Source organism: Sphingobium sp. LMC3-1-1.1, from assembly GCF_040676285.1.
Taxonomy (GTDB): Bacteria; Pseudomonadota; Alphaproteobacteria; order Sphingomonadales; family Sphingomonadaceae; genus Sphingobium.
The window spans coordinates 1-113,545 of the sequence record NZ_JBEGHQ010000003.1 but is presented as its reverse complement, the minus strand read 5'-3'; the positions used below and the strand labels follow the sequence as shown (position 1 = coordinate 113,545).

At 63.1% G+C, this 113,545-nt stretch carries 103 protein-coding genes, 1 tRNA gene and 2 pseudogenes (1 of these 106 cut by a window edge); 63 read left to right on the top strand and 43 right to left on the bottom strand.

Annotated elements, in window-relative coordinates; translation table 11 throughout:
• Positions 1-216, top strand: partial view of a rhodanese-related sulfurtransferase gene (locus MRBLMC3_RS07395; protein ID WP_363827212.1) — the 3' portion only. Its footprint begins 633 nt before the window's first position; 216 of the gene's 849 nt are visible here — the last part of the coding sequence; the start codon falls outside the window, past its left edge; it ends in the stop codon at positions 214-216.
• 77 nt (positions 217-293) lie between these two features.
• Here MRBLMC3_RS07395 and MRBLMC3_RS07390 read toward each other — a convergent pair whose 3' ends face one another.
• The 3 genes from MRBLMC3_RS07390 to MRBLMC3_RS07380 are packed head-to-tail and all read right to left on the bottom strand — an operon-like array spanning position 294 to position 2,070.
• On the bottom strand, positions 294-1,004 hold the full coding sequence (locus tag MRBLMC3_RS07390; RefSeq protein ID WP_363827209.1) for a M48 family metallopeptidase: 711 nt from the start codon (positions 1,002-1,004) through the stop codon (positions 294-296).
• Positions 985-1,410 carry a YcgN family cysteine cluster protein gene (locus tag MRBLMC3_RS07385; protein WP_133654478.1) on the bottom strand — a complete coding sequence of 142 codons (426 nt, stop codon included), beginning with the start codon at positions 1,408-1,410 and terminating at the stop codon, positions 985-987. Before MRBLMC3_RS07385 ends, MRBLMC3_RS07390 begins: the two co-directional genes overlap by 20 nt.
• A gap of 3 nt (positions 1,411-1,413) precedes the next feature.
• A complete protein-coding gene (locus MRBLMC3_RS07380) occupies positions 1,414-2,070 on the bottom strand; it encodes an SCO family protein (RefSeq protein ID WP_363739719.1) in 657 nt (218 codons plus the stop codon).
• Positions 2,071-2,117: 47 nt separating this feature from the next.
• Between MRBLMC3_RS07380 and MRBLMC3_RS07375 the strand changes: the two genes are divergently transcribed.
• A complete protein-coding gene (locus MRBLMC3_RS07375) occupies positions 2,118-2,741 on the top strand; it encodes an ankyrin repeat domain-containing protein (RefSeq protein ID WP_363827206.1) in 624 nt (207 codons plus the stop codon).
• A gap of 76 nt (positions 2,742-2,817) precedes the next feature.
• On the opposite strand, the gene MRBLMC3_RS07370 is transcribed toward MRBLMC3_RS07375, so the two are convergent.
• The 11 genes from MRBLMC3_RS07370 to MRBLMC3_RS07320 all read right to left on the bottom strand — a co-directional run bounded on the left by MRBLMC3_RS07370 (position 2,818) and on the right by MRBLMC3_RS07320 (position 9,896).
• Positions 2,818-3,312 (bottom strand): MmcB family DNA repair protein, encoded by a 495-nt coding sequence (locus tag MRBLMC3_RS07370; protein ID WP_363827203.1) that lies wholly within the window; start codon positions 3,310-3,312, stop codon positions 2,818-2,820.
• A gap of 99 nt (positions 3,313-3,411) precedes the next feature.
• Positions 3,412-4,059 carry a cell wall hydrolase gene (locus tag MRBLMC3_RS07365; RefSeq protein ID WP_363739715.1) on the bottom strand — a complete coding sequence of 216 codons (648 nt, stop codon included), beginning with the start codon at positions 4,057-4,059 and terminating at the stop codon, positions 3,412-3,414.
• A 177-nt stretch (positions 4,060-4,236) separates the two neighbouring features.
• The gene (locus MRBLMC3_RS07360; protein WP_363739713.1) at positions 4,237-4,587 is read right to left on the bottom strand and encodes a DUF1491 family protein; all 351 of its coding nucleotides are present in this window, start codon (positions 4,585-4,587) and stop codon (positions 4,237-4,239) included.
• Positions 4,577-5,086 carry a PaaI family thioesterase gene (locus MRBLMC3_RS07355; protein WP_363739711.1) on the bottom strand — a complete coding sequence of 170 codons (510 nt, stop codon included), beginning with the start codon at positions 5,084-5,086 and terminating at the stop codon, positions 4,577-4,579. The genes MRBLMC3_RS07360 and MRBLMC3_RS07355 overlap by 11 nt, the downstream gene beginning before the upstream one ends.
• Complete coding sequence (locus MRBLMC3_RS07350; protein WP_133654473.1) at positions 5,046-5,513, bottom strand: PTS sugar transporter subunit IIA; 468 nt, start codon at positions 5,511-5,513, stop codon at positions 5,046-5,048. The genes MRBLMC3_RS07355 and MRBLMC3_RS07350 overlap by 41 nt, the downstream gene beginning before the upstream one ends.
• A gap of 117 nt (positions 5,514-5,630) precedes the next feature.
• Positions 5,631-6,227, bottom strand: coding sequence for a ribosome hibernation-promoting factor, HPF/YfiA family (gene hpf, locus MRBLMC3_RS07345; RefSeq protein WP_363739709.1), 597 nt, complete (start codon positions 6,225-6,227; stop codon positions 5,631-5,633).
• A gap of 94 nt (positions 6,228-6,321) precedes the next feature.
• Positions 6,322-7,014: a DNA polymerase III subunit epsilon gene (gene dnaQ / locus MRBLMC3_RS07340; protein WP_363739707.1), complete on the bottom strand. Its 693-nt coding sequence runs from the start codon at positions 7,012-7,014 to the stop codon at positions 6,322-6,324.
• 32 nt (positions 7,015-7,046) lie between these two features.
• Positions 7,047-7,640 carry a dephospho-CoA kinase gene (gene coaE / locus MRBLMC3_RS07335; RefSeq protein WP_363827200.1) on the bottom strand — a complete coding sequence of 198 codons (594 nt, stop codon included), beginning with the start codon at positions 7,638-7,640 and terminating at the stop codon, positions 7,047-7,049.
• Positions 7,641-7,659: 19 nt separating this feature from the next.
• A complete protein-coding gene (aroE, locus tag MRBLMC3_RS07330; RefSeq protein ID WP_363827198.1) occupies positions 7,660-8,481 on the bottom strand; it encodes a shikimate dehydrogenase in 822 nt (273 codons plus the stop codon).
• Entirely contained in the window at positions 8,478-9,071 is a 594-nt protein-coding gene (locus MRBLMC3_RS07325; protein ID WP_363739701.1) for a Maf family protein, read from the bottom strand. Before MRBLMC3_RS07325 ends, aroE begins: the two co-directional genes overlap by 4 nt.
• Positions 9,072-9,074: 3 nt before the next feature.
• A complete protein-coding gene (locus MRBLMC3_RS07320; protein WP_133654467.1) occupies positions 9,075-9,896 on the bottom strand; it encodes a pyruvate, water dikinase regulatory protein in 822 nt (273 codons plus the stop codon).
• A 289-nt stretch (positions 9,897-10,185) separates the two neighbouring features.
• On the opposite strand from MRBLMC3_RS07320, the gene hemE reads away from it, so the two are divergent.
• The gene (gene hemE / locus MRBLMC3_RS07315) at positions 10,186-11,247 is read left to right on the top strand and encodes a uroporphyrinogen decarboxylase (protein ID WP_363827196.1); all 1,062 of its coding nucleotides are present in this window, start codon (positions 10,186-10,188) and stop codon (positions 11,245-11,247) included.
• A 14-nt stretch (positions 11,248-11,261) separates the two neighbouring features.
• Positions 11,262-11,702, top strand: a complete 441-nt coding sequence (locus tag MRBLMC3_RS07310; RefSeq protein ID WP_133654465.1) for a CopD family protein — start codon at positions 11,262-11,264, stop codon at positions 11,700-11,702.
• A 25-nt stretch (positions 11,703-11,727) separates the two neighbouring features.
• On the opposite strand, the gene panC is transcribed toward MRBLMC3_RS07310, so the two are convergent.
• A complete protein-coding gene (gene panC, locus MRBLMC3_RS07305; protein WP_363827193.1) occupies positions 11,728-12,573 on the bottom strand; it encodes a pantoate--beta-alanine ligase in 846 nt (281 codons plus the stop codon).
• A 110-nt stretch (positions 12,574-12,683) separates the two neighbouring features.
• On the opposite strand from panC, the gene MRBLMC3_RS07300 reads away from it, so the two are divergent.
• From MRBLMC3_RS07300 to MRBLMC3_RS07240, 13 genes are all read left to right on the top strand, one after another.
• Positions 12,684-13,490, top strand: coding sequence for a division plane positioning ATPase MipZ (locus MRBLMC3_RS07300; RefSeq protein WP_363739694.1), 807 nt, complete (start codon positions 12,684-12,686; stop codon positions 13,488-13,490).
• The gene (locus tag MRBLMC3_RS07295) at positions 13,490-13,936 is read left to right on the top strand and encodes a DnaJ domain-containing protein (RefSeq protein WP_363827191.1); all 447 of its coding nucleotides are present in this window, start codon (positions 13,490-13,492) and stop codon (positions 13,934-13,936) included. Before MRBLMC3_RS07300 ends, MRBLMC3_RS07295 begins: the two co-directional genes overlap by 1 nt.
• Positions 13,937-13,955: 19 nt before the next feature.
• The gene (gene pgmG, locus MRBLMC3_RS07290) at positions 13,956-15,350 is read left to right on the top strand and encodes a phosphoglucomutase/phosphomannomutase PgmG (protein WP_363827189.1); all 1,395 of its coding nucleotides are present in this window, start codon (positions 13,956-13,958) and stop codon (positions 15,348-15,350) included.
• 396 nt (positions 15,351-15,746) lie between these two features.
• Complete coding sequence (locus tag MRBLMC3_RS07285; protein ID WP_363827188.1) at positions 15,747-17,051, top strand: OmpP1/FadL family transporter; 1,305 nt, start codon at positions 15,747-15,749, stop codon at positions 17,049-17,051.
• 51 nt (positions 17,052-17,102) lie between these two features.
• Positions 17,103-18,263: a flavodoxin-dependent (E)-4-hydroxy-3-methylbut-2-enyl-diphosphate synthase gene (gene ispG, locus MRBLMC3_RS07280; RefSeq protein ID WP_363827186.1), complete on the top strand. Its 1,161-nt coding sequence runs from the start codon at positions 17,103-17,105 to the stop codon at positions 18,261-18,263.
• Entirely contained in the window at positions 18,260-18,553 is a 294-nt protein-coding gene (locus tag MRBLMC3_RS07275) for a hypothetical protein (RefSeq protein ID WP_363827184.1), read from the top strand. The genes ispG and MRBLMC3_RS07275 overlap by 4 nt, the downstream gene beginning before the upstream one ends.
• A 40-nt stretch (positions 18,554-18,593) precedes the next feature.
• Entirely contained in the window at positions 18,594-19,523 is a 930-nt protein-coding gene (locus MRBLMC3_RS07270; RefSeq protein WP_363739683.1) for a DMT family transporter, read from the top strand.
• A 10-nt stretch (positions 19,524-19,533) separates the two neighbouring features.
• Positions 19,534-20,025, top strand: coding sequence for a GNAT family N-acetyltransferase (locus tag MRBLMC3_RS07265; protein WP_363827182.1), 492 nt, complete (start codon positions 19,534-19,536; stop codon positions 20,023-20,025).
• Between the two features lie 178 nt (positions 20,026-20,203).
• Positions 20,204-22,525, top strand: coding sequence for an FtsK/SpoIIIE family DNA translocase (locus MRBLMC3_RS07260; RefSeq protein WP_363827178.1), 2,322 nt, complete (start codon positions 20,204-20,206; stop codon positions 22,523-22,525).
• A 589-nt stretch (positions 22,526-23,114) separates the two neighbouring features.
• A complete protein-coding gene (locus MRBLMC3_RS07255) occupies positions 23,115-23,768 on the top strand; it encodes a LolA family protein (RefSeq protein ID WP_133654455.1) in 654 nt (217 codons plus the stop codon).
• A 284-nt stretch (positions 23,769-24,052) separates the two neighbouring features.
• Positions 24,053-24,850: an exodeoxyribonuclease III gene (gene xth / locus MRBLMC3_RS07250; protein ID WP_363756499.1), complete on the top strand. Its 798-nt coding sequence runs from the start codon at positions 24,053-24,055 to the stop codon at positions 24,848-24,850.
• Complete coding sequence (ribA, locus tag MRBLMC3_RS07245; RefSeq protein ID WP_363739676.1) at positions 24,850-25,908, top strand: GTP cyclohydrolase II; 1,059 nt, start codon at positions 24,850-24,852, stop codon at positions 25,906-25,908. The genes xth and ribA overlap by 1 nt, the downstream gene beginning before the upstream one ends.
• Entirely contained in the window at positions 25,905-26,405 is a 501-nt protein-coding gene (locus MRBLMC3_RS07240; protein WP_363827175.1) for a L,D-transpeptidase family protein, read from the top strand. Before ribA ends, MRBLMC3_RS07240 begins: the two co-directional genes overlap by 4 nt.
• Positions 26,406-26,427: 22 nt before the next feature.
• On the opposite strand, the gene MRBLMC3_RS07235 is transcribed toward MRBLMC3_RS07240, so the two are convergent.
• Entirely contained in the window at positions 26,428-29,187 is a 2,760-nt protein-coding gene (locus MRBLMC3_RS07235; RefSeq protein ID WP_363827172.1) for a [protein-PII] uridylyltransferase, read from the bottom strand.
• A 9-nt stretch (positions 29,188-29,196) separates the two neighbouring features.
• On the bottom strand, positions 29,197-31,848 hold the full coding sequence (gene mutS / locus MRBLMC3_RS07230) for a DNA mismatch repair protein MutS (protein WP_363827169.1): 2,652 nt from the start codon (positions 31,846-31,848) through the stop codon (positions 29,197-29,199).
• A gap of 140 nt (positions 31,849-31,988) precedes the next feature.
• Here mutS and MRBLMC3_RS07225 point away from each other — a divergent pair, with 140 nt between their 5' ends.
• Together MRBLMC3_RS07225 and MRBLMC3_RS07220 are read left to right on the top strand one after the other, a co-directional pair.
• Positions 31,989-34,250 (top strand): NADP-dependent malic enzyme, encoded by a 2,262-nt coding sequence (locus MRBLMC3_RS07225; protein WP_363739668.1) that lies wholly within the window; start codon positions 31,989-31,991, stop codon positions 34,248-34,250.
• 475 nt (positions 34,251-34,725) lie between these two features.
• Positions 34,726-35,226, top strand: coding sequence for a flavin reductase family protein (locus tag MRBLMC3_RS07220; protein ID WP_363739666.1), 501 nt, complete (start codon positions 34,726-34,728; stop codon positions 35,224-35,226).
• A gap of 16 nt (positions 35,227-35,242) precedes the next feature.
• On the opposite strand, the gene MRBLMC3_RS07215 is transcribed toward MRBLMC3_RS07220, so the two are convergent.
• Entirely contained in the window at positions 35,243-35,917 is a 675-nt protein-coding gene (locus tag MRBLMC3_RS07215; protein WP_363739665.1) for a response regulator transcription factor, read from the bottom strand.
• Between the two features lie 56 nt (positions 35,918-35,973).
• Complete coding sequence (locus tag MRBLMC3_RS07210; RefSeq protein ID WP_363739663.1) at positions 35,974-38,247, bottom strand: GumC family protein; 2,274 nt, start codon at positions 38,245-38,247, stop codon at positions 35,974-35,976.
• A gap of 270 nt (positions 38,248-38,517) precedes the next feature.
• Here MRBLMC3_RS07210 and MRBLMC3_RS07205 point away from each other — a divergent pair, with 270 nt between their 5' ends.
• On the top strand, positions 38,518-39,498 hold the full coding sequence (locus tag MRBLMC3_RS07205) for a 2OG-Fe(II) oxygenase family protein (RefSeq protein WP_363739662.1): 981 nt from the start codon (positions 38,518-38,520) through the stop codon (positions 39,496-39,498).
• A gap of 37 nt (positions 39,499-39,535) precedes the next feature.
• Here MRBLMC3_RS07205 and MRBLMC3_RS07200 read toward each other — a convergent pair whose 3' ends face one another.
• The gene (locus MRBLMC3_RS07200) at positions 39,536-40,861 is read right to left on the bottom strand and encodes an O-antigen ligase family protein (RefSeq protein ID WP_363827167.1); all 1,326 of its coding nucleotides are present in this window, start codon (positions 40,859-40,861) and stop codon (positions 39,536-39,538) included.
• Positions 40,862-41,062: 201 nt separating this feature from the next.
• Here MRBLMC3_RS07200 and MRBLMC3_RS07195 point away from each other — a divergent pair, with 201 nt between their 5' ends.
• The 6 genes from MRBLMC3_RS07195 (at position 41,063) to MRBLMC3_RS07170 (ending at position 51,473) form a co-directional block, all read left to right on the top strand.
• Entirely contained in the window at positions 41,063-42,067 is a 1,005-nt protein-coding gene (locus tag MRBLMC3_RS07195; protein WP_363827164.1) for a sulfotransferase family protein, read from the top strand.
• Entirely contained in the window at positions 42,064-43,398 is a 1,335-nt protein-coding gene (locus MRBLMC3_RS07190) for a pectate lyase family protein (protein WP_363827161.1), read from the top strand. The genes MRBLMC3_RS07195 and MRBLMC3_RS07190 overlap by 4 nt, the downstream gene beginning before the upstream one ends.
• Entirely contained in the window at positions 43,395-44,561 is a 1,167-nt protein-coding gene (locus MRBLMC3_RS07185; RefSeq protein ID WP_363827159.1) for a glycosyltransferase family 4 protein, read from the top strand. The genes MRBLMC3_RS07190 and MRBLMC3_RS07185 overlap by 4 nt, the downstream gene beginning before the upstream one ends.
• Positions 44,558-46,246 carry a type I secretion system permease/ATPase gene (locus tag MRBLMC3_RS07180; RefSeq protein WP_363827156.1) on the top strand — a complete coding sequence of 563 codons (1,689 nt, stop codon included), beginning with the start codon at positions 44,558-44,560 and terminating at the stop codon, positions 46,244-46,246. The genes MRBLMC3_RS07185 and MRBLMC3_RS07180 overlap by 4 nt, the downstream gene beginning before the upstream one ends.
• Positions 46,246-47,607 (top strand): HlyD family type I secretion periplasmic adaptor subunit, encoded by a 1,362-nt coding sequence (locus MRBLMC3_RS07175; RefSeq protein WP_363827154.1) that lies wholly within the window; start codon positions 46,246-46,248, stop codon positions 47,605-47,607. The genes MRBLMC3_RS07180 and MRBLMC3_RS07175 overlap by 1 nt, the downstream gene beginning before the upstream one ends.
• Positions 47,608-47,735: 128 nt before the next feature.
• Positions 47,736-51,473 (top strand): beta strand repeat-containing protein, encoded by a 3,738-nt coding sequence (locus MRBLMC3_RS07170; RefSeq protein WP_363827151.1) that lies wholly within the window; start codon positions 47,736-47,738, stop codon positions 51,471-51,473.
• A gap of 223 nt (positions 51,474-51,696) precedes the next feature.
• Here MRBLMC3_RS07170 and MRBLMC3_RS07165 read toward each other — a convergent pair whose 3' ends face one another.
• The 6 genes from MRBLMC3_RS07165 to MRBLMC3_RS07140 form a co-directional block, all read right to left on the bottom strand.
• Positions 51,697-53,079 (bottom strand): lipopolysaccharide biosynthesis protein, encoded by a 1,383-nt coding sequence (locus MRBLMC3_RS07165; protein WP_363827149.1) that lies wholly within the window; start codon positions 53,077-53,079, stop codon positions 51,697-51,699.
• A gap of 29 nt (positions 53,080-53,108) precedes the next feature.
• The gene (locus MRBLMC3_RS07160) at positions 53,109-53,699 is read right to left on the bottom strand and encodes a response regulator transcription factor (RefSeq protein ID WP_363739644.1); all 591 of its coding nucleotides are present in this window, start codon (positions 53,697-53,699) and stop codon (positions 53,109-53,111) included.
• A 504-nt stretch (positions 53,700-54,203) separates the two neighbouring features.
• Positions 54,204-54,887: a PIG-L deacetylase family protein gene (locus tag MRBLMC3_RS07155; RefSeq protein WP_363739642.1), complete on the bottom strand. Its 684-nt coding sequence runs from the start codon at positions 54,885-54,887 to the stop codon at positions 54,204-54,206.
• 3 nt (positions 54,888-54,890) lie between these two features.
• The gene (locus MRBLMC3_RS07150; protein ID WP_363827146.1) at positions 54,891-55,805 is read right to left on the bottom strand and encodes a formyltransferase family protein; all 915 of its coding nucleotides are present in this window, start codon (positions 55,803-55,805) and stop codon (positions 54,891-54,893) included.
• Positions 55,768-56,364, bottom strand: coding sequence for a sugar transferase (locus MRBLMC3_RS07145; protein ID WP_363756521.1), 597 nt, complete (start codon positions 56,362-56,364; stop codon positions 55,768-55,770). Before MRBLMC3_RS07145 ends, MRBLMC3_RS07150 begins: the two co-directional genes overlap by 38 nt.
• Positions 56,361-57,545, bottom strand: coding sequence for a glycosyltransferase family 4 protein (locus MRBLMC3_RS07140; RefSeq protein WP_363756523.1), 1,185 nt, complete (start codon positions 57,543-57,545; stop codon positions 56,361-56,363). Before MRBLMC3_RS07140 ends, MRBLMC3_RS07145 begins: the two co-directional genes overlap by 4 nt.
• A gap of 365 nt (positions 57,546-57,910) precedes the next feature.
• On the opposite strand from MRBLMC3_RS07140, the gene MRBLMC3_RS07135 reads away from it, so the two are divergent.
• The 11 genes from MRBLMC3_RS07135 (at position 57,911) to MRBLMC3_RS07085 (ending at position 69,988) form a co-directional block, all read left to right on the top strand.
• Complete coding sequence (locus tag MRBLMC3_RS07135) at positions 57,911-60,049, top strand: polysaccharide biosynthesis protein (protein WP_363739634.1); 2,139 nt, start codon at positions 57,911-57,913, stop codon at positions 60,047-60,049.
• A 20-nt stretch (positions 60,050-60,069) separates the two neighbouring features.
• Positions 60,070-61,302, top strand: a complete 1,233-nt coding sequence (locus tag MRBLMC3_RS07130) for a DegT/DnrJ/EryC1/StrS family aminotransferase (RefSeq protein WP_363827143.1) — start codon at positions 60,070-60,072, stop codon at positions 61,300-61,302.
• 17 nt (positions 61,303-61,319) lie between these two features.
• Positions 61,320-62,162, top strand: a complete 843-nt coding sequence (locus tag MRBLMC3_RS07125) for a sulfotransferase family protein (protein WP_363756527.1) — start codon at positions 61,320-61,322, stop codon at positions 62,160-62,162.
• A 175-nt stretch (positions 62,163-62,337) separates the two neighbouring features.
• Positions 62,338-62,913, top strand: a complete 576-nt coding sequence (locus tag MRBLMC3_RS07120) for a polysaccharide biosynthesis/export family protein (protein ID WP_133654428.1) — start codon at positions 62,338-62,340, stop codon at positions 62,911-62,913.
• Positions 62,913-64,151, top strand: a complete 1,239-nt coding sequence (locus MRBLMC3_RS07115; RefSeq protein ID WP_363827138.1) for an outer membrane beta-barrel protein — start codon at positions 62,913-62,915, stop codon at positions 64,149-64,151. Before MRBLMC3_RS07120 ends, MRBLMC3_RS07115 begins: the two co-directional genes overlap by 1 nt.
• A gap of 161 nt (positions 64,152-64,312) precedes the next feature.
• A complete protein-coding gene (locus MRBLMC3_RS07110) occupies positions 64,313-65,422 on the top strand; it encodes a glycosyltransferase family 4 protein (protein ID WP_363827135.1) in 1,110 nt (369 codons plus the stop codon).
• Positions 65,419-66,282, top strand: coding sequence for a sulfotransferase domain-containing protein (locus MRBLMC3_RS07105; protein WP_363739624.1), 864 nt, complete (start codon positions 65,419-65,421; stop codon positions 66,280-66,282). The genes MRBLMC3_RS07110 and MRBLMC3_RS07105 overlap by 4 nt, the downstream gene beginning before the upstream one ends.
• Positions 66,218-67,420 (top strand): glycosyltransferase family 4 protein, encoded by a 1,203-nt coding sequence (locus MRBLMC3_RS07100; protein WP_363827132.1) that lies wholly within the window; start codon positions 66,218-66,220, stop codon positions 67,418-67,420. Before MRBLMC3_RS07105 ends, MRBLMC3_RS07100 begins: the two co-directional genes overlap by 65 nt.
• A 2-nt stretch (positions 67,421-67,422) precedes the next feature.
• A complete protein-coding gene (locus tag MRBLMC3_RS07095) occupies positions 67,423-68,127 on the top strand; it encodes a metallophosphoesterase family protein (RefSeq protein WP_363827129.1) in 705 nt (234 codons plus the stop codon).
• An 8-nt stretch (positions 68,128-68,135) separates the two neighbouring features.
• A complete protein-coding gene (locus tag MRBLMC3_RS07090) occupies positions 68,136-69,107 on the top strand; it encodes an ATP-grasp domain-containing protein (RefSeq protein ID WP_363827126.1) in 972 nt (323 codons plus the stop codon).
• Positions 69,104-69,988: an NAD-dependent epimerase/dehydratase family protein gene (locus tag MRBLMC3_RS07085; RefSeq protein WP_363827123.1), complete on the top strand. Its 885-nt coding sequence runs from the start codon at positions 69,104-69,106 to the stop codon at positions 69,986-69,988. Before MRBLMC3_RS07090 ends, MRBLMC3_RS07085 begins: the two co-directional genes overlap by 4 nt.
• A 54-nt stretch (positions 69,989-70,042) precedes the next feature.
• Here MRBLMC3_RS07085 and MRBLMC3_RS07080 read toward each other — a convergent pair whose 3' ends face one another.
• A complete protein-coding gene (locus MRBLMC3_RS07080) occupies positions 70,043-70,564 on the bottom strand; it encodes an outer membrane protein assembly factor BamE (protein ID WP_363739614.1) in 522 nt (173 codons plus the stop codon).
• Positions 70,565-70,705: 141 nt separating this feature from the next.
• On the opposite strand from MRBLMC3_RS07080, the gene MRBLMC3_RS07075 reads away from it, so the two are divergent.
• From MRBLMC3_RS07075 to dinB, 4 genes are read left to right on the top strand one after another with little or no spacing between them, the layout of a single operon-like run.
• Complete coding sequence (locus tag MRBLMC3_RS07075) at positions 70,706-71,221, top strand: ubiquinol-cytochrome C chaperone family protein (RefSeq protein WP_363827119.1); 516 nt, start codon at positions 70,706-70,708, stop codon at positions 71,219-71,221.
• The gene (locus MRBLMC3_RS07070; protein ID WP_363827116.1) at positions 71,218-71,742 is read left to right on the top strand and encodes a YceD family protein; all 525 of its coding nucleotides are present in this window, start codon (positions 71,218-71,220) and stop codon (positions 71,740-71,742) included. Before MRBLMC3_RS07075 ends, MRBLMC3_RS07070 begins: the two co-directional genes overlap by 4 nt.
• Positions 71,739-72,278: a hypothetical protein gene (locus MRBLMC3_RS07065; protein ID WP_363739608.1), complete on the top strand. Its 540-nt coding sequence runs from the start codon at positions 71,739-71,741 to the stop codon at positions 72,276-72,278. Before MRBLMC3_RS07070 ends, MRBLMC3_RS07065 begins: the two co-directional genes overlap by 4 nt.
• Positions 72,279-72,329: 51 nt before the next feature.
• Complete coding sequence (gene dinB / locus MRBLMC3_RS07060) at positions 72,330-73,409, top strand: DNA polymerase IV (RefSeq protein WP_363827113.1); 1,080 nt, start codon at positions 72,330-72,332, stop codon at positions 73,407-73,409.
• 114 nt (positions 73,410-73,523) lie between these two features.
• On the opposite strand, the gene MRBLMC3_RS07055 is transcribed toward dinB, so the two are convergent.
• A complete protein-coding gene (locus tag MRBLMC3_RS07055; protein ID WP_133654415.1) occupies positions 73,524-74,333 on the bottom strand; it encodes a DUF1134 domain-containing protein in 810 nt (269 codons plus the stop codon).
• A 230-nt stretch (positions 74,334-74,563) separates the two neighbouring features.
• On the opposite strand from MRBLMC3_RS07055, the gene MRBLMC3_RS07050 reads away from it, so the two are divergent.
• Both MRBLMC3_RS07050 and MRBLMC3_RS07045 read left to right on the top strand, forming a co-directional pair.
• Positions 74,564-74,655: transfer RNA gene (locus MRBLMC3_RS07050), tRNA-Ser, on the top strand.
• Between the two features lie 62 nt (positions 74,656-74,717).
• On the top strand, positions 74,718-75,110 hold the full coding sequence (locus MRBLMC3_RS07045; protein ID WP_363827111.1) for a hypothetical protein: 393 nt from the start codon (positions 74,718-74,720) through the stop codon (positions 75,108-75,110).
• 63 nt (positions 75,111-75,173) lie between these two features.
• On the opposite strand, the gene MRBLMC3_RS07040 is transcribed toward MRBLMC3_RS07045, so the two are convergent.
• Together MRBLMC3_RS07040 and MRBLMC3_RS07035 are read right to left on the bottom strand one after the other, a co-directional pair.
• Positions 75,174-75,398: a CDGSH iron-sulfur domain-containing protein gene (locus MRBLMC3_RS07040; RefSeq protein WP_363827108.1), complete on the bottom strand. Its 225-nt coding sequence runs from the start codon at positions 75,396-75,398 to the stop codon at positions 75,174-75,176.
• A 337-nt stretch (positions 75,399-75,735) separates the two neighbouring features.
• Positions 75,736-77,646, bottom strand: coding sequence for an acyltransferase family protein (locus MRBLMC3_RS07035; RefSeq protein ID WP_363827105.1), 1,911 nt, complete (start codon positions 77,644-77,646; stop codon positions 75,736-75,738).
• A 98-nt stretch (positions 77,647-77,744) separates the two neighbouring features.
• On the opposite strand from MRBLMC3_RS07035, the gene MRBLMC3_RS07030 reads away from it, so the two are divergent.
• The 3 genes from MRBLMC3_RS07030 to MRBLMC3_RS07020 all read left to right on the top strand — a co-directional run bounded on the left by MRBLMC3_RS07030 (position 77,745) and on the right by MRBLMC3_RS07020 (position 81,122).
• Positions 77,745-79,001: a polysaccharide deacetylase family protein gene (locus MRBLMC3_RS07030; protein WP_363827102.1), complete on the top strand. Its 1,257-nt coding sequence runs from the start codon at positions 77,745-77,747 to the stop codon at positions 78,999-79,001.
• 306 nt (positions 79,002-79,307) lie between these two features.
• Positions 79,308-80,123: a radical SAM protein gene (locus MRBLMC3_RS07025; protein WP_363827280.1), complete on the top strand. Its 816-nt coding sequence runs from the start codon at positions 79,308-79,310 to the stop codon at positions 80,121-80,123.
• A 684-nt stretch (positions 80,124-80,807) separates the two neighbouring features.
• Entirely contained in the window at positions 80,808-81,122 is a 315-nt protein-coding gene (locus tag MRBLMC3_RS07020; RefSeq protein WP_363827100.1) for a DUF6968 family protein, read from the top strand.
• A 97-nt stretch (positions 81,123-81,219) separates the two neighbouring features.
• Here the strand turns inward: MRBLMC3_RS07020 and MRBLMC3_RS07015 are convergent, their stop codons facing one another.
• From MRBLMC3_RS07015 to MRBLMC3_RS06990, 6 genes are all read right to left on the bottom strand, one after another.
• Positions 81,220-81,639, bottom strand: coding sequence for a type II toxin-antitoxin system VapC family toxin (locus MRBLMC3_RS07015; RefSeq protein ID WP_363827097.1), 420 nt, complete (start codon positions 81,637-81,639; stop codon positions 81,220-81,222).
• Positions 81,639-81,890, bottom strand: a complete 252-nt coding sequence (locus MRBLMC3_RS07010) for a type II toxin-antitoxin system prevent-host-death family antitoxin (protein ID WP_363827095.1) — start codon at positions 81,888-81,890, stop codon at positions 81,639-81,641. The genes MRBLMC3_RS07015 and MRBLMC3_RS07010 overlap by 1 nt, the downstream gene beginning before the upstream one ends.
• Before the next feature lie 301 nt (positions 81,891-82,191).
• Positions 82,192-83,961 (bottom strand): DUF1963 domain-containing protein, encoded by a 1,770-nt coding sequence (locus MRBLMC3_RS07005; RefSeq protein WP_363827092.1) that lies wholly within the window; start codon positions 83,959-83,961, stop codon positions 82,192-82,194.
• A 291-nt stretch (positions 83,962-84,252) separates the two neighbouring features.
• Entirely contained in the window at positions 84,253-84,855 is a 603-nt protein-coding gene (locus tag MRBLMC3_RS07000) for a hypothetical protein (RefSeq protein WP_363827090.1), read from the bottom strand.
• Between the two features lie 78 nt (positions 84,856-84,933).
• Entirely contained in the window at positions 84,934-85,665 is a 732-nt protein-coding gene (locus MRBLMC3_RS06995; protein ID WP_363827087.1) for a hypothetical protein, read from the bottom strand.
• 114 nt (positions 85,666-85,779) lie between these two features.
• Positions 85,780-86,076, bottom strand: coding sequence for a metal-sensitive transcriptional regulator (locus MRBLMC3_RS06990; RefSeq protein WP_363827085.1), 297 nt, complete (start codon positions 86,074-86,076; stop codon positions 85,780-85,782).
• Between the two features lie 50 nt (positions 86,077-86,126).
• On the opposite strand from MRBLMC3_RS06990, the gene MRBLMC3_RS06985 reads away from it, so the two are divergent.
• From MRBLMC3_RS06985 to MRBLMC3_RS06970, 4 genes are all read left to right on the top strand, one after another.
• Positions 86,127-88,352, top strand: coding sequence for a copper-transporting P-type ATPase (locus tag MRBLMC3_RS06985; RefSeq protein WP_363827084.1), 2,226 nt, complete (start codon positions 86,127-86,129; stop codon positions 88,350-88,352).
• A gap of 334 nt (positions 88,353-88,686) precedes the next feature.
• Positions 88,687-89,070, top strand: a complete 384-nt coding sequence (locus MRBLMC3_RS06980; protein ID WP_363827081.1) for a TPM domain-containing protein — start codon at positions 88,687-88,689, stop codon at positions 89,068-89,070.
• 289 nt (positions 89,071-89,359) lie between these two features.
• On the top strand, positions 89,360-89,542 hold the full coding sequence (locus tag MRBLMC3_RS06975; RefSeq protein WP_363827078.1) for a hypothetical protein: 183 nt from the start codon (positions 89,360-89,362) through the stop codon (positions 89,540-89,542).
• A gap of 266 nt (positions 89,543-89,808) precedes the next feature.
• Positions 89,809-89,997 carry a helix-turn-helix transcriptional regulator gene (locus tag MRBLMC3_RS06970; RefSeq protein ID WP_363827075.1) on the top strand — a complete coding sequence of 63 codons (189 nt, stop codon included), beginning with the start codon at positions 89,809-89,811 and terminating at the stop codon, positions 89,995-89,997.
• A gap of 352 nt (positions 89,998-90,349) precedes the next feature.
• Here MRBLMC3_RS06970 and MRBLMC3_RS06965 read toward each other — a convergent pair whose 3' ends face one another.
• Entirely contained in the window at positions 90,350-91,237 is an 888-nt protein-coding gene (locus MRBLMC3_RS06965; protein WP_363827072.1) for a LysR family transcriptional regulator, read from the bottom strand.
• A gap of 387 nt (positions 91,238-91,624) precedes the next feature.
• Between MRBLMC3_RS06965 and MRBLMC3_RS06960 the strand changes: the two genes are divergently transcribed.
• The 3 genes from MRBLMC3_RS06960 to MRBLMC3_RS06950 all read left to right on the top strand — a co-directional run bounded on the left by MRBLMC3_RS06960 (position 91,625) and on the right by MRBLMC3_RS06950 (position 95,165).
• Entirely contained in the window at positions 91,625-92,902 is a 1,278-nt protein-coding gene (locus MRBLMC3_RS06960; protein WP_363827070.1) for an aminotransferase class III-fold pyridoxal phosphate-dependent enzyme, read from the top strand.
• Positions 92,899-94,293: an amino acid permease gene (locus tag MRBLMC3_RS06955; RefSeq protein WP_363827067.1), complete on the top strand. Its 1,395-nt coding sequence runs from the start codon at positions 92,899-92,901 to the stop codon at positions 94,291-94,293. The genes MRBLMC3_RS06960 and MRBLMC3_RS06955 overlap by 4 nt, the downstream gene beginning before the upstream one ends.
• A gap of 314 nt (positions 94,294-94,607) precedes the next feature.
• Positions 94,608-95,165, top strand: coding sequence for a MarR family winged helix-turn-helix transcriptional regulator (locus MRBLMC3_RS06950; protein ID WP_363756551.1), 558 nt, complete (start codon positions 94,608-94,610; stop codon positions 95,163-95,165).
• Positions 95,166-95,318: 153 nt separating this feature from the next.
• On the opposite strand, the gene MRBLMC3_RS06945 is transcribed toward MRBLMC3_RS06950, so the two are convergent.
• The 3 genes from MRBLMC3_RS06945 to MRBLMC3_RS06935 all read right to left on the bottom strand — a co-directional run bounded on the left by MRBLMC3_RS06945 (position 95,319) and on the right by MRBLMC3_RS06935 (position 98,798).
• The gene (locus tag MRBLMC3_RS06945) at positions 95,319-96,743 is read right to left on the bottom strand and encodes an aldehyde dehydrogenase (RefSeq protein ID WP_363827065.1); all 1,425 of its coding nucleotides are present in this window, start codon (positions 96,741-96,743) and stop codon (positions 95,319-95,321) included.
• A 197-nt stretch (positions 96,744-96,940) separates the two neighbouring features.
• Positions 96,941-97,834, bottom strand: a complete 894-nt coding sequence (locus MRBLMC3_RS06940; RefSeq protein ID WP_363827062.1) for a 3-keto-5-aminohexanoate cleavage protein — start codon at positions 97,832-97,834, stop codon at positions 96,941-96,943.
• Positions 97,835-98,333: 499 nt separating this feature from the next.
• Positions 98,334-98,798 carry a c-type cytochrome gene (locus tag MRBLMC3_RS06935; protein WP_363827060.1) on the bottom strand — a complete coding sequence of 155 codons (465 nt, stop codon included), beginning with the start codon at positions 98,796-98,798 and terminating at the stop codon, positions 98,334-98,336.
• Between the two features lie 460 nt (positions 98,799-99,258).
• Here MRBLMC3_RS06935 and MRBLMC3_RS06930 point away from each other — a divergent pair, with 460 nt between their 5' ends.
• The 6 genes from MRBLMC3_RS06930 (at position 99,259) to MRBLMC3_RS06905 (ending at position 107,212) form a co-directional block, all read left to right on the top strand.
• Complete coding sequence (locus tag MRBLMC3_RS06930; protein ID WP_363827057.1) at positions 99,259-100,620, top strand: MFS transporter; 1,362 nt, start codon at positions 99,259-99,261, stop codon at positions 100,618-100,620.
• 43 nt (positions 100,621-100,663) lie between these two features.
• Positions 100,664-102,091, top strand: coding sequence for an NAD-dependent succinate-semialdehyde dehydrogenase (locus tag MRBLMC3_RS06925; protein ID WP_363827054.1), 1,428 nt, complete (start codon positions 100,664-100,666; stop codon positions 102,089-102,091).
• Between the two features lie 221 nt (positions 102,092-102,312).
• Positions 102,313-103,518, top strand: coding sequence for a 4-aminobutyrate--2-oxoglutarate transaminase (gene gabT, locus MRBLMC3_RS06920; protein WP_363827277.1), 1,206 nt, complete (start codon positions 102,313-102,315; stop codon positions 103,516-103,518).
• A gap of 170 nt (positions 103,519-103,688) precedes the next feature.
• Positions 103,689-105,152 carry a carotenoid oxygenase family protein gene (locus MRBLMC3_RS06915; RefSeq protein ID WP_363827051.1) on the top strand — a complete coding sequence of 488 codons (1,464 nt, stop codon included), beginning with the start codon at positions 103,689-103,691 and terminating at the stop codon, positions 105,150-105,152.
• Positions 105,153-105,184: 32 nt separating this feature from the next.
• Positions 105,185-106,636: an NAD-dependent succinate-semialdehyde dehydrogenase gene (locus MRBLMC3_RS06910; RefSeq protein ID WP_363827048.1), complete on the top strand. Its 1,452-nt coding sequence runs from the start codon at positions 105,185-105,187 to the stop codon at positions 106,634-106,636.
• A gap of 87 nt (positions 106,637-106,723) precedes the next feature.
• Positions 106,724-107,212, top strand: coding sequence for a DUF3237 domain-containing protein (locus tag MRBLMC3_RS06905; RefSeq protein ID WP_363739576.1), 489 nt, complete (start codon positions 106,724-106,726; stop codon positions 107,210-107,212).
• 173 nt (positions 107,213-107,385) lie between these two features.
• On the opposite strand, the gene MRBLMC3_RS06900 is transcribed toward MRBLMC3_RS06905, so the two are convergent.
• From MRBLMC3_RS06900 to MRBLMC3_RS06890, 3 genes and pseudogenes are all read right to left on the bottom strand, one after another.
• Entirely contained in the window at positions 107,386-108,963 is a 1,578-nt protein-coding gene (locus MRBLMC3_RS06900) for a penicillin acylase family protein (RefSeq protein ID WP_363827045.1), read from the bottom strand.
• A 40-nt stretch (positions 108,964-109,003) separates the two neighbouring features.
• Positions 109,004-109,180 (bottom strand): annotated as a pseudogene (locus MRBLMC3_RS06895) (hypothetical protein); the annotation flags it as partial.
• Positions 109,177-109,545 (bottom strand): cupin domain-containing protein, encoded by a 369-nt coding sequence (locus MRBLMC3_RS06890; protein WP_363827042.1) that lies wholly within the window; start codon positions 109,543-109,545, stop codon positions 109,177-109,179. The gene MRBLMC3_RS06890 and the pseudogene MRBLMC3_RS06895, both read right to left, overlap by 4 nt.
• A 423-nt stretch (positions 109,546-109,968) precedes the next feature.
• Between MRBLMC3_RS06890 and MRBLMC3_RS06885 the strand changes: the two genes are divergently transcribed.
• The 4 genes and pseudogenes from MRBLMC3_RS06885 to MRBLMC3_RS06870 form a co-directional block, all read left to right on the top strand.
• Positions 109,969-110,430, top strand: coding sequence for an acyl-CoA thioesterase (locus MRBLMC3_RS06885; RefSeq protein WP_363827039.1), 462 nt, complete (start codon positions 109,969-109,971; stop codon positions 110,428-110,430).
• Between the two features lie 370 nt (positions 110,431-110,800).
• Complete coding sequence (locus MRBLMC3_RS06880; RefSeq protein WP_363827036.1) at positions 110,801-111,766, top strand: amidohydrolase family protein; 966 nt, start codon at positions 110,801-110,803, stop codon at positions 111,764-111,766.
• 203 nt (positions 111,767-111,969) lie between these two features.
• A complete protein-coding gene (locus tag MRBLMC3_RS06875) occupies positions 111,970-112,908 on the top strand; it encodes a LysR substrate-binding domain-containing protein (protein ID WP_363827033.1) in 939 nt (312 codons plus the stop codon).
• 372 nt (positions 112,909-113,280) lie between these two features.
• Positions 113,281-113,545 (top strand): annotated as a pseudogene (locus MRBLMC3_RS06870) (TonB-dependent receptor); the annotation flags it as partial.

Genomic DNA, 113,545 nt, shown 5'->3' with positions numbered 1-113,545 from the left:
GGCGGCATATTGCGCTATCTGGAGGAAATGCCGGAAGAGGAAAGCCTGTGGCGCGGCGACTGCTATGTCTTCGATGAGCGGGTGGCGGTGGGCCATGGGCTGAAGGCAGGGGATTATGTCACCTGCCGCGCCTGCGGGCTGCCTCATGGTCGCGAGACTGCACATGATTGCCCGGCGGATGGGTCCGGGGTCTGGCCGCACCGGAACCAAGTGTAGAGGATCGGCCCGATGGTATTTCCATGGCCCTCGGCCAAGGTGGCGGTGAGATAGCGCTACTTCCTTCCCAGCGACTGTCACACGACGAAACGATGCAGCGCCGATCCATGGGTCCGCAGCCAGTTACGTGCCGGTCGGGGGTCTTCCCCCAGGATCCGCTGGTGCGCCGCGTGGAAGGCGGGGCTGTGGTCCATATGCAGCAGATGGGCCAGTTCATGCGCGACGGTGGCCCGCCGCACTCCCGGCGGACAAAGGATCAGCCGCCAGCTATAGCGGATCATTCCGCTGGAGGCACAGCTCGCCCAGCGGCTGCGCGGATCGCCAATGCCGACCGACGCCACGATCAGCCCATGGTCCCGCGCCATTTCATGGCTCTCGGTCTCCAGCACAGCCTTCGCCCGCATCTTCAGCCAGCGCAGGACACGCGGGCCCACCGATTCGGTCGCGCCACCAAGGAGCAGTCGATCCTCTTCCAGCCGGATCACGCGCGAGGCGCCCTCGACCCAGCAAATGCGCACCTCCCGCCCCTCCAGAGGAAAGGCGGCGCCGTCGCGGAGCATCACTTGCGCGGGTCTTCGCGCCATTTGCGAACGGACCCAGCCTTCATGTTCCTGCGCCCAGCCGAGAGCGCGCTTCAGATTGGCCCGGCTGGGCAGTGACAGCCTGAGTTCACCGCGCGCATGATCCAGCGACAATCGATAGGCCTTTGCCCGCGCCGAGCGGTGCACCCGCACGGGAACGGCCACGCCATCGACGATCAGGACCGCGTCAGAGCTCTCTGTCGACAAGATGATTTTCCCAATCGCCGACATCCGCTTCGGCGATCGTCCAGCCGCGCACGGATTCCCGCGCATGGTGCACCGCTTCCCGATCGCCGCAGATCAGATAATGCCATTGCGGCAGCGGCTTTCCCTCTCCACGCAGCCGATAGGCGCAGGTGCGGGGCAGCCAGCTTATCGTCTTCACCTTCGCCGGGGTCAATCGCACGCAATCGGGCACGAATTGGCGGCGGTCCTTATAGTTGGAGCATTGCCCGCTGTGCCGGTCCAGCAGGCGGCAAGCGACATTGGTGGGGTAGATATGGCCGCTATCCTCGTCCTCGACCTTGTGCAGGCAGCATTTGCCGCAACCATCGCACAGCGCTTCCCACTCGCCGCGATCCAGTTTGTCGAGGGGCTTTTCCCAGAAGTCCAACCGTCACTTCACCCATTTTTCAAGGAAAGCCGTCACCTTTGCCGGCTCCCCCTCATCCACGTCCGGCGTTCCCGGATCGTCCACCGGAACCAGCGCGACCGGCGCGCCATCACCATCGAAAAGATAGGGCGTCCGGCTGTGGCTGACCAGATAGCCGCTGGCGCCCTTGGCCTCTTCCTTATTGTACAGGACCACGAAGTCCTTCGCCACCCTGGCAATTTCGTCAGGCGTACCGGTCAGGCCGATCAGGCGGGGATGGAAGGCAGCGACATAGGTTTTGAGGACGGCAGGCGTGTCCCGATCCGGATCGACGCTGATGAAGATCGGCTGGACCTTGGCCGCCAGGGCGGGCCGTTCCTTCTCGAACCGGGTGAAACCCTGCATGATCCGCTGCAGGTCAACGGGGCAGACATCTGGGCAATAGGTGTAGCCGAAATAGACCAGGCGGTATTTGCCCTTGAAATCGTCCCAGCGGACCTTCCCGCCATCCTGATCGGTCAGGGTGAAGGGCGCGCCGATGCGCGCGCCATGCAGATCGCCCTGGACGCTTTCGTCAGCGCTTGATGCATTGCCTCCGGCCCCCATATTGCAGGCTGCCAGCAGGACGGTCAGCGGCAGGGCGAGCGAAATCAGCGCTTTGTTCATGGCGCCGCCAGCCATGCCCTGCTATGGCCCGATTTGCAAATCCCAACGGGGCTATGGATAGAATGACAGGACGTTTTCCGGCTTGGATGGGGGTTGGCCGTGCCGCCGCCCTGACTCTGGCGCTGCTGTCGCCGGTTGCGGCGCAGGCGCAGTTTTCCGACAATTACAATTTTCTCAAGGCGGTCAAGGATGCCGACGGGCAGAAGGTGACCGACCTGATCCAGAAGCCGGGATCGACCGTCATCAACAGCCGCGACGTCACGTCAGGCGATACCGCACTGCACCTGGTCGTCGCACGGCGGGACAATACATGGCTGACCTTCCTGCTGGCCAAGGGGGCCAACCCGAACCTCACCGACAATAATGGCAACACGCCGCTGATGGACGCGGTGCAGGCCCGTTTCGAGGAAGGCGTGCGCAGCCTGCTCAGCTTCAACGCGCAGGTCGACAAGGCCAATGGAAGTGGCGAAACCCCCCTGATCCGCGCCGTGCAACTGCGCGACGTCGAACTGGTCCGGCTGCTGGTGGCGCAAGGCGCCAATCCGGACAAGCGCGACACGATCGCCGGCATGTCGGCGCGGGATTATGCCGCGCGGGATTCGCGGACGCCGGGCCTGACGGAGGCCCTGAGCGCTGCCAAGACGACGGCCGCGCCCAAGGGACCGGTGCAGGGGCCGGTGTTCTGATATCCAGGCAAAACTGGTTATTTCCCCGCGCGCCGACGGGAATGGCTTCGAACCCCCCGGTTGCGTCCAGAACAGACTACCATCCCGTTTCAGCCGTATGATCCGGATCGGCCAGCGCCGTCAGGCGCCGTGCTGCCCTTCTGGCGAAGCGCAGCGTTTCCGCCTTCCGTCGCGCCGCCGCCAGCGGTTCCATCGGGGCCGGTCGCACCAGTTCGGCATCATATTGGTCCGCGACGATCAGTCCCGTTCGCCCCGGCCATAGCGCCTCGCTATCAAAGAGCGACAGGTCGAAGCCGGAAGGCACCGCCCAGAAATAACGGTCGCAATAGTCGAAATAATCAGGCCATTTCATATCACCCAACAGGTCGGCGCGGCTGCACTTGATCTCCACAATGGTGATTCTGCCCGCCCCGTCCAGCGCCATGATGTCGGCGCGGCGGCCATTGGGCAGCGGCACTTCCAATATCCCGCTCATATCATGCCGGAAGAACAGGCGCAGCGTTCCCCGCGCCACGGCCAATGCCGTGCCATCTGCAAGGGGCGAACAACTGTCGGAAAGATCGGACTCCATGTCGGGTTCTTAGAACAGGAAGGGAACAAAAGGAAAGAGCCGATTCAGGATCACCCGAACCGGCCCTTCATCACCCCCTGCGCGCTCAGCGCGAAACAGTCAGCGATAGAAGATATGATTGTCGATCGCGGCGAGCTGATGCTTGCCCCAGCCCGGCGAAACGCGGCGGGCATGGAAGAAGAGAGCACCCTCAGCCTTGCTGTTCCATCCATCTTCCATCGCGATCTGGGCGATGGCGACGGCCTCACGCCAGCTTTCGCTGCCCAGGCGGATGGGCGGCATGCCATTGCCGCGCACGAAGCTGAACTGGCCCCGCTGATAGACGACACCGCACAGGCTGTCGGCAAAGCGGCCGGACTTGGCGCGGTTGATGATGACGCGGGCAACGGCCAACTGGCCTTCCAGGCTCTCACCCTTGGATTCGAAATAGACGGCGCCGGCCAGGCATTTCATGTCGCCGGAAACATCCTCGGGCGCGCCTTGGGCATTTACCAGCGCGGCGAGATCATCGGCCTTTACATCGGCGCTGTCGGAAAGGGGGGCCAGCGGCTGCACGACTTCGTGCGGCGCGGCGAAAGTGACGGCGGGCTTTGCACCGGCCGGAGCTGGATTCAGCTCATTGGTTCCCGGAAGGGAGACGGTCGATGGAGCAGCTTCGGAAGCGCTCGACATGTCGGCCGCGGTCACCGCCGCTGTGGCGGAAAGGGTAAATGCCGCGACGATCGCAGCCTTCAGACGAAAACTCATTACAACTCAAAATCGTGCGGTTCTTGGCCGGGAACGTCAAAAAAACCCCTGAAACACCGACGTTCGGCCGCCCCCCGTCTGCGTGTTTACCGCATCCGCCCCCCATGGACGAAGCCGGCAACCTGCGCGTTGAAAGCGTCGGAGGCCTCTGCCCGCGCGCGGAAAGGGAGTCAACGATTAACAGATCGTTTCAGCGGCGAACCGTTCCGCATCCACGATATCAAGCTCTATTATCCACAGGTCGGGGTCCGAACCGCGGCGGCGCGCAATATATTGAGCCATGGCCTCTGACCCTTTTTCCGGGTCCGGACCGCAGCGGACCAGCCGGTAGCCGCCCGCATAATCAGGAACGCGCTCGAACAGGCCCTGTTCCCGGCTCTTTTCAAGCAGCTGGAGCAGAATCACGCCGCTGATCGCATCGCCCTTCACCAACACCGTGGCAAAACCGCCCTCCGCCGCGCAGCGCCGCATCAGGACACCGACCAGCATCACGCTGGTCAGTCGCGCCTCGGGTGGATCAGCCGGCATAACCCGGCAGGGACGAGAGGGAAAATTGCGACCGCATGAAGGTGCCCGTACCGCGCCCAACCTCTTCGCCGTCCGCATCGATCAGGCTGGCTTCCGCCACATAGACGCGCCGCCGGCCGCTGATCCAGCGCCCCTCAGCCCGGATCCGGCCAGGTCCGATCGGGCGGGTGAACAACAGGTTGAAGCTCGTAGTCAGCAGGAAACGGTCGCTCACCAGGCTGTTGGCCGCGTAGAAGGCCGCATCGTCCAGCATCTTGAAATAGACCGTGCCGTGCACCGCGCCGGCGGCGTGGAACTGCGTCTCGTCCACGTCGAAATGAATGATCGAGCGGCCCTCTTCGGGAATCGTCAATTCGGACCGGAACAGCCGGTTGATCGGTGCGGAACGGTAGAGACTCTCAAGCGCCCGGAAATGCGCGGCCTCGCCACTGGGCGAGGTGCTGGCCGGCGATACCGGGTCAGGCCGCGTCACGCGCCTCGCCACCAGCCAGCAGGGCATGAAGGGCCGCCGTCGACTTGGCGCCGCGCAACCGGGCAACCTGCCCCTCGTCACGCAGGTAGCGGGAAACGCGGGCCAGCGTCTTCAGATGCTCCGCTCCCGAATCGACGGGAGAGAGCAGCGCGAAGACGATGTCCACCGGCGCCTCGTCCACCGCGTCGAAGGGAACCGGCGGGTCGAGCAGAACGACCACGCCGCTCATTTTCTGGAGGCCGGGAATCTTGGCATGGGGAATCGCCACTCCACCGCCGAAACCCGTCGAACCGAGCTTCTCACGCTCCAGCAGAGCTTCCGCCACCAGGTCGGCTGCCAGTCCGTAGGCCTGCGCGGCAAGCGCCGCAACTTTTTGGAACAACTGCTTCTTGCCGTTCACCGAAAGGGCGGTGCCCAATGCATCCGGTGCGACGATATCATTGAAATGAACCATGCCGAATCCCAGCCGAGCCGCGCCCAGCTTCGGAAAAATGGCGCAACGCCCGGATCTTTAAAGTCCGGCCCCATAGGCCGCCAGCAGAGCCAGGTCAACCGGCGGCCAGGGAGGCGTTCAGCTCAGCCGCGGTTCCACCCAGCCAATGGTACCGTCGTGCCGGCGATAAACCATGTTGTATGCCGCCGTCCCCGCATTGAGGAACAACAGCGCGTTGGTGTTGCGCAGGTCGAGCATCATCACTGCGTCGGACACGCTGGCTTCGGGAATGTCGACCCGGGTTTCCGCAACGATCAGTGGTGCTTCTGCCGGTTCCTCCTCATCGGCCGGGGAAGCGAATATCGTGTAGCCGGCGCCATCCAGCTCCTCAACGCCATATCCATTGGTCCGGCTTGCCTCGGCCGCGGCCGCCTGTGCGCTGCGGTCCTTCAGGCGACGCAGATAGCGGCGCAATTGCTTCTCGATCCGTTCGGCCGCCTGATCGAAGGCCGGATGCGCCTCCTGCGCCTCTCCCGCGCCCTTCAGGATCAGGCCGGTCATCACATGGCAGACGATGTCGCAATGGAAGGCGCCGTGCGGAGCTGGTCGAAAGGTGACCTGAGCGGAAAGCGCGCGGGAAAAATATTTCTCGGCCATGGCCTCCAGACGGGACCAGACATGCTCCTTGAGCGCGTCGCCCGTATCGACCTGATGTCCGGAAACACGAATATCCATATGCCTTCTCCTTATTCTTGCCGGACCGCCCGGGATGACGGCCCGGTTGGCGTGGAGGCCTGAAGGCTGTGCATCCCGGACGGGGATGCCCGATTCAGGCCTCCTCAAGCCAGAGCGGCTTTTCCAGCGTTGCGACGAACGCTGCATGCCGCTCCAGCTCCTCCGCGCTTGCTGAAAAAATGCGCGCGGGACGAACAGGGCGAACCGCGACTTCCGTCGCAAGTTCCACATTTATAACGAGTTTCTCTTCCTCCTGTGCAAGACCAAGGCCGATCTGACGGCCGCCGGTCAATTCGATATAAAGCTGGGCCAGCAATTCGGCGTCGAGCAGGGCGCCATGCTTGATGCGATGGCTGCGGTCTATGCCGTAGCGGGTGCAGAGCGCGTCAAGGCTGTGCTTCGCGCCAGGGTGGAGCTGCCGCGCTATGGCGACGGTGTCGATCATCCGATCCATCGACACTTCGGGCAACCCACACAATTTCAGTTCATGGTTGAGGAAACCGAAATCAAAACGCGCATTATGCGCGACCAGATGGCTGTCCTCCAGAAAGGCGAGCAGTTCCTCCGCGCCGTGTATGAAAAGCGGCTTGTCCTTGAGGAATATGTCCGAAAGGCCATGAACGGCCTCCGCTGCTGCGGGCATGGACCGTTGCGGATTGTAATAAGCGTGGAAGGTGCGCCCCGTGGGCACCCGGTTCAGGAGCTCAATACATCCGATCTCGACCAGACGATCGCCGGAGGCCGGATCGAATCCCGTCGTTTCGGTGTCGAAAATAATCTCGCGCATCGCCCTCTACAACGACTCTTGCCGGATCCCTCTTATCGGCCTGTCTTCGCACCAAGGCAAGCGACCAAGCGGCGCACCTGGAAGCGTGTTTCGGCGAAGGTCGTGCCGGTATGAATGATATAATCGGCCCGCCGCCGCTTTTCAGCATCGGGTATTTGCAGATGGACAATCCGGCGAAACTTCGCAGCGGTCATGCCGGGCCGTCCCAGGACTCGCTTGCGCTGCTTCCAGGCCGGGGCCGTGACCACGATGACGCCTGCCAGCTTGCGATAGCCATGAGTCTCGAACAGCAGCGGAATGTCCAGCACGACGAACTTGCGCGATCGGTTTCGTTGCAGGAACGCCTTGCGGCCCTGCTGCACGGCGGGATGGACAATGGCTTCCAGCGCCTTCAATTCCTGCGGATGACCGAAGACCGCGGCGCCCAGTTTCGCCCGGTCGACACCTTTGACACCCGTCGTGCCGGGAAAGCGCGCCTCTATCGCCGGCAGCAGCGCACCGCCTGGACCCTGCAGCCGATGCACCTCCGCATCGGCATCGAAAAGCGGAACCCCTTCCCGCCGCAGCATGGCCGCGACGGCGGATTTGCCCATGCCGATGGAACCGGTGAGGCCATAGATCTTCATCCCATCATCTTCATCGACATCAGGCGGCGAGCAACAGGGCGCGCAATTCCTCATCCCGATCGCGGGGCGCCTCTGCATCAAAGAAGATGTCGAAGGCCAGGGCCGCCTGCCCGATCAGCATCTCCAACCCGTCGAGGGTCTTCAATTCCCTCCTTCGCGCCGCGTTGAGCAGCTCCGTCTCCAGCGGCGCATAGACGATGTCATAGACCGTCGCTTCGGCACCCAGGGGCGCCAGATCCAGATCCAGCACTGGCTGGCCGATCATGCCGAGCGAGCTGGTGTTGACGAGCAGGTCGGCCTGGGGCAGCGGATCGGTCATGCCGATCACGCGGCCGTTGAATCCTGCCCGGTCCAGCAATGCCTGCCCCTTTGCCGGATCACGCGCCATGACGGTGACGTCCGGCACCCCAAGGCTCATCAACGCGAACAGGATCGCCCGCGCAGCGCCGCCAGCGCCGACCAGAACGGCGCTCTGCCCCTTCCATTTATCACGCAATAAAGGCTGCAGGAACCCGCCAGCATCAGTATTGGTGCCGATCAACGGCCCGCCCGTTTCGCTGGCGATGGTGTTCATGGCACCGATCCGGTCACGCACCCCACCCGGATCGTCGGTATAGTCCATCACCGCGATCTTGTGCGGGATCGTGACGTTGCAGCCAAGCCAGTCCGGATCGGCCCGCCGCGCCAGGAAATAGGCGGCCAGACCCTCGCTGGTGACGTGGGTCTTCCTGTATTCCGCCTCTATTCCCAGCACATCCAGCCAGAAATTATGGATCAGCGGCGATTTGCTGTGCGCGATCGGATCACCGATCACTTCGGCATAGGGGAGCGTATCGGTCATGCCGCCAGAACGCCCCGGATGCGCAGAAAGTCAAGCAAAGGCAGCAGCGGCAGGCCCTGAATCGCAAATTGGCTGCCTTCGACCCGGCTGAAAAGCTGCGCGCCCGGCCCTTCGATCCGGTAGCAGCCGACGCACCAGCGGCATTGCTCCCAATCCCCATCGAGATAGGACGCGATGAACGCGTCCGACAAGGGTCGCACCGTCATCCGCACCCGTTCGACATGGCGCCAGATCGGTTCGCCGTTCAGGGCGATCACCGCCGCGCTGTGGAGATGATGCACGCGGCCGGAAAGCAGCTTCAATATGCGCTCCGCATCGGCACGGTCGACCGCCTTGTCGATCATCGTGCCGTCGTCGAGGCTGAGGGTCTGGTCACAGCCCAACACCAGTCCGCCCGGCACCCGGCGCGACACGCGCAACGCCTTCAGTTCGGCCAGGGCATCGGCCAGTTTCCGCGCATCCAGCCCGTCAGCGCGCAGTGCATCCCTGGCGGCCTCCTCATCGACACCGGGAGACAAGGCCTCGAACGGAACCTGCGCCGCTTCCAGCAGCGCGCGGCGGCTCGCGCTTTGCGATGCCAGCACGATCATGACTTAACTCCCTTCCGCCAGAACGCGGTCGTTGAACAGGTTGATGATGGCGGCGGCTGCTTCCTCGATGGAACGGCGAGTCATGTCGATCACCGGCCAGCCATTGTCCGCAAACATGCGCCGGGCAAAGGCCAGCTCCTCCTGCACCCTGTCGATGTGGACATAGCTCGTCTCTGGTGCCTGGTTCAGCGAGAGCAGGCGATTGCGGCGAATCTGCACCAGCCGTTCCGGACTGACGGTCAGCCCGACTACCATCGGATGCTTGAGCGTATAGAGGCTGCGCGGCGGTGGCGACTGGATCACCAACGGAATATTTGCGGTCTTGTATCCGCGATTGGCAAGATAGATGGAGGTGGGTGTCTTGGACGCGCGCGACACCCCCGCCAGCACGATGTCCGCCTCTTCCCAATTTTCATGACCCACGCCGTCATCATGGGCTATGGTGAACTGGATTGCCTCGATCCGGGCGAAATAAGCCTCGTCCAATATATGCTTGCGCCCCGGCCGGTTGCGCGTTTCCTGACCCAATATGTTGGAGAGTGCGTCAGTCACGCTGTCCAGCGCGGCGACATGCGGCAGGCCGAGCGCCCGGCAGCGCGTCTCCAGGCGTCGGCGAAGCTGGTGATTGGACAGGGTGAACAGAACCAGGCCCGGATTGGCGGCGATCTCCTCCATGATGCGGTCGAGATGGACATCAGAGCGTACCATCGGCCAGAAATGGCGTACGGCTTCGACATTCTCGAAAGCGCCGATCGCAGCCTTGGCAATGTTTTCCAGCGTTTCGCCGGTAGAGTCCGAAAGCAGGTGGAGATGGATGCGCGACATGAAGCATATCTCTGTGGGGAGGCTGTGGATAAAGCAAGGGATAGGTTGCGGGGAAAATCAGCGCCTTATCGCCCTCCTCGATTCCGGTAATCTTGTCCACAGGCCGCAAACAGGCGGTGATTTTGATCCACAGGCTGTGGATAATGGGAATAAACGGACTGACTCGGACGGGAATCAGCCGCCTCAAGGAGTCAAGTTGTTGGCAAATCGGGGCACAGCGCATAAACCCCGCTGCCAACCGCTCTACTATCTCCATCATCCTTTTTTGAATCTAAATATAAGAGAGTCTATGACGGGACCTGATGCCGGCCGTTCGAACGGGCCATCCGCCAAGCCGTTGCTTTCAGTCCTGAAAGGCGAGCGCCCCGATGTGCCGCCCATTTGGCTGATGCGGCAGGCGGGCCGCTATCTGCCGGAATATCGGGCCTTGCGAGCCGAAAAAGGCGGATTCCTGGAACTCGTTTATGACAGCGCGGCGGCGGCGGAGGTGACTCTCCAGCCCCTGCGGCGATTTGGTTTCGATGGCGCGATCCTGTTTTCCGATATTCTGATCGTGCCCTATGCCATGGGACAGGATCTCTGGTTCGAAGCCGGGGAAGGCCCGCGGCTGGCCCCAGTCCTGGCGGAAACGGAACTGTCGGCCCTCAAACCCGACTTCAGCCGCTACGAGGCGGTCTATGAGACGGTGCGACGGGTCAGGGCGGCGCTGGACCCCCAGGTGACCTTTCTCGGCTTTGCAGGCAGCCCCTGGACCATCGCGACCTATATGGTTGCCGGGCAGGGCAGCAAGGACCAGGGTGCAGCCCGCCGTCTCGCCTATCAGCAACCACAGAAATTCGGCGCGATCATCGATGCGATCATCGACGCTACGGTCGTCTATCTTTCCGGCCAGATCGACGCGGGGGTAGAGGCCGTGCAGCTCTTCGACAGCTGGGCAGGCAGCCTTGCCCCGCTGGAGTTCGAACGCTGGGTGATCCAGCCCAACAGGCGGATCGTGGAGAAGCTGAAGGCGATCCACCCCACCATTCCCGTGATCGGCTTTCCCAAGGGCGCCGGCGCCAAGTTGGCGGATTACGCTGTGGGGACAGGTATCGATGCCGTCGGCGTCGATGAAACCGTCGATCCGCATTGGGCGAACCGCACGCTGCCGCAGGGATTGCCGGTGCAGGGAAATCTCGATCCCTTGGCACTGATCGCCGGCGGCAAGGCAGTGGAAGAAGCCGTCGACAACATCCGTGCCGCCTTTGCCGGGCGACCGCACATTTTCAACCTGGGCCACGGGATTCTCCCCGACACCCCCATTGATCATGTCGAAGCGCTGCTTAGCTATGTGCGCCGGACGCGGTCATAGCGGGAGATTGGACCATGCCTTATCTGGGAGCAGCCTATTTGTGGGTCAAAGCCGCGCATGTCATCTTCGTCATCTTCCTGATGGCGGGCCTGTTCATGATGCCGCGCTTCTTCGTCTATCACCAGCAATGTCCGGTGGGGTCCGACGAGGATAGAAAATGGATCGACCGTGAACGGCGGCTGCTCAGGATCATCCTCAACCCGTCCATCATCCTGGTCTGGATCTTCGGCCTGATGCTGATGGTGGAGATCGGCGCCTGGCACTTCGGCTGGTTCCATCTGAAGCTGCTCTTCGTGCTGGGCCTGTCGGCCTATCATGGCTGGATCGCAGGCTATGTCAAAAAGCTGGCCAAAGGGGAGCGTCCGCTCAGCGAGAAGCAGTTGCGGTTGCTGAATGAAGTTCCGGGAATTGCCGCCGCCGTGATCGTTATCGCGGTGATCGTGAAGCCGTTCTGATGTCGATCAGATCTGGCGTGCCTGGTCACGCCGGATCGACCGGAATATTGTCGATCAGCCGCGTCTTGCCGATCTTCGCAGCGCCCAGCAGCCTTGCCGGACGGTCCAGCACCGACATCGGTTCCAGAGTCACCGCGTCGCACAGCGTCACATAATCGATCGGGTCGAATCCATGGGCCGCCAGCAAGGTGATCGCCTTGGCGAGGGCAGCCTCGACGGTCGCGCCATTTTTCATCTGCCGGGCCGCTTCGCCCAGGGCGCGGGGCAGAGCCAGCGCCTCCTTCCGTTCTTCTTCCGTCAGATAGGCGTTGCGCGACGACAGCGCCAATCCATCCTCCGCTCGCTGGGTCGACACCCCGACGATCTCGATGGGCACGTCCAGGTCGCGCACCATCTGCCGGATCACGGCGAGTTGCTGATAGTCCTTTTCCCCAAACAGCGCGACATCGGGACGGACCTGGTTGAACAGCTTCGTCACCACCGTGGCCACGCCGTCGAAATGGCCCGGTCGCGCCGCGCCGTCCAGCCCTTCGGTGAGGCCGGAGACGGAGATGTTGGTGGCATAGCCGGCCGGGTACATGACCTCGACGCTCGGCGCCCAGAGGATGTCCACTCCGGCCGCCTGCAACATCTGCGCGTCCTTGGACTCGCGCCGGGGATAGGCGTCCAGATCCTCGTTCACGCCAAACTGGCGCGGATTGACGAAGATCGACACGGCGACATGCCCGGCATGGCGGCGCGCTTCCTCGACCAGCGCCATATGCCCGTCATGCAAAGCGCCCATGGTGGGCACCAGCGCCAGCGGTTTTCCGTCGCTTTTCAGCGTATCGACAGCAGTGCGCAGCGAAGGCAGGTCACGGAGGGTTTGCACGACAGGAACGGCTCCGATAAGGGCATTATCAGGGGTACATCCTGCTAAAGGCACGACCGGCTGAAACGGTCAAGAATCATTGCGACAATCAACGGGGTTACAAAGGTCCGATGGCGAACGCCCAAACGCACCATATCGTCTTCGCCAATGAGAAAGGCGGAACCGGCAAGTCCACCACGGCCGTGCATACGGCCATCGCGTTGACGGTATTGGGTCATCGCGTCGGCATGATCGACCTCGACCCGCGCCAGCGCACCATCACCCGTTATATGGAAAACCGCGCCGACACCGCGCGCCGCCGTGCCATCGACCTGCCTACCCCCGATTTCGCGGTGTTCACGGGCGACAGTGTCGAAGCGCTGAACGAACAGGCCGCTGCGATGGCGCAGGACAAGGATTTCCTGGTCATCGACACGCCCGGCCGCGACGATGACTATGCCCGTCACATGGCTGCCCGCGCCCATACGCTGGTGACGCCGATGAACGACAGCTTCGTCGATTTCGACCTGATCGGGCAGGTCGACGCCGAAACCTTCAAGGTGAAGCGGCTCTCCTTCTATTCCGAGCTGATCTTCGAGGCGCGCAAGACCCGCGCCAAGGCCGACGGCGTCACCATCGACTGGGTGGTGCTGCGCAATCGTGTCCAGCATCATGATGCGCGCAACAAGAAGCGGGTGGGCGACGCGCTGATGGAATTGTCGCGCCGGGTCGGTTTCCGCGTGATTCCAGGCTTGTCGGAGCGCGTGATCTTCCGCGAACTCTTCCCGTCGGGCTTGACGCTGCTGGACAAGGGGCATCTGGGTGAACTGGGCGTCAGCCATATCGCCGCACGGCAGGAACTGCGCGAGATGGTGTCGGGCCTTGCCCTTCCCTCGCGTGACGAGGTCGCGCCGATGGATCTCCTCGGCGCGGCCTGATGGGTCTGCTTGCCCTGGCTTTGATCGGGCTTGCCGCCTGGCTTGTCTGGACGGGACGATTGCAACGCATGACCGCAAAGGATGGGATGGCGCTGGGTGCCGCTCTGGTCGGCGCGGTCATGGCGGCCAAGGGCAAGCCGCTGGTCGGTGCACCGCTGCTGATTGGTGCCGCGCTGTTCTTTTCCGCCAGGAGCCGGCCGGGCAGGGCAAAGGCTCGATCGAGCGGTCCCGCCACGCAAACCATTGCTCCGCAGGCGATCGTCGAGGCCCGCAAACTGCTGGGCGTGGGGCCGGATGCCGATGCCCGCGCCATCCGCGCCGCGCATCGCCGGCTTATCGCCTCGGTCCATCCGGACAAGGGTGGCACCGAAGCGCTGGCCGCCCAGATCAATGCGGCGCGTGACCTGTTGATCCAGGAAGTAGCGCAGCGTCACAAAACCTTCTGAAACCAAGGGAGAGGATGTCATGGCCCATCGCTTTCATCCCACGCTCCTGCGCGAATATGACATTCGGGGCGTCATGGGCCGGACGCTGAGCGAGGCTGATGCCTATGCCATCGGCCGCAGTTTCGGGACGATCGTCATGCGGGCTGGCGGATCAAGGGTCGCGGTGGGCTATGATGGACGGTTGAGTTCCCCGGCGCTCGAACAGGCGGTCGTCCAGGGCCTTCAGGACGCCAGCACCGATGTGCTGCGCATAGGACTGGGCCCGACGCCCATGCTCTATTATGCCGAAGCGGTCCTGGATGTAGATGGCGGCATTCAGGTAACCGGCAGCCACAATCCCCCCGATCATAATGGCTTCAAGCTGGTGCTTCAGCATGATGCCTTTTTTGGCGAGGCCATTGCCGATCTGGGCGCCATGGCTGCGGCGGGGGACTGGAGCGAGACGGGGAGCGGACGTGGCGGCCGGGTTGAGACGGTCGATATCATGGACCGATACGCCGCGCGGCTGGTGGAGCGGTTCGACGGCGCTGCCTGGCGTATTGGCTGGGACGCCGGCAATGGCGCGGCCGGGCCGGTGGTGGACAAGCTCGTCAAGCTCCTGCCAGGTGAGCATCATGTGCTTTTCACCCAGATAGACGGACATTTTCCCCATCATCACCCCGATCCCACTGTCGAGGCCAATCTGGCCGAGCTGAAGGCCCTTGTCCGTTCGAAGAAACTCGATTTCGGAGTGGCTTTCGACGGTGATGGCGACCGGATCGGCGTGATCGACGGCAAGGGTCGGACGATCTGGGGCGACCAGTTGCTCGGAATCTTCGCCGAACTGGTGCTGAAGGATCACCCCGATGGCGTGATTGTCGCGGATGTGAAGGCCAGCCAGGCCCTGTTCGACCGGGTCTCTGCGTTGGGCGGGCGACCGCTGATGTGGAAGACCGGGCACAGCCTCATCAAGTCCAAAATGAAGGAGATTGCTGCTCCCCTGGGTGGGGAGATGACCGGTCACATCTTCTTCGCGGACGATTATTATGGTTTTGACGACGGCCTTTATGCCGCGGTCCGGCTTATTCGGGGGCTGACCCGGCTGGGCCGCAGCGTATCGGACCTGCATGACGAAATGCCCGTCATGGTCAACACTCCCGAAATCCGCTTTCCCGTGGAGGAGAGCCGCAAATTCGCGGTGGTGGAGGAAGTACGGGCGCGATTGCGAACCCTGGGCGCCAGCATGGATGAAACCGATGGCCTGCGGGTCAGCACGGCTGATGGCTGGTGGCTGTTGCGGGCGTCCAACACGCAGGATGCGCTTGTGGCGCGTGCCGAGGCGCAGGACGAGGAAGGTCTGGGTCGCCTGGTTGCGGAAATCGATGCGCAACTGGCCGATTCGGGCGTGAGTCGGATTTCCGAAGCCGATCACTGATGGATGAATGGAAAAAATGGCGCGGTTTGTCAGCCAGATTTACGTTACGGAATTCATGCAGACCAGTGACGATTGCATGAAACGCAACCAAGCATCAGCTTTTCGCATTTGCGAAATAAAGCGCTGCACCGCAAAAGGAAAAGGCCTTTCAGGCATCCTCTCCTAAAACTTTCAAGCCGTCCTTCGGGGCGGCTTTTTTTTGCCTGCAGAGGGTCCGCTTTTTCGCTCCCTGCCGTAGCGTCGCTTCGCATTTTGACCGCCGGACGCCGAGAAACGGCGCAAATTAGGGCTTTTCGAACGAAAATTTAACCATATTGCTAATAGGGCGAGGCTTTGAGCGGATCACTTTGCCGCGAACGCCATTTGCCAGTGACGAGTTTGAAGAGAGGATTCACCATGCCCTTCCGCCGCCCCATCCTTGCGAGCCTCCTGTTGTCGGGCATATGCGCGGCACCTGTTCCGGCTCTGGCAGGTGGTTTCTACCTTCAGGAGCAGGCGCCCAAGGAAACCGGGCGTGCCTTGGCAGGCGCGGGCGCGGTGGCGGACGATCCGTCGACCATCTACTTCAATCCTGCGGCCATGACGGAATTGTCGGGCGTCCAGACCTCTATCGGCGGCATCGCGCTGATGGCGTCCGCGCATCAGGCCAATCGCGGCACCTATCGCACCGTTCCCACCCTGCCTGGCGCACGGGTGCCGGTAAGCGGCAATGACGGCGGGCAGCCGTTCGAAAAGGTCATTCCCATTCCCAGCTTCTATATTACGGCGCAGGCGACCGACCGGCTGTGGCTGGGCCTTGGCGTCAATGCCCCGTTCGGGCTGAAGCTCGATTATGACGACGGGTTTTTCGGGCGCTATGACTCGCTCTACACCAACCTCAAGACCTATAATATCCAGCCCAGCGCGGCTTATAAGCTCAACGACAATTTCTCGATCGGCGGCGGCGTCGATGTACAATATGTGAAGGCGACGCTGACCAACGCCCTGCCGCAGCTTTCTCCCCTGGCGCCCGCCGACGGCTTCGCGCGACTGAAGGGTGATGATTGGAGCGTCGGCTGGAATGCGGGCCTGTTCTACACCAATGGCGACACCAATATCGGCATTTCCTACCGTTCCGCGATCAAGCACAAGCTGACCGGCACGCAAACCATTTCGGGCCTGCTTGGACCGATCGCTGCGGCCAATGGCGAGTTGGACGCGTCCGCGCCGCTCAACCTGCCCGACATCGTCACCGTCGGTTTCATGCATCGCCTGACGCCCCGGTTGCGGGCGATGATCAGCGCCCGCTGGTACAATTGGTCGACGTTCAAGGGCATCGCCATCACGACCGCCACCGGTACCAGCAACAAGGAACTGGACTACCGGGACAGCTACAGCGTCAGCCTGGGTGGGGAATATGACGTCAGCCCGGCTCTGACGCTGCGCGCGGGCACGATGTTCGACCGCACGCCGACCAATTCCCAGCATCTGACGACGCGCGTGCCCGATGGCGACCGTGCATGGCTGACGGCTGGCGCCACCTTCAACCTGTCGCCGGCCTTTGCGCTGAACCTCAGCTATGCCCATACATTTGTGGAAAAGGCCAACATCATCCGTCCCGACAGCTATTATCCCGCGCCAGCGACGGTGACGGCGACCACCCTGTCTCAGACCAGCGGCAATGCGGACCAGATCGGCGCATCGCTCACCGCACGCTTCTAACTTGATCCAATAATCCCTATAGGGGCTCCATCAGAACGGAGCCCCTTTTTCATGTCCGACCATAATCCCGGCCTGCGTCCCTGGCGCGATATTGCTCGTCGAGAGTGTCGCCAGATCATGGTCGGCAATGTTCCGGTGGGCGGCGGTGCTCCGGTCACGGTGCAGACCATGACCAACACGCCGACCCATGACGTCAGGGCGACGATCGACCAGATCCGCCGCTGCGAGCAAGTGGGCGTGGACATCATCCGCGTCTCCTGCCCCGACGAGGCGTCCACTGCTGCCCTGAAGCAGATCGTCCGCGCTGCCCGCGTGCCGATCGTCGCCGACATTCACTTCCACTATAAGCGCGCCTTGGAAGCCGCCGATGCGGGCGCGGCCTGCCTGCGCATCAATCCCGGCAATATCGGCAGCGAGGCGCGGGTCAAGGAGGTGGTCGACGCGGCCAAGGCCAATGGTTGTTCGATCCGCATCGGGGTGAACGCAGGCTCCCTCGAAAAAGACCTGCTCGAAAAATATGGTGAGCCTTGTCCGGAGGCGCTGGTCGAAAGTGCGCTCGACCATATCAAGCTGCTGCAGGATCAGGATTTCCACGAATATAAGGTGGCGGTGAAGGCCAGCGACGTCTTCCTGGCGGTCGCCGCCTATATGCAACTGGCCGAAGCGGTGGACTGCCCGCTGCACCTGGGCATCACCGAGGCGGGCGGGTTGATCGGCGGCACGGTGAAGAGCGCCATCGGCATCGGCAATCTGCTCTGGGCCGGGATCGGCGACACGATCCGCGTTTCCCTTTCCGCGGAGCCGGAAGAGGAAGTCCGCGTCGGCTATGAGATATTGAAGTCGCTCGGCATCCGCACACGGGGGGTCAAGGTCATCTCCTGCCCCAGTTGTGCGCGGCAGGGTTTCGATGTGATCCGCACGGTCCAGGCTCTGGAGGAACGGCTTCAGCATATCCATACGCCGCTTTCGCTGTCGGTCCTGGGCTGCGTGGTGAACGGTCCCGGCGAAGCGCGGGAAACCGACATCGGCCTGACTGGCGGCGGGGCGGGCAAGCATATGGTCTATCTGTCCGGCCTCACCGATCATACGATCCAGGACGAAGGCATGATCGACCATATCGTCAACCTTGTCGAAGCCAAGGCGGCGGAGATCGAAGCGGCGAAGCTGGAAGCCGAAACGACCGATGCAGGCAAGGCGGAAGCGGCGGAATGACGGACCGCTTGCCTGATGCTGACGAAGAGGCGGTGGAACGGGGCAAGGTCATGCCGGCTGGCCGTGTCGTGGAGAAGAGAGGCGCATCAGCGGTCGGCGCGACCGCTCTGGGCACCGGAGCAATCGGCAGCCTGGCGATTGGAGCGCTGGCATTGGGTGCAATGGCTCTGGGCGCTCTGGCCATCGGCGCAGTCGCCGTCGGCCGCATGCGCATCGGCCGGGCGCGCATTGCCCGTCTCCAGATCGACGAACTGACTGTCGGGCGCCTGATCTGGAAGAACCGCGACTGACGGAGCCGGCTCACCGCGCTCTGCATCCATTAGGCATATCATGGGCAGCGATACTCACCGCGCCGCATCGGCGACTGCATTTCCCCTCGCATTCGCGGTCTGTTGCGTCGGAGTAGCGCTGTTTTCGGTGATGGATGCGGCCATGAAGGGATTGAGCCTTTCCATCGGCCTGTTCAATGCGCTGTTCTGGCGCGCCATGGCGGGGAGCCTGCTGGGACTGGCGCTGATGCTGCTGACGCGGCAACGTTGGCCCCATCTGACCGTGCTGCGACTTCATATGCTGCGCGGGACGGTGGTGGCGGTCATGGCCAGCCTGTTCTTCTGGGCGATCATGCGGATGCCCCTGGCCGAGGCCATCGCGCTTTCCTTCATCGCGCCGCTGATCGCCCTGTATCTCGCCGCCCTGTTGCTCAAGGAACGGATCGGGCGACGAGCCATTGGCGCGTCTCTGCTGGGACTGATCGGCGTTGCCGTCATCCTGTCGGGGCGAATGCGGGGCAGCTATGATGCAAATGCACTTCTGGGCGCGGGCGCGGTGCTGCTGTCGGCGGTGCTATTCGCCTGGAACCTGATCCTTCAGCGCCAGCAGGCGCAGCTTGCGTCCCCGATCGAGGTGGCCTTCTTCCAGCATGTGGTGATGCTGGCGGTATTCTCCCTTTTCGCCGTTCTTGCCCAGGAAATGCCGATTGTGCCGGCCGCGCCGTCATGGGCGCTGGTGCTGCTGTCCGCGACGCTGGCCTTCACCTCGCTCACCGCGCTGGCCTGGGCCTATGCACGGGCGGAGGCGCAGCGATTGATCCCGGTGGAATATACGGCTTTCCTCTGGGCGGCGGTCATTGGCTGGCTTGCCTTTGGCGAACGGCTCACCCTGACTACCCTTGCTGGCGCGCTGCTGATCGTGGTGGGGTGCCTCATCGCATCCCGTGCAGGACCGACCGAACCGCCCCATGTCGAACCGTCCGTTGCCTGAAAGGAAGAGCATGTCCGTCACCATTCGCGAGGCTGTTTCCTCCGACATTGCTACGATTCACGCCTTCATTCTCGCCCTGGCGGACTATGAGAAATTGTCCCATGAGGTGAAGGCCGACCGCGCCTCCCTCGATAAATATCTGTTCGGCCCGCGTCCCATGGCCGAGGTGCTGATCGCGGAAAATGAAGGGCGCGCGATCGGCTTTGCCCTCTTCTTCCACAATTTCTCGACTTTCGAGGGGCGACCCGGCCTCTATCTGGAGGATCTGTTCGTGATCCCGGAGGCGCGGGGGCTGGGCGCAGGCAAGGCGCTGCTCTCGCGCCTCGCGCAACTGGCGCTGGAGCGGGATTGCGCGCGGCTGGAATGGTGGGTGCTGGACTGGAACGAACCGTCCATCGCCTTTTACCGCTCGCTGGGCGCGCGGTCCATGGACGAGTGGACGGTGCAGCGCGTCGATGGCGCAGCGCTCGCCGCCCTCGCATCAGCGCATCCTGCACGCTGATGTCCGGCAATGTGGCAATCATGGTAACGCCTCCTTTCGCCAGGCTTTTTTGTCGTTCTGATCCGTGCCCGAGGATTCTTACGGAGTCCGCAAGACGAGCCGAGGGCCGGACTCTTGACGGAGACTCCCTCCCCGGCGCATTGTGCCGAAACGGAACATTTGGGGGACAAGGACTGCCATGGCTGTCAGCCGCGGAGCCAAACGCACGCCGGAATGGCGTGAAATGCTGAAACGCAGCCTGATCCGCAGCGGCGCGCTGATCGGTGCGATTGCGCTGTTGCTGGCGACCCTGTTCCTGGCGCTGGCGCTGCTCAGCTATCAGCCGAGCGACCCGTCAATGAACACGGTGGCGGGCGATCATGTGCAGAATATCATGCAGGCGCCGGGTGCCTGGGTCGCGGATTTCCTGCTCTGGCTGCTGGGCGTGCCAGTGGCGCTGGTGCTGCCGCTGATGGCGATTACGGCACGACGGCTGTGGGGTGATCAGGACATGAGCGGGTGGAAGGCGCAGTTCGGCAAATGTTTTGCCGGCATCGTGCTGCTCGGTATCGCGCTGGCGCTGTTCCAGACCAATCCACTGGTCGGCCTGCCGTCGGGCTGGGGCGGCATCATCGCGCTGGTCACGGCACGCGGCGTCGCCAGCCTGACCGCGCAGGCTCCAGCCGCGCAGGGCTGGATCACCGGCATCCTGATCGTCCTGACGCTGATCGCGGGTCTTGTCCTCTGGTATCGCAGCCTCGCTCTTGAAAAGCCGATCATCGCGCTGCGCCGACCGTCGCTGCCACGCCTGGCGCTGCCACGGCCTGCTTTCGCTCTTCCTGCTCCTGTGCTGGTAGCCGATGCGGATGAAGATGACGAGCTGTTCGAGCGCGTCGCGACGCCGCGCCGGACCGTGACCAACGAACCCAAGCCGCCGATCAATATCCAGACGCCCAAACCCGCGCCCGTGCAACGCTCAATGGCGCCGGTCAGCCAGGACGACCTGTTCGGAAACAGCTCCCTGCCGTCACCGGACCTGCTTAATCCGACCCCCGCCAGCCAGGGGCAGAAGATCGACAAGGCTGCGCTGGAGCGCAATGCCCGTCTGCTCGAATCCGTGCTGGACGATTTTCATGTGAAGGGAAATATCGTCGAGGTTCGTCCCGGCCCGGTCGTCACCATGTACGAACTGGAACCGGCGCCGGGCATCAAGGCGAGCCGCGTAATCGCGCTGGCCGACGACATCGCGCGCAACATGTCCGCGCTTTCGGCGCGCGTCGCGACGATTCCCGGACGTACCGTGATTGGCATTGAGCTGCCCAATGCGAACCGGGAGGGCGTGTCCTTCCGCGAACTCATCACCAGCGAGCAGTTCGGACAGGAAGCGACCCTGCCGATCATCCTGGGCAAGAATATTTCGGGGGAGCCGATCATCGCGGATCTGGCGCCGATGCCGCATCTGCTGATCGCCGGTACGACGGGTTCGGGCAAGTCCGTGGGTCTGAACGCGATGATCCTGTCGCTGCTCTACCGCATGACGCCCGATCAGTTGCGGCTCATCATGATCGATCCCAAGATGCTGGAACTGTCGACCTATGACGACATTCCGCATCTGCTCTCCCCCGTGGTGACGGAGCCGGCCAAGGCGATCCGGGCGCTCAAATGGGCGGTGGAGCAGATGGAGGACCGCTATCGCATGATGGCGTCGATTTCCGTCCGCAACCTTGCCAACTATAATGAAAAGGTCCGCGCGGCCAAGGCGAAGGGCAAGCCGCTCGGCCGCAGGGTGCAGACCGGCTACGACCCCGAAACCGGCAAGCCCATTTACGAGGAGGAACAGCTCGATTTCCAGCCTCTGCCGCAGATCGTGGTCGTGGTGGACGAGCTTGCCGACCTGATGATGACGGCGGGCAAGGAAGTGGAATTCCTGATCCAGCGGCTCGCGCAGAAGGCGCGCGCGGCGGGCATCCACCTCATCCTCGCAACGCAGCGTCCGTCGGTCGACGTCATCACCGGCGTCATCAAGGCCAACCTGCCGACCCGCATCAGCTTCTTCGTCACGTCGAAGATCGACAGCCGAACCATATTGGGCGAACAGGGCGCCGAGCAGCTGTTGGGCAAGGGCGACATGCTCTACATGCATGGTGGCAAGGGGCTGATGCGCGTGCACGGTCCCTTCGTGTCGGACGATGAAGTGCGCGTGGTGGCCGATCACTGGCGCGCCCAGGGCCAGCCCGACTATATCGCCGCCGTCACCGAGGAGCCGGAGGAAGGCAGTTTTGCGCTGGATGGCGTGGATCTGGGCGACGACAGCCCGGATGCGCAGCTTTTCCGCAAGGCATGCCAGCTCGTCTTCGAAAATCAGAAGGCGTCGACAAGCTGGCTCCAGCGGCAATTGCGCATCGGTTATAATAGTGCCGCGCGCCTGATCGAGCAGATGGAGGAGCAGGGGCTGGTGGGCCCCCCCAACCATGTCGGCCGCCGCGAAGTGCTGCGTGACGAGAATGGCAATCCGCTCTGACGCCGTGAGTGCAGAAAAATTTCATTTGGCCTGATGCCAAAAAACCACTGCCCATTTCGCTCTGAAACCGATTTTTGCGTGTGATTCCGCGAAATGGCCTCGCGCCAAAAGCCGGCAGTGCCGAGAAAAATCGCGATTTTCCAAGGATGATTGCGTTTCATGCAATCGTCCCTCGGTTCTTCGCATTTGCGAAGGAACGGGATTTGGATGAAAAAAGACCCTGCCTTTCAGGCATCCTCTCCTAAAAACTTTCGGGCTGGTCTTCGGATCGGCCTTTTTTTTGTCGTCGCATCGGACTAAGCAGGGGTCGCTCACCGCAGCGCCTAAAAAAATAAATTGGGAGAGGGGCCGCCGGAAAGACCGGCAATGGCGAAGCGGGAGCAGAGGGGGATTGAGCGACCATGTCGCTCTCCCCCTTCCCGTTTTTCTCTGGCTGTGATGCGGACTGGGCTGTTCTGGACCAGCCAGACCGTCCGGCTGCTTCCGACCCTTATCGTTCTGTTCGTTGCACGACAGGAACGAAGGGGTTCACAGCGGGTTCAAGCCCTGCCACCTAGAATCCTCATCCTGAACAACCGGAGACGATTGCATGAAGCGCATGTCTGCGCCCCGCACCCTGACGCTGGCCGCCCTGACCTTGACCGTCGCGTCATTTGCGGCGCCCCTGATCCCGGCACTCGCGCAGGCGGACCAGTCCGACCTGTCGAAGGTCAACGCCTATATCCGCGCCGTCACCACCATGACCGCCGATTTCGCCCAGACCGACCGCAACGGCCAGACGCTGACGGGCCAGCTTACCCTCAAGCAGCCGGGCAAGATCCGTTTTCAATATCAGAAGGGCGTGCCCTTGTTGATCGTCGGAGATGGCAAGGCGCTGACGATGATCGATTATGAAGTGCGTCAGGTGCAACGCTGGCCGATCGGCAATTCGCCTCTGGGCGCGCTGATCGATCCGTCCAAGGACCTGTCCAAATTCGGCAAGGTGATCCAGACCGGCGACCCGACGATATTGTCCGTCCAGGCCCGGGATCCCAAGCGGCCGGAATATGGCACCATCACCATGATCTTCAAACGCGATGCCGCCAGTCCGGCGGGTCTGCAGCTCTATGGCTGGGTGGCGCTGGATTCGCAGAACAACCGAACGGCGGTGAAGCTCAGCAACCAGCGTTACGGGGTGCCGGTGGCCGATTCCGCTTTCCGCTGGATCGATCCGCGGCCCAAGGGTCGCGCCGCTGGCGGTTAAACGGGGCACAGGCGCGACGGGCCGAAAACTTTTCAAAATCGTTCATCTGAGGCTCATATCCGGAACCCTAGAAGGAACTCCACGGCGCGAGACGAAACCGGGATTTCCCCCCTGTTACCCGGAACCCCGCTCCCGCCGCAAAGCGCTTCAAGGGCGCGATCGAGGCCCCCGTTCCATGCCCCCGGAGCGGGGGCCTTTTCGTTCCGTCCCGGGCCATATCCCAACCGGTCATCAGCGATCCGCCACTCTTGCGCGGGGCGGCGGAGGGTCCTAGTGGATCAGCCATGCCTCAGACACTCAGCATCGCTTCCTGGAATATCAACAGCGTTCGTGCCCGGCTCGAAATTGTCGAGCGCTTTCTGACCGAGGAATCGCCTGACGTCCTGTGTCTGCAGGAAACGAAGGTGGTGAACGACACCTTCCCGGCGGGCCTGTTTCGGCAGCATGGCTATAATCATCAGGTGCTGAACGGCCAGCCGATGCATCATGGCGTGGCGATCCTGTCGAAGGTCCCGATCCGGGAAGATGATCGCCTGGACTGGCAGGCCAATGGAGAGGCGCGCCACGTCGGCGTTCGGCTGGACAATGGCGTCAGGATCGAGAATGTCTATGTGCCCGCCGGCGGGGATGTGCCGGATCGGGAGGTCAATCCGAAATTCGGGCAGAAGCTCGATTTCCTGGAGCGCATGATCCAATGGTCCTCTACGCTGGAGGACAAGCCGACCATCCTGACGGGCGATTTCAACATCGCACCGATGGAATGCGACGTGTGGAGCCACAAGCAGCTCCTCAACGTCGTCAGCCACACGCCCATCGAATGCGAGATCCTGGCGCGCTTGCAGGAATCGAACAACTGGGTTGATATCGGCCGCAAATTCCACCCCGCGCCGCAGCGGCTCTACACCTGGTGGAGCTATCGCGCCCGCGACTGGGCGGAATCGGATCGCGGACGACGGCTCGATCATATGTGGATGACGCAGGACGTCGCGGAAAAGGCCGTCGGCCACCGCGTGGTCGAACCCATCCGCGGCTGGACGCGGCCGTCCGACCATGTGCCGATCATCACGGAATTTGCATTCTGATGAGCGCCCGCACCGCCGCCCGCGCCATTGACGCGCTGCGCCGGGGCTGGCCGGTACGGGTGCAGGCCGCCGATGGGGTCTTGCGCCTCATGGCGGTGGAGGGGGCCGATGCGGTGACGCTTGCCGGCTTCGATCCGGGCGCTGAAGCCGATATATTGATCTCGGCCGCGCGGGCGCAGACGCTGAAGCTCGCCAACCAATTGGCGGCGGCCGATCCCGACATGCCGGTGCTGGTGGCGCGCGCGCCCTGGATCGATGTCGACGTGGCGACGGCGATCTCCGATCCGGTTCTGGACCTCGGTTCGCCGCTCAAGGGGCCGTTCATGGCAAAGCCGCTGGCGGCGCCGTCTGCGGCCAAGGCGGCGCTGCGGCTGGCGCGGCTGGCGGGCATTTTGCCGGCCTATTTCGTGACGTCCGACGGTGACGTCGAGGCAGAGGTGAGCGCTGCGGACATCGACGCCTATGACGATGCCGTGCATCTGGCCATCGCCACGCGCGCGCGCCTGCCCGTGTCGGCCAGCGAAATGGCGGAGATCATCGCCTTTCGCAGCCCCGATGAACCGCGCGAACATGTTGCGCTGGTCATTGGCCGGCGCGATTCCTCGCCGCCTGTCGTCCGGCTGCACAGCGAATGCCTGACGGGAGATGTGCTGGGATCGCTGAAATGCGACTGCGGGCCGCAATTGCACCAGGCATTGCACCAGATTGCGGATTCAAACTGGGGCATATTGCTCTATCTGCGGCAGGAGGGCCGGGGCATCGGCCTCGTCAACAAGCTGCGCGCATATGCCCTGCAGGATCAGGGCTTCGACACGGTAGACGCCAATGTGCGGTTGGGTTTCGCGATTGATGCACGCGATTTTTCAGTGGCGGCACGCATGCTCGACCTGCTGGGCGTGCGGGAGGTGCGATTGCTCACCAACAATCCCAACAAGGTGACCGGATTGGAGACCGCCGGGATCAAGGTGGCGGAGCGGCTGCCCATCATCCTGCCGTCCAACCCCCATAATGAACGCTATCTCGCCACCAAGCGGGACCGGACCGGCCATCAGCTATGAATGTCATCCGCGTCGACACGGGTGCGGGGCGTCTTTCCTTCGGTGACATGGAGATGTCCTGCACGATCGGGCGCGGCGGCGCTTGTGCGGCCGCCGACAAACGGGAAGGGGATGGCTGCACGCCGCTGGGGCGCTGGCCGATCCGGGGCGTGTTGCTGCGGCGGGGCAAGGTGGCGGCGGCGGATATCCGCCTGCCCTGGCGTTGGGTGCGGGAGGGTGATGGCTGGTCCGATGACGTAGCTGATCCGGCCTATAACCGGCCCGTCCATCTGCCGCGGGACTTTTCGGCGGAAAATCTGCTGCGGAACGATGAAGCCTATGACGTGATCATAGTGCTGGGGCATAATGACGCGCCCCCGGTGCCGGGGCGGGGGAGCGCGATCTTCTTCCACCTGTCCGAAGGAAGGCCCACCGCCGGATGCGTGGCGGTGGAGCGGGATGATATGCTCCGTCTGTTGCCTTTGCTCGTGCCGGGTGACCTGATGGAAATCCATTAGAGTTTTGCGCAGGAATCGAGCGTCAAGCCTGCTCCAGTTCCGCTACCTCGCCGCCGGCCGCTTCCAGCAACCGCCGCTCCAGCGTTTGCAGCCGTGCCTTGCTCTCGATCTTCCCGGCCAGAAGGTCGGTCACATAGAAAGTATCCACGGCGCGCTCGCCATAGGTGGCGACATGCGCGCTGTGCACCGTCACCTTCGACTGGAACAGTGCATTGGCCAGGCTGAACAGCAGCGCCGGTCGATCCCGCGCATTGACCTCTATCACGGTGAAGCGGTTCGATGCCTTGTTGTCGATCAGCACATTGGGTTCGATGCGGAAGGCTTCCGCGCGCGTGCGGGGCAGCGGGCGCGCCTCCAGCTTGGTGATCATGCGGTGCCGATTGGCCAGCGAATCTTCGATCGCCTTGCGGATGCGCGTCAATTGATCGGGGCTGTGGAAGGCACCGCCCAGCGGGTCCTGCACCAGGAAATTGTCGATGGCCACGCCGTCCCGGGTCGTGTGGATGCGCGCGTCGATGATGTTTCCGCCCGCCAGATGGATGGCGCCAGCAATCCTATAGAACAGGCCCGGATGGTCGGCGGCATAGACCGTCACCAGCGTCGCGCCGCGCTGCGGATAATATTGCGCGGCGATGGATAGCGGGGAATCCCCCGCTTCCAGTATATGCTGCGCATTGTGGATGAGGATGTCCTCCGGCTCCGCGATCCAGTAGCTTTCCGGCAGGCGCTTGCGCAGCTTCTCGAAATCGGTTTCGGACAGGCCCAGTGCCTCGCGCAACGCCCGCTGCTTGGCGGTGACGCGCTCGCTGCGGCCCTTCTGCTTGTGGCCAAGGCGCAGCACTTCTTCGGCGGCCTCATAGAGGTCGCCCAGCAATTGCCGTTTCCAGCTGTTCCAGACACCAGGTCCGACGGCGCGGATATCGACCACCGTCAGGCACAGGAGCAGACGAAGCCGCTCCGGGCTTTGCACCACCTCGACAAAATCGAGGATGGTCTTGTAATCGGCCAGGTCGCGCTTGAAGGCGGTGGCCGACATCAGCAGATGGTGCAGCACCAGCCAGGATACGGTCTCAGTCTCTGCCGGAGTTAGCCCCAGGCGTGGGCAGAGATTCTCCGCCACCTGCGCACCCAATATGCTGTGGTCGCCGCCGCGCCCCTTGGCGATGTCGTGCAGCAGCACCGCAACATAGAGCACCCGGCGCGACACCAGCTTGCCCATCAGGTCCGCCGCCAGCGGATGATCCTGGTTCAGTTCGCCCTTTTCGATCCGCGCCAGCAGGCCGACGGCGCGGATCGTGTGTTCGTCCACCGTATAATGGTGGTACATGTCGAACTGCATCTGCGCCACGACGCGGCGGAAATCGGGGATGAAGCGACCGAAGACGGTCGACTCGTTCATCCAGCGCAGCACCGTTTCCGGATCACGGGGGGAGGTCAGCACCTCCATGAATGCGGCGTTGGCGCGGGGATCGCGGCGCACCTTGGCGGTGATCAGGCTGGCGTCGCGGCTGGCCGCGCGCATGGCGCTGGGATGGATGGCCAGGCCATGCTTGTCGGCCAGCGCGAAGATTTCCAGCAGCCGCACCGGATCGTCCTGAAAGAACTGGTCGTTGGGCAGCGCGAGCCGTCCGCGATCCAGAACGAAGCCGTCCAGCTTCTTCGGGCGGCGGAAGAAGCTGGGGATGTAGCGGCGGCCGCGCTCCGCCATCTGGTCGTCCAGATGGGCGAGGAATACGGCGGTCAAATCACCCACCGTCTTCGCGTTCAGGAAATAATAGCGCATGAATCGCTCGACGCCCGAACGCCCGGCGCGTCCCGTGAAATGCATGCGGGTCGCGGTCTCGAGTTGCAGGTCGAAGGTCAGCCGGTCCTCCGCCCGTCCCGTGATCATGTGCAAATGGCAGCGCACCGCCCAGAGGAAGTCCTCCGCCTTCTGGAACTGGCGCAGTTCGGCTTCGGTGAGCAGGCCGACATCGACCAGTTCCGCGACCGACTTCACCCGGTTTACATATTTGCCGATCCAGAACAGCGTGTGCAGATCGCGCAGCCCGCCCTTGCCTTCCTTCACATTGGGTTCGACCACATAGCGGCTGTCGCCCATGCGCTTGTGCCGCTCATCCCGCTCCTCCAGCTTTTCGGTGACGAAGGCGCGGGCGGTGCCCTGCATGATTTCGGTATCGAAGCGCTTGGCGGTTTCCTCGTACAGCAGGCGATCGCCCCAGATGTAGCGTGCCTCCAACAGGGCCGTGCGGACGGTCAGGTCCGCCTTCGCCATGCGCATGGTTTCGTCGATGGAGCGGCTGGAATGGCCGACCTTCAGCCCCAGGTCCCACAGCGAGTAGAGCATGGATTCGATGACCTGTTCGGTCCATCCGGTGGGCTTCCACGGGGTGATGAAGCCGATGTCAACATCGCTGTGCGGTGCCATCTCGCCCCGGCCGTAGCCGCCGACTGCGATCAGCACGATCCGCTCGCCGGTGCTGCGATTGCCGGCCGGGTAGAGATGATGGGTCGTCGCGTCGTAGAGCAGGCGCAGGATCTGATCGATCAGGAAGGCGAAAGCGGTTACCACCTCGCGCCCGCGAGTCGGCTTGTGTTCGAGGCGGCGGGCGACATCTTCGCGCCCGGCGTCCAGCGCCTCCCTCAACTCTTTCACGATCAGGCCGCGCAGCTTGATCTGGTCGCCCCGATGCTCCTGCGCCAGGGCGTTGATGCGATCGGAAATGGAGCGCCGGTCGATGATCGCGCGCCTCGAACCCAATTTTGGAAACTGCATGACCATAAGGCTTATCTAGTCTTCCTGCCCGGCCGCCGCCAGTTGCTTGAGCCGATAGAGATGATCGAGCGCCTCGCGGGGGGAGAGCGCATCGGCATCGATCGCGTCCAGTGCGGCGCGCAGCGCGTCGACCTTCTCCTCCGGCTGCGCCGTGGCGGCAGCGAAGAGGGGCAGGTCGTCCAGCCCCGCCGCAATGCCGCCGGTCCTGGCCTTGCCCGCTTCGAGGCGGGAGAGAACATCCTTGGCCCGCTTGAGAACCGCGGGAGGCAATCCGGCGAGCCGCGCCACCGCCAGGCCGTAGCTGCGATCCGCCGGTCCTGCCGCGACCTCATGCAGTAGCACCAGATCGCCCTTCCATTCCCGCGCCCGGACATGGTGCAGCGACAGCGAGGACAGCGTCTCGGCCAACCGGGTCAGTTCATGATAATGCGTCGCGAACAGGCAGCGGCAGCGATTGACCTCATGCACCGCCTCGACAACCGCCCAGGCCAATGCCAGCCCGTCATAGGTCGACGTGCCGCGCCCGACTTCATCCAGGATGACGAAGCTGTGTTCGGTCGCCTGCGCCAGGATGGCGGCGGTTTCGACCATCTCGACCATGAAGGTGGAGCGTCCCTTCGCCAGATTGTCCGACGCGCCGACGCGGCTGAAGAGGCGATCGACCAGCGTCATGGTCGCGGATGCGGCGGGGACATAGGCGCCCGCCTGCGCCAGGATGACGATGATCGCATTCTGCCGCAGGAAGGTCGACTTGCCGCCCATATTGGGACCAGTGACCAGCCAGAGCCGATCGCCTGACGACAGCCGGCAATCATTGGCGACGAAGGGCTGGCCCTCGCGGCGCAGTGCATCCTCGACCACGGGATGACGGCCGCCGACGATTTCCAGGCAGGGGCCTTCGCCATCCTGGGCGACGAAATGGGGCCGCTGCCAGCCGCCCTCCGCCGCGCGTTCGGCCAGCGCCGCAGCCACATCAAGCCGGGCAAGGACATCGGCCGCCCGCGCGATATCCGCCTTGCGGGCAAGGGTTGTTTCGATCAGTTCTTCCAGATGCGCGGCTTCGGCCACCAGGGCGTGAGCGCCGGCCTGCGCCACCCGGCTCGCCTGTTCGTGCAGGTCGACCGAATTGAAGCGCACCACGCCGGCAAGCGTCTGGCGATGGGTAAAGCCGCTGTCGGGCTGCATCAACTGATCCGCGGCGCGGGCGGGCACCTCGACATGATAGCCGAGCACGCCATTATGCCGGATCTTGAGCGAGGCGATGCCGGTCTGCTCGCGATATCGGGCCTCCAGCGCGGCGATGGCGCGGCGACCATCACCGGCAAGCCGGCGCAGCTCGTCCAGCGCCGGGTCATAGCCGTCCGCGATATAGCCGCCATTGGCGGTCTCGGTCGGCGGGCTGGGGACCAGCGCGCGGGACAGGCTGTCGACCAATGCGCCGTGCCCGTCCAGCGCGGGCAGCAATTGGGTCAGCAGCAGCGGTTGGTCGGGCAGGCGTCCCAAGCGCTCGCGCAACAGCCGCGCTTCGCCCAGCCCGTCGCGCAACTGGCCAAGATCGCGGGGACTGCCCCGGCCCATGGCGAGCCGGCCGAGCGCGCGCCCGATGTCCGGCAATGCGCGCAGGGCAACGCGCAACTGATCGCGCAACATGCTGTCGTCATGGAACAGTTGCACCAGGCCCAGCCGCGCCTCGATGGCGGCCTGATCCATCAGCGGCGCGGAAAGATTCTGCGCCAGCAACCGCGCGCCGGCGCCCGTGACCGTCCGGTCCACAGCGGCCAGCAGGCTGCCTGCCCGCGTGCCGCTCATGGTGGCGATGATCTCCAGGCTCTCGCGGGTCGCCGCATCGATGGCGACGTGGGCGCCGCTGGTCTTGCGCATGGGCGGCGCCAGGAAGGGAAGGGTGCCCTTGCCTGCATGATCCAGATAACCGAGCAGCCCGCCCATCGCCGCCAGTTCAGCGCGGCCGAACTGGCCGAAGCCATCCAGCGTGACAACGCCGAACAGGCGCTTCAGCGCCGCTTCGGCCCGGCTGCTGGAAAAGGCAGCCCGGTCGAACGGGTGGGAATCGGGCAGTTCCAGCCCCAGCCCATCCGGCAACACGATCTCGCTCGGCCGCAGCCGCGCCAGTTCGGCGGCCAGATCGGCCGCCCGCAAGGTCAGCGTCTCGAACCGTCCGGTCGAAATATCGGCGGCGGCCAGCCCATATTCCCCCGCCTCCTCGCCGCCGACCTGCGCCAGCGCGACCAGCATATTGTCCCGACGGCTGTCGAGCAGCGTCTCCTCCGTCAGGGTTCCGGCGGTCACATAACGGACGATGGCGCGCGCGACGAGGGACTTGGACCCCCGCGCCTTGGCCTCGGCAGGGGTTTCCGTCTGCTCCGCAATGGCGACGCGGTGGCCCGCCTTGATCAGCCGCGCGAGATAGGATTCCGCGCTGTGCACCGGCACGCCGCACATCGGGATCGGCGCGCCGCCATGCTCGCCACGGCTGGTCAGCGCGATGTCCAGCGTTGCCGCCGCCGCCTTCGCATCCTCGAAGAACAGTTCGAAAAAGTCACCCATGCGGTAGAAGAGCAGGCAATCCTGCGCTTCCGCCTTCAGCGCCAGATATTGCGCCATCATGGGCGTCGCTTGTTGCGTGGATGTGTCGATCGTTCGCGCCATGGCAATGCGGATAGCCGGAACGACAGGTTCAGGCCAGAGTTTCGGGAAACGGCAGGAAAATTGCGCTTCTCGCACTTGCCCACAAGATATTCTTGCCGCTAGGGCCTCCTCATTGTTGCATAGATAGGGGGCGCGCCGCCATGACCGAGAAGTCGAACGTCGAATTTTCAGAGCGGGAGGCGCTGTTCTTCCACTCGACGGGACGCCCCGGCAAGATCGAGATCATCGCGTCGAAACCGATGGCGACCCAGCGCGACCTGTCGCTCGCCTATTCGCCCGGCGTCGCCGTGCCGGTGCGCGCCATCGCGCAGGACCCGGCGACGGCCTATGACTATACCGCCAAGGGCAATCTGGTCGCGGTCATCTCCAACGGCACGGCGATCCTGGGCCTCGGCAATCTGGGCGCGCTGGCGTCCAAGCCGGTGATGGAGGGCAAGTCCGTCCTCTTCAAGCGCTTTGCCGACGTCGATTCCATCGACATCGAGCTCAAGACGGAGGATGTCGACAGGTTCATCGATGCGGTCGAACTGATGGAGCCGACCTTTGGCGGCATCAACCTGGAGGACATCAAGGCGCCGGAATGCTTCATCATCGAACAAACGCTCAAGGAGCGGATGAACATTCCGGTCTTCCATGACGACCAGCACGGCACGGCGATCATCGCGGCGGCGGGCGTCATCAACGCGGCGATGCTGACCGGGCGCGAGATGAAGGACATGAAGGTGGTGGTGAACGGCGCGGGCGCCGCGTCCATCTCCTGCACCGAACTGATCAAGGCGCTGGGCGTCCAGCATGACAATGTGATCATGTGCGACAGCAAGGGCGTGATCTATCAAGGCCGCACCGAGGGCATGAACCAGTGGAAGTCGGCCCATGCGGTGAAGACCGACGCCCGCACTTTGGCCGAAGCGGTGAAGGGTGCGGACGTGTTCCTGGGGCTCTCGGTCGCCGGGGCCGTGACGCAGGATATGGTGAAGTCCATGGCGGACAAGCCTATCATCTTCGCCATGGCCAATCCCGATCCGGAAATCCTGCCGCCGGACGCCAAGGCCGTGCGACCCGACGCCATTGTCGCCACCGGACGATCGGACTATCCGAACCAGGTCAACAATGTGCTGGGCTTCCCCTTCATCTTCCGGGGCGCGCTGGACGTGCGGGCAACCGGCATCAACGAGGCGATGAAGCTGGCCGCTGCCAAGGCGATCGCCGAACTGGCGCGCGAGCAGGTGCCGGAGGAAGTTGCCAAGGCCTATGGCCGTTCGCACAGCTTCGGACCGGATTACATCATTCCCGCACCCTTCGACCCCCGCCTGATGGAACTGGTGCCGGCCGCGGTCGCCCAGGCGGCGATGGAAACCGGCGTGGCGCAGCGTCCGATCGCGGACATGGCCGCCTATCGCCAGTCGCTCAAGGGACGGCTCAACCCGACGACCTCGGTGCTCACCACCGCTTATGAAGTTGCGAAGGCCAATCCCAAACGCGTCGTCTTTGCCGAGGCGGAAGAGGAAGTGGTGCTGCGCGCCGCGATCCAGTTCCGCGAACTGGGCTATGGCATTCCCGTGCTGGTCGGCCGCGCCAATGTCCATGACAAGCTCAGGGAACTGGGCGTGCAGGATCCGGAGAGCTTCGAACTGCACAACAGCGTCAATTCGCCGCTGGTGCCGGAAATGGTCGACACGCTCTACAAGCGGTTGCAGCGCCGCGGCTATCTGCGCCGCGATTGCGAGCGAATGGTGAACCGGGACCGCAACATCTTCGGATCGCTGCTGGTGAAGATGGGCCATGCCGACGCGATGATCACCGGCATGACCCGGCCCTTTGCCCAGACATTGCGCGAGGTGAAACGTGTGATGGATCCGGCGGCGGGCCGTACCCCCTTCGGCATCCATGTGCTGGTGACGAAGGACAAGACGGTGTTCCTGGCCGACACCACGGTCAATGAGCGTCCCTCGGCGCAGGAACTGGCCGATATTGCGGAGGGTACGGTCGCCGTCGCCCGCCGCATGGGCCATGATCCGCGTGTCGCCTTCCTGTCCTATTCCAACTTCGGCAACCCGCCGGGCAGTTTCCTCGACAATGTCCGGGACGCGATCAAGGCGCTGGAAGAGCGGAACGTCGACTTCGAATTCGAAGGTGAAATGACGGTCGACGCGGCGCTCAACCCGACGGTGATGAAGAACTATCCCTTCAGCCGCCTGTCGAGCCCGGCCAATATCCTGGTCATGCCGGGTCTTCAGTCCGCCAATATCTCTGCCAAGCTGTTGCGCGAACTGGGCGGCGCGACGATGATCGGGCCGATGCTGGTCGGCATGGACAAGTCGGTGCAGATCGCAACCATGGCGTCCAACGCCTCGGAATTGCTGACGCTGGCGGTGCTGGCTTCCGCCGGTGTGGCGGTCTGAGCCCCTTGCGGAACGGAATGGCGGGTAAAAAGGGAATAGGGGCCTGGTCCCTTTGAGGAAAAGGACAGGCGGCCTTGCCAGATGCGGCGAGGCTGCCTCCTTGCAGCCAGGGGAATGCAACCCGTTGCCTGCAGCCGCCGCATTGAATGGGCCAATGCCTCGATCAGGAAGATCTGGCGGTTGCAATCTCATTATGGGCCTGCAGATCGATCAAAGTTCTGCCCTTCGTCATAGTTTCATGCCGCGACGGCGCCAGACGAGCGTCGATGGATTGCAGCAATATCGCATAGCGGATGAATCAGGATCGCGCCGTGCTGATGCGCGCCATGGCGGCTTAAGATGGCGCTTCGAGGTTCCGGAAAAGGAAAACTCGTGAGCGTATCAGCGGGATTTGCTTGTCATGCCCCGCCAGGTTTAGAAGAGATGCGATGATGAAGATCAGTGTCGATATTTTCCTCCTCTGGGGTCAGTGCGGATGAGTGAAGCCATAGCGTTCGATAGTGGCACGTTCCGGCGCGTGCTGGGCCATTATCCGACCGGAGTCTGCGTTGTGACTGCGGTGTCAGGTGATGATGCGCCCACCGGCATGGTCGTCGGCTCCTTCACCTCCGTTTCGCTCGATCCCCCGCTGGTCGCCTTTTTCCCGGCCAAGAATTCGCAAAGTTGGCCCCGGATCGAAAAGGCGGGGAAATTCTGCGTCAATATCCTTGCCAGCGACCAGAAGCCGCTCTGCCAGCAATTCTCGGCCAAGGGCGCGAACGACAAGTTCGCTGGCGTGACGCATCGCGTTTCGGCCAATGGTTCGCCGATACTGGACGGGGTGGTGGCGTGGATCGATTGCGGGCTGGAAGCCGTGCATGAGGCCGGCGACCATTATATCGTGCTGGGCCGGGTCATTGCGCTGGAGGTGGAAACGCCCGGCAAGCCGCTGCTTTTCTTCCAGGGCGGCTATGGGGAATTCGCCCATCTGAGCTGATGGGCTGCTTGCTCTGTTACTCTTGGTCGTCGCCCTTTAGAAGATGGGCGACGATCTGCGTGCGGTTGGACGCGCCGTTCGCCGTCATGATGGCCCGTACATGCACTTTCACCGTGCTTTCGCTGATGTTCAACCGGTGGGCGATATCCTTGTTGGAGGCGCCTTGCGCCAGCAGGCGCAGCACGTCGCGTTGCCTTTTGGTCAGCAGTTTGAACCTGTCGACTGCCAGCGCAATCCGCTCGGTCAGACCGTCGGTCTTGTCTGGCGGGCGCAGGTGCAAGGCGGCGGCGATCGCGGCCGGATAGACGGAAAGCCCCTCCTTCAACAGGGAAAGCACCCGGTGCATGGTGACGATGCCGGTGCTGGATCGCAACAGCGCCTGCGCCCCGGCCGCAATCGCCGTCTGCATCAATGCTTCATTGCCATGGTCCGCGATGACCAGGATCGCGGCTGTCGGCCATAGCTGCCTCGCCTGCGCGATCTGCAGCGGCAGGGCCGCATTTTCCAGTTCGGATTCGCCGGTCTGGAGCAGGACGATGTCGGGTGGATCGTGGGTTTCCCAATCATCCAGGCTGGATTGCTGCAATATCCGGACGCCTGCCGCCTCCAGCGCGACGGCCATGCACGCGCGACGCAGCGGGCTCCCGTCCAGGATCAGCAAGGTGAGACGGGGCGGATCCTCTTTGATCATAACGCTTTCGAAACCAAAAGGAGACGATGGCGCCTCCTCCAGGGGCGGCAGGCGACTCATGCAGCCTTGCGGGTGAAGAGGTTACGGACGCGCTCTGCCAGGCTGGGCCGAATGGGGAAGCTGTCGGAATAATAAGCGGCAGATCCCATGTAGAACTGGACCGCGTCGCCATAACCGCGGCGGGCATGTTCCTCATAATCGACCTGGTTGAACACGGCGCCGACCACCTGATTGTTCACCATCTGGAGCGAGGCGCGCAACTGTTCGACCGTCGTATGTCCCCAGCGCACGACCATCAGCGTCGAATCCGCAAGGGAAGAGAGGGTGCGCGCGTCGCGTACGGCCAGGATGGCCGGCGCGTTGATGACGACCAGGTCGAAGCGTTCGCGCAGATCGTCCAGCAGTTGGCCGATCTGCCAGCCCTGAACGACGGCGGCCGGATTGCGGATCTGTTCCCGGGTGCTGAGAACGACGGGCATCAGCGCGACCGGCGCTGCACCCTTGGCCGCATCATGGTCGACATGGGGTTCGGCCTGGGGAATCAGGCGGCGGCTTTCACCGCTATGGGTCAGCACCTCGATCAGGTCGGGCGTGTCGGAACTGTCCTGGATCGAACGCAGGATGCTGGGTCCGGGGCGGCGCAGGTCGAGATCGACAACGATGGCGCGGCGCCCCATGGATGCGGCGGCTGCCGCCAGCGTCAGCGCGACGCTCGACTTGCCGTCGCCGGGCAGCGGCGATGTCACCAGCACCCGCTGGCTCGTCCCCTGATGCGGCAACTCCTCGATCTCGCTGGCAAGGTTGCGGGCGACTTCGGTGAACAGCGATTGCGGTTGCGTGATCACCGGATTGTCCTCGATCGTCGTGCCGATCGAATCCTCCAGCTTCGGCAGCATCGCCAGCGTCCGCAGAGCGAAGAGGCGGCGGAGTTGTTCGCCGCTGCGCAGCCGGTTGTCGAACATCTCGATCCCCAGCACGATCAGGAAAGCCAGGACGGAGGAGCCGACAAACGCAGCCAAGGCCATCTTCTTGGGTGCGGGCGCGACTGGCTGGAGCGGCACGGCGGCTGCAGAAACCATGGTGGAGTTGACGCCGGTGGTTTGCAATTCCGACTGCACCGTCTGGGCGCGCTGGGCCGTGGTCAGATAAGCCTGGCGCGCTACCTCAGCCCGACGGTCGAGGATGGAAAGGTCCACCAGATTGGCATTGTTGCGGAAAGCTGCGCCGGTCATGGCGTTGAGCTTCGCCTGCAACTGGCCTGCCCGGGCGGAGGCGGCACTTGCCTCCGCCAGCGCCATGGCCCGCTCGCGCCCGGCATCGGTGTCGTTTTTCGTCTGCTGGGTTGCGACGACGGCGCCGCGCTCCTGGATGAGAGCCCTTCCCACCTGGGCGATCTGCGCGGAGAGCGCCTGCATCTGCGGATGGTTTGCGCCCATCTGGACCGACATTTCGGAGCGTTGACGGATAAGGTCGTCATATTGCTTCGCCAGATTGTCGAGCGCAGGCGAGCTCGCGCCGGCCACCGTCCGCATGCTCGCGGCCCGGCTGACGCCGGCTGCCTGCGCCTGCATGGCGCTGCTCATCGCGGCGGTGGATGCTGCCTCCACGGCGATCCGGTTCATCTGCTGATAATCCTCCGCGCTCCCCGCGCCCATCGGCATCAGATGCTGCCGGCGGAAATCAGCGACGGCGCGTTCCGCCAGCTCAACCTCATGGGCGAGGCGCTTGGTCTCCTTGTCGAGCGCGGTGCTGAGGCCATCGCGCCATGTCTGGCGGCGTTGCGAGCGCATCTTCTGCAGGCTGTCGATGAAGCGATTGGCGATGCGCGCCGCCAGTTCGGCTTTTCGCGACTGAACGATGATGTCGATGAAGTCGGAATCGGTGGAGCTGACCACACGAGTGTTCTTCGTCAGCTGCACGGCGGCCTGCTGCACCGTCATCTGCACGCCATGGGTAAAGGCCGGGTTGCGGTTCAGGTTGAGGTCGCGCACCACTTGTTCCGCCAGCGCCTGCGATCGATACATGCGCGCCTCATTGGCGACGCGCTGCTGGTTGCGGGTGGCATCGGCCTGGTTGGAGCCGGTGGAATCGTTCAGCTCGACCTGCACGGTCGCCGTCGCCTCATAACGATTGGGCAGTTGCAACTGCACGATCAGCACGACCACGACGCACGCGCTGACGATGCTGGCCACCAGCTTCATATGGCGGCGGAGAAGAAACCAGATCTGGCGCGCCGACATCTGCTGCAACTCGAACGACAGGTCGCGCGGCTTTTCCGCTCCGCCGCCTGATGCGACGCCATCGACCAGAGTGAGCTGTGCAGACGCCATGATAGTCTCCCAATCGCATCGGGCGCGCAGACGCGCCCCGTCGTCAGGGCTGTCCCCAATGGAATCGATAGTGCGGGTTGCTGCGCAAGAGAGCAAAAGCGCATCGGGGACCGATGATGCGCATAGGTGCTAACCCTTCGGAACAGGATAGGGCCTCATGCTCCGGCTAGACATTTCTGATGTATGTCTGGCTATTCCGGATCGTCGATTTCGCGTCCTTGAACGAAAGTTGATCAAGGATAAGAACGCTCCGCACGAGGGGACCGGGACATGATTGCGGAGCATGCATATCAGGAACTGGAACCGGGCTCATTGGCCCGGCTGTTCAGTGCGGGCCATGTTGCGGTGCTTGTGCGCTGTCCCGACGTCCTCGCCGAATTGTGGCAGGGACTGCTGGAAAATCCGGATGAGCAGATGCCCTGGGAAGCGCCGCTGGTCGACATCGCCCGCAATTATCACGGCAGCGGCGACATCACGGCCAGCCTCGGCGATCTCTTCTATTTCCAGCCTGGGCATCACGGCTATATCGCTCGGAAAATGGCGTTATCGCGCGGGCAGGAAGAGGATCCTGTCACCATGCATCCCCCATCCTTCGTGCAGGGCAGGCGCCATTATGCGCCCGGTCCCGCGCTTCTGGACCAATGCTGGTCGATCGGCCGGCGGCTGATGATGGCGCTCGCGCCGGATGGCATGCCGCCCAGCGATATGCAGATCGTGGTACAGAGGCTGAAATATCAGGAAAGTGCAGGCGATTTCGACCGTCTGGGCGCGCTCGCCCGCAATTCGCTGGGGCGGTGGGGCCGGGCGGGCTGTGGCCTGGACGAAAGACGGTGGCAGGCGGCGGGCGTGCTCAGTCTGCGCGGGCTGTCTGACCTCTACGGGATGCTGGCCGATGCGCCGGGCGTGGGGCGGCTGCTCCGGCGGTTGAACCGGCTTTTTCTGCATGGCGACCGCCGCCGGGATATCGCGCCGGATCAAACGCTGATCGAGGGTGCGCATTTCGACCACCGCTATTTTTCGGCGCTTTGCGGCGAACGGTCGCAGATGCTGACACAGGTCTTTGCTGATGGACGATGGATCGATCTGCCGATCGACCGGGCGACGCTGGCGGTCTTTCCCGGCAGCATGGCTACGCAGGCCTATGGCGTGCGGCATGTGCTGCATCGCGTGCTGCATGTGGAGAAGCCGGGACAGGTCGGCGGCCGCAATCCTCGGACCGACAATGTGACGTTGCTGATCGGGGCAGCCTGATGGAGCACGGCCCGCTTAATGGCAGCAACTTGCCGGCCTATAGCTCCGGCAGGGGCTGAGGGCCCACCGGCCGCGCATAAATCAACGCCGCTGAGTCCGGCGCGGTCCTGCGGGGTACGTAGATGGTCGCCAGCGCGACCATCACCGGCATGATCCACATGCGCGAATACATATGTGGGTAGGACAGGGTGTAGATCAGGAACACCAGCACCACCGCCACCGCCATGGCGCCCTTGTCGCGGTTGACGCGCAGCCCGTTCACCGCCAGCAACCCGATCAGCCCCAGCAGCATGATCAGCCCGCAAAAGGCGATCGCTCCGCCCTCGTTCCAGATCAGCAGGAACAGGTTGTGCACCGGATTGTCATAGGCGCTGAGTTCGCGATAGCGGTCCACGCCCATGCCGATGACGGTATAGTCTTCGGCGAATCCCCAGGCTTCTTCCATGAGCTGCGAGCGGTTGAGGAATGTCCCCGCCTGATTGATGTCGCCGCTCTCCACCGCATTGCCGACGCGTTCCTGAAATGCCTTGGGCAACGGGGCGCCGCTGGCGAAGAAGAGCGCGGCGGCGACCCCGGCGGTCAGCCCCAGCCGGAAGATGTAGCGCACGCCCATCAGCAGCAATGTGGTGAAGATCGCCAGCAGCGAGGCCGAAAATCCGGTGAAGGACGCGCTCAGCATCAGGCCCCATAGCAGCAGGATCAGGCAGGCGACCCCGCCAAGGCCCCCGATCAGCCGGAAGCGCATCGAATAGAGCAGCATCGGGAGGGAGAAGGCGACGACCGCGCCATTGGGATTGGGCTGGCCCGCCATGGAACCCAGCCGCCCGTTGCCGGTGATGAAGCCGTCGCCGAGCCAGTGCAGGGTCTCGTGGAAGGTGAAAAAGAAGCTGGCCGTGATGCCCACCATTTCGGAACAGGTGATGCCCAGCATGAAGATCAGCGGCGCCTTGCGGATGGTGCCTTCCTCCTGCTGCATCAGCAGGATCGGAATGCACAGGAAGGCGACGGTATATTGCAGGGCGATGTTCACCCAACGCAGCGGATCGCCGTTGATGATGGACCCGATGAACAATCCGCCCAGCATCATCACCAGCCCAGCCAGCCAGAAGGGGGTGAGCGAGCGGAAAGGCGTGACGCTCAGCCGGCCGCGCAGGGCGGAAATGATGAAGCTGAGGAGGAAGAAGATATCGGAAAAGGTGAGGTTGATCTGGCCGACCCGCAACAGGCCCCAGCCGCTCAGGAAGATCGCGATCAGCAGGGAGGAACGCGCGATCCTGTCCCATGTCTGCTCATGCGCGGCCAGGATATTCGGCCTGGCGATCGCGGCGGACGCAGAAGGGGAAGGGCTGGCGAGAGTCGTCACGGTCCCGGAAGCTGCGCCTCGCGCCGCCGCCGCGCAAACGCCCTTCGGGGCAGGATGCAGGGCGATTCCAGCCAGCTCGCCTATCCGAATTTGCCGGAGGATCAGCCTTGTGATCCGTTGAAATGACCTCGCGACTGACGGGATAACGGCACCGAGCGCCGCCGGATCGGCAGGGCGTCTCGCGCGACAAGGATGACCTTGGTGACCGATGCGACACTGCCCCTGCGCAACAGCGAACCGCCCCCAAAGGCCGGGCAAGCCGCGATGTCCGCGTCGCCCGCTGCGCAGCAATCCGCCATCAAGCTGATCTATGTGGCCGGCTATGGACGCAGCGGGACGACCCTTCTGGACATCGCGCTGGGCGAGCATCCCATGATCATGGGCGCGGGCGAGGTGACCACACTGGCGCGGCATGTCTGGGAAAAGGGCGAATATTGCGCCTGCGGTGCGCAGGTGCGGGAATGCCCGCAATGGCAGGCGATCGTCGCGCGATGGACCCAGGGCGAACCCCAGGGCTTCCTGGACCGTTACCGTCGCGCGCAGGAACGGACGGAGACCCTGCTGGCGCCAGCGCGGCTGCTGCGGCTGCCGGGGTGGCGGGACCATGGGCGCCAGACGGTGAAATTGCTGCGCGGCATGGCATTGGCTTCGGGGCGGGCCGTGCTGGTCGATTCGTCCAAATTGCCGGGACGGGCCTTCGCGCTGGCGGCGATGCCTGGCATCGACCTGCACGTCGTGCATGTGGTGCGTGACGGGCGTGGCGTGGCCTGGTCGCTGATGAAAGGACACAGACGCAGCGTCGAGAAGGGGGTGCAACGCGACTTGCGGCCAAAACCCCTGCTCTACACCGCTCTGCGCTGGGCAATGGTGAACATCGCGGCCGAACTTCTCTGTCGCCGGGTCGGGGCGGAGCGCAGCATCCGCGTGCGTTACGAGGATTTTGTCGATGACCCGCGCCGCACGATCGGGCGGATCGTCGCGCTGGTGGGCGAAGCGCCGCATCTACCGGCAACCGATCTTGCCCCCTTCACGCCGCAGCATCAGGTCGCGGGTAGCCGCCATCGCATGCAGAAGGCACTCACGATCAGGGGCGACGACAAGTGGAAGAGGGAGATGCCGGGCTGGAAGCAGCGGCTGTTCACCCTGTTCTGTGCGCCCTTGCTGCGGCGCTATGGCTACGCCTTGCGCAGTGGGGATGTCTTATGAGGCGGCGACTGACCGGGATGCTGCTGACCATCCTGATTGCGGGCTGTTCGGGTGCGGGCAGCGAGTCGCAGGCGCAGCCGGTAAAGGGCGAGCCGGCTTTTCCGGGCGCGGTGGGCTATGGCGCTGCGGCCAAAGGAGGGCGCGGCGGGCGGATCATCGCCGTCGACACCCTGGCCGACAGCGGGCCAGGCTCCCTGCGCGCCTGCATCGATGCCACCGGACCCCGCGTCTGCATATTCCGGGTAAGCGGAACCATCCGCTTCACCAGCCGGCCGCCGGTCATCGCCAACCCCTATCTCACCATAGCCGGCCAGACCGCCTCGGGCGGGGGTATCGTCATTGCACATGCTGGCGGCGAGGAAGGCCGCACCCCGATCCTCATCAAGAACACGCACGACATCGTCATCCGTCATGTCCGCGTGCGCAACGACCGCACCGGCACCCACCGCGGGTCGGAAGACAGTTTCACCATCGAAAACAGCCGTCAGGTCATCGTCGATCATGTGAGCGCAAGCTGGGCACGAGACGAACTGATCAACGGCTATGGCGACAATGACTGGATCACCATCAGCCATTCGATCTTTGCCGAGGGCATTCCGCGACACGACAAATGCGCCCTGCTGGCGAGCGATCCCAAGGGGCCGCAGCATCTGAGCTTCATTGGCAATATCTGCGCCCATAATGGCGACCGCAATCCCGACCTCAACTTTCCGCCAGGTTCCTGCGCGGAGGTGATCAACAATATCCTTTATAACGGCCAGTCGGAATTTGCCGAAATCTGGGAAAGTTTCGGCGGCGTGCCCGTCTCCCTGATCGGCAACAATTTCATTGCGGGGAAGAACACCCGGCCGGACACCGTCGGCGTTGCGCGCAATCTCATGGGGTCGAAGGGAAGGGCGAGGGTCTATCTGGCCGACAATCGCTTCGACGGCGACTTCGTTCATCTGTCGCCGCAGTTGAAGGAGGCGGAGGTGGACAGGCCGCCTTGCCCGCCGACCATCGCCGCCGAACCGGCGGATGCGGCCTATAAGGCGGTGCTGACCGAGGCTGGCGCCTTTCCCCGCGACCCGTTCGACAGGCGGATCGTCAAGCAGGTGCGAGAGCGCAAGGGGCATATCGTGAAGCAGCCCGGCATGATCGACGAACCGGGGCCGGGGACGCCCTATGCCGATGCCGACGGGGACGGCATGGACGACAGGTGGGAGGCGGAGCACGGCGCCGATCCCCGCAAGGCCGATCCCTGGGCCGATGCCGATGGCGACGGGCTGGCCAATCTCGACCAGTTTCTCGACCAGCGCGCGCGCGAACTGATGGACGCGGCGGCGCCATGAACGCGCCTTCGCCCACCCTGCAACCGGCAGTCGCGGCACAGGATGATCGGCTGCGCATCTGCTTCCCCTTCTCCGGCGACAGCATCGGCGGCAGCCATATTTCGGTGCGCGGGCTGATGGAGCATCTGGATCGGGCGCTATATCGTCCGGTGGTGGTGACCGAGGTGCCGGGCGGCATGATCGCCAATTTCTTCGCCGGGCATGAGCAGATGGACGATCCGGGTGCCCAGCGGCTGTTCGTGCCGGGCGAGGCCTTCACCGCCCGCAAATTCGCCCGGACGTTGACCGGCGTTCTACCTCGCGCCCGCTTCCTGCGGCGAAACCGGATCGACATCGTTCACGTCAATGACGGGCGGAGCAGCGCGAACTGGGCCCTGGCGGCGCGACTGGCCGGAGCTAAGCTGATCTGGCACCATCGCGGCGATCCCGGAGCGCTGGGATTGCGTCTGCTCGCGCCGGCGCTGGCGCATCGGGTGCTGGCGGTATCGTCCTTCGCCTTGCCGCCCGCCGGTCTCTGGTCGGCACGGAAGCGCGCCTCGGTGGTCCACAGTCCCTTCGACACGACGCTGGAGGTGGACCGGAGCAAGGCGCGCGAGGCGCTGATCCGCGAACTGGGGGTACCGCACGACACGCTGCTGCTGGGCTATTTCGGCGCTTTCGTACCGAGGAAGCGGCCCCTGCTTTTCGTCGACATGATCGCCCGGATGGGGGAGATCAGCCCGCGCCCCGTCATGGGCCTGATGTTCGGGCAGGCGCGGGTGCCCGCCATGGACATCGCCCTGCGCAAGCGGATTGCGGCGACTGGCGTGGAGGACCGGGTGAAGCTGATGGGCTATCGCACGCCCGGACCCTTCTGGATCGCGGCCTGCGATCGGCTTGTCGTGCCTGCCGTGGGCGAGCCGTTCGGGCGCACGCTGGTGGAGGCGATGCTGGTCGGCACGCCCATCGTCGCCGCCCGATCCGGTGGTAATGTGGAGGCGCTGGAAGGCGGCATCGGCCTGCTTGTCGAACCGGACGATGCCGATGCGCTGGCGCGGGCCTGCATCGAGGGGAGCGACGCCGATGCCATGGCCCTGCGCGCGCAGGTCAATGCCCGCGCCCGCTTCAGCGAAGCGGCCCATTGCGCGCAGGTCAGCGCCATCTACAAAGCGTTGCGGCCATGATCGCGGTGGTGAGGCGGCATTTCCTGTGGGCGGCGCTGTTCAGCGCGCTCGCCAATCTGCTGTTCCTGGCGCCGACGCTCTACATGCTGCAAATCTATGACCGGGTGGTGCCGACGCGGGGCGGGACGACGCTGGCCTTCCTGACGCTGGCGCTGCTGCTGGCCTATGCCACCCTGTCGCTGCTGGAATATATCCGTTCGCGCATATTGGTGCGGGCGAGCATCGGGCTGGACCGCCGGCTGGCGCGGACGCTGATTGCAGCGACCCTGCGGCAACAGCCTGCCGACCGGGCCGGCCGTCGAAGTCGCCAGCCGATCCGCGAATGCGACCAGCTTCGCCAGACGCTGACCGGCCCGGCCATGTTCGCGCTGTTCGATGCTCCCTGGACGCCAATCTATATTCTGGTCTGCGCGCTCATCCACCCGCTGATCGGCTTGATGGCGCTGCTGGGCAGCCTGGTGCTGGTCGCCGTCGCCTGGACGAGCGACCGGGCAACGCACCAGCCCCTGTTCCGCGCCAATGCCGCGGCGAACCTGTCCTACAGCAGTCAGGAACAGACGATGCAGGGGGCCGAAGCAGTGCGCGCGCTGGGAATGCAGGGCGCGATGGTGCGACGGCATCTGGCCGAGCGGGAGGATATGCTCGCCTGGCAGGCAGAAGCCAGCTTCGCCGCCAGCAGCCGCATGGCGGCCAGCCGTTTTCTGCGCAACATGTTGCAATCCGGGGCGCTGGGACTGGGCGCGCTGCTGGCCATAGACGGGCAGATTTCGGGCGGCGCGATCTTTGCCTCCTCCTTCCTGCTGGGCCGGGCGGTGGCGCCGGTCGACCAGCTTGTGGGAAGCTGGCGCAGCATAATCGCGGCGCGGGCATCCCATGGGGAGATCATGGCCTGGATCGACGGCGCGCTGGACGATGTGCCGCAAACCGGCCTGCCCCGTCCAAAGGGCAGGGTCGACGTGGAGCGCGTGACCATAGAGGATCCGCATTCGCAGCGGCTGATCCTCAACAACCTGTCCTTTGCGATCGGCCCCGGCGAGATGGTCGCGGTGATTGGCGCCAGCGGCGCGGGAAAATCGACCCTGGTGCGGCTGGTGGCGGGCGCCATCGCCTGCGACCAGGGCGAAATCCGGATCGACGGGGCTGAGCGGTCGCAATGGGATGGCGACGCGCTGGCCGTGCATGTCGGCTACATGCCGCAGCAGCTTTCCCTCTTTGCGGGGTCGATCCGCGACAATATCGCGCGCTTTGCAGATCCCGACATGGACGACCGCATCGATGCGGACGTCATCGCGGCGGCGCAGGCATGTGGCGCGCATGAGATGGTCCTGCGCCTGCCTCAGGGCTATGACACGATGCTGGGCTGGGGCGGGATGGGCCTGTCCATGGGCCAGACGCAACGCATCGCGCTGGCCCGCGCCCTGTTCCGCGATCCGGCCGTACTGATCCTGGACGAACCCAATGCGCATCTCGACTCTGACGGCGAAGCGCAACTGGTCGCCGCGCTGGCCAAGGCGAAGGCGCGAGGGGCGGCGATCATGGTGACTGCGCATCGCACCGGCCTGCTGGGTCCGGCGGACCGGATCCTGGTGCTGGACAATGGTCGCATGCGAATGAGCGGGCCGCGCGATCAGGTGCTGGGCGCATTGACCCGGCCCCGCCCCGCGCCGGTCGCGGGAGTGGGCTGATGCTGATGCGAACGACGCAGCCCCTGTTATTGCCTTCGCCGGATGGGCGGTCCGCGGTGGCGGCCGATCCCAGATCAGAGATACGGGGCGGGCTGGCGGTGGCCGCCGCCTTCTTCCTGCTGTTTCTGGGATGGGCGGCCTTCGCCCGACTGGACGCCGCGGCGCTGGCGCCTGGGCGCACGACCGTGGCAGGCCAGAGGCAGAGCGTACAACATCGTGACGGCGGCATCGTTGCGGCCATATTGGTCAAGGAAGGCCAGGCAGTCCGGCAGGGCGAGGTGCTGATCCGGCTCGCCGCGCCCGCCGTCGCCGCGCAGGAACGGGTGCTGGCTTCCCAGGCGATCTGGCTGATCGCGCAACGCGCCCGCCTGCGCGCCGAACAGGCCGGAACCGGCATGGAGGTGCCGGTAGAGTTCCGCAATCTGACGGGGGACGACCGCGCCGATGCGCAGGCCGCCCTGCGGGCGCAGCGGGCGCAGATGGCTGCACGGTCGGCGCTGCTCAGCACGCAGCAGGGCGTGGCGATGCATGAGGGGAGTCAGGCGGGGTCCCAAGCGGTGGGCTATCGTGAACAGGTCGCGTCGGTGATCGAGCAGGAGCGGCTCATCACCGACGAGTTGGACAGCCTGCGCACCGTGGCGGAGAAGGGCTTTGTCAGCAAGACGCGCATCCGGGCGCTCGAGCGGGCGAAGGCGGATCTGGTCGGCCAGCAAGGCCGTCTGCGCGCGGCGCGCGACAGTGCCGCCAACATGGTGGGCGAGGCGCGGCTGAAGGCGTTGGAGGCGAAGCAGAATCTGCAGGAAAAGGTCACTTCCGACCTGCGCGATACCGAAGCGCTGTTGGGTGATGTGCTGCCGAAATGGAGTGCTGCGCGGGACGAACTGGCCCGGACGCAGGTCCGCGCGCCAGTGAGCGGGACGGTCGTTGGCCTCAGCGTGCACACTATCGGCGGGGTTATCGCGGCCGGGCAGACGTTGATGGACATCGTGCCGCGCGCTTCCGCCGTGGTGATCGAGGCCCGCTTTTCTCCGACCGACGTCGACGATCTGGCGGTGGGGCAAAAGGCGGAGATCCGCTTCGCCGGCTTTCCTGGACGCAGTCTGCCGATCATCGAGGGCAAGCTGACGCGCCTGTCCGCCGACAGCTTCGTAGAGGAGAAAACGGGCATCGCCTATTTTCTGGGGGAGGTGACGATCGCGCCTGATCAGATTGCGCTGATCCGCGATTATCGCGAAGGGGATTTTGCGATGAAGCCGGGCATGCCGGTGGAGGTGGTCGTACCGCTGCGGCGGCGAACGGCGCTGCAATATATGATCGACCCGCTCACCGATACGATGTGGCGGTCCTTCCGGGAGCAATAGGAGCCATTCCTACACCCATTGGCGCACTCCCGAAGACGTAGGCGCTATCCCTAAGACCCCACCGCCCCGGCACGGTTTCCCGCTAAGGAATCCAGACCTTTCACAAGGACGCTGGACAGGGGGCGAACATGGCAAATTTCTTCAACGTGGTGGGAAGTCAGACCATCACGGCAGGCAATGAGAAAGACCAATTCTTCGCCTTCACCCGGCTCGCCAATCTGGACTATGTGCGCCCCGATGCAGTGATGGCGCAACTGGTCTGGAATTCGGCGATCCTCACGGGCAGCGGCACGGCCTATCAACTCACGGCCACCAACATCCAGATTTCCATGGATCTGCTGATGGGAGGCACGGGCACGGACGTCATCTACGGATCCAATTTGTCCGACGCCATCTTCTACAATAATGGCGTGATTTCGGGGGGGGTCGGCAGCTTCGACAATATCGAGCAGTTCTGGCTGGGGGACGGAGACGACATCATCGACCTGACCGCGCATGGCGCGGGCGGGATCGACTATGCCAAAGACGTGCTGGTCCAGGCAGGTCTTGGCAACGACATCATCATCGGCGGCGCGGGCAAGGACAATCTGCAGGGCGACGGCGGCAACGACATCATCTTCGGCTGGCGCGGCAGCGACACGATATCCGGCGGGGCAGGGGACGACCTGCTCTACGGCGATGACCTGGGCTTCAACGGCATATCCGGGGACGATACCATCGACGGCGGCACGGGCAACGACATCCTCTATGGCGGCCGCGGCAGCGACAAGATGACCGGCGGCGACGATGACGACATTCTCTACGGTCAGGCGGGCGGCGACAATATGTCGGGCGGCAGCGGGAACGACCTGCTCTATGGCGACGATGCCGACACCAACAGCAATGATACGCTGAATGGCGACGCGGGCAATGACCAGCTTTATGGCGGCGCGGGCAGCGATGAACTCTATGGCGGCACTGGCGACGACCTGCTGGATGGCGGCACCGGCAACGATTACATGCATGGCGGAGCGGGCGACGATACGATCCTTGCAGGCGCAGGCAATGACGTGATCGACGGCAGCGCCGATATCGATACGGTCGTCTTTTCCGGCAACCGGATGGACTATATCTTCACGCTCCAGACAGATGGCAGCTATGTTGCGGTCGACCAGCGCGCAGGCTCTCCAGAGGGCAGCAAGACGATCCGCAATGTCGAATATTTCCAGTTCGCGGACATGACGACGCCCTCGACCGCGCTGAACGCGCCGCCCGTCATCACCTCGAACGGCGGCGGTTCCAGCGCGTTGCTGACGGTCGATGAGAACGGCACCGCCGTCATCACGGTCATCGCGACAGATCCCGACATGGGGCAGACGATCGCCTTTTCCATCGTCGGCGGAGCGGATGCGGCGCTGTTCACGATCGACGCGGTGACGGGCGAATTGCGTTTCCTTGTGGCACCCAATTTCGAAAGCCCGGCCGATGCCGACCACGACAATGTCTATGATGTGATCGTTGCCGCCAATGACGGCAATGGCGGCATGGATACGCAGGCGCTTTCCGTGACCGTGAACGACGTGCCCGATGGCTTTGCGCCGGTCATCACCTCCAATGGCGGGGGCGCGAGCGCGGCGATCACGGTCGATGAGAATGCGACCGCCGTGACCACGGTAGCCGCCACGGATGTGGACGGCCCGTCGATCAGCTATGCGATTGTTGGCGGGGCCGATGCCGCGCTCTTCGCCATCGATGCCGCGACCGGCGCCCTGACATTCAAGGCCGCCCCCGATTATGAGATCGCCGCCGACGCCGATCACGACAATGTCTATGACGTGATCGTGCAGGCGAGCGATGGCTCCAACGCGGACCAGCAGATACTGGCCGTGACCGTCGCCAATCTCAACGACAATGCGCCGGTGCTGATGTCCTATGCCGGGGCGGCTTCGGTTGCCGTTTCCGTGGCGGAAAACAGCTTGCTCGCCGCGACGGTTCAGGCCAGCGACGCTGACGGCACGGCGCTCAGCTACAGCATCAGCGGCGGCGTCGATGCGGCGCTGTTCACCATCGATGCCGCGACCGGTGCGCTGAGTTTCAAGACGGCGCCCGATTTTGAAGCGCCCAATGACAGCAATGGCGATCGCATCTACAATGTCGTCGTCAGCGCCAGCGACGGCAGCAACAGCGTCTCGCAGACCCTGGCAATCAGCGTCACAAATGTGAACGACAATGCGCCAATCATCACCTCCAACGGCGGCGGCGCGTCGGCATCGATCAACATGGCGGAAAATGCCAGCGCCGTGACCGTGGTGGCCGCCAGCGACGCGGACGGGACCACGCCCGGCTTTGCGATTTCGGGGGGAGCCGATGCGGCGCTGTTCACCATCGATCCGGTGACCGGCGCCCTGTCCTTCATCAACGCCCCGGATTTCGAGAACCGGGTCGATGCAGATGGCGACGGCGTCTATCAGGTGACGGTACGCGCAACCGACGGCAGCAACTTCGATGATCAGTTGCTGTCGATCACCATCACCGACGTGGCTGAAAACGGGCGGACGATCACGGGATCCTCGGGCAACAACACGATCAGCCCGACGACCACCGTGCTCGCCTACCAGACCACGGCGCTCAACGACACCATCTACGCCCTTGCCGGCAACGACGTCATCGATGGCGGGGTGGGCGCCGACTATATGGACGGGGGTGCGGGTAACGACATCTTCTATGTCGACACCTGGTCGGATGACGGCTTTGACGGCAATGACGATCAGGTGATCGAACTGGCCGGTGGCGGCAGCGATCTCGTCTATGCTTCGGTCAGCTATCGCCTGGCCGCCAATGTCGAGAAATTGACGCTGACCGGCACGGCGTCGATAAACGGCATGGGCAATGAGCTCGCCAACACGATCACCGGCAATGATGCGGCGAACATGCTGTCAGGCGGCGCGGGAGCCGACATTCTGTATGGCATGGGCGGCAACGACACGCTCGATGGCGGCGACGACAATGACAATCTGTTCGGCGGCGACGGCAATGACGTGCTGCTGGGCGGCGCGGGCAATGACTATCTGGACGGTGGCGCCGGCGCGGACAGCCTGATCGGTGGAGACGGTGACGACAGCTATATCGTCGACAGCTGGTCCGATGACGGCAACAGCGCCAATGACGACCTGATCTTCGAACTGGCGGGTGGCGGTAACGATCAGGTCAATGCCTCGGTCACCTACAAGCTGGCGGCGGAGATCGAGAAACTGGTTCTTACCGGCACCGACAATATCGACGGCACCGGCAATGATCTGGCCAACAACATCACCGGCAACAGCGGCAATAACAGCCTCTGGGGCGGCCTGGGCAACGATATCATATTGGGCAATGGCGGCGGCGACCGGCTCTATGGCGAGGACGGGCAGGACAGCCTGGACGGCGGCGCGGGCAATGACCTGCTGGACGGCGGTGCGGCGGGCGATACGCTGAAGGGCGGAGCGGGCAGCGACACGCTGATCGGCGGCGCGGGCAAAGACGTGCTGACCGGCGAGACGGAAGCGGATGTATTCGTGTTCAATCGCGGGGACACAACGCTCAACACGTCCAGCTATGACCGCATAACCGATTTCAAGGCGAGCGAGGGCGATCGCATCGACCTCGACTTCCTGAACGGCAGTCCGGCTGCCGCCGATTATGCGGAAAAGGCGATAGCGACCAATGTTTTCGCCGATGCGCTGGCGGCCGCCAACACGACCGCCGGGGTCAATCATGTGACTTTCGTCGCCGGGACGACCGACGGCTGGATTTTCTACGATGCCAATGGCGATGGCGCATTCGACCAGAGCGTTCAGCTGGTCGGGGTCAACACCCTGGCCGGGGTCGATGCGAGCAGCTTCTTCTAGATTGGTTTCGATCTGATCAGATCGACCGCTCAAATGACATAAGCAGCCGAGCCGATCAAATCGGCTCGGCTGCCATATTTTTTGAGCTGTCCTTTTCTGGAACGAAAGATGGCGTTGCCTGCCGAGTTCGACGGCCAGGTTGCGTGCCACCGTCGCGGGCACTTATTTCTGACCTTGCAGCGGCGGACGGGGAATGCGCCGGGCGAGTCACCGCCCGGTTGGCTCATCCGATGCTCGCCGCGACCGGCCGAACCCTCGCCCTTCGCAACCAGGCGACGTCCAGCAACACTGCCGTCACCACGCCCAGGATGACATGGGCCATATTACCGCCAATGGGTCCATAACGGGGAACGGTATAGGCCGCGACCGCCACGAACAGCGCCGTGCCGAAGCCCGAGATCGCAAGAACGGTCCAGCTTCGGTTCATGGCCAGCATGGCCGATCGGGAAGGCGCCGCATGCAGCATCAGCATCACGGCGACCAACTGTGTCAGCAGCAGGATATAGGTTTCCGAATAGGCGACGCCCGGCCCGATGCGGATGAGCAGCGGACCCAGCAGCCAGGCCCCGGCGAGCATGGTGAAGCCGACCACCGCCAGCGCCATCTGCACCTGCAGCGTGGCCGCCCGGAAGGTTCGGATGTTGCCATTGGCCCACATGCGGGCAACGTCGGGATAGACGACAGCCTGCACCTGCGCGCCCACCTGCGTCGCGACCTTCGCGATGCGCTTGGCGAGATAGTAGACCGCGGCGGCCGAACTGCCCGCCACGGCGCCGACGAACAGCGAGTCCGCTTCCGTGGTGATGACGCGCAGCGTCAGCGACAGGTTGGTCGAGCAGGCAAAACCGAAGAAGCCGGGGAAGTCGCTCACCAGGCCCTTCAGCCGGGCATGCAGCGGATTGGGTATTCCCATCTTCCGCAGGGCCCGGAAACCGACCCAGAAGACCAGAACGGAACCCAGCGCCTGCGAAACCGTCCACGCCACCATGAAACCGATGATGCCGGCATGGGTCACCATGCAGAGGAAGGCCAGCAGGATGCGCAGCACATTGCCCGCAACCTGCGCATAGGCCAGCATCTTGAACTGGCCGGACAGGCGCAGCGCCGCGGTCGGCACGCCGGCGATGTTGAACAGGGTTGCGACCGAATAGATCGCGACCAGTTCGACATGCAGGGGCTTGAGGCCGAAGAGCGGCCCGAACAGCCATGCCAGACTGACCGCACTGAGCGCCGCGACTGCCGCAGCGCCGATGTCCAACATCAGCCCATAGCAATACAGCCGCTGCATTCGCCGTGTTGAACCCTTCGCCTCTTCCTCCACGGCGAACCGGATCAACGGCTGCCAGGATTCGAAGCGCAGAATTCGTTCCACCACGCGATTATAGGACAGCACCAGAACCATGACGCCATAGGTCGCTGGTCCCAGGGATCGGGCGGCCATCGCCACGCTGACCAACATGATCAACGCGTTCAGGAAATTGCCTGACAGCAAATGCCCGATTGCGATCAGCCGGTTCCGAGTCCCCTTTACCAGGAAATCACCGAACCGGCCGCGCAACATGGGCAGGGCGCGCGCTGTCAGCGCGCCCCTTATGTCATATGCCATGACGATCCCCCCATTTGGGGTCGTGAAGATCAGGCGCGGTTAGCCACGCCGGCCATTTCCAGGACAGGAAGCTGCGCTGGATGAGGTATGGCGGCAGGAAGTTCAGGTTCGACCTCCGTCACGCGTCCGCGCATGCCGTGATTGGCTGCCCAGATCGCCGCCTGGGTCCGGTTCTTGACGCGCAGCTTGCGCAGCACGGCCTTCACATGGACCTTTACGGTTGCCTCACTGATGTCCATCCGCTTGGAAATGACCTTGTTTGGGCATCCCATGATGAGCCAGCGCAGGATTTCCAGTTCCCGATCGGACAGGCAGGCCGCATCCACCGGACGTTCGACCTCCAGAGCATCGGTCAGACTGGGCCGGGATTGCAGCTCGTCCGCCAGTTGCGGCGGAAGAACGCGCTCGCCCATGGCTACCAGCCGCAGAGTCGCCACGAGTCGGTCGCAGGAGATTTCCTTGACGATATAGCCCAAGGCCCCCAGACGGAACGCCTTCAACATGATCTGAAAATCAAATCGGTCCGACAACAGGACAAGATAGGAACAGGGAAAGCGCTTCTGCAGAACGGAAAGCGTTTCGAGGTCCATGGATTCGGTGCCGTCGTCGATCAGGAGCAACGATGGTCCCGGATCCTCTTCCGGCACCTCAACTTGTTGAAGTACAGTCGCAATATTTGGGTATTGAGTTACGCGGAAATCCCGTTCCATCAGGATACGGCTCAGCCCCTCCCGAACGATTGCATTACCGCACAACAGACGCACATTAACTGGGTACGACATTGGGTGGTCCCCTCATGATCTCCTCTACCTTCGTAAGCAGGCCCCAAACGAAATGTAGAAGACCAGTAATCAAATGCCTGTAGTGCGACCCTTTCTTTTCGTTTCAACAACTTATCAGTAGCATATTTTTGCCGCGAGAGTCCCCTAATGTACACTGGAAATTTCGGGTGCAAACGACCAGAGGTTAACGCATTGTTAAAATAATGTAATTTTGCCGCACTGCGGAATTTTTCCGCGCTTGCAGCAGTTCCGATTACCACTTTGGTAGTATGCCAACGGCCTGGAGGACAGAAAAGGCGGCTATCGGACATCGCGACTGATTCGCCTTTTTCGCAACATAAGTTAGTTAATTTGTCGAACCAGAACAAATGCTTCCGCCGCGATTCGATATACGGTGGCGCCTCTCAGGGTTGCCAGTGCCCGGATGGCCTCCACCGACCTTTCGTCGGGGCTTGGTTTGACCTGAGACTCGAATGACTGGAAGGCGGCGATCTTCGTTTCTATGGTTTCGCTGATGTCCACGAACATGTTCGGAATGAAGGCGGGCGTGACGCCGGGCGCCAGCCAGTTGGTCTCCGACAGCGTTTCATAGGCCAGAACACAGGCGGGGCCGCCGGGCCCGCGCGGCCGGGCATGGACCAGGGCAGCGTTGAATACGATCTGATGGTCCAGATGGATATCGCCGACGAACGGGATCAACAGCAGGTCGGGCTTGATGCGGGACAACGCATCCGACAGCGCCGCGTTGAGTTCGCTTCGCCTGACCTGGTCCAGGGCGGCGGCGGGAAAATCCAGGAACTGGGTGTCGGTCACGCCGATCATCCCATGCGCGCGCAGGGTTTCGGAGCGGATCTGCCGCACCAGTTCCTCGTCGAACAGTGGCGGCTGTCCCCGGGTGACGACGACGACATGCACCTCCGCCCCCGCCGCCGCGGCGCGCGCCATGGTGCCGCCGCATCCCAATATCTCGTCGTCGGGATGGGGGGCGACCACTGCGATCCGACGGGCATTGAAAGGCAGCGACATTGATTATTCCCCCAGAATGGCGTGGAGTTTGGGCGGCTTTTCAGGACCGCCCCATTGCGTGACGTCAATCGCGGTCCGCTGACCGCACAGGATGGTGAAGCCATCGGCAGATCGCGCTACAACCTGCCCCGGCAGGGCCGCGTGACGCCCGCCCATGTCGGACAATGTCGCCGACCAGATGACGAGGCCCGCGCCGTTCGATCGGGTGAAGGCGCCGGGATAGGGGTGGCCAGTGGCGCGGATCAGACGCAACACGTCGCCGGCCGGCTGCCGCCAGTCGATCAGCCCGTCCGTCGGAGTGCGGCGCGCGGCCCAGGTGGCGCAATCTTCGTCCTGCGCCATGCGCGGCATCTCGCCCGCGGCGATCCGCTTCAGCGTGCGGTCCAGCATGACGGCCAGAGCCTGCATATGCTTGGCATAGAGCGACGCTGCGGTTTCATCCGGCGCGACATGGAAGAATTGCTGGTCGACTATGTCGCCCGTGTCCGTGCCCTCGTCTATCCAGAACAGGGTTCCGGCCGTGATCGGTTCCTGCTGCAGGATCGTCCACGGTATCGCTGCGCGACCGCGAAGCCGGGGCAGGGCCGCGGGATGATAGCCGACCACCCGATCGGGAAAGAGCGCGCGAAAGGCAGCCCCGCAAATCTGCGACCAGCCCATGACGAAAGCCATGTCGGCGCCGGCATCACGGATCGCGGCGAGCGCTTCCTCCCGGTTGATATTGTCGACATGGATGATCGGGCAGCCTTCGCGCCGCGCCGCCGGTCCCAGGTCGACAAAATCGGAATGGCGCGCCGCCAGCGCGGGATCGAGCGTGACAAGCGCGGCGATGTTCCACGCCGGATGGCGGGCGATCGCTTCGAAGGCGATCCGCGTGGTTTCAACTGCCCCAATGAGGAGGGCGCGCTTCGTCGGCATGCCAGTCGATCCTTTTTTCACCGCCGACCACGACCAGCAGCGTGCGGGCGATGATCTGCGCGTCGAGACGGGCGCTGCGGTGGCGTACGTACCAGAGGTCGAAGCGCAGCTTTTCCTCGACGGCCAGCAGCGTATTGCCGCTGACCTGCGCCAGACCCGTCAGTCCGGGCCGCACCTTGCCGCGCTCCACGCCGTCGCGACCCATGGCGGCGATGCTATGGGGCAGCAGCGGCCGGGGACCGACGAAATCCATGTCGCCGCGGGCGATGTTGATCAGCTCGGGCAATTCATCCAGCCGGGAACGCCGCAGGAATCGCCCCAGCGCCGGGGTCCGCTGCGCATCGGGCAACGGGTCGCCGCGGCTGTCGCGCAGGTCCCGCATGCTGCGGAATTTGATCATGGCGAAGGGCTGGCCGCCCAGACCGCTTCGCACCTGGCGGAACAGCACGGGCCGCCCCAGGCCGACCAGCACCAGCAAGGACAGCAGCAGCAGCAGGGGAGCGAGCAGCGCGAGAAGAGCCATCGCCAGCCATGCCGAGGGGCGCAGGCAGGCGGTCATGCGCGTTCCGGTACCAGCAGCGCTGGTGGCGGCACGGACTGGGGCGGTGTGTGCGCGGCGCTTTGCAACTGCATGGTTTCCAGCAGCAGCGCATTGACTTTGTCCACATCATAGACGTCGACCGCTGTCTGCCGCGCCGCCCCGGCCATGGCGGTGACGCGCTGCGGATTTGCGATCATCGCTTCCATGGCGTCCGCCAGTGCTGAGGCGTCGCGCGGCGGCACCAGCAGGCCGTTGACGCCATGCCTGATAGGATCACGGCAGCCCGGCATGTCGGTGGTGATGACGGGCCGTCCGGTCGCCAGCGCTTCCAATATCGTGCGCGGCAACCCTTCCCGATAGAAGGACGGCAGTACGAAGGCATGGGCCGAAGCGATGAAGGGCCGCACGTCGCGCGTCTCCGGCAGGAATTCGATCAGCCCCGCCTCGCGCCATCGGTCAAGATCGGCAGCGGTGTAGCCGGTGGGATTTTCCGTCTCGGGCCGGGTCAGCAGCAGGAAACGCACGTCGGGGTGCCGGGCGCGGACGATGCGGGCCGCCTCGACATATTCGCCGACCCCCTTGTCGCGCATCAGGCGGCCCATCATCAGGAAGGTGAAGGGCCCCTTCGGCAGGGGCTGCTCGGCAAAATGGCGCAGGTCGATGCCCGAGCCGGGAACCTGCATCACCCGCTGCGTCGGCGAAACGATCCCGCTTTCCTGCATCAGCCGGTGATCGTCGCTGTTGAATACGAAGATGCACCGCGCCTGGGCGATGCCGATCCGGTAGAGGCGCGATACGACGCTTCTCAGCCAGCGGCGGCCGTCTGCCTCCTCGCTGAACACATAGCCAAGGCCGCTCATGATCGAGAAATAGCGGGCCCGGCTCCACAGCCGTGCAGCCAGCCCGCCATAGATGATCGGCTTCTGCGTATAGGCGACGACCACATCGGGCCGTTCAGCGCGCATCAGGTGCCGATAATGGAGCAGGGTGCGGACGTCGTGCAGCGGATTGGTGCCGGCCCGCGCCATGGGCGTCCGACGGAAGCGCACGCCCATCCGCGCCAGCCGCTCCAGCACCTCCGGCTCCTCGTCGGGGGCGCAGGCGACGACCTCGTGCCCCTCCTCGATCATCCGCGCGATCAAAGCGCCGCGGAAGTTGATCAGCGACCAGGACAGGCTGGAGAGGATAACGACTTTCATGGCGCCTATGCCTCCCGCTTTCCGCCTGAACCCATTGCGTATCGAGGATGGGAGGTATCACAGCCCCTTCCGCTGCTCGGCGGTGCATCGGTAGATTACCCCTTTGAGGCAAGGCGGCTCCCCTCCGCGCCCGCCATTGGCCCGTTTCTGCCAACATGGGGCCTGCCGCATAGCCCCAATGGGCGACCGGACGCGCCGGGCGGGCCCGGGGTGGGATAAAGGATAGTGTCCGCTCGACCGATTACCGGAATGCCCTTGTTTCGATAGCTTCAAATGCACCGGCGGTTGTGGACGGCACGCAGGGCGGCGCCTCCAGGCAGCCTTCAGCCCCCGCAACCGGCGGACCATGGATCGGAGACATCGGAATGCCGAACATCGCATCAGCCAGGCTGGACGGGACCGAAAGCGTCGTTCAAACGCCGCCCGCCGCCATGCTTCTGCGGCTGGACGCGGCAGCCCGCGCCTTCGCGGCGCAGGGCCCGGCGCGTTTCCGCGCGATCAGGCTGGCCGTCATCCTGGCGCTGGATGCGCTGATCATGCTCGGCAGCTTCCTTCTTTCGCGGCTGATCCTGTCCGACCTGCCCATGCCCGGGACGCTGATGGAACCCTGGTTCATGACCCTGTTCGTCGGCGTTAACCTGGCTGCATTGTTCGTCGTGGGCACCTATCGGCAAAGCTGGCGCTTCCTGTCGCTCGCGGATGCGCTGTCGCTCGCGGTCAGCCTGCTCGCCAGCAGTTGGCTAATATGGATGATCACCGCCGGGCTGCTGGCGCCGCAGAAGATGATGCGCGGGCCGATGACCGTCTTCCTGACCGTCGACGTGCCGTTGACGGTCGCCGCGCTGCTGGTGGTGCGCGTGTTGCGGCGGCAGTTCTTCAAGCATGTCCGGGCGGCGCGGTTGCGCCGGACCGTGCAGGCGCGCCGCCGCATCCTGTTGCTGGGCGAACTGGACTGGGCACGGGTGATGGCGGATCTCGTGCCCACCGACACCCAGTCCGGGCTGGAGATTGTCGGCGTCATCTCCTTCGACGGGCATGAGCGGCGGCTAAACCTGGGTGGCCTGCCCATATTGGGATCGCCCGACATGCTGCCCCGGATCGTCGCGGATCTGGACCGCGCGGGCAGGCGGCCCGTCAGCCTGGTGGTGCAGGAAAGCAGCGAACGGCTCGACCGGCAGCAGATATTGCGCATCGCGGCGCTGGCGGAACAGGAAAATCTGGTCGTCTCGCGCTTCCGCAATCCCTGGACCAGCGCGCAGCCGCTGACCGGCGACCGCATGGCGATAGAGAAGATGCCGCTCGCGGAATTGCTGGGGCGTCCGGAAATCACGGTGCAGCACAGCTATCTCGAGCGGGTCGTCACCGGGGCGCGGATCATGGTGACGGGCGCGGGAGGCACCATCGGCGGCGAGCTGGTGCGCCAGCTTGCCTATTATGCGCCGGCGGAGATCGTGCTGCTCGATCACAGCGAATATAATCTCTACACCATAGAGATGGAGGCGCGGGAGAAATTCCCCCATGTCCGTTTCCATGCCGAACTCTGCTCGATCCGCCAGCGCCCCGCGCTATGGCAGGTGTTCGAGCGGCGGCGACCGGAAATTGTCTTCCACGCCGCTGCGTTGAAGCATGTGCCGATGGTGGAGGCCAATCCCTGCGCGGGCGTGCATACCAATGTGCTCGGCACCCGCAACGTTGCCGACGCGGTGTGCGAGTTCGAGGCGCGGGCGATGGTCCAGGTGTCGACCGACAAGGCGGTCAACCCGGTCGGCCTGATGGGCGCGACCAAGCGGCTGGGCGAGCTGTACTGCCAGGCGCTCGACCTGATCGGCAGTTGCGATCCGGACAGCCCCCGCTTCCTGACGGTGCGTTTCGGCAATGTCCTGGGATCCAGTGGCTCATTGATCCCGCTGTTCCAGCAGCAGATCGCCAGCGGCAAGCCGCTGACCGTCACGCATCCGGACATAGAGCGCTTCTTCATGACGGTGCAGGAGGCGGTGCTGCTGATCCTGCAAAGCAGCGCCCGCGCACTGGAGACGGATTCGGAGCGCGGCACCATCTTCGTTCTCGACATGGGCGAGCCGGTCAAGATCGTGGAGATCGCTCGCCGCGTCATCCGCATGGCGGGACTGCGGCCGGAAATCGACGTGCCGATCAAGTTCATCGGGCTTCGTCCAGGGGAAAAGCTGTTCGAGGAACTGTTCGACAGCAGCGAGGACAAGATCGAAAGCGCGATTCCGGGTATTTTCGAGGCCATGCCATCCCCGATTCCGCTGGAGATGCTGGTGGAGGGCTTTGCCCAGCTCGCCCGGCTGATCGCGGTGGGTGACGCGGATGAGCTTGTCCGGCTGACACACGAAATGGTCGCTGCTTCCGCCAGTTCGCGCTGGGCGGAGATATTGCGGCGGCTGGCGGCGGAAAGTTCCGACACGCTGCTGATGATGCCGCCGCGCCCGACGGATATTCCGGCCGCCCTGACCCCGCCGCTGCCGCGCGATGTCGCCTGACCTTTTTGGGGGAAACCAAGATGCAAGCCGTGCCTGCGCAAGCCCATATTCAGTCCCCTGTTCCGCTGCGCCTCAGCCCGCTTGACCATGCCGCGTTGCGTTGGCCGCAGCATGAGCCGGACGAGATCGCGGCGGTGACGCGGGTTCTGGAAAGCGGGCGGGTCAATGCCATGGTCCATGGCGAGCAGAACCGCGCCTTCGAAGCGGAATTCGCGGCGTTTTGCGGCATGCCCCACGGCGTCGCGGTCAGCAATGGGACGGTCGCGCTGGAACTGGCATTGCGGGCGCTGGGCGTCGGGGCGGGCGATGAGGTGATCCTGCCCTCGCGCAGCTTCTTTGCCAGCGCGGCCTGCATCGTCGCGGTCGGCGCGACGCCGGTCTTTGCAGACATCGACCCGATCAGCAACGCCATTGATCCTGACTCCGCCCGCCGGATGCTGTCGCCGCGCAGCCGGGCGATATTGTGCGTGCACCTGGCCGGCTGGCCCTGCGACATGGCGGCGTTGCGCGCGCTGGCCGATGATCACGGCCTGTGGCTGATCGAGGATTGCGCGCAGGCGCATGGCGCGACCCTTCATGGCCGTCGGGTGGGCAGCTTCGGGGATGCCGCCGCCTTTTCCTTCTGCACCGACAAGATCATGTCCACGGGCGGCGAGGGCGGTATGCTCCTGCTGCGGCAGGAAGCGCACTGGAAACGGGCCTGGGCCTATAAGGACCATGGCAAGAACCCCGAAAAATTCTTTACGGCGGCCACGACGAGCGGTTTCCGCTACCTGCACGACAGTTTCGGCAGCAATTGGCGGATGACGGAGATGCAGGCCGCCATCGGGCGGGTGCAGCTCGCCAAGCTGCCCCGCTGGCTGGCCGCCCGGCGCGACAATGCCGCAACCCTGATGCGCCTGCTGCGCGCCAATCCGGCGGTGGAGGTGCCCGATATTCCGCCGGAGGTCGGCCACGCCTTCTACCGGCTTTATGTGACCATTGCGGCCGACCGGCTGGGGGAGGCGGGGACCACGCCGATCATTGGCCGGATGATGCAGATGGGCATGCCGGTGGGCAGCGGTTCCTGCGCCGATATGACGTGCGAAGTCGCCTTTGCGGGTCGGAACGTCCGCCGCGACGGCGCTCTTCCGATCGCGCAGGATCTCGGCCGCCGCAGCATAGCCTTTCCGGTGGATCATCTGCTGGATACGGAAGACATGCACCGCCTGGCGAACTGCCTGGAGATCGCCATGGCGGAACTGTCCTGTTGACGAAGGGAGAAAAGACGATGGCCAACGGCCGCCTGCCGCATTTTGTCATCATAGGCGCCGTCAAGGGGGCGACGACCTGGATCCACAACCAGCTTCAGGACAATCCGGCGATCTACCTGCCCGCGCCGGAGCCGCATTTCTTCAGCCAGGAGCATGCGCAGGGGCTCGATCATTATCGCCGTTTCTTCGATGGCGCGCGGCCCGACCAGATCCTGGGGGAAAAGTCCGCCGACTATCTCGCCCACCCGGACGCGCCCGCCCGCCTTGCCGCTGCCCTGCCAGAGGCGCGGCTGGTGGTGCAGCTTCGCAATCCGGTCGACCGCGCCTATTCCGATTACAAGATGCTGTTCCGGCGCGGTACGGTGACAAAGGGGCCGGAATATTATCTGGACGGGCGGCCGAACGACCAACCCCGATTTCTGGAGGATGGGCTTTACGCGCAGCATCTGCGCCGCTGGCTTGCCCATTTCGACGCGGAGCAAATCAAGATACTGCTGTTCGAGGATGTGAAGGCCGCGCCCGAGGCGAGCGTCGCCATCGTCAGCGACCATATCGGAGCGCCCCGTCATTATTCGAAGCAGGTCGGTTCCGACCCGCGCAACGACAGCAGCGAGCGTTTCCTGCCGCTGCCGGTACGGACCGCGCTGGCACCGTTGAAGGAGGCTGTGCGGCCGTTGCGCGGCAAAGCGATGTTCGAACGGGTGCGTGGGGTATTCGCGCGGCAGATCGCCTATCCGCCATTGCCCGCGGCGCTCCGCCAGCGGATGGTCGACTATTATGCGCGGGACATTGCCGATCTGGAGGAGCTGATCGGGCGCGATCTCAGCCATTGGAGGCAGGATCGGAGGCTGGCGGCATAGCGCAGGGCCTGTTGCCCCTCCGCAGGCGCATGGCGTTTCCAGAATTCTCGTTGGTATCACTCCCAAAGCGTTCGGGGGCCTGTCCCTTTTTGCCTGTCCGCCAGCCGTTATTGCCCGCCCCGGAATCAGCCAAAGGGCTTAAACTTCCACCACATCCATTTGAGAGGGGACGCAGATGCGCAACCGGCTTCATCATGGCCTTTTCCTCGGCCTTTTTGCCCTGACAGCCGCCTGCTCGAGCGGGCTGTCAGGCCTTGCCAGCCTGCCGCCGGCACCGACCGTCGCCTATCGGCTGGGCGCGGGCGATGAGGTGCGCGTGGCGATTCCCGGCCTCAGCGCGGCCGATCCGGGCGGCAGCAGCTATGTGGTCAACGATCGCGGCCAGATTTCCCTTCCGGTGCTGGGCGATGTCGATGCGGGCGGCAAGACCGTGCCCGAATTGCAGGCCAGCATCGCCCAGCAATTGACGCAGCGCCAGTTGCTCAATGCCCCGACCGTCAGCGTCCAGCCCGTCAGGCTGCGTCCTTTCTATGTGCTGGGCGAGGTGAAGAGCCCCGGCGAATATCAATATCGTGCGGGAATGTCGGTGCTCGCGGCCGTGTCCGTCGCGGGCGGTTACACCTTTCGCGCCGAACAGGGGAGCGTCGCCATCACACGCATGGTCGATGGTCGACAGATGGTCGGCCGGGCGAGCGAGCGCGACATGATCCAGCCGGGCGACACAGTGCGCATCTATGAGAAGTGGTTTTGATGCCCTCCCCGGCTCTGGGGCGGGCCGCCGGGAGCGTTGCGGCCCTGTTGCTGATCACGGCCCTGACGGACGCCCATGCGCAGGATCTGGACCCCGCCGGTCCGGAGCAGGGGACGCCGGGCGGGCTGTTCGAACCGACGCCGCTGACGCTGGGGAGCGCGACCTTAAGGATCGGCGGCAGCGCCCGGCTGGAATATGACAGCAATATCTACGCTCAGGCTTTTGGCGAGAAGGATGATTTCCGCCTTCAGGTCCGCCCTTATATCGACCTGCTGCGCAAGGGGAGTGCACTGGAGGTGACCGCCCGGGCGGAAGGGGATATCCGCAAATATTTCCAGTATCAGAAGGAAGATGCGGTCGGTGGACGCATAGCCGCCGGGTTGAACTGGAACCCGTCAGCCGCCGACCGCCTGAACGTCGCCGCGAGCTGGCAGCATCTCATAGAGGATCGGGGCGAGCCGGAGGGCAATACCCTGCCCAATATCGGTCCGCGCGAACTGAACCTGGTGGATGGCGACCTGTCCTATCTGCACCAGGGTTCGCGGATCGGATTTCTGGCCAGGGCCACCGGAGCGCGCATGCGATATACCCGGGCCATCGATGAGGAGCGTGATCTGGACGCGGTTGGTGGGCTTGCGCGGGTGATGATGCGCGTGTCTGCGCTGACGAGCCTTTTTGTCGAGGGGGTGGCTGCGCATCGCGATTTCCGCCGTGCCCCCGCGCCGGGCCAGTTCGACCGCGACGCGTCAACCTATGGCGCCCGGGTCGGCATCGCCATCGATCCGGGTGGCACGTTGCGCGGCGATGCGGCGGTCGGCGTCTATCGCCTGGATGCCAAGGACAAGCGGATAGAATCGCAGACCCGCATGTCGGTGCAGATCGGACTCACCTATACCCCTCGCCCACGCACCGCCATTACGCTCGACGGCTTCGTCGGCAATGTCGCCACCTACCGGACCGGGGTGCAATCGCGTGAGGACATGCGCTTCCGGCTGGGAATAAACCAGGAAATCCGCCACAATCTGAGAGGACAGCTGGGAATCCTCTACCGCCGCAGCAAATATTTCGGCGTGGACGACACCGACAAGCTCTACGGCGTCACCGGAGAGCTGGAATATGCCCTGAACCGCCGAGTCGCCATCGCTGCGACGGCCCGTTTCTCCAAACGCGACAGCAGCGTTCCGCTGGACGAATTCGACCGCATTCGCGGAGGTCTCGAACTGCGCGTCCATTATTGACGCGCGGCCGTGCCGGAGCGGGACAGGACTGATCCAAAGGGCTGCCTCCTAACCCCTTCGCGCAATGGACTTGGGCTCCCCCGGCTAGGACAGTGAACGGCATAAAAGCGTGATTATACAGGAACCCCGCCGCCATGCTGGTAAGAGCATCCAGGCCACCCATGCTTGCGTTCGTCCTTCCGGGCCTGGGCGCGGGCGGGTCGGAACATATCGTCAGCCTGCTCTGCAACCATTTCGCGGCGCAGGGCTGGAGCATCACCCTGATCGTCTTCGAGGAGGCGTCCGCCCCCTCCTATTACGCCTATCATCCGCAGGTGCGGATCATCAGGCTAGGCATGAAGTCGCGCCGCCGTGCCGTCGCGACCGGCGCGCTGGCGATGCTGCGGCGGCAGAGATTGCTGCGGCGGGCATTGAAGGCGGTGCGGCCGGAACTGGTGGTAAGCTTCCTGACCCGCACCAACATCCTCTCCCTGCTGGCCGCGCGGTCGCTGCATATCCCGGTGATCGTATCGGAACGCAACAATCCCGCGCTCCAGACGGTGGGGCCGGTCTGGAGCCGGTTGCGGCAGATGACCTATCCGCGCTCCGTCGGCCTCATCACCATGACGCAGGGGGCGATGGACTGGTTCAAGGAAGCCATGGACGTGGAGGGATGGGTGATTCCCAATCCGGTGCCGCCTGCCGGTGCCGCGCCGGATCGCCGGTCGGACGGGCATACCATCGGGGCGGTGGGGCGACTGGTGCCGCAAAAGGGCTTCGACCTGCTGCTGGACGCCTTTGCCCATGTGGCGCAACGCATTCCGGACTGGAAGCTTGTGATCTGGGGCGAGGGGCCGGAGCGCGCCGCGCTCGAGCGGCAGCGCGGCCGTCTGGGGCTGGCCGATCGGGTGAGCCTGCCCGGCGTGACGGAGAAACCGGGCGACTGGGTGCCCCGGACCGACCTCTTTGTCCTCTCCTCCCGCTTCGAGGGCTGGGGCATTGTCGTGGGCGAGGCCATGGGCGCAGGGTTGCCGGTCGTTTCCTTCGATTGCCAATGGGGCCCGGCCGAAATGATCGAGCATGACCGGAGCGGCCTGCTGGTCCCCAATGGCGACGGCGCTGCATTGGGGGAAAGCATCGTCGCGCTCTGCAACGACCCGGCCCGGCGCGCCGCGCTGGGGCAGGCGGCTCGGGAGCGGATGGCGGATTTCGGACATGATCAGGTGCTTGCCCGCTGGCAGTCGGTCATCACCAGCGTGCTCGACCATCATCGGGTGAGGGCAGGGTCATGAACATGATGTCGCTGAAGGGTTTTGCGCGGGCGATGCGGCGGCGGCTGCGGGACGAGCCGCCATTGCGGCTGGCGGCGGCGCGGGCCGATGCCTTCCTGGTGTCCTATCCCAAGAGCGGGCGGACATGGCTGCGCTTTCTGCTCTCCTGCTATTTCGCGGAAAGCGCGGCGCTGGGGTTCGAACCCGACCTGACCAGCACGTTTCGCATCCTGCCCAATTTCGACCGTGATCCGGTACGGGGAATCGATGCCTTCATCGGCGGGACGGGCCAGGCTGACCTGCCGTTGGTTCTCGTCAGCCATCTGCCCTATCGCGAGAGGCTGTTCCTTGACCGGCCGGTCCTGTTCCTTGTCCGCGATCCCCGCGACGTGATCGTGTCCGCCTATTTCCATGCGACCCGGCACAAGAAGAGCTTTTCCGGCGACATGGCGGCTTTCCTGGACGAGCCCAAATATGGGATGGCGGCGCTCACCGGCTATCTGAACGGCTGGGCGGCGGGCCTGACCGGACGACGGCATCACCTGATCAGCTACGAACATATGCTCGCCGAACCCATGTCCACGGTTGCGGGTATCCTCGCCTTTCTGGGCGTGCAGCCGCAACCGGACATGCTCGCTCGCGCCGTTGCCGCCGCGCAATTCGACCGGATGCGCGACAAGGAACGCGACGGCGGCATTCCCGGCCATGATTATGACCGCAGCGACGACCAAAGCCTGCGCATGCGCAGCGGCAAGGCGGGCGCCTTCGGCGAATGGCTCAGCCCCGATCAGGCGGATCTGGTGCTGGAGCGTTGCCGTGCCGATCTGTCGCCGCGCGCCCTGGCGCTGCTGGCGGCGACCGGGGTCGATCTGGCGGCTTGAAATGCGCATCTGCTCGATCATCACCAGCTTCACCTCGGGCGGCGCCGAAATGCTGGTCTGCAATCTGGCGGAGGCCTTTGCGCAGGCGGGCCATCAGGCGGCGATCCTGTCCCTCAGCGATGCCGGACAGGTCGGCAATGCGCCCGCCACCGAAGCAGCGATGCGGGCGCGGCTGCGCGAGGGCGGCGCCACGGCCTTTTCGCTGGGGCTGGCCAATCGCAACAATATTGTGGCAGGTACGCTGGCGCTGCGGCGCGCCCTGCGCGCGATCCGGCCGGACGTGATCCACGCCCATACCGCCCGTGCGCTCTTCCCCCTCGCGCTTGCCATGCCGGGCGTGCCCGTAGTGCTGACCCACCATAACAGCCGCCTTTCCTTTCCGCCCTCTGCCTTCACCCTCTTCAACCGCATCGTCGACAGCTATGTCGCGATCAGCGACCAGTGCGAGACGCTGCTCCGCAGCCATGCGCGAAAGCCTGTCCGCATGATCCTGAATGCTGCCAGCCCCCGCTTCCATGCCGGGCAGCCGCGCGTTGCCGCCGGGCGCGATCCGATCATCCTGGCCGTGGGCACGATATCGGCGCAAAAGGATTATCCGACCCTGCTCCGCGCTGCCCGCCCGCTGGTGGGTGCACTGGCGGCGCAGGGCCGCGCAGCGCGTATCTGCATCGCGGGTGCCGGGCCGGAATTGGAAGGGCTTCAGGCCCAGGCGGTGGGAGAGCCGGTCGAACTGCTGGGCGCGCGCAGCGACGTCGATATGTTGATGCGGCAGGCAGACCTTTTCGTGAACTGCTCGCTTTGGGAGGGTTTTCCCATCGCGATGATCGAGGCCGCGATGAGCGGCCTGCCCATCGTTGCGACCGCGGTGGCGGGCAATCGGGAGATGGTCCTGCCCGGCGTCAACGGCCAGCTCGTCCCGCCCTCCGATCCCGCCGTGCTGGCGCAGGCCATGGCGGATATGCTGAGCGATGACGTCCGCTACGCCGCGCTGTCGCAAGGCGCGCTGCAAGCCGCCAGCCGCTTTTCCATCGAAAATTGCGCGGCGGCGCATCTGGACCTTTATCGCGACCTGATCGCGGCCCGCCATCCACGCATCGCCATTGCCCCTCTGGCCCGGCCGATATCGCCATGCGAATAGCCGTGCTGACCGATATCCATGCCGCCAGCGACCCGCTGCAACTGGCGCTCACCGCCGCGCGGCGGGAGGGGTTCGACCGGATGCTGATCCTGGGCGACCTCCTGACCTATGGGGTGCAGCCGCTGGAGACGCTGGAACTGGTGCAGGGCGCGGCGGCGCGGGACGGCGCGATCCTGATCAGCGGCAATCACGACATGCTGTACCGGGGGTCGCCGGCGGCGGAACGCTATCGCGCCGACCTGCCCGAATGGCTGCGGGAAAGCGTCGACTGGACGGCCGCCCATATCCCATCCGGCAGCATGGCGGCCTTCGATTGGCGGGAAAGCTGGTCGTTGGGGCCGTTGTTCGCCGCCCATGCCAATCCGTTCGCCTATGGGGACTGGCGCTACATCCGATCCGCGCAGGAGGCAGAGGAGGCCGCCGACACGGTTGCGGCGCGGGGCTTTCGCTACGGCCTGTTCGGCCATGTCCACCGACATCGCCGCTATGATTGCGCAGCCGCCACCATCTTCACCCTCGCCTCGCTCGGCCAACCGCGTGATGACGGGGACCGGACGCCCAAATGGGCGATGATCGAAGTCAGGGGAGATTTTGTGACCATAGAAAGCCGCGATATCGATTTCGATCCGGAGGACCAGATGCACGCGATCCGCGCCACTACTCTGTCCGCCGCCACGCAGGAGCGGCTCTGCCGGTTCTTCGCATGAAGATCCTGGTGACCGGAGCTGGCGCGGTGCTGGGGCAGGGCATCATCAAGTCGCTGCGGCAATCGGCGCTGGAGTGCCAGATCATCGCGGCTGACCCCAATCCGCTTTCCGCTGGCCTTTACTGGGCCGATGGCGCCTATCGCCTGCCCTTTGCCGACGATCCGGCCTTTGGCGATCGCATCCACCAGCTGCTGGATCGGGAGCGGCCCGATATGGTGCTGCTCGGCACCGATGTGGAGCTGTCCTATTTCGCGGCGGAGAGGCATCGGCTGGAGGCGCTGTTCGGGACGCATGTGCTGGTCAGCGATCCGCGCGTCGTCGCCATCGCCGACGACAAGCTGGAAACCGCGCGCTTCTTCGAAAGTGTCGGACTGCCCCACCCCGCTTCCGCCGCGGCGGAGGACAGGGAAGCGGTCGAGGCGCTGATCGCCGCCGTCGGATTTCCGCTGGTGGTGAAGCCGCGCATCGGCGCGCGGTCGGTGGGCGTGTCGCTGGTTCACGACCGGGCCGCGCTCGCGTCGGCGCTGGAGGGGCGCAGCGGTCTTGTCGTGCAGCAATGCGTGGGCGACGCCGACAGCGAATATACCGCCAGCACGCTGGTCTTCGATGGCGAGGTGCAGGCGTCGATCGTCATGCGCCGCGACCTGCGCGACGGAAACAGCTATCGCGCTTATCTGGGCGACTATCCCAGGCTCAACGAACAGGTGCGGGCGCTCGGCAGGGCGCTGCAACCCCATGGTCCCGCCAATTTCCAGTTCCGCACCGATGCCGACGGCACACCTCGCGTCTTCGAGATCAATGCCCGCTTTTCGGGTACGACGCCGCTGCGGGCCATGGCCGGCTTCAATGAGGTGGAGATGTGCGTGCGGAAACTGCTCCACGGCACGCCGGTCGTGCAGCCGCCGGTGCGCGAGGGCGTGATCCTGCGTTATCTGGACGAGATGTTCGTGCCGCAGGAGCGCATCGACGCGGTGCGATGAACGGCGGCGCTCCCTTGCTGGCGCTGACCGGCGGTTCGGGCTTTGTCGGCCGCGCCTTCGCGCCGGCGGCGCGCCGGGCCGGCTGGCGCATTCGCCATCTCTCTCGCCGCCCGCCGCCCGATGTTGATCCGGACGATGAATGGGCATTGCTTGACCTGTCGGCGGTCGAGGCGGTCGAGCTGGGCGGCTGCGCGGCGCTGGTGCATCTGGCCGCGCACATTCCCTCCGATCATCATGACCTGGCCGAAACGGAGCGCTGCTGGCGAATCAATGCGCTCGGCACGCTCAAGCTGGTCGATGCGGCGATTCGGGCCGGCGTCGGGCGGATCATGCAGGCGAGCAGCGCCAATGCCTATGCGCCGACCGCTCGACCGCCGCACGAGCAAGCGCCGCTCTTTCCCCGCAGCAGGGGCTATTATCTGGGTTCAAAGATTGCCCAGGAAATCTATGCGGAGGAACGCTGTCGCGGGGAGGAGGTGCTGCTCCAGACGCTGCGCCTGGCATCGGTCTACGGGCCTGGCCAGCAGAGCGGCGCCCTGGCTGCGATGGCACGAGCGGCGACGAGTGGGCGCCCCATCCGCGTGCATGGCAGTGGCGCCTTCGGTTCCGACCTTGTCCATGTCGAGGATGTGGCGCAGGCTATGCTGCTGCTGCTCGCCAGCGGGCATGCGGGGGCTTTCAACGTCGGCAGCGGTGTTCGCACCACCATTGCGGAACTGGCGAGGATGCTGGCGGAGCGCTGCTGCGTACCGATCGCCTATGAAGCTGAAGCAGAGGAGGACTGGGGTTTCCCCGCCCTCAATGTCGACCGGATGGCAGCATTGGGATATCGCCCGCGACCACTGGCGGCGGGGCTGACCGACATATTGAAGACGGACTGAAGCCAGGGCGCCATGCTGCTGCCTGCGGGAACAGCATCTTGGCCGGCTGTTCCGTCAGCTCCCGTTCGGGCCGCCGCCGCCGCCGGTATTGCTGCCGCCGCCGCCACCACCCATGCCGGCAGCGCCGACCGCGCCGATATTGCCGAAAATCTCGTCGAACAGGCTGCGATGGCGGCCCAAAGTCGGCGTCTTGTCGCCCGAAGGCGAAATCCTGGCGACCTGTTCCAGTCCCTTGCGATCGACCGCCACGACATTGCCCGCGCCGTCGAAACGGACATGCAGGATCGTCTGGGACACCGGCTTGGGGTTGGAAAAGGCCAGCGCGCGCATGTCGCGCGACACATAGTACCAGTCCTGGTCGCCGAACTGCGCGACGAAGCTCGGCCGGCCCAAAGTGCCCTCCACGGAGGCGCGATTGTCGATGCCGGGCTGGATCGAATCCACCAGCAGCTTGTCGACCTGATAGCCCTGATGGGTGCGGATGCGGGAACATCCCGACGCGCCCAGCAGCAGCGCGCAAAGGCCTGCGCCAAGCAAAATCCGCCCGCTGCGGGATTGGCGGCTGAACTGGCGCATGAACTTCTCCTGCGGGGCTGGCCCCGGACCTTGCCGAAAAACAAAGCCGCCATTGCATCGGGCGGCCGGGCGATCAATATGGAAATGCGCGAGCCTCGGCAAGGGGCCGCCGACCGGTCAAGCCAGGAAACAGTCAAACTCATGCCCAGCATCTTTCAGCGTCTGTTCGCGTCGAGCGATCCCAGGGACGCGATGCGCACCCTCTACAACGCCATCGTTGCAGAGGGACGACAGCCCCATTGGTATGTGAAGGGGCAGGTTCCCGATACGATGGACGGCCGGTTCGACATGATCATCGCGATCCTCGCGCAGGCGCTGATGCGGCTGGAGGCGCTGGGCGCCGCGCAGGAGAGCGTCTGGCTGACCGAATTGTTCGTGGACGATATGGACGGCCAGTTGCGGCAGGAAGGGATTGGCGACGTCGTCGTGGGCAAGCATATCGGCCGCATGGTGAGCGCGCTGGGTGGCCGGTTGGCTGCTTATCGCGCGGCGTTGTCGGGCGAAGCCGACCTGGGCGAGGCGATTGCCCGCAATCTTTATCGCGGCGAGGCGCCGTCCACAGAAGCGCTGGCGCATGTCGAATCGCATCTGCGCGCGCGCTGGGTGAGGCTCGGCTGTCTCAGCCGCGACGCGCTGATGGCGGGAGACCTTGGATGAGCTCCGCCCCCGAATTTTCCCGTCCCGTCCGCATTGACCAGCTTGCCCGCCATGCGCAACCGGTGACCATCACCGCCGATGCCGCCGAGCGCGAGGCGCTGGCGAAGCGCTTCAACCTGCTGGCGCTTGACCGTCTGGAGGCGGATTATGCCCTGAATGAGGATAATGGCGCCATCTTCGCCAAAGGACGCGTGCGGGCCGATCTTGCCCAGCCCTGTGTGGCGACAGGCGCGGCAGTGCCGGAGAAGGTCGACACGGATTTCCTGCTTCGCTTCGTCCGGGAAGGGGAGGATGTGCCGGAGGGTGACGAGCTGGAACTGGATGCCGGGGATTGCGACACCATCGGTTTTGACGGGCTTGTCATCGACATGGGTGAGGCAGTGGCCGAGACCGTGGCGCTGGCGATGACGCCTTATCCGCGCTCTCCGGAAGCGGACAGCATCCTGCGCGAAGCGGGCGTGCTGAGCGAGGAGCAGGCCAGCCCCTTCGCCGCGCTGCTCTCGCTCAAGGACAAGACATGAAGCTGGCGCTGGCGGCGGCGCTGCTGCTCAGCGCCATGCCGGCCTTCGGAGCGGAAACCGGGACGCGGATCGGGGAAAGGCGCGCCCGCGCCGAATGGGCCAAAGCGGAAAACCGCAAATCCTGCGCTCCGCTCGCGCTCGCCGCGCCCGGAGAACCGGAAGGGACGCCGCGCGCCGCCCGCTTCGGCGGCGGCTGGGGCGTCGCCTTCGACCTTCCCGGCCTGCGCAGCGCTTATGGTTTTGCCGGGACCGGCCTGTTGCCGGATGACAGGGCGGACCCGCGGACGCAGCGGCGCAGGCTGACCGATCAGTGGCCCTATATGCGCGAGCTGGCGCGGCTGCCCACCCCGTCTTTTGCCGGCTATGGTCAGGAAGGGGCGCAGCCCTATCCCGCCGCCAATCCGGGCGGCCAGGGCCTGCATTCCCTCGCCTATCTGCGCGTCGGCGGCCAGCGCTGCACCTATAATGTGTGGAGCCGGATCAGCCGGGCCCATCTGGAATGGCTGCTCGACAATCTTCGCCTGCTCCGACGCTGACGCCCGCCTTGCGTTTCCTTTTCGTTCCGGCCTGTGGCATAAGCGCGGGCCATGGAAGCTCCGCCGCGCAAGATCATCCATATCGACATGGATGCCTTTTACGCGTCGGTCGAGCAGCGCGACGATCCCAGCCTGCGCGGCAAGCCCCTGGCGGTGGGCGGCGGCGGGCCTCGCGGTGTGGTCGCGACGGCCAGCTATGAAGCGCGCAAATATGGCGTGCGCTCCGCGATGCCGGGCGCGCGGGCGCGGCGCCTCTGCCCCGACCTGCTGTTCGTCCGTCCCCGCTTCGATGTCTACCGCGCCGTGTCGGCCCAGGTGCGGGAGATTTTTGCGCGCTTCACCGACATCATCCAGCCGCTGTCGCTGGACGAGGCCTATCTCGACGTCACGCAGAACAAGCCGGGCATTTCCTCCGCCACGCTGATCGCAGAGGAAATCCGCCGCCTGATCCGGGAGGAAACCGGGCTCACCGCGTCGGCCGGGGTCTCCTACAACAAGCTGATCGCCAAGCTTGCCTCCGACCAGAACAAGCCTGACGGCATCTGCATCGTCCGGCCGGAAGAGGGTGCGGCCTTCATCGCGACGATGCCGGTGCGGCGTATCCACGGCGTGGGGCCGGTGACGGCGAAGCGGATGCAGGCGCTGGGCATCGAAACCGGCGCGGACCTGAGGGCGCGTGAGCTGTCCTTCCTCCAGCAGCATTTTGGCAGCGCGGCGCTGTTCTACTATCGCGCGTCGCGGGGCGAGGACGACCGCCCGGTGCATGAGCGGCAGGAACGCAAATCCGTGAGCGTCGAGGATACCTTCTTCGACGACCTCATCACGGAGGAGTCGCTGATCACGGAACTCGACCGGATTGCGGAGAATCTCTGGGGCCGTATCGAAAGAAGCAGCGCCTATGGCCGTACGGTGGTGCTGAAGGTCAAGTTCGCCGATTTCCGCATCATTACCCGGTCGAAGAGCTTCGCTGCTCCCCTACGCTCGCCTGACCTGCTGGTGCAGACGGCCCGGGGGCTGCTCCGCGCCCAACTGCCGCTGCGCATGGGTGCGCGCCTGTTGGGCCTGGGCGTCCACAATCTGGATCATGTGGAGCCGGACGAGGCGCGCGGCCAGCTCAGCCTCAGCTTGTAGAGCGGCGCTCCTCTTGGATCAGGTCGCCGCTCCGGAGTCCTTGTGTTCCGCTATTTCTTGACCAGAGATCACCTGGAAAAAATCGCTTTGCGCCAACCCAATGCTCCCTATGCGTCAGAAGGGCAGCCAGTTGCGCTTTTCGGTGAACTTCATGTAGCCGGCGTTGATGCCCAGCCGGTATCCCACGCCCAGCCGGATCGGGATGAGAACGACGCTGCCCCAGCGCAGATAGCTGGCGGTGAAGCCGCCCACCAGATAGGCCGTGCCTTCCGCCGCCGGGAAGCGGTGATAAAGGTCCTGCGTATCGTAGAGATTATAGACGAGGACAAAGGTATTGGCCGCATTGCCGCCCACGTCGAAGCCGATGGATGGGCCGGTCCAATATACCTCCCGCTTGCCCTCCACCTTGTGATTGAGCGTGCCGGATCCATAGCGCAGACCGACCACGAACGCGCCCGACGCCTCTCGCCCGGCGATATAGGCATTGGGACGGCCCTGATCCTTCAGGATCTTTTCGATGATCCCGGCCAGGCCTTCAGCGCCCTTGCCGAACACCCCTTCGGCCGCGCCGATCAGATCGTCCTGCTGATAGGAATCGCCAGGGGATATGGCGGCCGGCGGGGAATTGGTTGTCACCGGCGCGCCTGTCGCGGTGGAGCCGGAACTTACCGGAGGCGGATTATAGGAGGTGCCGCTGCCCGCAGGCGCGCTGTTTCCCGGCTGGGAACTGGTGTCTACCCCGGGGTCGGTCGGCGTGCCGCCCGGCTGCGGCACGGGCGCCAGATCGGAATCGATCGCGGTATTGGGGTCGACCGTGCGCACCTGCGCCTGCGCCACGGGTGCCAGCATGACAGCGCCAAGGGCGATCGCAAGAGCGCCCGCCCTTCCAGCGCGGCCCGAAACCCGCTGTAAAATCCCGATCATGCCCGCTACTCCCCAGAGAAACCGCTCTTCAACCACATTTCAGATTATCGGGGAACAAGCTGAAACGACAATGAACGAACGGCGACCCGAGTCGATTCCGCGCCAGTCCGAATCTGTTTTTCGAAATCCGGGTGATTTTTCTCCGTGCCGGACCGTTGCCATGCATGAAACCCGTCGCTATAGGCCGACATCTAGCCACTGCTCACCTTATCCGGTGGGCAAATTCGTGCGGAGACGTGGGTGAGTGGCTGAAACCAGCGGTTTGCTAAACCGTCGTAGCCTTAAGGGGCTACCGAGGGTTCGAATCCCTCCGTCTCCGCCACCTTTCCATCCTCTCACAACCGGGCCAATCGCTGAAAGTCCCGCATTTCTGCGGCCTTCAAGGTGATTCGGGTCTCCTGGGATCCACTGCCTTCCATCGGCAACCGATTGGATTTGTGGGAGATTTTGAGCATGGGAAAGCTCTCGGCAACAGCTGTCAAAGCCGCGCGCGGCGATCAGGATGAAGAGCTGGAAATTCCGCCACGGGAAATGGAGAGAATCGTCCACGAGATGATGACCCGCGAATATACGCGAACGCTTGATGAAGCCGTACCCGCACTCGGCGACAAGACGCCCCGCGCGCTGGCCCGCACCAAGGCCGGCCGGGCCAAGGTCGCCGACTGGCTCAAATATCTCGAAAATGGCGCGGCGAAAACAGGTGCTGGCGACCCAATGGCCAGCTATGACTTCACCTGGATGTGGAACGAACTCGCGCTCGGTGATCTGCGGCATTGATGGTGAACCAACGACAGCTTGTAGCGAGCTCGACCAATCCGACGAATGTCGGCTCTGCCGGCGCTAACTGTCAGATTTCACTGCGGCCTCCGCCGCTTGGAAACCGATCTTGGAATGTTGGCCGTCGCAGAACGGCTTCGTGATCGACGCACCGCACCGGCAAAGGAAAACACGGCTCTTGCCCTGAAAGTCATAGAGATTTCCAGCTCCATCGCGCAGCTCAAGTAGGGTCAAATCGCCGGTTACGAGATATGGCCCGTTTTTTGTTGCGACAATATCCACCGCCATCGGAGCCTCCTCAGGTGGCCGTCCTTGGGCAGCGCTCGTCTCCGCTGTCCGGTCTCAGCCGGAGATATATCGCCTGGCACGAAATAAGGAAATGGCCAATTCATCGGAGGAAATGTCGAACAAGCACCGATCTGCTCGATGAGCCGGCGCTGCTAGGGAGTTTTGACAAAAACTCCGGGGGCCATGCGGAAGGCAGCTATCGGGCGTACGATTTCACATCGGGAATGACCGAGAAGTTGGCGGTCTTGGTCGGTAGCGCGCCAAATCTCGATCACTCCAGAGCCTAAACGGCGCAACCGAAGCTCGCCGTTTGGCCATGCTAATCACCGCCTAGCTTTCAATAAGTTGCTGGCTGCAATTGAGCTACGTCGGCCGCCTTTGGGATGCCCGCAAGCTCGGGCTGGATTTGCCGAGCCATGAGATCGGCGATCAGAACCGATCCCTGTTGCGTAAGGTGGCCATAATCAAATTGGACGGGCACGCCTGGCGTGACCCACAGGCGGCAGTCCGGCGCGCAGAGGCTGGCATAGGGCGAGAAATACGGAATGTGCGCCCGCTTCATGGCTGCGGCCAATTGCCGGTCGACCAGCGGAACCTGTTTGTTACGATGCATGTCTATGGGCTCGTTCTGGTCGATGTGCCTTGCAAGCAGCCGGGGAAGCGGCTGATCATATTCGACGATGGGACCAGAAACGATCACGCGTGGCGTGGCTTGCTGGATCAGCCGCACGGTCTTTTCGATGTCAGGGACATCCTTCTCCAGCCACCGCGCCGACAGGATCACCATGTTCGGCCGTATCCGTTTCAGATGCTCGTTGAACACCTGATGCATGAGCGCTAGACAGCGGGCATCGCCGCGGCTGTTGACCAGGGGTTTGCATCCGGCTGCCGTGGCCTGCAGCACGTGAGCGTTGGGCAGGGCATGGTTCAGTCCGTAATAAAGATGGGCAGCATGACTGTCGCCCACGATCAGGACGCGGGACTTGTCGTGCGGCGCCCTCATGCATCGTTCGAATGAATAATCGGAAAGGCGATTTTGGGTCGTCAGGAAGCAGGATCCGGTCCGCATCATCTCCGTGCGGCCGGTTCGCTCACCATAAGCCAGGACGCCGCGCGCCTGCGCCGAGATCGGATAAAGGACGTCGCTAAGGACGGCCAACGAAAAAACCGCCGCGCCGCATGCCGCCATGGCAGCCGTGCCCCGCAGCACCACAATGCGAGAGCTCAGGCGGCTCGAACGGCGGAAAGGCTTTTCGACAAATGCCCATGAAATCGTTGCGGCTGCCAGAGCGGCGATCAGCAACGATACGCGCTCCACATTGTCCAAGCGGCTGTCGATGTTGCGATAGAAGACAATGATCGGCCAGTGCCACAGATAGAGCGAATAGGATATGAGCCCGACGAAACGCATGGGCGGGATGGAAAGCAGCCGTCCTCCCAACGTGCGCCAGCTTTCCCCGCACAACAATATGAGGGCCGTCCCCAGGCAGGGGACAAGAGCCGATGCGCCGGGGAAAGTGGTGGCCTTGTTGTAGAACAGGACCGCGTAGGCGATGAGTGCCAGGCCAACCGCTACACCGACTTCGGCCTGCCACTGCCGGCGCGGCGCGGGAATCGCCCCGATCGCCAGCAGCGAGCCCAGCGACAGTTCCCAGGTGCGGAAGGGAATGAGGTAAAAAGCCGCGCTCGCGTTGCGGGAAACCATCCATTGCGCGGCAAGGAAGCTGGCCAGCGTCAACGCCCAGACAAGCTGCCGCCGGTGCGCGGCGGTCCAGTTGCGGGTGAAGAAGATCAGCAGCGGAAAGAATATATAAAACTGCTCCTCCACCGAAAGGGACCAGGTATGGAGCAGTGGATTGCTGTCCAACTCTCCATCAAAATATCCGCTCTGACTGTAGAACAGGATGTTGGACAGGAAGAAAATGGAAGCGATGATCGACTTTGCGACTTCGGCGGACTGATCGGACATCAGCAGGCCGAAAGCGGCCAACATCACGCAAAGATAGAGCGCGAACAACGCAGGGAAAATGCGTTTGATGCGGCGTTTGTAGAAATCGAACAGCGCGTCGCGCCATCCGCCCTGTTCACCCAGAAGCGTTTGCGTGATCAGAAAGCCGGAGATGACAAAAAAAACATCGACCCCGACGAACCCGCCGGAAAAGAGGCTAGTGCCCAAGTGAAAGATAACGACCGGGATGACGGCCACGGTCCTCAGCCCGTCAATATCCGCGCGATATTGCCTGATCATACACAATCCTCCCGTGAAATATCGGCCATCACCAGGAAGTTCGGCATTCGATCAAGATTATCGAAAAGTCGTATGACGTTATGATGCAGGAATGCCTTATGGAATCAAGCATTCTCGGCCCCTTTTTCTTTATTGAATTGGCAAGAAAGTGCGCAGAAACTATTTCAGATTTTCGACCGCCAAAACCCGAGCCGGCGTCACTGCATCGCATAATATGCAACACTCATCGAATTTCTCGGGTAAACCAATATGTTACATGTTGGGTGAAGGCATCGCGTCATCAAAAAACGCTGGCGCGCCTATTCAAAACGGACGAAATGGCTACATTCAGGAAAATCGGAAAGTCGCTCGCTGACGGCTCTGCTGTGCCTGGGCGACGCTCCCTCCGAGGCAGGGTGAAGATGATAGGAGTAGGAGTCGCGGTCCTGGTCGCGATGACTGCGCTCATGCTGGTCGCTGCGCCGCGGTCTTCCGCCGATTATTCCGGAGATAGACGGCCCTTCGACATCGCCATAACGGTGGACGATCTGACCGGAAATGGCCGATTGCCTATCGGGATGACCCGACTGTCCATTGCCGAACTTTATATCAAGGCATTGAAGCAGCACGGGGTGCCTGAAGCCTACGGCCTCGTGAACGTCGCGAAACTGCAACGGGACAAGGACGGAGGCAAGGTTCTGGATAGCTGGCGCCGCGCCGGCTATCCGTTAGGCAATCATTCCTACAGTCATTTGAACCTGAACCGCGCGTCCTCTTTCGAGCAATGGAAAACCGATGTCGTGACCGGCGAGCAGGAGATCGCCCGCCGGATGGACGGAGCGGATTGGCATTATTTCCGCTTTCCCAACATGGCAGCGGGCAGGGATCAGGCCCAGCATGACAGCGCCATGGCGTTCCTGAAGCAGCGGGGATATCGGATTGCCGAAGCCACAGTCAGTTTCGACGACTGGGCCTATAGCGAAGCCTATGCCCGTTGCCTCGCCAAGGGGGACACCGCCGCAATCGCAACCATGAAGGCGCAATATCTGAAAAATATCGACCAGGGGATCGTGCGGATGAAGTCGCTTTCGCACAAGGTCTATGGCCGCATGATTCCTCAGATATTGTTGACCCATCTGAGCGGTTGGGGCGCGGTCATGCTGCCCGAGGTGCTGGCAAGGCTGGACGTCGCAGGCGCGCGTTATGTGAGCCTGACAGCGGTACAGCGCGATCCAGCCTATAATGGTGATGACCCATGGACTGGAAATCAGCTGATGATGGAGCGCATCGCTCGCCAAAAAGACATTGATATCGACGCGATTGCAAAGCTGCATCGTCCTGGCAGTCTGAAAACCCTATGCCGCAATAATTCCTAAACGAGACGTGAACATACGACCGGTTTGAGGATCGCATGCCGACTTCCCAATGTCGGCTATGTTGGCGGCTCTGGCCGCATCTTTGGCAGCGATCGAGGCAGCAGCACTCGACTAGCTCATGCCGTTCCGGTAGGGCTCCGCGTATGTCGGCTTATGCCGGAACCGGTCATTCACAAGTTTGACTGCTGTCGGTCGTTTACCGCGCCAAAGCCGGTCGCTCTGGTGCGAGTGGGAATCGCCTGAAACCGGACATTCCCGGATTGGTCTCGGCTCACGGAGCTTGGGCCGACGCCGCTCGACGTTCTCATCGCCGAAATCGTCCGCCGTTCGCCGGACGCGGTGCTGTTTGGTCATTCCGGCTCATCATCTGGACACACGATCATTTCACAGATGGCGGCGGCCGTTTCGCTGGCGCTATCCAACGCCGCAATAATTTATGGCGGCGTTCACCCGACTTATTTCTGGCGCGAAATTCTCGCGCAGGAATCGCATGTGCGGGCCATCGTAAAGGGAGAAGGCGAAGAAACGGCGCGCCACCTAATGCGCGCGATCGCACAAGGTCAGTCACTCCGGGAGGTGCCCGGTATCGTCGATCGCCAGGATGGGGAGCCTGTCGCCACCGAAGCAGCGGCCGTGATCACCGATCTGGACGTCCATCGCGTGGGCTGGGAACTCATCGATCATGCGCGTTACAGCTATTGGGGTGGCAAGCGCGCGGTCGTAATTCAGTTTTCTCGGGGTTGTCCTAATCTGTGCAACTATTATGGGCAGCGTGGCTTCTGGACGCGCTGGCGTCACCGTGATCCTGTTCTTCTCGCCCGAGAGATCGCGCGGCTCTATCGCGATCATTGCGTGGAGGTGTTCAATTTCGCGGACGAAAATCCCAGCGCTGGCAGGAAGCCGTGGAAGGCCTTTTTAGAGGCGCTGATCGCCGAAGACATATCGGTGACGCTGGTCAGATCAACCCGAGCTGACAATATCGTCCGCGATGCCGATATTCTTCACCTTTACAAGAGGGCCGGCTTCGAGCGCTTTCTCATGGGAATGGAGAATACGGACGAGGCCACGTTAGAGCTGATCAGAAAGGGAGGGGCGACGGCCAGCGATCGCGAAGCCATCTGACTGCTTCGGCAGCACGGCATCCTCTCGATGGTTACTTGGGTGGCAGGATTTGACGACCAGACCGACGCAGACATGTGACGGGGTCTCAGGCAGCTTATTTCCTATGACGCCGACCAGATCCAGGCGCTCTACGTCACGCCACACCGGTGGACGCCTTTTTTCCGTATCGCAATGGATCGCCCTGTTGTGCAGTCTGACCCGACCAAATGGGATTATAAACATCAAGTTTTGGGTATGGCACAAATGACGCCCAGGCGGCTGTTCCTCTGGGTGAAGGTAATCGAAGCGGTGGCACAGCTACGCCCCCGTGCGCTGCTTTGGTGGGCGTGGCACCCCGATCCCAAGATCCGCCATGCGATCCGCTGGTATTATCGAATGGGCCGTCGAGTATGGCTACATGAGGTGTTTGGTTTCTTTTTTCGCGATCACGTGCGCACGGATGGCCGGACTGTTGCAGATCACTTGGGGGCACCCCAAGACCATGAGGAAGAGGCTTCTCGAGCTGTCAGCCGACGGCCTCGGCGTGACGACTTGGCAGTTCAGGCAGCACAGTCTGAACCAGCGGAGCAGAGCGTGGTAACCTGACCAGCGGCAAGCGACCAATGCTGGACGCTACCCTTTGTTTTTCCTCTCCCTTAAAGCAGCCGTGAGATGATTGCAGGCGTCTGAGGGAGGCACAGCGTGATGCCAGAGATATTTTGCGAGCGGATTGTTCACATAGACGGTCAGACCGCTGGATGCCGGTTTTACCAGCGGGAGCCTGATGGACAGGATCTTCGTTGCCATTACGAAATAGACTGGCCCGAAGGCTTATATAAAGGGCGAGCCTATGGCGTGGATGCAGTTCAGGCTCTTTTGCTTGCGATGCAGAAAGCGCACACGGATTTGCTGGCTGCGCGCGAAAATAGGGGCCGTCAGATCACTTGGCTTGATAGACGCAGTCTTGGAATGCCGATCCCCGCGACGATTGCTGACTGGGCACCCGACAACGAGTTTTAGAAGATCGACGTCCGATTATCCTCTACCGAAATCCAAAGCCGACATTCCGCTACCCACCCCTTCCGATCCCAAAATCGCTCGAATTATCAGGCGCCCGTTAGCCGTTCCACGGATTGAGGATGTTGACGCCGGCGGCTTCAAAATCGGCGACGTTGCGCGTCACCACGGTCAAACCATGTACCAAGGCTGTCGCCGCGATCCATCCATCACGTTCGCTGACCGGATCGGGCACATGCAGCGCGGCGCAGGCGGCCGCCGCCGCGCCATCCATAGCGAGAACCCGACCAGCAAAGCCGGGCTTCACGATATGGTCCAGCCATCGCCGCAAATGCTCGCCCTGGACGGGATCGCGTCGCTCGATCTGGACCACCCCCAACTCAAGTTCGAACAGCGACATGGCCGAAAGAAACGTGGTGCTGGGATCCGTTACCTTAAGCCAGCCGACAACTTCGGGAGCGGCACGCCCTGATCGGACCTTACGGCTTTCGGAAATGACGTTGGTATCAATCAGAAACATCAATCCAGGTCCGCCGGACGCGCCGCGATGCGAGCCTTGGGCGGCTCGAAATCGAAATCCTGATCGTCGTTGGGCATCAGCACATCGAGCAGAGACGTTCCACGACCGGCGAGTCGTTCATAGTCCTTGATCGCCATGACGACGAGTGAGGGCTTGTTGCGGTCGGTGATGAACACAGGGCCGGACAGCGCGGCCCGCTTGATGCTGCCGGGATCTCGGTTAAAATCTCTGCTGGTAAAGGTCGCGGTCATCGCTCCGGCTTTCATGTCGTTACATACAGACAAATAAACCTCGGAGGGATGACTGTCAATGAGAGCAAGGAGGCCAGGATCAGGAATGGACCTCACGGTGCAACCAGCATCTGATAATTCGAGCGATTTTAGGACCGGCGTGGGTGGATTCCCGAACGACAGCTTCCAGACGCAAAAGGTGGAAAACAGCCGATTCTCAACACATAGGGAATTGTCGCTCCATGCCGGGCGCCAACGAGAGTCCGAATGCTCTCCGTGAATTGGCGCAGCATATCTCGTTCTGCAATGGCGAAGGCGGTCATCAATGACATTCCAACCACATCTCGACCCCTGAGAAATCGCCGGCGGCGAGGTGCTTAGGCTTGATCCAGAAGTAATAAGCCCCTGCATCCCCCCAGCACCAGTGCATCGCATCGTCACTGGCGATCTGGAACAGGAGCAAATCCTTTGCGGGTCCGGGAACAGCATCTGATTGCAAGCCGTCATGGTAACCGCCCATGCGGTGCGGTCGGTTGCTGTACAGCTGCCGCCAGTTCGCCTCGTATGCTGGCAATGCGTCGTCCGGGATCAGCGTACGTCGGGCTGGATCGACGTACATGTCAGCCATGAATTCACGCATGGCGATGGGCGGATTAAGCCGACTGCCACGTCTATGTTCGTGAAATCTGATGGTGGGCTGATCAACAGCCTCGCGGATGCGATCATTCTGCCACCGAACGAAATCGCGATTTTCAAAAACAGCGACGAGTTCATCCCAGTCTTGTTGCGAAAGCGGGGCTTCCGGATCGTGCTTGCGTACCGCTTCGATGAGGGCATCTACTTTTGTGCGCAGACCATCTTGCCACGCTGCCTCAAGCGCAGGGCTTTCCTCAAGATAGCGAATGATTGCATCGGCATCGCCCATTTCTTGCAGCCAGGCCGTCTGCCGTTCAGCGTGATCGATCCTTGCTGAATTCCATTTCAGTTGCTCAGTCAGTCGATCAGATTCGTCGCCGCTTTGCACTCGTGCTAGCAACGCTTGGCGATCCTCCTGAGCTTTCTGGGCTTGTCGTTCGCCATGCTCGCAGATTTCACGGATAATCCCTTCCTTGTGCAATTCCGAGCAGAACACGGGTGAAAGCTGGATCGGAGGGAGCGACCGTTCAAGACCGGCACGTTGATTATGCAGAGCGTAAAGGGCTTGCCCATAGGTCAGTGGTCTGATCGGAGAGGGGCGGTCACGTTCGGGGGCGATCTGCTGACCAGGGTAAAGGCGTGAAGCAAAATCGTCTGGGGCGACCAGAACCCGCCCCTCCACATGCCTGGCATCGTTCGGAACCGAAACGGTATCGATCGGCCAGCGTCGCCAGATGTTTGGCACCTGTTCGCCAGGGAGAAGGTAACGATAGTCTGGGCCGGTATAGACGCCATCGTGCACAGGTCCGAGATCGAAGGGAGGAGCGCGCTCTAAGCCTACCTGCGGAATGTGTATGACGCGAAATGCGTCGTTGCCCTCCGGGCAACCTTGATTGGGATCTATGAACAATAACAACCAGCCTTCGCGCGGCCCCAGTCCCCCCCACAACTCCTTGGGCAGGTCAGCGCAGCAAATCTGGGCCAGGAAGTGTAATGGCCGCTCTCCCTTATCGGGATATTCTGATGAGACTGATCGAGGCCACTCGATTTCTTCTGGCATGCACGGAAGCCCACCGAGCCAGGAGCGGGAAGGTTCATCAAGATTAGGCGGAATCTGGCGGCGAAGGATCACCGATACGTTTTCCGAGACGGCACTTGGTGCGGACACGGAACCTCCGATGTGAATGCCGTTTCCGCTACGTGCGGGCTCGGTTCTGATAGGCGAGAGCAGATCGCTATACCCGTCCTCCTGAGCTAATATCGCGCTCAGATTCCGGCGCCGTTGCGATGGTTCTGGGGCGCTTTCAGGACTGACGGATTTGCCCTGTTCGCCATGAGCTGTGCTTCCCTTCAACTTCGCTTTGAACCACCGAGGCACAATCACGAGCAACCAGTAAAGAAGCAACCCATACAAGAGTAGAGGCAGATACCCCATCAAACCCCAGAATGTATTCATCAATGGCCTCCCCCGATTATTCAGAAACCTCATGCGACAAGTTAAGTTAAATTGCGGATAATTTGCACCGGCGCATGCCGGACCGAGGCGCAATAGGAGCACGGGTAGCACAACAGCTGTTGGCTCATACTCAGTTGTCTTAAAATCGCTGATTTTCCGGACAAAGTGGCCTAGCCCCAGGAAGCTGCTCTTGCCGCCCCGCATCTGTAAACGCCTAAAATCTATGTCTGCAAATGGGCCGCCGATCCCGCCGACCCAACGGCAATTTCTGGTCGGTATTGCTTCTGAGTTCTACGATGACGAAGCGGGCCGAGCCTGCTTTATGACGTGGAAGGCGCCCCCCATAAGGCTGGTCACTTCGTCTGCGCTCAGCACGCACTGGGGCTCATAGTTCAAACCCATTTGTCGCGTCCGCTTCCAGTGATCGACGTACAATCCTTTTTTAGGGCCGAAGGTGAGGTCGATGTGCCTGGCCAATCTGGCCGACCCCTCGGCCGAATAAGCGGTGCGGAAAATCGAGATATCTACGACATAAGGGCCGATCATAACCCAGGCATGGCCGTCCCAATCGGGACTAGATGTGCTGAAGACTAACGAACCATCAATGGGTCGTCGGTCGCCAAAAACCGGTACGCCTTCCACAGCTAAGGTTCCGGCAACCACATGGATGGGCGCCTTCATGTGGCGCTCCAAGCCCACCGCCAAAGCGGCGCTCATCAGCGCGCATGCTCCCGCAATAGGCGGAAAGATGCTCAGCAGATCAATAGCGCAATGCGACAGCGCCACGCGATCGGCTTCATTCATCTCATAAGACTTGAAAGCTTTCGCCGCGGCCCAACTATGTTTATTGGCAACCAGCTTGCTCAGCTGAGTGATATCTTTGATTGCTGACATTCAGGCCGTTTATCGGCGCTGTCCCCCTTTGGCGATAGATGAATGGACGGCAGCTTTCGAAGAGCTGATTCCACCCTCTTAACGCCCGCTCTGTTGGCGGCTTTCGCCGGCATCCCCAAGTGCCCTACTTCCCAACTGAAAAGCCGTAGGGAATATACAGAAATACCTCGTGTTGCTGACTTGAGACCAGGCGACGGCCCGGTCGAGGCCGCTGACATTCACGGCATAGTCCGCGCCATAGAAGCCGACTGCACGGTTCGCTCCCGCGGCGATGCGACGGTAGATCTCGTCGCGGTACTGGTCGGGATTGACGATTGCGAGCGTCAGGCCGCCGGTCTTGTCGATCGTCGCGCGGCCGGAGCCCGAGATAGCCTTGATGAAATCGGTCAGTTTCTTCTCGGTGGCCGCGGCCGAGCCAGCCAGCTTTACCCTCAGCATGACGTCGATCTTACTGGTGTCGACCCGGCCCGCGTACTGGAACTGCAGTTCCAGGTAATTCGCCTTGGTTACGGGGGACAATTGCACTGTCCCGGAGACCAGTTCGATGTCGGTACCTGGCGCGCGGTCGAGCGCGGCCAGTAACACAGTATGGATCTCCTTCTTGCGCGTAGTTTCATCGCGCGTGTCCGACGAGATCGAAACCGGCACAACCGCCGCGTCGGCCTGCCGCCGCAGACCGATCACCGGGCGGTCCTGCTGGGCATAACGGGTATTGAATCGATTTCTGGTGACGGTCACCTCGGCTTCACGATTTCGCACGAATTTGCAACGTCCGCTTTTGCTCCCAATAGCCAGGCTGCAGATCCGCATCTGCGGTTGGGGGCGCTCATCTCTTACCAGCCTGAAAAGTGAATGTAGGACTGCTTTCAAGTACGTTGGAGGAGCGCCGCAACGTGGCCTTTGTCGGCGAACGAAGAAGCATGATCAGCGCACTTGTTTCTCGAACAGCGACACAAGTTCGGAAAATTTCTGCTTCTGGTCGTGTTTATCATCCGATGCGATGGCTTCCTCTACGCAATGTGCCGCATGTACCTTGAGCACTTCGGCACGCGTTGACCGCAATGCCGCTTCTACCGCCGCGAACTGCTGAAGGATATCGATGCAGTAGCGGTCCTCCTCCATCATCTTCGCGATGCCGCGCGCCTGCCCCTCTATGCGGCGCATCCGCGCGATCTGCTTGTCGAACTTGTTGCGCATCAGATGTTCACCTTGCAAAAGCATGCGAATATTACTATACCCCTCTATAGTATATTGCAAGAGGCTTTGCGGTCATGAGCGACCATCATTGCGGACATCACCATGCCCATGCGGGCCACGCGCATGGTAGTGTGGCACCGAAGGACGGACGCTATGACAGAGTGTCCGCAGGCTATGCCGGACCAGTCTACACCTGCCCCATGCATCCCGAAGTGCGGCAAACCGGACCTGGTTCCTGCCCGATCTGCGGCATGGCTCTTGAACTAGAATCCGCCGCCATGGCTGATGAAGGCACCAATCCCGAGCTGGTCGATTTTATCCGCCGTTTCTGGATCGGCGCTGTCCTCACCGTGCCGCTGCTGGTACTTGCGATGGGGCCGATGGTCGGCCTTGGCTGGATCAGGGGAGCGCTGGGCGAACACGCCGCGCAAGAGCTCGAACTCGCACTCGGGACGCCGGTCGTTCTGTGGTGCGGCTGGCCGTTCCTGGAACGCGGCTGGAAATCTTTCCTCTCATGGAACCTCAACATGTTCTCGCTGATTGCCATGGGCGTGATCGCCTCCTGGACATTCAGCGTCGTGGCCGTGATCGCGCCGTCGATATTTCCATCAGGCTTCCGGGACATGCACGGAACCGTGCCCGTCTATTTTGAAGCGGCGGCGGTAATTGTCGTGCTTGTGCTGTTGGGGCAAGTGATGGAATTGCGTGCCCGCGAGGGGACCGGCAAGGCGATCCGCGCCTTGCTCGATCTTGCCGCCAAGACCGCGCGCGTCATCCGTGACGATGGCAGCGAAGAGGAAATTCCGCTTGAGCATGTCCATGTCGGCGATCGCCTGCGCGTGCGTCCCGGCGAAAAGGTGCCGGTCGATAGCGAAGTGGTCGATGGCCATAGTTCGATTGACGAAAGTATGATCACGGGCGAGCCGGTTCCGGTTGAAAAGACGGTTGGAGATCCCGTCACCGGCGCGACTATCAACGGGACCGGCAGCCTCGTGATTGAGGCACGCCGGGTAGGCGCGGACACGATGCTCAGCCAGATTGTCGCCATGGTTGCGCAGGCACAGCGATCACGCGCGCCGATCCAGAAATATGCCGACAAGGTGGCGGGCTGGTTCGTCCCCGCCGTGATCGGTGTTGCGGTGCTGGCCTTTATCGGCTGGGCGATATGGGGTCCGGCGCCCGCACTTTCCTATGCGCTGATCGCGGCGGTTTCCGTGCTGATCATCGCCTGCCCGTGCGCACTGGGCCTCGCGACGCCGATGTCGATTATGACGGCCACAGGTCGCGGTGCGCAGGCCGGCGTGCTGATCAAAAATGCGGAGGCGCTCGAACGCTTCGAAAAGGTAGATACGCTGATCGTCGACAAGACCGGCACGCTGACCGAGGGTAAGCCCAGGCTTGTCGCCGTAATTCCCGAATCCGGCTTCGACGAGGAGGAGGTGCTCCGGTTTGCGGCAACGCTTGAAAAAGGGTCCGAACATCCATTGGCCGAAGCCATCGTCGAGGGTGCGGAGCAGCACGGCATCGCGCTCGGCTCCGCCAATGACTTCGAGGCAGTCACTGGCAAGGGCGTCAAGGGCATGGTTGACGGAAAGCAGGTTGTGCTGGGCAATCTGAAGCTGATCACCGATCTTGCACTCGACGCGAAAGACTTTGCCGAAAAGGCCGAGGCGCGGCGCAGCAAAGGTGAGACAGTAATGTTCGTCGCCGTCGAGGGCGCCGTCACCGGAATGATCAGCGTCTCCGATCCGGTCAAGGCGACGACGCCCGATGCGCTGAAGGCCCTTCACGCGCTTGGCCTGACAATCATCATGGCGACCGGTGACAATGAGCGAACGGCCAGGGCCGTTGCCGCACGGCTCGGCATCGACAACATCCGCGCCGATGTGCTGCCGGAAGACAAGGCCCGCATCATCCGCGAATTGCAGGAACAGGGTCGTAAGGTCGCGATGGCGGGTGATGGCGTCAACGACGCGCCCGCGCTCGCCCAGGCCGATGTCGGCATTGCCATGGGCACCGGCGCCGATGTCGCGATCGAAAGCGCCGGAATCACGCTAGTAAAGGGCGATCTCGATGGCATTGTCCGCGCGCGGCGCTTGGCACATGCGACCATGCGCAATATCCGGCAAAACCTGTTCTTCGCGCTAGTCTATAATGGGGCGGGCGTACCAATTGCCGCTGGTGCGCTCTATCCGTTTCTCGGCATCCTCATCAGCCCCATGTTCGCCGCTTTCGCGATGAGCGCTTCGTCGGTTTCGGTGGTGACCAACTCGCTGAGATTGCGTGGTTTCAAGCTGTAACCCACAGACTCGATGATAAGGCATCGTTTCGGATTCGCCAACGACCGAGATGTCGGCGGCTCCCGTCGGCCCGCCCGGGCCGCGAGCAAAGGGCAGCATTTCAACATTTTTACCGGGAACCAGACTTTCCGGAGCCGCCGACAAAACGGACATTGACGGTCCCACAACTGCACCTCACGATGCCCGCATGAGACGATCGCTTCGAGGAATTGCCTGCGCATCAGTGCTGTTCACGCTTGCGTGCTCGAATGGGCAGGCGACCAGTGCTCCAGCCGCTGGAACTGAAAGCGAAAATTCTGCGACCTCTATGGCAGCCGTGCCACTGGCTGGCCGCGTGACCGATACGGCTCATATCCTATCGCCCCAAGAACAGGCCACCCTGAGTGGCAGGCTAGCGAAGCTAGAGCAGAAAACGCAGCATCAACTGGTCGTTGTAACAGTGCCCTCGCTTGATGGACGCGATGTCGCCAATTACACGAGAGACTTAGCGAACAGCTGGGGAATTGGGCGCAAAGGCTATGATGACGGCGTGGTTCTTCTGGTCGCGCCAAAAGAGCGCAAGGTCCAAATAGCAGTTGGCTATGGCTTGGAGAAGCGACTGCCTGATGGGGTCTGCCAACAAATTATCGATCAGAAAATCCTTCCGAGCTTCCGAAAAGGAGATCTCTCCGGCGGCATTGAAGCGGGCACGGATGCGTTGATTGCGCGCTTGGAATAATGTCCACTCCCCCCAACTTTTCTGCCGATGAAGGCGCCCCAGGCACGGCCTGAAACCTGACTGCCAGAACGGACGACTGGTTTGGAAGAGACGATTTGGTCCGCTGAACGGCCGCTCTGTTGGCGCGTGCTGCTCGGCAGTTTGCCCGTCTCAAACCGGGAGGGTCGCCAATTGTGCGGGCCGCTCGCGTACCAGCGCCGCCGATGGTCAACGATGGGTGGTTTGCAGAAGGTCCGGTTTTGGGCAAGACGACCCTGAAAGCTGACATTACATAGGACGCGACAGTGTGATGGAGATGCAAGTGGCGCGACTGAAACACACCATTAAAAACAGCAGCAGTCAGCCGCAATTTGTGAACTTCGAACTCTCCACACAGCGCTACCGGCTCGAACCGGGGCAACAAATGTATTTCTTTTACGAGTCGGATTTCCCGACACGCGATGGCTTTTTACCCATGCGGGTAACGAACTGATCGCGGTTCCTGAAGATCTGGGGCTGGCGTCCTTTCGGCCGGAGCACGTGCGGAGCTACATCATGATCAATCTGTCGCGCATCATCAGGCCGATCTGGATACGTTAGCAGATACCATAAACGAAGCGGGTCGGGGGATGCGTCAACATCGTCCCGACCCTCGCCACGATCGATCCTGGAGGAACATATGGCTAAGACCCCCCATATCATACAAGCAGATGAACAACAGCCCACACGCGAGATGTACGTTTTCGGTGGGGTGCCCCCATGGCGATCCTCCGGCTGCCTGCGGTCAAGGCGAGGACGGGGCTGAGCCGAGCGACCATATACCGCAAGATCCAGAGTTCAGAGTTCCCGCGGCCGCATCAGTTGAGCCAGCGGGACGTTGGATGGCTCGAATCCGACGTCGAAACGTGGATTGCCAACTGCATCGCGGGAGGTACCAATGACCGTTGAGATTGGGGGCATCCTTAGGGGGCATTGATTGCCAAAGGCGTAATAAATATCACAAAATTTCAAGATATTGCGTAGATTTTGATGAATCCCTTCCTCTCCGCCACTTTTCCTCCTGTTGCAAGACTTTCCCCTTCGGGGTGACCTGTGCCTGCAAATGCTCCGCAACATATCGCTGGTCGGGCGATTGCCAGTCCGATGTCATCATCTGACAGCCAAGAAACTCGATACTAAAGGGATCGATCAGATCCAAAATCGATCGAGAGCATTGCGCGGCGGCCAATCTACCAGGAACAATTCTGCCGGCCATGTTGAAGGGACGATTGCCGAACCTTCAGATCAGGAAATCAGATAGTCAGTCTGGACGTGCCATGGCTTTGGGTAATGTGCCTTTCAAGGCGGCGACAAAACGTTGCACCTTCGGAGAAAGGTGACGTTTGTCAGGATAGACCGACCAGATCGGCTCCTCGGGAGGAGCGAACTCTTCGAGAATGGGCACCAACTGGCCCGATTGAACTGCGTCATTGAGATAGAAATTGGGCAATTGGCAGATGCCCATGCCGTCCCGGGCTGCTTCCAGGACGGCGTAGCCATTGTTGCAGCTCCAGACGGGACGCGGGCGGTATAGTATTTCATCGCCCTTTTCGGAAAAGTGCCACTGCAATGTGGTGCCTGTCAGGCAATCGTGCTCGTTCAGGTCAGCGATCTTCTCAGGTGTCCCCATGCGTTCCAGATAGGCCGGGGCGGCACAAGTACGGGACCGTCGCGAAGCAATCTTTGCAGCAATCAGGTCGGAGGATGGAAGATTGCCCGTGCGAACGCCAAGGTCATAACCCTCGGCCACCAGGTCGATCGTGCGGTCCGTCACATCCAGATAAACGGTCAGCTGGCGGTGCTGCTTGGCAAATTGTCGCGCAACTGGAGCGATGAAACGCTCGCCCAGCGCAACGCAGCAGGTGATCCTCAGATCGCCGCGCGGCTCGCCCTGATCACGGATGAGCGCGACGGCCTCGTCTCTTTCCTGTACCAGCCGAATGCAGTGGTCGAGGAAAGTTTGCCCGGTAGGAGACAAGAGCACCCTACGGGTGGTGCGGTGCAGCAGCTGGGCTCCCAGCCGATCCTCCAGCCGGGCGAGGGCGCGGCTCATATGCGTGCGCGACACGCCGAGCGAAGCGGCTCCGGCGATGAAGGAGCCAGTCCGGGCCACGGCCACGAATTCCTCTATCCCTTCCCAACCGTCCATTCGATTCGCACCCTTTTAGAGCCCAATATACTCTGGTCGCTCCACTTAAGTGTAAGGGCGGCTCTATGCTAGGCGGCGTGGACAAATTGGCGATGTTTGGCGAACAGATCTCGCTGGGCTTGGTTGACCGCTCCGCTGTCCGAATCGACTTTCCGCTTTGACTCCGGTCGAGCCCGCTCTCGAGCCAAGGAATGCCCCAGTGTAACCTGGTGCCCAAAGAACACCGCCTATCATCGAATATGCATCTCCCCCGCCTATCAGGGCTCAATAGAAATTGAAGCATCGGCCAGCCATCAGCCATGGCGCAAATCACGAGAATCGATGCAACACTCCCCTCAACAACCCTCCGTCGTCGAACCCTCCGCTGAGGACATGTCGGCGTTCTGGATGCCTTTCACCGCCAACCGGGCCTACAAGGCACGTCCGCGAATGCTCTCTTCGGCGGACGGCATGTTCTATCAAACGTCGGAGGGACGGACCGTGCTCGACGGCACCGCTGGCTTATGGTGCGTCAACGCGGGCCATAATGCGCCCAGCGTTACCCGCGCCATCCAGGATCAAGCGGCGAAGCTGGATTTCGCACCGACTTTCCAGCTGGGCCATCCGCTTCCCTTCGCGCTCGCCACCCGCCTTGCCGCGCTGATGCCCGCCGGACTCGACCGCATCTTCTTTACCGGTTCCGGAAGCGAATCCGCGGATACCGCGCTCAAGATGGCGATCGCCTATCACCGATCGCGTGGCGACGGATCGCGTGTACGGCTGATCGGCCGTCAACGCGGCTATCATGGCACCAATTTCGGCGGTATGTCGGTCGGTGGCATCGGCGGCAATCGCCGTGCCTTCGTCACACAGGTCGCCGGAGTCGACCATCTCAGCCATACCCATGGCGTGGTGCCGCGCTTCTCCAGGGGACTCCCGGAATCGAACGTCGATCTCGCGAGCGAACTGGAGGATGTCGTCGCCCTGCATGGAGCGGAAACGATCGCAGCGGTCATCGTGGAGCCCGTCGCGGGCTCTACGGGTGTATTGATCCCCCCTCGCGGCTATCTTGAACGACTGCGAGAGATCACACGCCGTCATGGTATCCTGCTGATTTTCGACGAGGTTATCACGGCCTTTGGTCGTCTCGGCACCGCGACGGCCGCTGAATATTTCGGTGTGACACCCGACATCCTTACCATGGCGAAGGGTTTGACGAACGGCGCCGTGCCCATGGGGGCGGTGGCCGCGAGCCGGGACGTCCATGACACCATTGTCGACAATGCGCCCGACGGGATAGAATTCTTTCACGGCTATACCTATTCGGGCCATCCGCTTGCAGCTGCGGCCGGCCTCGCCTCTCTGGAAACCTATGCCGAATCTCGCCTGTTTGAACGCGCGGCTAGACTCGCTCCCTATTGGGAAGCGGCAATCCATCGCCTTCAAGAGGCGCGGCATGTCATCGACGTTCGCAATCTTGGGCTTATGGCCGGCATCGAACTTTCACCGCGAAAGGACGCAGTGGGCGCGCGCGCGATGGAGGCATTCCACGCCGCCTTCGACAGAGGCGTCCTCATCCGCGTGACCGCCGATATCATCGCGCTTTCACCCCCCTTGATCATCAGCGAAGGACAGATCGACCACATCGTTGAAACGATCGCGCACATCTTGGAAGAGGTCGAATGACGACAATCGCTAAAGCCGAAGCGACGCCCGAAGCTTTAGCACTCGACGGCGAGAACGGCCGCCTTTCCCGAAGTCTGCGACCCCGCCATGTCGAGATGATCGCTATTGGCGGCATCATCGGGGCGGGCCTTTTCGTGGGCAGCAGCACCGCCATCGCTGGCATCGGCCCGGCCGCGATTGTGAGCTATATAGTCGCGGGCGGCATCGTCATGCTGGTCATGCGCATGTTGGCCGAGATGGCCACTGCGGAACCGGGCGTTCAATCCTTCCCCGAGTTCGCGCGGCTTGGCCTGGGCGACTGGGCTGGTTTCATGAGCGGTTGGCTCTACTGGTATTTCTGGGTGGTCGTGGTGGCGATCGAGGCGATCGCGGGCGCGACGATCCTGGCGCAATGGTGGCCCGGCCTCTCGATCTGGCAAGTCGCGGCGTTGCTGACCGTCGCGCTGGCGGGCACCAATCTTCTTTCCGCACGATCCTATGGCGAGTTCGAATTCTGGCTGTCGGGGCTCAAGATCGCGGCGATCCTCGTCTTCATCCTTGTCGGACTTGCCTATGTGACTGGTGTGTTCGGGACCAATGCCGGCCTTGGCAACTGGACGGCGCATGGCGGCTTTTCCCCCAAAGGGCCTTTCGCCCCGCTCGCCGGAGTTACCAGCGTGATCTTCGCCTTGGTCGGGGCGGAGATCGCAACCATCGCGGCGGCAGAATCGGACGCAGGCCCACGCGTTATCGCCCGGATGACCTTTACGGTCGCGATCCGAATCCTGCTGTTTTACGTGGTTTCGATCGCGTTGATCGTCGCTGTGGTTCCCTGGAACGAGATCCTGCCCGGCCAATCGCCCTTTGCCGCCGCCATAGCCAGGATGGGGATTCCCGGGGGCGCCATGATCATGCAGGCGGTCGTGCTCATCGCCGTACTGTCGTGCCTCAATTCCGGTCTGTATGTAACCTCTCGGGTCCTCCATTCCCTCGCTCTGCGCGGCGATGCACCGGCGGCGCTTCGGGTGGTCAGTGGTCCTGGCGTGCCGCGTCGCGCAATCATATTCGGTACGATCTTCAGCCTTGCCGCGCTGGCGGTTGCCATCGTCTCCCCCGACACGGCTTTTGCATTTCTGGTCAACGCGTCCGGGGCGATCATGCTGGTCCTGTATCTGCTGATCGTCTTTGCGCAATTGCGCCTGCGCATGAAGATGGAACGGGAAGCCCTGCGCCCCGTCTTAAGCATGTGGCTCCATCCGTGGGGCAGCATTGCAACGATTGGCGCGATCGCCGCTGTTCTGATCACGATGGCGATCGACCCGGACCTCCAAAGCCAGTTCCAGGCCAGCTCCGCAGCGGTCGCTATCGTGCTGGTCGGGTGGGCGGCACGGCGATCCAATCTTCTCACATAATTTCAAACCTCGAAACTTCGCCGCCTCTCCAGCGACTGGGTTCCCACGGCGCGGCAGCGATGTGAACCCTCCCTTCGACCGGCATCGTATGATGGTGACCGGCGCCGCCTTGTCGCCAATCGTCGTGCGCACCGTCTTGCCCGTATTTCTCATTCTCCAGGGTCGAATTCGCGTCCGAGTCCTGCGGGAAGATCAACGGTGTACATCCGCTCAGGGAAACCTTCCTACTCCGCCGCGAGACAGGACAATGATATCGACGCCGTGATTTTGATGACAAGTCAAACGTCTGCCACTAGGATGCTCTCGACAGGCCCTTGTCGATCAAGGCCGAACATGGAAGTGGAAGCGTGACCAAAATCAATACCGCTAAGGTACGCGGAACGAACCCGTCGCCGGAATCCGGGGTATCCGATCCGATCAAGCTGTCAGGCTGGGTGCTGCCGGGAATGGATTACCCAACTTATCGTCTCTCGCTTGTCGGCAAGGCGATGAACCGCATCACGGTCCGCAAGCTCTCGGCGGCCAACGATCTGACCTATGCCGAATGGCGCGTGTTGAGCCGATTGGCGACGACTACCGGCGGGGCGACGATACGACAGCTCGCGGATATGTCGTGGGCCGACCGCGCGGAAGTAAGCCGGGCCGCCAGTCAGCTCGAGGGACGAAGCCTCGTCGAGCGGCGCGACAACCCTGAGGATCGCCGCATGCCGATCCTGTCGCTGACCAAGGCGGGTCGCCGCAAGTATGAGGCGCTGGTCGGTGAGCGTACCGCGTTCCACGAGGCGTTGATGAGTGATCTGACTGACAACGAGCGAGTTACCCTGGACCGCATTCTCGGCAAGATCGCGCTCCGGTTGGAATCGATGAAATGATCTTCGGCTAAAAGCCGGGAGGTGCAGCGAGGGAGAAGCGCCGGCCCTCGTTGCCGAACCTACCGGCGTAACTTTCCGCCACCTCGTTCCACGATCGATCGTTTTCCCAGCATCGGTCATGCTCGCCGTTCGCGCACATGTGCGAGCGGCATTTCAGATCGGGTAGTGGCCGGGCTGGGTTTCGATCGTGATCCACCGCAATTCGGTGAAGGCGTCGATGCCGGCGCGACCGCCGAAGCGGCCGTAGCCCGAGGCCTTGACCCCGCCGAACGGCATCTGCGCCTCGTCGTGCACGGTAGGTCCATTGATGTGGCAGATGCCCGACTTGATCAGCTTGGCGACGCGAAGTCCGCGCGCCGTGTCCCGCGTGAACACCGCCGCCGATAGCCCATATTCGGTATCGTTTGCGAGCTCGACTGCATGTGCCTCGTCGCGTGCGCGGATCACTCCCACCACGGGTCCGAAGCTCTCCTCTCGGAACAGCCTCATTTCGGGCGTCACTCTGTCGATGACGTGCGCCGGCATCAGCACCCCGTTCGCCTCGCCGCCGACGAGCTGCTCTGCGCCGTTCGCAATCGCGTCGTTGACGAGCTCGCGCACCCAATCGACTGTCTTCTGATCCACCACGGCGCCAAGCGGGGTCTTCCCCTCGCGCGGGTCTCCGACCGGCATGCTCTCCACCTTTTCCTTGAATCGGCGGTTGAACTCGTCGGCCACGGCGTCCAGGACGATGATGCGTTCGGTCGACATGCAGATCTGGCCCTGGTTCATGAACGCGCCGAACGCGGCAGTCTTCACCGCCTCGTCAAGGTCGGCATCGTCTAGAACGATCAGCGGCGCCTTGCCGCCCAACTCCAGCAATGCGGGCTTCAGATGCTCGGCCGCGCGCCTGGCGATGATTTTGCCGACGTGGGTCGAGCCGGTGAAGTTGATGCGCTTCACCTCCGGATGATCGATCAGCGCGCCTACGATTTCCGCGGCGTCGGCAGGGGCGTTGGTGACAATGGAAATCGCTCCCTCGGGCAACGCCTCGTTGAACGCCTCGCCGATCAGCGTGTGCGTGCGCGGGCACTGCTCGCTGGCCTTCAACACCACCGTGTTGCCACATGCCAGCGGCGTTGCGACGGCGCGCACGCCAAGGATGATCGGCGCGTTCCACGGCGCGATGCCGAGCAGCACGCCCACCGGCTCGCGCAGCGCCATTGCGATGCAGCCCGGCCTGTCGGAAGGGATCACCTCGCCCGCGACCTGCATGGTGAGCGCGGCAGCCTCCCGGATCATGCTGGCGGCAAGCATCAGGTTGAAGCGCGCCCAGCCTTCGGTCGCGCCGATCTCGCCCATCATCGCGTCGATGAACTGGTCGGTCCGCGCCTCCAGCGCGATCACCGCCTTCATCAGCGCTGCGCGTCGGGCGTTCGGTCCCAGGGCCGACCATGCGGGGAATGCCGCTGCCGCTGCTGCTACGGCGGCTTGGGCGTCCTCGACACTCGCGGCCTTGACGGTCGTCGCCACCTCGCCGGTGAGGGGGTTGCGGCGTTCGAACACCGCGTCGCGCGGTGCTGACGGTTGGGTCTCCATGATCTATCCTCTAAAGCGTGTGACTTGACGCGATCAGGTCTCGCACCCTTGGTTCGGCCATCTGGCGGACCGTCGTCATCATGTTCGACAATCCCTGCGAGTCGTCGCGCCTCTTCCATTGTCCACATGAGACGCGTGTATCGCCGCCAGCCTCACTGAAATGCGCTCAGCTCGGAAGGGGAGCGACCCCCCCCAGCTTACTGCGATATCTTCGCTAACCCGAGTATCTCCCGCGCCTCTTCGGGGGAGGCTATCTCCCGTTGGAGTTCGTTGGCGATCCTCACCGTGCGGGCTACCAGCTCCTCGTTGCTGGCTAGGCGACCGCGGCTGTAGTAATTATTGTCCTCCAGACCGACCCGGACGTGTCCGCCCAGGAGCATCGCCTGAGTGGTTGCGGGAAGCTGTGCCGGTCCGATCGCGGACACGCAGAAGATCGATTGCGGCGGCAGCATGCCCACCATCGCCGTAAGAATGTCGTGACTATAGGGCATCGCGCCCTGGAAGCCGTGGTCCGCGCCCAGAACCATGTTGATGTAATAAGGGGGTTTGTCATACCCCTTCTGGATCAGGCGGGTGACATCCTGCAGAATGTGGCTCGGACCGAACACCTCCCATTCGGGCTTGATGCCACGCTCCACCATCCGCTTGACGAGAGTTTCGCACCGCGATGGCGGCGTGACGACGAGGATTTCCCTGCCGCCGTGGACGTCCACGAACGTCATTCCGTCGAAGGTCGCCATCTCGGCGCCCGCTTCGCAGCCTTTCAGCCGTTCCTCGAAGTTCGATTCGAACAGGCCGTCCTCGCGGGCGACGAGCATGTCGCCGCTGGAGCCGCCACCCGTCGAGTTATTGATGATGATGTCGCACTTGGCGCGAATCCGTTCGTTGATGTCGCGGTAGATGTCTGCATTGCAGGTGGCCCCATCGTCCGGCCGCCGCGCGTGGAGCGCCGCGATCGCCGCGCCTTCCTTGTAAGAGTTGTAGACCGAATCGGCGATCTCCGCCGGCTGCGTTGGCAGATTGGGGTTCTGCGCTTTGGAAGCCATGCCACCCGTCGGTGCCACGGTGACAATCAACTTCGAGCTGGCCATTCGATATCCTTCCGATTCAACGATCAAGCATGACACTGGCTGGGCCTTTGCGACGTGCCCACAGCTTTCGGGAAGCTGCCCGCCGGCTGGCGACCGCTTCCTGCAACGGCCCGGTCCGTGCGCCCTGTCTTCAAACACATTGACGAATCAACGATAGCGTTCAGAAAGGACTCGTGCAAGCAGATCGAACATCGCGGTGAAGAGACTGGGGGTTCATGCCTGTTCAAGGCGGTGCGGTGCCGGGAACGGGCCGTCCCTGCGCTCGAAGATGAGCGCCGATGTGCTAAGGGGGAGTTCTTCCCGTCGACCTGGCCCGGCGCTGATCGAGCTAGGACGGACCGACATTCAGCCCCGACGGCCTGCAAATGTTGGCCCTTCGTGCTTCCGGTGCTCACCTACTGGAAGTACGCGGCGCGCCGGGTCACGAAAAATCACCATTTTCGGCTCGTCATCATCTGAACGTCGATCCGTCCTAGGACTGATCGGGCCAGGGAAACTTTCAGCCGCCATTCCTGATAGAGATCTTATCGAGCTCGGCTGGACTCGCGTAGCCGGTGGCCGGCACGGGCTGCTTGTTCTCGTTGAGGATGAATGTCGTGATATCGAGCGCCGCCTTGGGATCAAGGCTGCCGGGATCGGTGAGGGGCATCGTGCTGAGTATCCGACTGTAGAGCCGGCGCGCCGGCGCGCCCGCCCAAGTCGCAAGGAACGCTTTTCCCTTGAGCTCAGGGGCACCGGGGCCGACCAACTGTTCGCCGTGGCAGCTTGCACAGTTTTGGCTGTAGGATGCGGCGCCGGCGACGAGCTGTGGGGCCATCGAGCCTGAGACCTGAGGCGCCGCCGCTGCTATCGGCTGCTGCGCCCACGCGAAGCCCGCCCCCGCCAGGAGCGCCACGGATGCCGCAGCTGCGATGATCATTGTCGCACCGCCCAACAGCCGTCCATGACCACTCTGCTGCACCATAGTATCGCTCCTAAGTTCTCCAGCCAGGATGCTGTGGGCACATCCTTGGCTATTCGCCTCCAAGAGGCGCCCTTCCCGCTAAATGCGACCTGAAGTGGAACCGCAATGTCGATGCCGCCGGAGCCTCAGGGCAGAAGGATGCGGTATATGATCAGGACGCCAGGAACTCAAGATACTTCATGACTCATCATGGATTTCTGTGCTGGAGCGTTCCGAACCGGCGCTCCGATGGACTGGCGAGCGTTGCGGGAACCTGTCCTCTATATGCTCTGGGCCACAGTTGGAAGGGCAGCTATAAACTAGGCGAGTGCAAAAGTCGTTGCACTGCTCGTATCATTGATCTATCAAATATTAGGCAAGGAGAGGCAAGGCCGATCTCACTTGCTGCGCGATGCCGTTGTCGACTGTCGGGCGCTGCTCGTGGCGGCGTGCTGATTGACCGCTTGAAAGGGGGCAGGGCATGGAAGGTAGTGGGCGCCGGGAGGTGAATCTCGCCGCGGTGCTGGACAACCAGCCCTTCGGCCGGACACAGATTTCCGTCCTTATCCTCGTCGTCGCGGCGATGTTCGTCGATGGATACGACATCTTCATGCTCGGGAAGATAGCTCCGGCCGTCGCAGAGGGTGTAGGTGTGAAACCCGCTGCCATGACGATCGTCTTCCTCCTGCAGCAAATCGGACTCACGATCGGCTCTTTCGTTGTCAGCCCGCTGGCTGATCGCTTCGGAAGGAAGCGTGCTCTCGTCTGGTCGCTGCTCGTCTTTGGCCTCATCACGCTTGCGACGTCCCTGGCGCACAACATTATGCAGATCGCCGTGCTCAGGGGCCTGGCCGGCATTTCTCTCGCCGGTACCGTGCCGATGGGGGCTGCCCTCATTTCCGAGTTCGCGCCTCGACGGCTGCGGAGCACAGTGATTGGGGTCGCGATGGTGGGCTACTCGGCTGGCAACGCGGCCGGCGCCGGAGCGGCGTTCCTGATTCCGGTCTACGGTTGGCAGGCTGCCTTCTGGGTGGGCGGAGCGCTTCCGCTCCTGCTCACTCCGCTGATGGCTGTTTTCCTGGTTGACTCCGCCGTCGCCCAGCCTCGTCGAACAGGCGCGGGAAGTGATCTGAAACGGTTGGTGCGGCGCATCGATCCCAGACTGGATCTGAGCGGTGACGAGCGGTTCGTGCTGCCGGAACGGCTGCCCCGCGAGAGGTCCGGCGTCTTCGAAATCTTCCGGGGCGGCCGGGCACGTGCGACCACGATCATCTGGATCTGCTGCTTCTTCAGCATGGGCAACATCGCCCTGCTCTACGCTTGGCTGCCGTCCTTTTTCCGCGAGATGGCGGGGGTGTCGCTGCAGCGTTTCGCGGTTGTGGCTGCTATCGGCTTCTTCGGAGGCGTCATGGGCACGCTGAGCGTCGGCCGCCTCATGGACTGGTTCGGTGCGGGCCGCCTCATACCGCTATTCTACGGTGCTCTGGCGGTGTCGATTTTCGCCATCGGACAGGTGCCATTCGACAGCCCGTTTTTCGTGCTCGTGCTGGTTGTCTGGAGCTTCTTCTCCGCCGGGGGACAGTCCGGACTGAACATGCTCATGGCCCAGATATATCCGCCCGAGATGAAGAGCACCGGGATCGGCTGGGCCGGAGGGGTCGGACGGATCGGCGGCATTGTCGCGCCCCTGCTGGGCGGCGCCGCGCTCACCTACAACTGGTCGCTCCCGATGACCATGACCACGATTTCCATACCCCCGCTCATCGTCGCGATGCTGTTCCTGTTCATGCGCGGCACGCCGCAGGCTGTAGCTGACGTCGCACGGCCAGCAGGTCTGCATTGAGCGAGCGAGCGGCGGTCCATCATTTCAGCAACAAGGGACGATAATGGCCTATCCTGAACTTTGCATGATCATCGACGGCGAGCGGATTCCCGTCGGCCATCGTCGCACGCACACTGTCATCAATCCCGCGACGCTGGAGCGACTGGGCGAACTGCCCCTGGCGGACGCCGCCGACCTGGACCGGGCACTTGACGCTGCGGCGCGTGGCTTCGCGACATGGCGGAAGTCGACGCCGGAGCAGCGCGCCGCGGTTCTGCTGGGCGCCGCTTCGATCATGGCCGCGCGGGCCGAAGACATCGCGCGGGTCGCGACGGCCGAGCAGGGCAAGACTCTGGCCGAAGCCAGAACCGAAGTAGCGATGAACGTGAACCTGTTCCGGTTTTACGCGGGCGAGTGTCACCGGCTTTACGGGCGTTCGCTCGTGCGGCCAGCGGGCTCACGTTCGATCGTGACGAAGGAGCCCATTGGCCCCGTAGTCGCGTTTAGCCCATGGAACTTTCCCATCAACAATCCTGGGCGCAAACTGGGCGCGCCCATCGCTGCGGGCTGCTCGGTGATCCTCAAGTCGGCGGAGGAGGCGCCGGCCTCGGCAATCCTCGTGCTGGAGTCCCTGCTCGAAGCCGGACTGCCAAAGGACGTTGCGCAGGCAGTATTCGGCATCCCGGACGAGGTGTCACGCCATCTTCTGGCATCGCCTATTGTGCGCAAGCTCTCCTTCACCGGATCGACTCAGGTTGGAAAGCATCTCCTCAAGCTTGCGGCCGATGATTTCAAGCGGACCACCATGGAACTCGGCGGCCACGGCCCGGTGCTCGTGTTCAAGGACGCGAAGGTGGAGAAGGTGCTGGACACGGTGGTCGCCCACAAGTTCCGCAACGCCGGCCAGGTGTGCGTCGCACCGACGCGCTTCATTATCGAGGACGCCATTTACGACGAGTTCGTCGACGGCTTCGCCGGTCGCGCCGCCGCACTGAAGGTCGGCAACGGCGCCGATTCCGACAGCCAGATGGGTCCGATGGCGAACGCGCGCCGGCTGGACGCCATGGACCAGTTGATCGGTGACGCCAAGGCGCGTGGCGCCCAGGTTCGGGCCGGCGGGGAGCGGATCGGAAATCGGGGCTTCTTCTTCCAACCGACCGTCATCACGGATGTTCCGCTGGACGCCGACATCATGAACACGGAGCCCTTCGGACCTGTAGCCATCTGCAACGCCTACGGGTCGGAGGACGAGATGGTCGCGGAGGCCAATCGGCTACCCTATGGGCTGGCCGCCTATCTGTGGACCGACGACGCCAATCGGCAGCGCCGGCTGTCGCGTGAGATTGAGACCGGCATGCTGGGCATCAACACCAGCAAGATCGGCGGGGCGGATGCCCCGTTCGGCGGCGTCAAATGGTCGGGCCACGGCCATGAGGACGGCCTGGAAGGCGTTGACGCCTGCCTCGTCACGAAGGCCATCCACGAGGAGTAGTCCGGCGCACGGGCTAAATCAATGATTGGCCAATTGAGAATCGTTCGACGTTCAGAAAAACGCAGGATTCTTCAGTAGGCACTTTGCACGCCGCGCATATTTCATTATGATGATAAATCAATGAATATATGAATATGTGCATCGGAGGTCCGACTCCCTGGAGTCGGGGGACATCAAGAAGGGGAGAAATTTGATGACGAAGGCGCGCATCGTCCACCGCGATCTACGCGGATCGGGCCGAGAACGCCCAGCTCTGGGATGTCGAAGGGCGCAGGTTCATCGACTTCGCTGGAGGCATCGCCGTACTTAACACTGGACATCTCCATCCGAAGGTCACCGCTGCCGTCCAGGCGCAACTCGCGCGATTCTCGCACACTGCCTTCCAGGTGGCCGCATACGAGCCGTATATCGAATTGTGCGAGCGACTGAACGCTGCGGCGCCGTTCAGCGCCGACGCAAAAACGATCCTCCTGACGACCGGCGCGGAAGCGACCGAGAACGCGGTGAAGATCGCTCGCGCGGCGACCGGCCGATCCGGGGTCATCGCCTTCAGTGGCGGCTTCCATGGACGCACGCTGCTGGCGTTGGCCATGACCGGAAAGGTTGCGCCGTACAAGCGACGCTTCGGCCCCATGCCTGGCGAAATCTTTCACCTGCCGTTCCCGACCCAGATCGGGGACGCCACCGTGCGGCGCAGTCTGGACGCGCTCGCCGGACTATTTGCCGCGGATGTCGAGGTGGAAAGGAACGCCGCCATCATCATCGAGCCCGTCCAGGGCGAGGGCGGCTTCCATGTCGCTCCAACCGAACTGCTCCAGGCCCTGCGCCGGATCTGCGACGAGCACGGTATCCTCCTCATCTCCGACGAGGTCCAGTCGGGTTTCGCCCGTACGGGCAGGATGTTCGGCATCGAGCACAGCCACGTCGAACCCGACCTCGTCTGCGTGGCCAAGTCGCTCGCCGGCGGTTTCCCGCTGGCGGGGGTGATCGGTCGCGCCGAGATCATGGACGCGCTGGATCCGGGCGGACTCGGCGGGACCTATGGCGGGTCGCCGGTGAGCTGCGCGGCGGCGCTCGCCGTGCTTGACGTAATCGAGGAGGAAGGGCTCAACGCCCGTGCGGAGATCATCGGAGCGGCACTGCGGAAGCGCATCGAGGGATATCGCGACGCCGGGCTGCCGGTCGCGAACCTCCGTGGCCTTGGCGCGATGATCGGCTTCGACGTGCTGGGAACAGACGGCGTGCCCGACGGCACCGCTGCCAAGGCGGTCTGCGCGGCGGCGCTTGAGGAGGGCTTGATCGTCCTGTCTTGTGGAGCGAAGGGGATCCGGATCCTGGTGCCGCTCACCGCTTCGGACGCGATAATTGGGGAAGGGCTCGATATTATCGAGCGCTCGCTGACAGCGGTGGCTGGTTTCGGGCTGTGACCTGGCGCAGCGGCTCGGCAAGTGGCCTGCCGATCCGAGAGCGCTTGACCCGAGATCCTCGAAGTGTAATGTCGTTGACTAAACAATGATGTCGCGCTGAATCGCGTCGCTACATTCGGCGGCCCTGCGGCGCCGCCGAATATATCATCATCATCTTGACGAGGCACGGTATGAAATTCCCGGACACGCCCAGTTTCACCGGCTTCTTCGCCCCTTCCGGCGTCGAGGCCGAAGTGCGCAACCTCCCGGTGGTCGCGGGTGTCATTCCGGCGGACCTCGACGGCAGCTTCTACCGCGTCGCGCCCGATCCGCAGTACCCGCCACTCGCCGGAAACGACATCTGGTTCAACGGCGACGGCATGGTCACGCGGTTCCGCTTCAAGGATGGCGAGGTCTCCCTGCAGCAACGCTGGGCGCGCACCGACAAGTTCCGATTGGAACGGGAGGCCGGGCACGCGCTTTTCGGCGCCTATCGCAATCCGCTGACCGACGACGGGAGCGTGAAGGGCCAGGTGCGCGGAACGGCGAACACCAATGTGGTCGTCCATGCCGGCAAGCTGCTCGCGCTCAAGGAGGACAGTCCGCCGGTGTGGATGGACCCGGAGACGCTGGAGACGATCGACCCCAAATACACCTTCGGGGGCCGGATGACGTCGGAGACCTTCACCGCGCATCCGAAGATCGATGCGCGCACCGGCGAGATGCTTGCCTTTGGTTACGCCGCGAAGGGCCTGTGCACACGCGACATGGTATTCTACGTGATCAGCCCGGAAGGGGAGATCACGCGCGAAGTTTGGTTCGAGATACCCTATTACTGCATGATGCACGACTTCGGCATCACCGAGGGTTATGTTGTTTTCCACGTCGTGCCGATCGTTGGCTCCTGGGAACGGCTTGAGGCGGGCCTGCCGCATTTCGGCTTCGATCGCGGCCGCCCCGTTCACCTCGGCGTCCTGCCACGGAACGGTGGCGCCGAGGACATCCGCTGGTTCTCGGCGCCAACCTGCTTCGCCAGCCACGTCATGAACGCGCACAATGAAGGCACCACGGTGCATTTCGACGTGCCGATGGCGAGTGGCAATATGTTCCCGTTCTTTCCGGACACCGACGGCGAGCCGTTCGACCCGGTCGCCGCGGCGGCGCGGATGACCCGCTGGACCGTTGATCTGCGTTCCAACAGCGAAGACATCCAGATGACTCCCCTGGCGGAGCTGACGGGGGAGTTCCCCCGCATCGACGATCGCTTCGCGGGATTGAAGAACCGCTACGGCTGGCAACTCGCGCAGGATTTGTCGAAGCCGATCGATCTGCCGGGCGGTCGGAGCGCGGCCGGCTTCATGATGAACACGCTTGGCCGGATCGACCTGGAGACGGGCGAAACGGACACATTCTGGGTCGGCCCGACCTCGTCCCTCCAGGAGCCCGCCTTCGTCCCGCGCCCGGGATCGACCGAGGAAGGGGACGGTTATCTCGTCTGCATCGAGAACCGTATGGCGGAGAACGGATCGCGGCTGCTGCTGCTCGATGCGCTCAACCTGTCGCAAGGGCCGGTCGCTTCGATCGCCCTGCCGTTCCGCATGCGTCAGGGTCTGCACGGCAACTGGGTGCCGGGTCAGACCCCAGGCGCAGCCTGATCGTACCGAACAACCGTTGAACCGAGGACGTGATGAAAAGCTTCAGCGAAAATGATCTGCTCCGCGAGGCCTGCCTGATCGACGGGACCTGGATTGAGGCCGGAGGCGACGGGATCGCCGTCGACGACCCCGCGACGGGCGAGATCGTCGGCCGTGTGCCGAAGCTCGGCGCGGCGGAGACCGAGGCGGCGATCGTCGCGGCCGACCGGGCGATGCCGGCGTGGGCGGCGCGCACCGCCAAGGATCGGGCGCAGGTTCTGCGTGCATGGTTCGACCTCATCATGGCGCACCAGGACGTGCTCGCGCGCATCCTCACGCGCGAACAGGGCAAACCGCTCGCGGAGGCGAAGGGCGAGATTGCCTATGCCGCGAGCTTCATCGAGTGGTTCGCCGAGGAGGCGAAGCGGATCTATGGCGAAGTCGTGCCTGGACATATGCCTGACAAGCGCATCGTCGTGCTAAAGCAGCCGATCGGCGTCGTCGCGGCGATCACGCCGTGGAACTTCCCGGCCGCGATGATCACCCGCAAGTTGGCGCCGGCACTGGCGGCGGGTTGCACGACGGTGCTGAAGCCGGCGAGCCAGACGCCCTTCACCGCCCTCGCGCTCGCCGTCCTGGCCGAGGAGGCAGGCGTGCCCGCCGGCGTGATCAACGTGGTCACCGGCGGTGCGGCCGCGATTGGCGGAGCGCTGACCGCGAGCCCGGTGGTTCGGAAGCTGACGTTCACGGGATCTACCGAGATCGGCGCCAAGCTCTACGAACAGAGCGCGCCGACGATCAAGAAATTGTCGCTGGAACTCGGCGGGAACGCGCCGTTCATCGTGTTCGACGATGCCGATCTGGACGCCGCCGTCGCGGGAGCGATCGCGTCGAAGTACCGCAACGCCGGACAGACATGCGTATGCGCCAACCGCCTCTATGTGCAAGCGGGCATCCATGACCGCTTCGTAGAGGCGCTTGCGAAGGCGGTGAACGGACTGGTCGTTGGAAATGGACTGGATCAGGCGACCACGATTGGCCCGCTGATCGACGAGGCTGCTGTCGCCAAGGCCCAGCAGCATGTCGATGACGCCGTCGCCAAGGGCGCTCGCATCGTCACCGGCGGCAAGGCTCATCCCTTGGGCGGTCGCTATTTCCAGCCGACCATAATCGAGGGCGTCAAGGCCGGCATGCTCGTCCTGAACGAGGAGACTTTCGGCCCCGTCGCACCTATTATCCGGTTCGAGGACGAGTCCGACGCCATCGCCAAAGCCAATGCGACCGAGTTCGGCCTTGCCGCCTACTTCTATGCGCGCGACATGAGCCGTGCGTGGCGCGTGGCGGAGGCGCTGGAGAGCGGCATAGTCGGCATCAACACGGGCCTCATATCCACCGAAGTGGCGCCGTTCGGCGGCGTGAAGGCCTCTGGCCTCGGACGGGAGGGATCCCGTCACGGCATCGACGATTATTTGGAGATCAAATATCTTTGCATCGGTATCGCTTGAGCCTGGAACGACCTGCGGATGCGTCGCTCGGTCGCAGATCCGGCCCTGAGACGACAGAAGTTGCGCCAGGATGCTGAGGAGACGAGAATGTTAGATGGTCCCGATCTGGCGCTGCAGTACGAGCATGCGTTCGACATCCGCGTCAACTTCGATCGACGATGGACGACGGGTCCCATCCATCCTGGCGGTCCCGACTGCGGCTACACGTCGGTGGGCGAGGGCGGCATCGTGTTTGGTCCCCTACTGAACGGGCGTCTGGTCGACTATAGCGGCGCCGACTGGCCGATGATCCGCAGCGATGGCGTCGTGGAGCTCAACGCCCACTACATGATTGAGGCGGATGACGGCGCGCGCATCTACATACGCAATCTTGGCTATGTACACGGTCCGTTGGAGCGGCCTGGACGGCCGCCCCTCCCACGCTATTTCCGCTGCACGCCTTATTTCCGTGCGCCCGATGGTCCGCACGAGTGGCTGAACCGCACCGTGATCGTGGGCGTGGGACAGCGCCGGCCGCGTATCACTCCGGACGACGAGCCCGACCACTCGCTATTCCGCTACTACGCGATCAAGTAGGCGGCGGTGACGCGGACGCCTCTCGACAAGTAGAGACGATCGCGCATCCTGCCGATCACGCGCCCAAGAAGGTCGCTCACCGCGCGCTCGCGCGGAAATCCACATCCCTCACAAGCGAATACCGCACTCGACCGCGCTCTCCCGCCGCGCCACCGGCAGGAGATGCGGCCACTTCAGCGTCCCCCGGTTGGGGCGGGAGAGCGCGGCCGGGACACGGCCTCAATCGGGAGGGAAGGCACGTTGAGCGTTTGCGTGGCCTCGGTCGCGGCGCGCACGCTGTCTTGATCGAGCGGGATTACCTTCAGGTCGAGATCGACGTGCCGCTGGATCTGATCGGTGAGGTGAGGATTGCCGCGTCCTTGCGGATCGATGAAGAGGTTTTGGCCGCCAGCGTCCACGACGCTCAGCATCTCGCGCCGATCCTTGGCCAGCTCCATGAAGGCTACCCACTCGTCGCCGCCATTGTCCCGCACGAAAGCCGGGGCGAGTCCGCGCATCGCGGCGGGCAGCTCGACGTCACCACGATCGAAAAAGCTGTCAACTGGCGCGGTGGGCCGGCTTGACTCCTTCTTCGAGGGGTCGAAATAGCGGTAGTAGACGGGCTGGCGAAGCCCGCGCAGGGGCCCTTGACCGAAGTCCGCGCGGAGCTTGGCCAAGGTGGTCGTCAGCGTCGAGCGCAACACCGCGTCACGATCCCGTCCCTGCAGGAAGTCGAACTTCGCGGGCGTGGCGGCATCCTTGCCCTCTATCACCCGCAGAAGGAGGCTCGTGCGGTACTTTATGTGCTTGTAGTCGTCGATCCGGTGCCACCAGTCGCCGATGACGGAGCCCACCAATGCTTGTTGCGCGATCGGCAGCCAGGCCTCGAACGCCACCAGACCGGGATCGTCGTAACGGCCATCCCCGTCGGCATCCGTGAAGAGACCGTTCCAGCCGGCCATCAGCTCCACCAGTTCGGTGAGGCGCGCGTCGCCCTGCGCCGCCGCCCTCAGATAGGGGATGAAGTAGGCGGGTTTCGTTGCTCCGGTCCGCGTGGAGGCAAAGGTAGAGGCGATCTCGCGATTGAGCGCCAGCATATCGGCCTGGGTGATGCGTCCACCCTTCTGCGCCAGCAAGTCGAGGTCCACCTGCTGGCGGTCGGTCTTGCCGTAACGGGCGTTCTCGCCCGCTGTCCAGGTCCTCATGGGGAGTGAATTCCAGCTGTAGATGACCCCGCTTTTGGGGTTCACCACATGCGGCATCTGCTGGAGCTTGGCATATCCTGTCCACTCGAACTCACCGGTTCCCGGAGTGGGTAGCCGAGGATCGACGCCAGGCGCGCGCAGCGGGTAGAGCCCTGCCGACCAGAAGGCGATCTGCCCCTTCTCGTCGCCGTAGCAGACCCCGAAGGTCGAGGTTAGCGTAGAGACCGCCGCCTCGAATTGCTTCATGTCGTGCGCCCGGCCCATGTCGATCATTGCCGCCCAGGTGCTCAGTCGGCGGGACGCGTCGCCTGCGATCTTGCGGCTGAAGGCGCGCCCGTTTTTCAGATCCCAGTCGGTCACGACACCGTGGACGGTGTAGGCGATCTCCAGCTTGGTGGCGTTGCCGCCCTTCACCCGGATCGTTTCGACCCGCCGCTGCATGTCGTGCCAGCGGTTCTGGAACCAATATTGATATTTGTTGGCCGGGTTGAGCTTTTCGACGAAAGTATCGGCGTTGTCGATCTCGGCATTCGTCAGCAGCCATCCATGGTCGTGCGCGCTGCCCATAACCACAGACCTCCGCCTCGATAATCGCGATCTCGAGGTCCGGCTGCTGCTTCAGCAGATGATAGGCGGTCCACAGGCCCGAGAAGCCATTGCCGAGGATCGCGACATCGACGGTGAGGTCGCCGTCCAGCGGCGGCCGGGGCGTCAGATCGTCGACGCAGGTCTCCAGCCAGAAGCTCAGCTTGTCCGAGCCGGACTTGTCGCCCGATTGGGTCACGCGGCGGCGCCTTCCTCGAAAATCAGGTACACCTTGCGGCTGTCCTCCAGTATCTCCCACTCGCCCAGGCTGTTCGCCGGGAAGTAGACGGCTTCACCGGTGCCGATTTCCAACGTGGCGCCGCCGTCGGCGGGCGTGAACCTGGCGCGTCCCTCCAGGAAGACGCAGAACTCGGCTTGGCGGATCTGCCGCTGCCAGCGGCCCTGGGTGCACTCCCAGACGCCGGTGCGGCTGGTCGGCGCGCTGGCCGGCGACTCCGAACGCACGCGGACCTGCGAGACCGGCTCGCCGATCGGTGCCGGGACGGGTGCGAAAGCCGGCAGCTGCGTGATGAAGTCGTTGATAGAAAAGTGGATGATCGACATGTTGTCTCCGCATAGGCGTGGTGAGCGACAAGCGCGCCGATCAGCAGGGTCGCCAGTCCCGCTCGACGGTGCATGATTCTGTCCGACGACATGCTCAAGAGACCCTTCTCTGATCGGGCAGGTGGACCAGAGCTGCTATCCTCCATGCAGCGATCGGCCGGAGTATAGGGGCTATCCGCGAACCCGGTGTGTTGCAAAATTTCATTGATTTAGCATTATTCTTGCTGGTCAGGCACTGTCAATCCTCACGCTTGCATTATGAAGGGCCAAGGACAGCATGGCTCCCGGCGGCTTGGAGACCCGGCAAGTGTCGACACTAAATGCGGCCACCATAATTTATTGACGGATCAATGGAAATGACTAGACTGACAGGGAAGTCGGGGCACGGCTGCGTCGCCGACGGGGTGGAGAGGAAGAGAATCGATGATTGGGCAGGAGATGAAGGAGTTCGACTCGGAAAAGGTCGGATTCTTCGCTGAGCGTTCATTTATCATCGAGTGGGGGCAATGCGATCCCGCCGGGATCGTATACTATCCACGGTATTTCGACATGTTCAACGAGTCGACGATCCATCTCTTCGCCGCGGCGGGCTATCCGAAGCATGAAATGCTCGAGCGTTTCGACATGATCGGCTATCCGATGATCGCGACCAACGCTTCTTTCCATTTACCTTCGACATTCGGTGACACCGTCACGATCAGGAGCTTCGTGGCGGGGTGGGGGAAATCGAGTTTCGAGATCCGTCATGATCTGCTGCACGGTAGCGCGCTGGCCGTTGCGGGCTACGAGAAGCGGGTCTGGGCGGCGCGCGATCCGGAGACGCAGCGCATCCGTGGCGTCCCCACGCCCAGGGAGGTGGTCGAGCGCATGATGCGAGCCCGCTGAGTTCCGCACGCGGAGCACTTTTCGAACGCAATTTCAATTCAGCTTGATATCATTGATTAATCTATGTACCTGCTTCTGATACATACAGAATGGGCACGTAGCCAATCACCGGGGCGCCGGGGCAGCGTTGCGATGAAGGGACCGGGCGGACCCCTTTCGACGCAGTCGATCGGCGCGCGAGCAACGGCAGCCACGCCATTCGCCCTGCAGATTACGGGTCTAACCTAAATCCACTGGCCGATCGAACGGCATCAAAGGAAGGATCAGCATGACAAACACAGACTATCCGCTCCGCACCGGCGGCGATCGCGGCTACCTCCGCATCGCGACCGAGGAAGCATTCTGTCCGCCCGAGCTGATGGACCGCTTTATGAAGATCATGGAGGATCGGTCGATCGACGATCCGGGCTTTTACAGCCTCTGGGGTTTCTATGGTGGCCCCAGCGAGCGAGCGCGACTGCTCCGGGAGCGTATCCAGGATCTGGGCGACCGCCGCATCGCCGACATGGATGCTACCGGCATCGATATGCAGATCCTCGGCATCACATGTCCCGGCGTCCAGATCTTCGAGCCGGCCGAGGGTGCGGCCATGGCGATCGATGCCAATGACCAGTTGGGGGAGGCTGTAGCCGCGCATCCGGACCGTTACGTCGGCTTGGCTGCCATCGCGCCGCAAGCCGTCCACGAGTCCGTGCGGGAGGTCGAGCGCGCCGTCACGAAGCACGGGTTCAAGGGTGTGATCGTGAATTCGCACGTTCAGGGCCGCTATCTGGACGAGGCCGACTTCTGGCCGATCCTCGAGGTGATCGAGGCGATGGACGTGCCGCTGTACATCCATCCCAATACGCCTTCGAAGCAGCTCATCCAGCCTTTTCTGGACCGGGCGCTCGAAGCGGCGATCTTCGGCTTCGGCGTCGAAACCGGACTGCACCTGACGCGACTGATTACTGCCGGCGTGTTCGATCGGTTCCCCCGGCTGCGGGTCGTGGCGGGGCATCTTGGCGAGGCTCTGCCTTTCTGGATCCGCCGCATGGACTTCTGGCACACGGCCTCGGTACCGGCCGGCCGCAAGGGCACGATCAAGCTGGACCGCTCCCCGCTCCAGGTACTCAAGGAGAATTTCTGGTTGACGACCAGTGGCATGCCGTGGACCGACACGATCCTCTACTGCCAGAAGGTCATGGGTACGGATCGCGTCATGTACGCGATGGACTACCCATATCAGTATGTGGCGGACGAGGTGCGCGTCCAAGACAATTTGCCGATCGGTTTTGAGGAAAAGCGCCAGTTTTTCCAGACAAACGCGGAGACCGTGTTCAACATAAAGCCCCGCTGACCGTCAGCGGCTGCCTGCATCGTAGCCATATCATCAACGATGTTCGGACCGGCCGGCGCCGATCCTCTCCCAGCCGAGTTTGGGTAGGGGGTCAGCGCAAAGACGCCGCGGGCACATTGGTGACTTCTCCATTATAGCCGGTCCATTATAGCCGGGGTGGGCCGTGCAATCGAAAGGTCGTTCTGGTGAATTAAGGAGGTTTGGTGGCCAACCCGAAAGACTACCCGCCGCTGGCGGCGCTGCGAGCCTTCGAAGCCGTTGGTCGGCTGCATGGCATCCGCCGCGCCGCGAAAGAACTGACGGTGGACCATGCTGTCGTCAGCCGCCACATACGATCGCTGGATGCGTGGGTCGGCGCACAACTCTTGACGAGAAATGCGAAGGGCTATTCGCTGACCGAGCTGGGCAGCACATATCACGAGCAGATTTCCTCTGCCCTGGGGGCCATCGCCAGCGCGACGAGCATGTTGATGAGCAGGGGCGGCGACCTTAAACTCAGCATCGAGTGCATTCCGGGCTTCGCGTCCCTGTGGCTGAGCGATCACCTGGGCGATTTCATCAGCAAGAATAGCGACATAGACGTCGACTTCCGCCCCTCCGACCATAGCCCCGATTTCCGGGGAAATCTGGTCGATACGGACATCCGCTATTTGCGCGAATGGGAAGAAGCGGCACTGCCCAAGTCCGTACGGCGCTTCGAATTCGTTCGTCCCACGGTTTTCCCCGTGGCAAGCCCCGCGTGCGCCGCAAACTTGAAGCCGATCGACAGTGCCGAGGATTTCCTTTCCCTGCCGCTCCTGCATGAGGAAAGCGACTTGGAATGGCGGCACTGGCTGCTGAGTCATGACGTCAGAGTGCCGGATCGGATCGGGGGGTCGCGCCTCTGGCACGCTCACCTTACGCTGGCGGCAGCACGCCAGGGCCATGGCGTGGCGTTGGCGAACCGCTGGCTGCTGCGCGACGATATTGAAGCGGGACGGCTGGTGGAAATCATCCCCGCCAATGGCAGCTTTCGTCCGATCCGTTTCGGCGCCTACACAATCCTTGGGCGGGAAGATCGCTGGAATTCTCCCAGCGTGCTTCGCTTCCGCAGGTGGCTTCAGGAGGAAGTCGCATCCAGCGACACCGCATCCGGCAACTGAGGCTCGAAGGAAGCGGCAAGGGCCGCCTGTCGGCGCGCTTTGCAACGATCCGCGCGTCGAACAAATCACCCCCGCCTAACCCGGCCACAGCTTATCTGCAAACCGTTCGGAAAGGCGGCGGCCCTGATCGGATTGCACCACCAGCGAAACAAAGATGTCCAACTTGCTCACTTGACCGAATTTTGACTCACCCATAGTTTCCCGACCCGATCTCACGAGATAACTACATAAATTCTGAGAGTGAGATCAATTTTCTGCACCAGAAGGGAGTCATTTTCAGTCCATGTAAAATTATATGAAGAAGATGGACTGAAGACAAGGTAGCAGAGATCTTGAAAAGTCGGGTACTTGTCACAAAATCGGGGGGTAAATATGTCTCTGGAATTGAAGAGCATACTAAGGGATGCTGCGTCAATTGTAACCATATTCGTGCTCTTGCCTGCTGTTGCACAAGCAGAGAAAAATCCCGCCCCGCAGTCGAAAGCCTCTGAAGGCGGTATGGACAACGGCGAGATTGTCGTGACGGCGCAGCATCGTGAGCAGCGTCTTCAGGATGTTGGCATCTCGATCACCGCCCTGGGGAGTGAGCAGCTGGCCCGGCTTGGCGTGACGAGCAGCATCGACATTGGCCGCATTA

What these genes read in the sequence shown, in the direction of transcription:
- pgmG (WP_363827189.1), top strand. Translation starts at nt 13,956, where the DNA reads ATGGCCCATCGCTTTCATCCCACGCTCCTGCGCGAATATGACATTCGG.
- MRBLMC3_RS07175 (WP_363827154.1), top strand. Translation starts at nt 46,246, where the DNA reads ATGCTGATGCGAACGACGCAGCCCCTGTTATTGCCTTCGCCGGATGGG.
- MRBLMC3_RS07000 (WP_363827090.1), bottom strand. Translation starts at nt 84,855, where the DNA reads ATGTCAGCAATCAAAGATATCACTCAGCTGAGCAAGCTGGTTGCCAAT.
- MRBLMC3_RS07065 (WP_363739608.1), top strand. Translation starts at nt 71,739, where the DNA reads ATGAAGCTGGCGCTGGCGGCGGCGCTGCTGCTCAGCGCCATGCCGGCC.
- MRBLMC3_RS07370 (WP_363827203.1), bottom strand. Translation starts at nt 3,312, where the DNA reads ATGGAGTCCGATCTTTCCGACAGTTGTTCGCCCCTTGCAGATGGCACG.
- MRBLMC3_RS06925 (WP_363827054.1), top strand. Translation starts at nt 100,664, where the DNA reads ATGGCCTATCCTGAACTTTGCATGATCATCGACGGCGAGCGGATTCCC.
- MRBLMC3_RS07035 (WP_363827105.1), bottom strand. Translation starts at nt 77,646, where the DNA reads ATGATCAGGCAATATCGCGCGGATATTGACGGGCTGAGGACCGTGGCC.
- MRBLMC3_RS06910 (WP_363827048.1), top strand. Translation starts at nt 105,185, where the DNA reads ATGAAAAGCTTCAGCGAAAATGATCTGCTCCGCGAGGCCTGCCTGATC.
- MRBLMC3_RS06885 (WP_363827039.1), top strand. Translation starts at nt 109,969, where the DNA reads ATGATTGGGCAGGAGATGAAGGAGTTCGACTCGGAAAAGGTCGGATTC.
- MRBLMC3_RS07120 (WP_133654428.1), top strand. Translation starts at nt 62,338, where the DNA reads ATGCGCAACCGGCTTCATCATGGCCTTTTCCTCGGCCTTTTTGCCCTG.
- MRBLMC3_RS06960 (WP_363827070.1), top strand. Translation starts at nt 91,625, where the DNA reads ATGCCTTTCACCGCCAACCGGGCCTACAAGGCACGTCCGCGAATGCTC.
- MRBLMC3_RS07170 (WP_363827151.1), top strand. Translation starts at nt 47,736, where the DNA reads ATGGCAAATTTCTTCAACGTGGTGGGAAGTCAGACCATCACGGCAGGC.
- MRBLMC3_RS06915 (WP_363827051.1), top strand. Translation starts at nt 103,689, where the DNA reads ATGAAATTCCCGGACACGCCCAGTTTCACCGGCTTCTTCGCCCCTTCC.
- MRBLMC3_RS07355 (WP_363739711.1), bottom strand. Translation starts at nt 5,086, where the DNA reads ATGCCCTGCTGGCTGGTGGCGAGGCGCGTGACGCGGCCTGACCCGGTA.
- MRBLMC3_RS07300 (WP_363739694.1), top strand. Translation starts at nt 12,684, where the DNA reads ATGGCGAACGCCCAAACGCACCATATCGTCTTCGCCAATGAGAAAGGC.
- dnaQ (WP_363739707.1), bottom strand. Translation starts at nt 7,014, where the DNA reads ATGCGCGAGATTATTTTCGACACCGAAACGACGGGATTCGATCCGGCC.
- MRBLMC3_RS07260 (WP_363827178.1), top strand. Translation starts at nt 20,204, where the DNA reads ATGGCTGTCAGCCGCGGAGCCAAACGCACGCCGGAATGGCGTGAAATG.
- MRBLMC3_RS07205 (WP_363739662.1), top strand. Translation starts at nt 38,518, where the DNA reads ATGATTGCGGAGCATGCATATCAGGAACTGGAACCGGGCTCATTGGCC.
- MRBLMC3_RS06965 (WP_363827072.1), bottom strand. Translation starts at nt 91,237, where the DNA reads ATGGACGGTTGGGAAGGGATAGAGGAATTCGTGGCCGTGGCCCGGACT.
- MRBLMC3_RS07105 (WP_363739624.1), top strand. Translation starts at nt 65,419, where the DNA reads ATGAACATGATGTCGCTGAAGGGTTTTGCGCGGGCGATGCGGCGGCGG.
- MRBLMC3_RS07255 (WP_133654455.1), top strand. Translation starts at nt 23,115, where the DNA reads ATGAAGCGCATGTCTGCGCCCCGCACCCTGACGCTGGCCGCCCTGACC.
- MRBLMC3_RS07365 (WP_363739715.1), bottom strand. Translation starts at nt 4,059, where the DNA reads ATGAGTTTTCGTCTGAAGGCTGCGATCGTCGCGGCATTTACCCTTTCC.
- MRBLMC3_RS07015 (WP_363827097.1), bottom strand. Translation starts at nt 81,639, where the DNA reads ATGTTTCTGATTGATACCAACGTCATTTCCGAAAGCCGTAAGGTCCGA.
- MRBLMC3_RS07235 (WP_363827172.1), bottom strand. Translation starts at nt 29,187, where the DNA reads ATGGTCATGCAGTTTCCAAAATTGGGTTCGAGGCGCGCGATCATCGAC.
- MRBLMC3_RS06940 (WP_363827062.1), bottom strand. Translation starts at nt 97,834, where the DNA reads ATGGCCAGCTCGAAGTTGATTGTCACCGTGGCACCGACGGGTGGCATG.
- dinB (WP_363827113.1), top strand. Translation starts at nt 72,330, where the DNA reads ATGGAAGCTCCGCCGCGCAAGATCATCCATATCGACATGGATGCCTTT.
- MRBLMC3_RS06945 (WP_363827065.1), bottom strand. Translation starts at nt 96,743, where the DNA reads ATGGAGACCCAACCGTCAGCACCGCGCGACGCGGTGTTCGAACGCCGC.
- MRBLMC3_RS07215 (WP_363739665.1), bottom strand. Translation starts at nt 35,917, where the DNA reads ATGATCAAAGAGGATCCGCCCCGTCTCACCTTGCTGATCCTGGACGGG.
- MRBLMC3_RS07185 (WP_363827159.1), top strand. Translation starts at nt 43,395, where the DNA reads ATGAACGCGCCTTCGCCCACCCTGCAACCGGCAGTCGCGGCACAGGAT.
- MRBLMC3_RS07055 (WP_133654415.1), bottom strand. Translation starts at nt 74,333, where the DNA reads ATGATCGGGATTTTACAGCGGGTTTCGGGCCGCGCTGGAAGGGCGGGC.
- MRBLMC3_RS07145 (WP_363756521.1), bottom strand. Translation starts at nt 56,364, where the DNA reads ATGACCGCCTGCCTGCGCCCCTCGGCATGGCTGGCGATGGCTCTTCTC.
- MRBLMC3_RS07075 (WP_363827119.1), top strand. Translation starts at nt 70,706, where the DNA reads ATGCCCAGCATCTTTCAGCGTCTGTTCGCGTCGAGCGATCCCAGGGAC.
- MRBLMC3_RS07080 (WP_363739614.1), bottom strand. Translation starts at nt 70,564, where the DNA reads ATGCGCCAGTTCAGCCGCCAATCCCGCAGCGGGCGGATTTTGCTTGGC.
- MRBLMC3_RS06900 (WP_363827045.1), bottom strand. Translation starts at nt 108,963, where the DNA reads ATGGGCAGCGCGCACGACCATGGATGGCTGCTGACGAATGCCGAGATC.
- MRBLMC3_RS07240 (WP_363827175.1), top strand. Translation starts at nt 25,905, where the DNA reads ATGAATGTCATCCGCGTCGACACGGGTGCGGGGCGTCTTTCCTTCGGT.
- coaE (WP_363827200.1), bottom strand. Translation starts at nt 7,640, where the DNA reads ATGAAGATCTATGGCCTCACCGGTTCCATCGGCATGGGCAAATCCGCC.
- MRBLMC3_RS07010 (WP_363827095.1), bottom strand. Translation starts at nt 81,890, where the DNA reads ATGACCGCGACCTTTACCAGCAGAGATTTTAACCGAGATCCCGGCAGC.
- mutS (WP_363827169.1), bottom strand. Translation starts at nt 31,848, where the DNA reads ATGGCGCGAACGATCGACACATCCACGCAACAAGCGACGCCCATGATG.
- MRBLMC3_RS07030 (WP_363827102.1), top strand. Translation starts at nt 77,745, where the DNA reads ATGGAATCAAGCATTCTCGGCCCCTTTTTCTTTATTGAATTGGCAAGA.
- MRBLMC3_RS06935 (WP_363827060.1), bottom strand. Translation starts at nt 98,798, where the DNA reads ATGGTGCAGCAGAGTGGTCATGGACGGCTGTTGGGCGGTGCGACAATG.
- MRBLMC3_RS07085 (WP_363827123.1), top strand. Translation starts at nt 69,104, where the DNA reads ATGAACGGCGGCGCTCCCTTGCTGGCGCTGACCGGCGGTTCGGGCTTT.
- MRBLMC3_RS07265 (WP_363827182.1), top strand. Translation starts at nt 19,534, where the DNA reads ATGTCCGTCACCATTCGCGAGGCTGTTTCCTCCGACATTGCTACGATT.
- MRBLMC3_RS07310 (WP_133654465.1), top strand. Translation starts at nt 11,262, where the DNA reads ATGCCTTATCTGGGAGCAGCCTATTTGTGGGTCAAAGCCGCGCATGTC.
- MRBLMC3_RS06880 (WP_363827036.1), top strand. Translation starts at nt 110,801, where the DNA reads ATGAAGATCATGGAGGATCGGTCGATCGACGATCCGGGCTTTTACAGC.
- hpf (WP_363739709.1), bottom strand. Translation starts at nt 6,227, where the DNA reads ATGGATATTCGTGTTTCCGGACATCAGGTCGATACGGGCGACGCGCTC.
- MRBLMC3_RS06905 (WP_363739576.1), top strand. Translation starts at nt 106,724, where the DNA reads ATGTTAGATGGTCCCGATCTGGCGCTGCAGTACGAGCATGCGTTCGAC.
- MRBLMC3_RS07380 (WP_363739719.1), bottom strand. Translation starts at nt 2,070, where the DNA reads ATGGCTGGCGGCGCCATGAACAAAGCGCTGATTTCGCTCGCCCTGCCG.
- MRBLMC3_RS07140 (WP_363756523.1), bottom strand. Translation starts at nt 57,545, where the DNA reads ATGAAAGTCGTTATCCTCTCCAGCCTGTCCTGGTCGCTGATCAACTTC.
- MRBLMC3_RS06970 (WP_363827075.1), top strand. Translation starts at nt 89,809, where the DNA reads ATGGCGATCCTCCGGCTGCCTGCGGTCAAGGCGAGGACGGGGCTGAGC.
- MRBLMC3_RS07295 (WP_363827191.1), top strand. Translation starts at nt 13,490, where the DNA reads ATGGGTCTGCTTGCCCTGGCTTTGATCGGGCTTGCCGCCTGGCTTGTC.
- MRBLMC3_RS07115 (WP_363827138.1), top strand. Translation starts at nt 62,913, where the DNA reads ATGCCCTCCCCGGCTCTGGGGCGGGCCGCCGGGAGCGTTGCGGCCCTG.
- MRBLMC3_RS07285 (WP_363827188.1), top strand. Translation starts at nt 15,747, where the DNA reads ATGCCCTTCCGCCGCCCCATCCTTGCGAGCCTCCTGTTGTCGGGCATA.
- MRBLMC3_RS06930 (WP_363827057.1), top strand. Translation starts at nt 99,259, where the DNA reads ATGGAAGGTAGTGGGCGCCGGGAGGTGAATCTCGCCGCGGTGCTGGAC.
- MRBLMC3_RS07210 (WP_363739663.1), bottom strand. Translation starts at nt 38,247, where the DNA reads ATGGCGTCTGCACAGCTCACTCTGGTCGATGGCGTCGCATCAGGCGGC.
- MRBLMC3_RS07125 (WP_363756527.1), top strand. Translation starts at nt 61,320, where the DNA reads ATGGCCAACGGCCGCCTGCCGCATTTTGTCATCATAGGCGCCGTCAAG.
- MRBLMC3_RS07275 (WP_363827184.1), top strand. Translation starts at nt 18,260, where the DNA reads ATGACGGACCGCTTGCCTGATGCTGACGAAGAGGCGGTGGAACGGGGC.
- MRBLMC3_RS07180 (WP_363827156.1), top strand. Translation starts at nt 44,558, where the DNA reads ATGATCGCGGTGGTGAGGCGGCATTTCCTGTGGGCGGCGCTGTTCAGC.
- MRBLMC3_RS07225 (WP_363739668.1), top strand. Translation starts at nt 31,989, where the DNA reads ATGACCGAGAAGTCGAACGTCGAATTTTCAGAGCGGGAGGCGCTGTTC.
- MRBLMC3_RS07360 (WP_363739713.1), bottom strand. Translation starts at nt 4,587, where the DNA reads ATGCCGGCTGATCCACCCGAGGCGCGACTGACCAGCGTGATGCTGGTC.
- MRBLMC3_RS07350 (WP_133654473.1), bottom strand. Translation starts at nt 5,513, where the DNA reads ATGGTTCATTTCAATGATATCGTCGCACCGGATGCATTGGGCACCGCC.
- ispG (WP_363827186.1), top strand. Translation starts at nt 17,103, where the DNA reads ATGTCCGACCATAATCCCGGCCTGCGTCCCTGGCGCGATATTGCTCGT.
- MRBLMC3_RS07130 (WP_363827143.1), top strand. Translation starts at nt 60,070, where the DNA reads ATGCAAGCCGTGCCTGCGCAAGCCCATATTCAGTCCCCTGTTCCGCTG.
- MRBLMC3_RS06985 (WP_363827084.1), top strand. Translation starts at nt 86,127, where the DNA reads ATGAGCGACCATCATTGCGGACATCACCATGCCCATGCGGGCCACGCG.
- MRBLMC3_RS07020 (WP_363827100.1), top strand. Translation starts at nt 80,808, where the DNA reads ATGCCAGAGATATTTTGCGAGCGGATTGTTCACATAGACGGTCAGACC.
- MRBLMC3_RS07270 (WP_363739683.1), top strand. Translation starts at nt 18,594, where the DNA reads ATGGGCAGCGATACTCACCGCGCCGCATCGGCGACTGCATTTCCCCTC.
- MRBLMC3_RS06995 (WP_363827087.1), bottom strand. Translation starts at nt 85,665, where the DNA reads ATGCGGATCTGCAGCCTGGCTATTGGGAGCAAAAGCGGACGTTGCAAA.
- MRBLMC3_RS07325 (WP_363739701.1), bottom strand. Translation starts at nt 9,071, where the DNA reads ATGATCGTGCTGGCATCGCAAAGCGCGAGCCGCCGCGCGCTGCTGGAA.
- MRBLMC3_RS07040 (WP_363827108.1), bottom strand. Translation starts at nt 75,398, where the DNA reads ATGGCGGTGGATATTGTCGCAACAAAAAACGGGCCATATCTCGTAACC.
- MRBLMC3_RS07110 (WP_363827135.1), top strand. Translation starts at nt 64,313, where the DNA reads ATGCTTGCGTTCGTCCTTCCGGGCCTGGGCGCGGGCGGGTCGGAACAT.
- hemE (WP_363827196.1), top strand. Translation starts at nt 10,186, where the DNA reads ATGACGGGACCTGATGCCGGCCGTTCGAACGGGCCATCCGCCAAGCCG.
- MRBLMC3_RS07375 (WP_363827206.1), top strand. Translation starts at nt 2,118, where the DNA reads ATGACAGGACGTTTTCCGGCTTGGATGGGGGTTGGCCGTGCCGCCGCC.
- MRBLMC3_RS06975 (WP_363827078.1), top strand. Translation starts at nt 89,360, where the DNA reads ATGGAGATGCAAGTGGCGCGACTGAAACACACCATTAAAAACAGCAGC.
- MRBLMC3_RS06990 (WP_363827085.1), bottom strand. Translation starts at nt 86,076, where the DNA reads ATGCTTTTGCAAGGTGAACATCTGATGCGCAACAAGTTCGACAAGCAG.
- MRBLMC3_RS06890 (WP_363827042.1), bottom strand. Translation starts at nt 109,545, where the DNA reads ATGTCGATCATCCACTTTTCTATCAACGACTTCATCACGCAGCTGCCG.
- xth (WP_363756499.1), top strand. Translation starts at nt 24,053, where the DNA reads ATGCCTCAGACACTCAGCATCGCTTCCTGGAATATCAACAGCGTTCGT.
- MRBLMC3_RS07165 (WP_363827149.1), bottom strand. Translation starts at nt 53,079, where the DNA reads ATGGCATATGACATAAGGGGCGCGCTGACAGCGCGCGCCCTGCCCATG.
- MRBLMC3_RS07220 (WP_363739666.1), top strand. Translation starts at nt 34,726, where the DNA reads ATGAGTGAAGCCATAGCGTTCGATAGTGGCACGTTCCGGCGCGTGCTG.
- MRBLMC3_RS07190 (WP_363827161.1), top strand. Translation starts at nt 42,064, where the DNA reads ATGAGGCGGCGACTGACCGGGATGCTGCTGACCATCCTGATTGCGGGC.
- MRBLMC3_RS07005 (WP_363827092.1), bottom strand. Translation starts at nt 83,961, where the DNA reads ATGAATACATTCTGGGGTTTGATGGGGTATCTGCCTCTACTCTTGTAT.
- MRBLMC3_RS07070 (WP_363827116.1), top strand. Translation starts at nt 71,218, where the DNA reads ATGAGCTCCGCCCCCGAATTTTCCCGTCCCGTCCGCATTGACCAGCTT.
- ribA (WP_363739676.1), top strand. Translation starts at nt 24,850, where the DNA reads ATGAGCGCCCGCACCGCCGCCCGCGCCATTGACGCGCTGCGCCGGGGC.
- MRBLMC3_RS07150 (WP_363827146.1), bottom strand. Translation starts at nt 55,805, where the DNA reads ATGCCGACGAAGCGCGCCCTCCTCATTGGGGCAGTTGAAACCACGCGG.
- MRBLMC3_RS06955 (WP_363827067.1), top strand. Translation starts at nt 92,899, where the DNA reads ATGACGACAATCGCTAAAGCCGAAGCGACGCCCGAAGCTTTAGCACTC.
- MRBLMC3_RS07135 (WP_363739634.1), top strand. Translation starts at nt 57,911, where the DNA reads ATGCCGAACATCGCATCAGCCAGGCTGGACGGGACCGAAAGCGTCGTT.
- MRBLMC3_RS07320 (WP_133654467.1), bottom strand. Translation starts at nt 9,896, where the DNA reads ATGTCGCGCATCCATCTCCACCTGCTTTCGGACTCTACCGGCGAAACG.
- aroE (WP_363827198.1), bottom strand. Translation starts at nt 8,481, where the DNA reads ATGACCGATACGCTCCCCTATGCCGAAGTGATCGGTGATCCGATCGCG.
- MRBLMC3_RS07155 (WP_363739642.1), bottom strand. Translation starts at nt 54,887, where the DNA reads ATGTCGCTGCCTTTCAATGCCCGTCGGATCGCAGTGGTCGCCCCCCAT.